The sequence below is a fragment of the Gordonia sp. McavH-238-E genome (assembly GCF_022348225.1).
Lineage (GTDB): Bacteria > Actinomycetota > Actinomycetes > Mycobacteriales > Mycobacteriaceae > Gordonia > Gordonia terrae.
On the sequence record NZ_JAKRFE010000009.1, the window covers coordinates 57,672 to 172,666 of the forward strand.

109 protein-coding genes and 2 tRNA genes (2 of these 111 cut by a window edge) are annotated in these 114,995 nt (G+C 68.1%); 44 read left to right on the plus strand and 67 right to left on the minus strand.

Going from position 1 to position 114,995, the window contains the following annotated elements; translation table 11 throughout:
* The 3 genes in view from MHN80_RS15125 to MHN80_RS15135 are tightly spaced (at most 26 nt apart) and all read right to left on the minus strand, a layout consistent with a single transcriptional unit that may run on beyond the window.
* Positions 1-643, minus strand: the 5' portion of a protein-coding gene (locus MHN80_RS15125; protein WP_004023094.1) for a uracil-DNA glycosylase. Its footprint begins 41 nt before the window's first position; only the first 643 of its 684 coding nucleotides appear in the window; the start codon lies at positions 641-643; its stop codon lies off the left edge, out of view.
* Between the two features lie 26 nt (positions 644-669).
* Positions 670-1,191: a gamma carbonic anhydrase family protein gene (locus tag MHN80_RS15130; RefSeq protein WP_239402514.1), complete on the minus strand. Its 522-nt coding sequence runs from the start codon at positions 1,189-1,191 to the stop codon at positions 670-672.
* 9 nt (positions 1,192-1,200) lie between these two features.
* Positions 1,201-2,241: a thiamine-phosphate kinase gene (locus MHN80_RS15135; protein ID WP_239402515.1), complete on the minus strand. Its 1,041-nt coding sequence runs from the start codon at positions 2,239-2,241 to the stop codon at positions 1,201-1,203.
* A gap of 139 nt (positions 2,242-2,380) precedes the next feature.
* On the opposite strand from MHN80_RS15135, the gene MHN80_RS15140 reads away from it, so the two are divergent.
* The gene (locus tag MHN80_RS15140) at positions 2,381-2,626 is read left to right on the plus strand and encodes an Lrp/AsnC ligand binding domain-containing protein (protein ID WP_101819351.1); all 246 of its coding nucleotides are present in this window, start codon (positions 2,381-2,383) and stop codon (positions 2,624-2,626) included.
* An 80-nt stretch (positions 2,627-2,706) separates the two neighbouring features.
* A complete protein-coding gene (locus MHN80_RS15145) occupies positions 2,707-3,315 on the plus strand; it encodes a DUF3515 domain-containing protein (protein ID WP_101819350.1) in 609 nt (202 codons plus the stop codon).
* Positions 3,316-3,329: 14 nt separating this feature from the next.
* Here MHN80_RS15145 and MHN80_RS15150 read toward each other — a convergent pair whose 3' ends face one another.
* Positions 3,330-4,337: an NAD(P)H-dependent glycerol-3-phosphate dehydrogenase gene (locus MHN80_RS15150; RefSeq protein ID WP_101819349.1), complete on the minus strand. Its 1,008-nt coding sequence runs from the start codon at positions 4,335-4,337 to the stop codon at positions 3,330-3,332.
* A 143-nt stretch (positions 4,338-4,480) separates the two neighbouring features.
* On the opposite strand from MHN80_RS15150, the gene cofC reads away from it, so the two are divergent.
* From cofC to MHN80_RS15165, 3 genes are all read left to right on the plus strand, one after another.
* A complete protein-coding gene (cofC, locus tag MHN80_RS15155) occupies positions 4,481-5,236 on the plus strand; it encodes a 2-phospho-L-lactate guanylyltransferase (protein ID WP_239402516.1) in 756 nt (251 codons plus the stop codon).
* A 75-nt stretch (positions 5,237-5,311) separates the two neighbouring features.
* Positions 5,312-7,513: an RNA degradosome polyphosphate kinase gene (locus tag MHN80_RS15160; protein ID WP_033203969.1), complete on the plus strand. Its 2,202-nt coding sequence runs from the start codon at positions 5,312-5,314 to the stop codon at positions 7,511-7,513.
* A gap of 44 nt (positions 7,514-7,557) precedes the next feature.
* Positions 7,558-8,490, plus strand: a complete 933-nt coding sequence (locus tag MHN80_RS15165; RefSeq protein ID WP_033203970.1) for an NUDIX hydrolase — start codon at positions 7,558-7,560, stop codon at positions 8,488-8,490.
* 106 nt (positions 8,491-8,596) lie between these two features.
* On the opposite strand, the gene MHN80_RS15170 is transcribed toward MHN80_RS15165, so the two are convergent.
* From MHN80_RS15170 to leuC, 3 genes are all read right to left on the minus strand, one after another.
* Positions 8,597-9,223: an HU family DNA-binding protein gene (locus MHN80_RS15170; protein ID WP_004023103.1), complete on the minus strand. Its 627-nt coding sequence runs from the start codon at positions 9,221-9,223 to the stop codon at positions 8,597-8,599.
* 173 nt (positions 9,224-9,396) lie between these two features.
* Positions 9,397-9,990: a 3-isopropylmalate dehydratase small subunit gene (gene leuD / locus MHN80_RS15175; protein WP_004023104.1), complete on the minus strand. Its 594-nt coding sequence runs from the start codon at positions 9,988-9,990 to the stop codon at positions 9,397-9,399.
* A gap of 52 nt (positions 9,991-10,042) precedes the next feature.
* Complete coding sequence (leuC, locus tag MHN80_RS15180) at positions 10,043-11,506, minus strand: 3-isopropylmalate dehydratase large subunit (protein ID WP_239402517.1); 1,464 nt, start codon at positions 11,504-11,506, stop codon at positions 10,043-10,045.
* Between the two features lie 108 nt (positions 11,507-11,614).
* Here leuC and MHN80_RS15185 point away from each other — a divergent pair, with 108 nt between their 5' ends.
* Both MHN80_RS15185 and MHN80_RS15190 read left to right on the plus strand, forming a co-directional pair.
* Positions 11,615-12,349 (plus strand): IclR family transcriptional regulator, encoded by a 735-nt coding sequence (locus MHN80_RS15185; RefSeq protein ID WP_004023106.1) that lies wholly within the window; start codon positions 11,615-11,617, stop codon positions 12,347-12,349.
* A gap of 61 nt (positions 12,350-12,410) precedes the next feature.
* On the plus strand, positions 12,411-12,908 hold the full coding sequence (locus MHN80_RS15190) for a PPOX class F420-dependent oxidoreductase (RefSeq protein ID WP_004023107.1): 498 nt from the start codon (positions 12,411-12,413) through the stop codon (positions 12,906-12,908).
* Between the two features lie 120 nt (positions 12,909-13,028).
* Here the strand turns inward: MHN80_RS15190 and MHN80_RS15195 are convergent.
* The 5 genes from MHN80_RS15195 to MHN80_RS15215 form a co-directional block, all read right to left on the minus strand.
* A tRNA-Glu gene (locus MHN80_RS15195) sits at positions 13,029-13,101 on the minus strand.
* 54 nt (positions 13,102-13,155) lie between these two features.
* Positions 13,156-13,227: transfer RNA gene (locus MHN80_RS15200), tRNA-Gln, on the minus strand.
* An 86-nt stretch (positions 13,228-13,313) separates the two neighbouring features.
* Entirely contained in the window at positions 13,314-14,792 is a 1,479-nt protein-coding gene (gltX, locus tag MHN80_RS15205) for a glutamate--tRNA ligase (protein WP_239402518.1), read from the minus strand.
* A gap of 46 nt (positions 14,793-14,838) precedes the next feature.
* The gene (locus tag MHN80_RS15210) at positions 14,839-15,663 is read right to left on the minus strand and encodes an alpha/beta fold hydrolase (RefSeq protein WP_004023109.1); all 825 of its coding nucleotides are present in this window, start codon (positions 15,661-15,663) and stop codon (positions 14,839-14,841) included.
* Complete coding sequence (locus tag MHN80_RS15215) at positions 15,660-16,430, minus strand: fumarylacetoacetate hydrolase family protein (RefSeq protein WP_239402519.1); 771 nt, start codon at positions 16,428-16,430, stop codon at positions 15,660-15,662. The genes MHN80_RS15210 and MHN80_RS15215 overlap by 4 nt, the downstream gene beginning before the upstream one ends.
* Before the next feature lie 149 nt (positions 16,431-16,579).
* On the opposite strand from MHN80_RS15215, the gene MHN80_RS15220 reads away from it, so the two are divergent.
* Positions 16,580-17,812 (plus strand): MFS transporter, encoded by a 1,233-nt coding sequence (locus MHN80_RS15220; RefSeq protein ID WP_004023111.1) that lies wholly within the window; start codon positions 16,580-16,582, stop codon positions 17,810-17,812.
* Between the two features lie 100 nt (positions 17,813-17,912).
* Here MHN80_RS15220 and MHN80_RS15225 read toward each other — a convergent pair whose 3' ends face one another.
* Together MHN80_RS15225 and serA are read right to left on the minus strand one after the other, a co-directional pair.
* Entirely contained in the window at positions 17,913-18,920 is a 1,008-nt protein-coding gene (locus MHN80_RS15225) for a 3-isopropylmalate dehydrogenase (RefSeq protein ID WP_101819344.1), read from the minus strand.
* Positions 18,917-20,512 carry a phosphoglycerate dehydrogenase gene (serA, locus tag MHN80_RS15230; RefSeq protein ID WP_004023113.1) on the minus strand — a complete coding sequence of 532 codons (1,596 nt, stop codon included), beginning with the start codon at positions 20,510-20,512 and terminating at the stop codon, positions 18,917-18,919. Before serA ends, MHN80_RS15225 begins: the two co-directional genes overlap by 4 nt.
* A gap of 341 nt (positions 20,513-20,853) precedes the next feature.
* On the opposite strand from serA, the gene MHN80_RS15235 reads away from it, so the two are divergent.
* Positions 20,854-21,519 (plus strand): trypsin-like peptidase domain-containing protein, encoded by a 666-nt coding sequence (locus tag MHN80_RS15235; RefSeq protein ID WP_004023114.1) that lies wholly within the window; start codon positions 20,854-20,856, stop codon positions 21,517-21,519.
* A gap of 95 nt (positions 21,520-21,614) precedes the next feature.
* On the opposite strand, the gene MHN80_RS15240 is transcribed toward MHN80_RS15235, so the two are convergent.
* Positions 21,615-22,685, minus strand: coding sequence for a LacI family DNA-binding transcriptional regulator (locus MHN80_RS15240; protein ID WP_374206364.1), 1,071 nt, complete (start codon positions 22,683-22,685; stop codon positions 21,615-21,617).
* A gap of 198 nt (positions 22,686-22,883) precedes the next feature.
* On the opposite strand from MHN80_RS15240, the gene MHN80_RS15245 reads away from it, so the two are divergent.
* From MHN80_RS15245 to MHN80_RS15270, 6 genes are all read left to right on the plus strand, one after another.
* Positions 22,884-23,981, plus strand: a complete 1,098-nt coding sequence (locus MHN80_RS15245) for an asparaginase (RefSeq protein WP_239402521.1) — start codon at positions 22,884-22,886, stop codon at positions 23,979-23,981.
* A complete protein-coding gene (locus MHN80_RS15250; RefSeq protein ID WP_101819342.1) occupies positions 23,978-24,856 on the plus strand; it encodes a polysaccharide deacetylase in 879 nt (292 codons plus the stop codon). Before MHN80_RS15245 ends, MHN80_RS15250 begins: the two co-directional genes overlap by 4 nt.
* 90 nt (positions 24,857-24,946) lie before the next feature.
* Positions 24,947-26,320: an MFS transporter gene (locus tag MHN80_RS15255; protein WP_239402522.1), complete on the plus strand. Its 1,374-nt coding sequence runs from the start codon at positions 24,947-24,949 to the stop codon at positions 26,318-26,320.
* A complete protein-coding gene (locus MHN80_RS15260) occupies positions 26,317-27,081 on the plus strand; it encodes an SDR family NAD(P)-dependent oxidoreductase (RefSeq protein ID WP_239402523.1) in 765 nt (254 codons plus the stop codon). Before MHN80_RS15255 ends, MHN80_RS15260 begins: the two co-directional genes overlap by 4 nt.
* Positions 27,082-27,107: 26 nt before the next feature.
* Complete coding sequence (locus MHN80_RS15265) at positions 27,108-27,845, plus strand: SDR family NAD(P)-dependent oxidoreductase (protein ID WP_239402524.1); 738 nt, start codon at positions 27,108-27,110, stop codon at positions 27,843-27,845.
* Positions 27,845-28,114: a hypothetical protein gene (locus tag MHN80_RS15270; RefSeq protein ID WP_239402525.1), complete on the plus strand. Its 270-nt coding sequence runs from the start codon at positions 27,845-27,847 to the stop codon at positions 28,112-28,114. The genes MHN80_RS15265 and MHN80_RS15270 overlap by 1 nt, the downstream gene beginning before the upstream one ends.
* A 316-nt stretch (positions 28,115-28,430) precedes the next feature.
* Here the strand turns inward: MHN80_RS15270 and MHN80_RS15275 are convergent, their stop codons facing one another.
* Together MHN80_RS15275 and MHN80_RS15280 are read right to left on the minus strand one after the other, a co-directional pair.
* Positions 28,431-29,201 (minus strand): hypothetical protein, encoded by a 771-nt coding sequence (locus MHN80_RS15275; RefSeq protein WP_239402526.1) that lies wholly within the window; start codon positions 29,199-29,201, stop codon positions 28,431-28,433.
* A gap of 60 nt (positions 29,202-29,261) precedes the next feature.
* Positions 29,262-30,623, minus strand: coding sequence for a hypothetical protein (locus MHN80_RS15280; protein WP_239402527.1), 1,362 nt, complete (start codon positions 30,621-30,623; stop codon positions 29,262-29,264).
* Between the two features lie 435 nt (positions 30,624-31,058).
* On the opposite strand from MHN80_RS15280, the gene MHN80_RS15285 reads away from it, so the two are divergent.
* Both MHN80_RS15285 and MHN80_RS15290 read left to right on the plus strand, forming a co-directional pair.
* Positions 31,059-31,541 carry a helix-turn-helix domain-containing protein gene (locus MHN80_RS15285; protein ID WP_239402528.1) on the plus strand — a complete coding sequence of 161 codons (483 nt, stop codon included), beginning with the start codon at positions 31,059-31,061 and terminating at the stop codon, positions 31,539-31,541.
* Positions 31,538-32,389: an IS3 family transposase gene (locus tag MHN80_RS15290; RefSeq protein WP_239402670.1), complete on the plus strand. Its 852-nt coding sequence runs from the start codon at positions 31,538-31,540 to the stop codon at positions 32,387-32,389. The genes MHN80_RS15285 and MHN80_RS15290 overlap by 4 nt, the downstream gene beginning before the upstream one ends.
* A 129-nt stretch (positions 32,390-32,518) precedes the next feature.
* On the opposite strand, the gene ilvC is transcribed toward MHN80_RS15290, so the two are convergent.
* From ilvC to MHN80_RS15305, 3 genes are all read right to left on the minus strand, one after another.
* Positions 32,519-33,532 (minus strand): ketol-acid reductoisomerase, encoded by a 1,014-nt coding sequence (gene ilvC, locus MHN80_RS15295; RefSeq protein WP_004019306.1) that lies wholly within the window; start codon positions 33,530-33,532, stop codon positions 32,519-32,521.
* A gap of 116 nt (positions 33,533-33,648) precedes the next feature.
* On the minus strand, positions 33,649-34,152 hold the full coding sequence (gene ilvN / locus MHN80_RS15300; protein ID WP_004019305.1) for an acetolactate synthase small subunit: 504 nt from the start codon (positions 34,150-34,152) through the stop codon (positions 33,649-33,651).
* Positions 34,149-36,113 (minus strand): acetolactate synthase large subunit, encoded by a 1,965-nt coding sequence (locus MHN80_RS15305; RefSeq protein WP_004019304.1) that lies wholly within the window; start codon positions 36,111-36,113, stop codon positions 34,149-34,151. The genes ilvN and MHN80_RS15305 overlap by 4 nt, the downstream gene beginning before the upstream one ends.
* Before the next feature lie 347 nt (positions 36,114-36,460).
* Between MHN80_RS15305 and MHN80_RS15310 the strand changes: the two genes are divergently transcribed.
* The 3 genes from MHN80_RS15310 to ilvD all read left to right on the plus strand — a co-directional run bounded on the left by MHN80_RS15310 (position 36,461) and on the right by ilvD (position 40,450).
* The gene (locus tag MHN80_RS15310; RefSeq protein ID WP_004019303.1) at positions 36,461-36,919 is read left to right on the plus strand and encodes a PH domain-containing protein; all 459 of its coding nucleotides are present in this window, start codon (positions 36,461-36,463) and stop codon (positions 36,917-36,919) included.
* Between the two features lie 80 nt (positions 36,920-36,999).
* Entirely contained in the window at positions 37,000-38,346 is a 1,347-nt protein-coding gene (gene mgtE, locus MHN80_RS15315; protein WP_239402529.1) for a magnesium transporter, read from the plus strand.
* 259 nt (positions 38,347-38,605) lie between these two features.
* Entirely contained in the window at positions 38,606-40,450 is a 1,845-nt protein-coding gene (ilvD, locus tag MHN80_RS15320) for a dihydroxy-acid dehydratase (protein WP_101819333.1), read from the plus strand.
* 67 nt (positions 40,451-40,517) lie between these two features.
* Here ilvD and MHN80_RS15325 read toward each other — a convergent pair whose 3' ends face one another.
* On the minus strand, positions 40,518-41,753 hold the full coding sequence (locus MHN80_RS15325; RefSeq protein WP_239402530.1) for a DoxX family protein: 1,236 nt from the start codon (positions 41,751-41,753) through the stop codon (positions 40,518-40,520).
* Between the two features lie 107 nt (positions 41,754-41,860).
* Here MHN80_RS15325 and MHN80_RS15330 point away from each other — a divergent pair, with 107 nt between their 5' ends.
* Positions 41,861-43,057 carry a PQQ-dependent sugar dehydrogenase gene (locus MHN80_RS15330; protein ID WP_239402531.1) on the plus strand — a complete coding sequence of 399 codons (1,197 nt, stop codon included), beginning with the start codon at positions 41,861-41,863 and terminating at the stop codon, positions 43,055-43,057.
* A gap of 104 nt (positions 43,058-43,161) precedes the next feature.
* On the opposite strand, the gene gatB is transcribed toward MHN80_RS15330, so the two are convergent.
* Positions 43,162-44,655 (minus strand): Asp-tRNA(Asn)/Glu-tRNA(Gln) amidotransferase subunit GatB, encoded by a 1,494-nt coding sequence (gatB, locus tag MHN80_RS15335; protein ID WP_004019298.1) that lies wholly within the window; start codon positions 44,653-44,655, stop codon positions 43,162-43,164.
* A 133-nt stretch (positions 44,656-44,788) separates the two neighbouring features.
* Here gatB and MHN80_RS15340 point away from each other — a divergent pair, with 133 nt between their 5' ends.
* Positions 44,789-45,022, plus strand: a complete 234-nt coding sequence (locus tag MHN80_RS15340) for a PspC domain-containing protein (RefSeq protein WP_033204042.1) — start codon at positions 44,789-44,791, stop codon at positions 45,020-45,022.
* Positions 45,023-45,035: 13 nt separating this feature from the next.
* On the opposite strand, the gene MHN80_RS15345 is transcribed toward MHN80_RS15340, so the two are convergent.
* The 3 genes from MHN80_RS15345 to MHN80_RS15355 all read right to left on the minus strand — a co-directional run bounded on the left by MHN80_RS15345 (position 45,036) and on the right by MHN80_RS15355 (position 48,114).
* A complete protein-coding gene (locus MHN80_RS15345) occupies positions 45,036-46,070 on the minus strand; it encodes a 6-phosphofructokinase (protein WP_064570641.1) in 1,035 nt (344 codons plus the stop codon).
* Positions 46,071-46,161: 91 nt separating this feature from the next.
* Positions 46,162-46,812 (minus strand): response regulator transcription factor, encoded by a 651-nt coding sequence (locus MHN80_RS15350; protein WP_033203972.1) that lies wholly within the window; start codon positions 46,810-46,812, stop codon positions 46,162-46,164.
* A 9-nt stretch (positions 46,813-46,821) separates the two neighbouring features.
* Positions 46,822-48,114 (minus strand): sensor histidine kinase, encoded by a 1,293-nt coding sequence (locus MHN80_RS15355; protein WP_239402532.1) that lies wholly within the window; start codon positions 48,112-48,114, stop codon positions 46,822-46,824.
* Positions 48,115-48,279: 165 nt separating this feature from the next.
* Here MHN80_RS15355 and MHN80_RS15360 point away from each other — a divergent pair, with 165 nt between their 5' ends.
* Positions 48,280-48,978 carry a hypothetical protein gene (locus tag MHN80_RS15360; RefSeq protein WP_374206367.1) on the plus strand — a complete coding sequence of 233 codons (699 nt, stop codon included), beginning with the start codon at positions 48,280-48,282 and terminating at the stop codon, positions 48,976-48,978.
* Positions 48,975-50,219: an alpha/beta-hydrolase family protein gene (locus MHN80_RS15365; RefSeq protein WP_239402534.1), complete on the plus strand. Its 1,245-nt coding sequence runs from the start codon at positions 48,975-48,977 to the stop codon at positions 50,217-50,219. The genes MHN80_RS15360 and MHN80_RS15365 overlap by 4 nt, the downstream gene beginning before the upstream one ends.
* Positions 50,220-50,252: 33 nt before the next feature.
* Here MHN80_RS15365 and gatA read toward each other — a convergent pair whose 3' ends face one another.
* Positions 50,253-51,758: an Asp-tRNA(Asn)/Glu-tRNA(Gln) amidotransferase subunit GatA gene (gatA, locus tag MHN80_RS15370; protein ID WP_239402535.1), complete on the minus strand. Its 1,506-nt coding sequence runs from the start codon at positions 51,756-51,758 to the stop codon at positions 50,253-50,255.
* Complete coding sequence (gatC, locus tag MHN80_RS15375; protein WP_010841341.1) at positions 51,755-52,066, minus strand: Asp-tRNA(Asn)/Glu-tRNA(Gln) amidotransferase subunit GatC; 312 nt, start codon at positions 52,064-52,066, stop codon at positions 51,755-51,757. Before gatC ends, gatA begins: the two co-directional genes overlap by 4 nt.
* A 170-nt stretch (positions 52,067-52,236) precedes the next feature.
* Between gatC and MHN80_RS15380 the strand changes: the two genes are divergently transcribed.
* Entirely contained in the window at positions 52,237-52,905 is a 669-nt protein-coding gene (locus tag MHN80_RS15380) for a hypothetical protein (RefSeq protein ID WP_064570646.1), read from the plus strand.
* 41 nt (positions 52,906-52,946) lie between these two features.
* Positions 52,947-53,462, plus strand: coding sequence for an O-acetyl-ADP-ribose deacetylase (locus MHN80_RS15385; protein WP_033203976.1), 516 nt, complete (start codon positions 52,947-52,949; stop codon positions 53,460-53,462).
* 4 nt (positions 53,463-53,466) lie between these two features.
* Here MHN80_RS15385 and ligA read toward each other — a convergent pair whose 3' ends face one another.
* From ligA to MHN80_RS15435, 10 genes are all read right to left on the minus strand, one after another.
* Positions 53,467-55,557 carry an NAD-dependent DNA ligase LigA gene (ligA, locus tag MHN80_RS15390; RefSeq protein ID WP_064570647.1) on the minus strand — a complete coding sequence of 697 codons (2,091 nt, stop codon included), beginning with the start codon at positions 55,555-55,557 and terminating at the stop codon, positions 53,467-53,469.
* Positions 55,558-55,694: 137 nt separating this feature from the next.
* Positions 55,695-56,081, minus strand: coding sequence for an MmcQ/YjbR family DNA-binding protein (locus MHN80_RS15395; RefSeq protein ID WP_004019286.1), 387 nt, complete (start codon positions 56,079-56,081; stop codon positions 55,695-55,697).
* 42 nt (positions 56,082-56,123) lie between these two features.
* Positions 56,124-57,140, minus strand: a complete 1,017-nt coding sequence (locus MHN80_RS15400; RefSeq protein WP_239402536.1) for a vitamin-B12 independent methionine synthase — start codon at positions 57,138-57,140, stop codon at positions 56,124-56,126.
* A complete protein-coding gene (gene mnmA / locus MHN80_RS15405; RefSeq protein WP_004019284.1) occupies positions 57,137-58,255 on the minus strand; it encodes a tRNA 2-thiouridine(34) synthase MnmA in 1,119 nt (372 codons plus the stop codon). The genes MHN80_RS15400 and mnmA overlap by 4 nt, the downstream gene beginning before the upstream one ends.
* Positions 58,255-59,475, minus strand: a complete 1,221-nt coding sequence (locus tag MHN80_RS15410; RefSeq protein WP_239402537.1) for a cysteine desulfurase family protein — start codon at positions 59,473-59,475, stop codon at positions 58,255-58,257. The genes mnmA and MHN80_RS15410 overlap by 1 nt, the downstream gene beginning before the upstream one ends.
* Before the next feature lie 151 nt (positions 59,476-59,626).
* Positions 59,627-60,106, minus strand: coding sequence for a DUF4334 domain-containing protein (locus MHN80_RS15415; protein ID WP_004019282.1), 480 nt, complete (start codon positions 60,104-60,106; stop codon positions 59,627-59,629).
* A gap of 62 nt (positions 60,107-60,168) precedes the next feature.
* The gene (locus MHN80_RS15420) at positions 60,169-61,113 is read right to left on the minus strand and encodes a 1-acyl-sn-glycerol-3-phosphate acyltransferase (RefSeq protein WP_101819322.1); all 945 of its coding nucleotides are present in this window, start codon (positions 61,111-61,113) and stop codon (positions 60,169-60,171) included.
* Positions 61,110-62,096 (minus strand): GNAT family N-acetyltransferase, encoded by a 987-nt coding sequence (locus MHN80_RS15425; protein ID WP_004019280.1) that lies wholly within the window; start codon positions 62,094-62,096, stop codon positions 61,110-61,112. The genes MHN80_RS15420 and MHN80_RS15425 overlap by 4 nt, the downstream gene beginning before the upstream one ends.
* A gap of 100 nt (positions 62,097-62,196) precedes the next feature.
* Entirely contained in the window at positions 62,197-63,153 is a 957-nt protein-coding gene (locus MHN80_RS15430; protein WP_004019279.1) for an electron transfer flavoprotein subunit alpha/FixB family protein, read from the minus strand.
* A 53-nt stretch (positions 63,154-63,206) separates the two neighbouring features.
* On the minus strand, positions 63,207-63,992 hold the full coding sequence (locus MHN80_RS15435) for an electron transfer flavoprotein subunit beta/FixA family protein (protein ID WP_004019278.1): 786 nt from the start codon (positions 63,990-63,992) through the stop codon (positions 63,207-63,209).
* A 185-nt stretch (positions 63,993-64,177) separates the two neighbouring features.
* Here MHN80_RS15435 and MHN80_RS15440 point away from each other — a divergent pair, with 185 nt between their 5' ends.
* From MHN80_RS15440 to MHN80_RS15450, 3 genes are read left to right on the plus strand one after another with little or no spacing between them, the layout of a single operon-like run.
* Positions 64,178-64,996 carry a bifunctional 2-polyprenyl-6-hydroxyphenol methylase/3-demethylubiquinol 3-O-methyltransferase UbiG gene (locus MHN80_RS15440; protein ID WP_239402538.1) on the plus strand — a complete coding sequence of 273 codons (819 nt, stop codon included), beginning with the start codon at positions 64,178-64,180 and terminating at the stop codon, positions 64,994-64,996.
* A gap of 2 nt (positions 64,997-64,998) precedes the next feature.
* The gene (locus MHN80_RS15445; RefSeq protein WP_239402539.1) at positions 64,999-66,606 is read left to right on the plus strand and encodes a glycoside hydrolase family 57 protein; all 1,608 of its coding nucleotides are present in this window, start codon (positions 64,999-65,001) and stop codon (positions 66,604-66,606) included.
* Positions 66,603-67,916 (plus strand): glycosyltransferase family 4 protein, encoded by a 1,314-nt coding sequence (locus MHN80_RS15450; RefSeq protein ID WP_239402540.1) that lies wholly within the window; start codon positions 66,603-66,605, stop codon positions 67,914-67,916. The genes MHN80_RS15445 and MHN80_RS15450 overlap by 4 nt, the downstream gene beginning before the upstream one ends.
* 23 nt (positions 67,917-67,939) lie before the next feature.
* On the opposite strand, the gene MHN80_RS15455 is transcribed toward MHN80_RS15450, so the two are convergent.
* Positions 67,940-68,686 carry an acyltransferase gene (locus MHN80_RS15455; protein WP_004019274.1) on the minus strand — a complete coding sequence of 249 codons (747 nt, stop codon included), beginning with the start codon at positions 68,684-68,686 and terminating at the stop codon, positions 67,940-67,942.
* 156 nt (positions 68,687-68,842) lie between these two features.
* Here MHN80_RS15455 and MHN80_RS15460 point away from each other — a divergent pair, with 156 nt between their 5' ends.
* Positions 68,843-70,180 (plus strand): PQQ-binding-like beta-propeller repeat protein, encoded by a 1,338-nt coding sequence (locus MHN80_RS15460; protein ID WP_239402541.1) that lies wholly within the window; start codon positions 68,843-68,845, stop codon positions 70,178-70,180.
* A 59-nt stretch (positions 70,181-70,239) separates the two neighbouring features.
* Here the strand turns inward: MHN80_RS15460 and MHN80_RS15465 are convergent, their stop codons facing one another.
* The 3 genes from MHN80_RS15465 to MHN80_RS15475 form a co-directional block, all read right to left on the minus strand.
* Positions 70,240-71,439 (minus strand): class I SAM-dependent methyltransferase, encoded by a 1,200-nt coding sequence (locus MHN80_RS15465; protein ID WP_239402542.1) that lies wholly within the window; start codon positions 71,437-71,439, stop codon positions 70,240-70,242.
* A 21-nt stretch (positions 71,440-71,460) separates the two neighbouring features.
* Entirely contained in the window at positions 71,461-72,435 is a 975-nt protein-coding gene (locus tag MHN80_RS15470) for a class I SAM-dependent methyltransferase (RefSeq protein WP_101819316.1), read from the minus strand.
* Positions 72,436-72,500: 65 nt separating this feature from the next.
* Entirely contained in the window at positions 72,501-73,289 is a 789-nt protein-coding gene (locus tag MHN80_RS15475; RefSeq protein WP_004019266.1) for an enoyl-CoA hydratase-related protein, read from the minus strand.
* 102 nt (positions 73,290-73,391) lie between these two features.
* Between MHN80_RS15475 and ligD the strand changes: the two genes are divergently transcribed.
* On the plus strand, positions 73,392-74,372 hold the full coding sequence (gene ligD, locus MHN80_RS15480; RefSeq protein WP_033203980.1) for a non-homologous end-joining DNA ligase: 981 nt from the start codon (positions 73,392-73,394) through the stop codon (positions 74,370-74,372).
* A gap of 21 nt (positions 74,373-74,393) precedes the next feature.
* On the opposite strand, the gene MHN80_RS15485 is transcribed toward ligD, so the two are convergent.
* Positions 74,394-75,218: an NUDIX domain-containing protein gene (locus MHN80_RS15485; protein WP_239402543.1), complete on the minus strand. Its 825-nt coding sequence runs from the start codon at positions 75,216-75,218 to the stop codon at positions 74,394-74,396.
* On the minus strand, positions 75,218-76,054 hold the full coding sequence (locus MHN80_RS15490) for an ABC transporter ATP-binding protein (protein ID WP_004019263.1): 837 nt from the start codon (positions 76,052-76,054) through the stop codon (positions 75,218-75,220). Before MHN80_RS15490 ends, MHN80_RS15485 begins: the two co-directional genes overlap by 1 nt.
* 124 nt (positions 76,055-76,178) lie before the next feature.
* Between MHN80_RS15490 and MHN80_RS15495 the strand changes: the two genes are divergently transcribed.
* A complete protein-coding gene (locus MHN80_RS15495) occupies positions 76,179-77,183 on the plus strand; it encodes an LLM class flavin-dependent oxidoreductase (RefSeq protein ID WP_033204044.1) in 1,005 nt (334 codons plus the stop codon).
* 22 nt (positions 77,184-77,205) lie between these two features.
* On the opposite strand, the gene MHN80_RS15500 is transcribed toward MHN80_RS15495, so the two are convergent.
* From MHN80_RS15500 to ctaD, 4 genes are read right to left on the minus strand one after another with little or no spacing between them, the layout of a single operon-like run.
* Complete coding sequence (locus MHN80_RS15500; protein WP_239402544.1) at positions 77,206-77,655, minus strand: cupin domain-containing protein; 450 nt, start codon at positions 77,653-77,655, stop codon at positions 77,206-77,208.
* The gene (locus tag MHN80_RS15505; RefSeq protein ID WP_239402545.1) at positions 77,652-78,488 is read right to left on the minus strand and encodes an aminoacyl-tRNA hydrolase; all 837 of its coding nucleotides are present in this window, start codon (positions 78,486-78,488) and stop codon (positions 77,652-77,654) included. The genes MHN80_RS15500 and MHN80_RS15505 overlap by 4 nt, the downstream gene beginning before the upstream one ends.
* Positions 78,489-79,730: a phosphoserine phosphatase SerB gene (serB, locus tag MHN80_RS15510; protein ID WP_004019259.1), complete on the minus strand. Its 1,242-nt coding sequence runs from the start codon at positions 79,728-79,730 to the stop codon at positions 78,489-78,491.
* 3 nt (positions 79,731-79,733) lie between these two features.
* A complete protein-coding gene (ctaD, locus tag MHN80_RS15515; protein ID WP_004019258.1) occupies positions 79,734-81,518 on the minus strand; it encodes a cytochrome c oxidase subunit I in 1,785 nt (594 codons plus the stop codon).
* Positions 81,519-81,809: 291 nt separating this feature from the next.
* On the opposite strand from ctaD, the gene MHN80_RS15520 reads away from it, so the two are divergent.
* Together MHN80_RS15520 and MHN80_RS15525 are read left to right on the plus strand one after the other, a co-directional pair.
* Entirely contained in the window at positions 81,810-82,850 is a 1,041-nt protein-coding gene (locus tag MHN80_RS15520) for an ABC transporter substrate-binding protein (protein WP_239402546.1), read from the plus strand.
* Positions 82,851-82,987: 137 nt separating this feature from the next.
* Complete coding sequence (locus MHN80_RS15525; protein ID WP_239402547.1) at positions 82,988-83,476, plus strand: carbonic anhydrase; 489 nt, start codon at positions 82,988-82,990, stop codon at positions 83,474-83,476.
* Between the two features lie 9 nt (positions 83,477-83,485).
* On the opposite strand, the gene MHN80_RS15530 is transcribed toward MHN80_RS15525, so the two are convergent.
* The gene (locus tag MHN80_RS15530) at positions 83,486-83,656 is read right to left on the minus strand and encodes a hypothetical protein (RefSeq protein WP_239402548.1); all 171 of its coding nucleotides are present in this window, start codon (positions 83,654-83,656) and stop codon (positions 83,486-83,488) included.
* Positions 83,657-83,795: 139 nt separating this feature from the next.
* Between MHN80_RS15530 and MHN80_RS15535 the strand changes: the two genes are divergently transcribed.
* Together MHN80_RS15535 and MHN80_RS15540 are read left to right on the plus strand one after the other, a co-directional pair.
* Complete coding sequence (locus MHN80_RS15535; protein ID WP_239402549.1) at positions 83,796-86,798, plus strand: DEAD/DEAH box helicase; 3,003 nt, start codon at positions 83,796-83,798, stop codon at positions 86,796-86,798.
* Positions 86,795-87,604, plus strand: coding sequence for a hypothetical protein (locus MHN80_RS15540; RefSeq protein ID WP_239402550.1), 810 nt, complete (start codon positions 86,795-86,797; stop codon positions 87,602-87,604). Before MHN80_RS15535 ends, MHN80_RS15540 begins: the two co-directional genes overlap by 4 nt.
* 20 nt (positions 87,605-87,624) lie before the next feature.
* Here the strand turns inward: MHN80_RS15540 and nrdF are convergent, their stop codons facing one another.
* The 6 genes from nrdF to MHN80_RS15570 form a co-directional block, all read right to left on the minus strand.
* Complete coding sequence (nrdF, locus tag MHN80_RS15545; protein ID WP_239402551.1) at positions 87,625-88,599, minus strand: class 1b ribonucleoside-diphosphate reductase subunit beta; 975 nt, start codon at positions 88,597-88,599, stop codon at positions 87,625-87,627.
* Positions 88,600-88,616: 17 nt separating this feature from the next.
* On the minus strand, positions 88,617-89,357 hold the full coding sequence (locus MHN80_RS15550) for an NUMOD3 domain-containing DNA-binding protein (RefSeq protein ID WP_239402552.1): 741 nt from the start codon (positions 89,355-89,357) through the stop codon (positions 88,617-88,619).
* 51 nt (positions 89,358-89,408) lie between these two features.
* A complete protein-coding gene (gene nrdE / locus MHN80_RS15555) occupies positions 89,409-91,601 on the minus strand; it encodes a class 1b ribonucleoside-diphosphate reductase subunit alpha (protein WP_239402671.1) in 2,193 nt (730 codons plus the stop codon).
* Positions 91,602-91,695: 94 nt separating this feature from the next.
* Entirely contained in the window at positions 91,696-92,163 is a 468-nt protein-coding gene (nrdI, locus tag MHN80_RS15560) for a class Ib ribonucleoside-diphosphate reductase assembly flavoprotein NrdI (protein WP_239402553.1), read from the minus strand.
* A 200-nt stretch (positions 92,164-92,363) separates the two neighbouring features.
* On the minus strand, positions 92,364-92,597 hold the full coding sequence (locus MHN80_RS15565) for a redoxin NrdH (protein WP_004019249.1): 234 nt from the start codon (positions 92,595-92,597) through the stop codon (positions 92,364-92,366).
* 396 nt (positions 92,598-92,993) lie between these two features.
* Positions 92,994-93,551 (minus strand): NAD(P)H-dependent oxidoreductase, encoded by a 558-nt coding sequence (locus MHN80_RS15570; RefSeq protein ID WP_239402554.1) that lies wholly within the window; start codon positions 93,549-93,551, stop codon positions 92,994-92,996.
* Between the two features lie 118 nt (positions 93,552-93,669).
* Here MHN80_RS15570 and MHN80_RS15575 point away from each other — a divergent pair, with 118 nt between their 5' ends.
* A complete protein-coding gene (locus tag MHN80_RS15575; protein ID WP_239402555.1) occupies positions 93,670-94,296 on the plus strand; it encodes a TetR/AcrR family transcriptional regulator in 627 nt (208 codons plus the stop codon).
* A gap of 109 nt (positions 94,297-94,405) precedes the next feature.
* Positions 94,406-95,563, plus strand: a complete 1,158-nt coding sequence (hpxO, locus tag MHN80_RS15580) for an FAD-dependent urate hydroxylase HpxO (protein ID WP_239402556.1) — start codon at positions 94,406-94,408, stop codon at positions 95,561-95,563.
* 23 nt (positions 95,564-95,586) lie between these two features.
* On the opposite strand, the gene eccB is transcribed toward hpxO, so the two are convergent.
* On the minus strand, positions 95,587-97,083 hold the full coding sequence (gene eccB, locus MHN80_RS15585) for a type VII secretion protein EccB (protein WP_239402557.1): 1,497 nt from the start codon (positions 97,081-97,083) through the stop codon (positions 95,587-95,589).
* Between the two features lie 224 nt (positions 97,084-97,307).
* Here eccB and eccE point away from each other — a divergent pair, with 224 nt between their 5' ends.
* The gene (gene eccE, locus MHN80_RS15590; protein ID WP_239402558.1) at positions 97,308-99,023 is read left to right on the plus strand and encodes a type VII secretion protein EccE; all 1,716 of its coding nucleotides are present in this window, start codon (positions 97,308-97,310) and stop codon (positions 99,021-99,023) included.
* A 31-nt stretch (positions 99,024-99,054) separates the two neighbouring features.
* Here eccE and manA read toward each other — a convergent pair whose 3' ends face one another.
* The 3 genes from manA to MHN80_RS15605 form a co-directional block, all read right to left on the minus strand.
* Positions 99,055-100,341, minus strand: a complete 1,287-nt coding sequence (gene manA, locus MHN80_RS15595; RefSeq protein WP_239402559.1) for a mannose-6-phosphate isomerase, class I — start codon at positions 100,339-100,341, stop codon at positions 99,055-99,057.
* Positions 100,338-101,495 (minus strand): hypothetical protein, encoded by a 1,158-nt coding sequence (locus MHN80_RS15600; RefSeq protein WP_239402560.1) that lies wholly within the window; start codon positions 101,493-101,495, stop codon positions 100,338-100,340. Before MHN80_RS15600 ends, manA begins: the two co-directional genes overlap by 4 nt.
* 116 nt (positions 101,496-101,611) lie before the next feature.
* Positions 101,612-102,121 carry a DUF3499 domain-containing protein gene (locus MHN80_RS15605; RefSeq protein ID WP_180819311.1) on the minus strand — a complete coding sequence of 170 codons (510 nt, stop codon included), beginning with the start codon at positions 102,119-102,121 and terminating at the stop codon, positions 101,612-101,614.
* Positions 102,122-102,242: 121 nt separating this feature from the next.
* On the opposite strand from MHN80_RS15605, the gene MHN80_RS15610 reads away from it, so the two are divergent.
* On the plus strand, positions 102,243-102,764 hold the full coding sequence (locus MHN80_RS15610) for a metallopeptidase family protein (protein WP_004019240.1): 522 nt from the start codon (positions 102,243-102,245) through the stop codon (positions 102,762-102,764).
* Positions 102,765-102,852: 88 nt separating this feature from the next.
* Here MHN80_RS15610 and MHN80_RS15615 read toward each other — a convergent pair whose 3' ends face one another.
* A complete protein-coding gene (locus MHN80_RS15615) occupies positions 102,853-103,116 on the minus strand; it encodes a WhiB family transcriptional regulator (RefSeq protein ID WP_180819320.1) in 264 nt (87 codons plus the stop codon).
* 680 nt (positions 103,117-103,796) lie between these two features.
* On the opposite strand from MHN80_RS15615, the gene cofD reads away from it, so the two are divergent.
* Genes cofD through MHN80_RS15630 form a run of 3 tightly spaced genes read left to right on the plus strand, consistent with a single transcriptional unit; the run spans position 103,797 to position 106,773 of the window.
* On the plus strand, positions 103,797-104,834 hold the full coding sequence (gene cofD, locus MHN80_RS15620) for a 2-phospho-L-lactate transferase (RefSeq protein WP_239402561.1): 1,038 nt from the start codon (positions 103,797-103,799) through the stop codon (positions 104,832-104,834).
* A complete protein-coding gene (locus MHN80_RS15625) occupies positions 104,831-106,180 on the plus strand; it encodes a coenzyme F420-0:L-glutamate ligase (protein ID WP_239402562.1) in 1,350 nt (449 codons plus the stop codon). The genes cofD and MHN80_RS15625 overlap by 4 nt, the downstream gene beginning before the upstream one ends.
* Positions 106,177-106,773 carry an NUDIX hydrolase gene (locus MHN80_RS15630; protein ID WP_239402563.1) on the plus strand — a complete coding sequence of 199 codons (597 nt, stop codon included), beginning with the start codon at positions 106,177-106,179 and terminating at the stop codon, positions 106,771-106,773. Before MHN80_RS15625 ends, MHN80_RS15630 begins: the two co-directional genes overlap by 4 nt.
* Here the strand turns inward: MHN80_RS15630 and glgC are convergent.
* On the minus strand, positions 106,770-107,984 hold the full coding sequence (gene glgC / locus MHN80_RS15635) for a glucose-1-phosphate adenylyltransferase (RefSeq protein WP_086534567.1): 1,215 nt from the start codon (positions 107,982-107,984) through the stop codon (positions 106,770-106,772). The two genes, MHN80_RS15630 and glgC, sit on opposite strands and share 4 nt — an antisense overlap.
* A 130-nt stretch (positions 107,985-108,114) precedes the next feature.
* On the opposite strand from glgC, the gene glgA reads away from it, so the two are divergent.
* Positions 108,115-109,281, plus strand: a complete 1,167-nt coding sequence (gene glgA / locus MHN80_RS15640) for a glycogen synthase (protein WP_239402564.1) — start codon at positions 108,115-108,117, stop codon at positions 109,279-109,281.
* Here glgA and MHN80_RS15645 read toward each other — a convergent pair.
* The 7 genes from MHN80_RS15645 to MHN80_RS15675 form a co-directional block, all read right to left on the minus strand.
* Entirely contained in the window at positions 109,260-110,231 is a 972-nt protein-coding gene (locus tag MHN80_RS15645; protein WP_239402565.1) for a putative RNA methyltransferase, read from the minus strand. The two genes, glgA and MHN80_RS15645, sit on opposite strands and share 22 nt — an antisense overlap.
* Positions 110,232-110,233: 2 nt before the next feature.
* Positions 110,234-110,401: a DUF3117 domain-containing protein gene (locus MHN80_RS15650; protein WP_004019232.1), complete on the minus strand. Its 168-nt coding sequence runs from the start codon at positions 110,399-110,401 to the stop codon at positions 110,234-110,236.
* 103 nt (positions 110,402-110,504) lie between these two features.
* A complete protein-coding gene (locus tag MHN80_RS15655; RefSeq protein WP_239402566.1) occupies positions 110,505-110,900 on the minus strand; it encodes a DivIVA domain-containing protein in 396 nt (131 codons plus the stop codon).
* A 115-nt stretch (positions 110,901-111,015) separates the two neighbouring features.
* Positions 111,016-112,044 (minus strand): glucosyl-3-phosphoglycerate synthase, encoded by a 1,029-nt coding sequence (locus MHN80_RS15660; RefSeq protein ID WP_239402567.1) that lies wholly within the window; start codon positions 112,042-112,044, stop codon positions 111,016-111,018.
* Positions 112,041-112,865, minus strand: a complete 825-nt coding sequence (folP, locus tag MHN80_RS15665; protein ID WP_239402672.1) for a dihydropteroate synthase — start codon at positions 112,863-112,865, stop codon at positions 112,041-112,043. Before folP ends, MHN80_RS15660 begins: the two co-directional genes overlap by 4 nt.
* A gap of 71 nt (positions 112,866-112,936) precedes the next feature.
* Entirely contained in the window at positions 112,937-114,742 is a 1,806-nt protein-coding gene (locus MHN80_RS15670) for a long-chain-acyl-CoA synthetase (protein WP_239402568.1), read from the minus strand.
* 76 nt (positions 114,743-114,818) lie between these two features.
* Positions 114,819-114,995, minus strand: partial view of a TIGR00730 family Rossman fold protein gene (locus MHN80_RS15675; protein WP_004019224.1) — the 3' end only. 360 nt of this gene lie beyond the right edge of the window; 177 of the gene's 537 nt are visible here — the last part of the coding sequence; its start codon lies off the right edge, out of view; it ends in the stop codon at positions 114,819-114,821.

The following is a 114,995-nucleotide window of genomic DNA, read 5'->3' on the forward strand; positions in this document are numbered from 1 at the left end:
GCAATTCCTCGTTGGCCCGGCTGAAGGGTCGTGAACCGAAGAACCCGCGCGAGGCGGACAGCGGCGAGGGGTGCGCCGACATGATGGTCGGTACGTCGGGAAGCCACTTCTCCAGACCCGCGGCGTCCCGGCCCCACAGGATCGCGACGAGTGGTTCGTCGCGAGCCGCGAGTGCCTTGATGGCGCACTCGGTCACCTCCTCCCAGCCCTTGCCGCGGTGCGAGGCAGGCTCCCCCGGGGCCACCGTGAGCACACGGTTGAGCAGGAGCACGCCGTTGTCCGCCCAGGGCGTGAGATCACCGGTGGTCGGTGTCGGATAGCCCAGATCCGCGCAGTACTCGGTGTAGATGTTCGTCAGCGAGCGCGGGATCGGACGCACGTCGGGAGCCACCGAAAAGCTCAGCCCGACTGCGTGTCCGGGCGTCGGATACGGATCCTGCCCGACGATGAGGACGCGTACGTCCTCGAGCGGACGGGTGAACGCCCGCAGGACATGTTGTCCCGCAGGAAGATAGCGGCGTCCCTCGGCGATCTCCGTACGCAGGAACCGGCCCATCTCGGTGATGATGGGCTCCACCGGGGCCAACGCCTGCGCCCAGCCCGGGTCGATCAGTTCGGCGAGCGGTTTGGGTGGTGCGGTCACTCGATTGCCTCCGTCGTGCGCGGTCGTCAGTCCAGTCGTTTGAGCGCGGTGCGGTAATGCTGCCCGTTCTGGAAGTACATCTCACAGTTCAGGTCGGTGTGCCCCTCGGGAACCTCGTAGCCGTCACGGAGCCGTGCCGGCACACCGAGCGCCATCCGTCGCGGCGGCACGTCGAACTTGAACGGCACCACCGCGCCGGCGCCCACGATCGCGCCGTCACCGACGGTCGACCCGTTCAGGACCACCGATCCCGAGGCGATGAGGCAATCGTCACCGATCGTCGCACCCTCGATGTGCGCGTTGTGACCGACGACGCATCGCTCGCCGATCACCGTCGGTTCGAGGACCGTGCAGTGGATGACGGTGCCGTCCTGGATGTTGCTGCGCGCGCCCACGGTGATGGTCCCGTAGTCACCCCGCAGGACCGCGCCCGGCCACACCGACACGCCATCGCCCAGGGTGACCGCACCGATCACCACCGCATCCGGGTGCACGTAGGTGTCCTGTCCCAGGACCGGTTCTCGATCGTCGAGTGCGTAGATCGCCATGAGGCGACTCTAGTGGGGTGTCGGATCGGCGAAGGACTGCCACCCGTGCAGGTCCGGTCCGTCGGGCCCGCCGACGCGCCGGTCGTCGACCCAGACCTCGGGAGCCGATGACGACGCCGGACCGACCGAGCCGATGACGGTCCAGCCCGGGGGCACCGCCGCCGCCTCGAACGAGGCGAGAAGATGATGGTCCTCGCCCCCGGCGAGGAGCCACCGCGCGACGTCCACCCCGAGCGCACCGGCCGCATCGACCAGATCGGGGCGTCGCGGCACGGCACCGGACTCCACGGTCATCGCGAGCCCCGCGGCCCTCGACATCGTGAGCAGTTCTTCGACGAGACCGTCGGAGATGTCGGTCATGGCGTGCGCGCCCGCAGCCGCGGCGACCGGCCCCTGGCCGAGGTCGGGAGCCGGCACGCGATGCAGCGCAACGAGTTCCGGCCAGTCGCTCTCGGCCGCACGCGGATCGGACAACACCGCGAGCCCCGCCGCACTGGCCCCGAGCGGACCACTCACCGCGAGGACGTCACCCGTACGAGCGCCACCGAGTGACACCGGACGACGACCCTCCAGGGCACCGACCGCGGTGACACTCACCACCACCTGCCCGGCCGCGACGAGATCGCCGCCCAGCACTCGCGCACCCAGTTCGTGCGCAGCGTGCACCACCCCGTCGTTGAGGTCGAGGACCACGCCGACCGGCGTCTCCGCCGGACACGCGATGGATACGACGAGACCCGTTGTGCGCCCGCCCATCGCGGCGACATCGGCCGAACTCTGCACCACCGCGCGGGCACCGACCTGGTCGGGCGTCGACCAGTCGAACCGAAAATGGCGGCCCTCGACGACGGTGTCGGTGCTGATCACCGCCGACCCGCCGATGTCGAGAACGGCTGCGTCGTCACCCGATCCGATCACGATGTCGTGGGCCGGCTCGCCGGTTGTCGCGGACGCGGTCAGCGCGGCGATCACCGCGCGCTCACCGATCGCACCGACCGTGTCGGTCCGGTCGATCGGGCGGTGGGTGCGACCGGTCTCCTCGAAGGTCACTCGTGGGCCTTTCCTCTTCCGGTCGCGCACGCACGGGGTTGTCGGTGACAATGTGTGCCACAGTGTATTGGGCCGCCGGGCGCGGCCGGTTCGCAGCAGACCCGGACTGCCCGGAGTCGAACACAGCCCGACGGAGAGGATGCCCGTGGTCCAGGCATACATACTGATCCAGACCGAGGTCGGCAGGGCCGCACTCGCGGCGGCGACGATCGCCGAGATCGCCGGTGTCGCCTCGTCGGAAGAGGTCAGTGGGCCGTATGACGTGATCGTCCGGGTCGATGCGGCCGACGCCACGCACCTGACCGAGAACGTCGTTCCGCAGATCCAGAAGGTCGACGGCATCACCCGCACCCTGACCTGCCCGGTGGTCACGAAGACGCGCTGACCGGTGGCCCGCCGGCCCTCGGCGTCCGCGACAGGTCCCCACGCGCGGGGCCGACCGGGGGGCTCTCCTACTGTTGTGGGGTGACGTCAGCAGGTTCGGATGACACCCCGCAGAGCCCCGTCGGCGACGATCCCGGCGACGACCCCACTGCCGAGGACACCCCGCGGTACGGCGGTGGCGGCCGGCTCAGCCCGGCACTCGTCGCGACGCTGGTGGCCATCCCCGTGATGGTGATCGCCGGATTCATCGTGTTCGCCGCGTTGCGACCCGACCCGGTGACCCCGATCGAGTCCTACGACGCCGCCGGGCCGGTCTCGGCGGAGTGCACCCGTCTCCTCGACGAAGCCCCGGACACCTTCGAGGGGTTCGGCACGAAAGAGGTCTCCGGAGATCGCGCGACGTGGCCTGCGACGGACTCCGGCGACGACATGACCTTGCGCTGTGGGGTGACCCGACCGGCGGAACTGTCTCCCACGAGCAACCTGCAGGAGATCCACGCCGCCGACCAGGCCGGCGTCCAGTGGTTCATCACCGACACGGTCGCCGGGTCGGGGCAGGCCTACGTGTGCGTCGACCACCGGCCCTACGTCGCGATGTGGATCCCGGCGAACGCAGGCAACGGCCCCATCACCGACATCTCGGGCGTGATCGACCGCACCCTCGAACGGGGTCCGCTCGACTTCGGCTGATCCGGCGCGCGGGATCAGTCCCGATAGATCTCCGGCTTGGGGCTGCGGCCCAGCAGCGAGTTGACGGCGTCGGCCACCGACATGCCGTCGTGGCACACCTGGTGGACCGCGTTCGTGAGCGGCATCGGCACCTGATGCCGTTCGGCCAGCGCCCGCACCGAGGAGCACGACTTGACTCCTTCGGCGACCTGCCCGTTGGTGGCCTCCTGAGCCTGCGCCATGGTGGCCCCTTCACCGAGCCGGGCACCGAACGTGCGGTTGCGCGACAACGGCGAGGAGCACGTGGCGACAAGGTCGCCGATCCCGGCCAGCCCGGCCAGCGTCTCGATCTGCGCGCCCACCGCGACGCCCAGCCGGATCGTCTCCGCGAGCCCGCGGGTGATGATCGTCGCCAGGGTGTTCTGACCGAATCCGATCCCGCTCGCCATCCCACAGGCCAGCGCGATGACGTTCTTGGCCGAGCCGCCGATCTCGCATCCCACGACGTCGGTGTTGGTGTACGGCCGGAAGTACCGCGTGCTGAACGCACTCTGCAGGGTCACCGCACGCGCCTCGTCGGCACAGGCGATGACCGTCGCCGCGGGCTGGCCCTCCGCGATCTCGCGGGCCAGGTTCGGACCCGTCAGCACCGCGATCCGGTCGTCGTCGACGCCGGTCACCTCGGCGATGACCTCGCTCATCCGCAGCAGCGTGTTGGACTCGATGCCCTTGGCGAGCGACACCAGGGATGCGTCGGAACCGATGTAGGGGGTCCACTGCGTGAGATTGGGACGCAACGACTGCGACGGCACACCGCACACGACGATGTCGGCACCCATGAGGGCATCGACCGCCGAACTCGTCGCCGTCAGCGCACCCGGCAGCGTGATGCCCGGGAGGTAGTCGGCGTTGACGTGCTCGCTGTTGATCGCCTCCGCGAGTTCGGGGCGTCGAGCCCAGATCACGGTGTCCGTCCCGGCATCCACGAGGACCTTCGCCACCGAGGTTCCCCAGGAACCCGCTCCCATCACCGCCGCGCGCACCGCAACCTCCCACCGGGCAAGCCCAATTCCGCATTCAGACCGGCGGCCTCCTGGCCGTCCGACCCTGCTCACCCTAATGCCCTCGCGGGTATGACCGACCCGGAATGTCACCGACCACCGGCCGGTGCATCATGATGGTCGGCATGGAACACAGCACTGTCGGCGCGGACGCCGACTCGACGATCGTCGACGCGGGGGGCACCGAGCCCGTCGCGACGTCGGTCGCGGCCGTGCTGGCGGTGAAGAGTCTGCATCGCGCGAAGTCGCGGTTGGCCGCGACTCTCTCCACCGCATTCGAGGGCGATGACCCGGTCACCCGCGGTTCGCTCGTCCTCGCGATGTTCCTCGACACCGTCGAGGCTCTCCGGGGTGCGGGGATCTCCCGCATCGTCGTCGTCAGCCCCGACGACGAGGTCCTCGCCGCGGCCCGACGCTCGGGCATGCGCGGCCTCCGGGAGTCACCGCACGGGGATCCGACACAGGGGCCTCCCCCGTCCGACGCCGGGCTCAATGCCGCGTTCGTCGACGGCGCGCGGTGGGCCGGTGAGGCCTGGCCCGACTCGACGGGGCTGATGTACGTCCAAGCGGACCTGCCCGCCGCGACGAGCACGTCGCTCACCGCCGTGCTGCGCGCGGCGCAGCAGCATCGTTCCAGCTTCCTCACCGACCGCGACGGCACCGGCACCGTCCTCCTACACGGAACCGTCGTCGACGCCACGGCGCCCCGCTTCGGCCCCGGCTCGGCCGCGGCCCATCGATCGGCCGGCGCCGTCGAACTCGATCCCGCGGGTGTGAACTGGCCCGACCTGCGCACCGACGTCGACACCGCAACGGACCTCGCCGTCGCCCGCGAGCTCGGTCTGGGCCCGCACACCACCGCTGCGCTGCGTCACCTCTGATCTGACACACCACACCGATCACCGTCTATCCGGCGGGCGTGTACGGCGAGCACGTCGATGGGTCATCATTGGGGGGTGAGCCCAGCCGACGACGACGCACCACCGCAGACCCCCACGGTCACGACCACACCGATCCCCCATGCCCCGCCGGCCGCCACCCTGGTGCCCGACGAATCCGCCGATCTGCCCGAAGACCGCTACCTCAACCGGGAATTGAGCTGGCTGGACTTCAATTCCCGTGTGCTCGCGCTGGCCGAGGACACCTCGCTGCCGCTTCTGGATCGCGCGAAGTTCCTCGCGATCTTCGCTTCCAATCTCGACGAGTTCTTCATGGTTCGGGTGGCCGGGCTCAAGCGGCGTGACGAGACCGGCCTGTCCGTCCGGTCCGCGGACGGGCTCTCGCCGCGAGAGCAACTCATGCGGATCGCCGGCCGCGCCCAGACCATCGCCGACCGCCACGCCCGGGTGTTCCTGGATTCGGTCCGACCGGCGTTGGCCGACAACGACATCTACGTGGTGTCCTGGTCCGACCTGACCGCCGAGCAGCAGGCGCGGATGACGGACTACTTCCAGGACGAGGTGTTCCCCGTCCTGACGCCTCTGGCCGTCGACCCCGCTCACCCGTTCCCGTACATCAGCGGGCTGTCGCTGAACCTCGCCGTGACCGTCCGCGACGTCAACGAGAGTGGCGAGCATTTCGCGCGGGTCAAGGTACCGGACAACGTGAACCGCTTCATCCGGGTCGACCGGTTGTCGCCGTACCGGGGCCCCGCGGACGACAAGGCCGCCAAACGCGCGGTGTACCTGCCGATGGAGAGCCTGATCGCGGCCAACCTCGGCAACCTGTTCCCGGGCATGGAAATCGTTGAGCACCATGTTTTCCGGATCACCCGCAACGCCGACTTCGAGGTCGAGGAGGACCGCGACGAGGACCTGCTGCAGGCGTTGGAGCGCGAGCTCGCGCGGCGCCGGTTCGGTTCCCCGGTGCGACTCGAGGTCGCCGACGACATGAGCGAGCACATGCTCGAGTTGTTGCTGCGCGAGCTCGAGGTCGATCCCGCCGACGTCATCCAGGTGCCCGGACTCCTCGATCTGTCTTCGCTTTTCGAGATCTACGCACTCGACCGCCCGCACCTCAAGGACCGCCCGTTCGTCCCCGCCACTCATCCCGCGTTCGGAGAGCGGGAGACGCCCAAGAGCGTCTTCTCGACGTTGCGCGACGGAGACGTGCTCGTCCACCATCCATACGACTCGTTCTCCACCAGCGTGCAGCGGTTCATCGAGCAGGCCGCGGCCGACCCCCAGGTCCTCGCCATCAAGCAGACGCTGTACCGGACCTCCGGCGACTCCCCGATCGTGAACGCGCTCATCGACGCAGCCGAGGCCGGCAAACAGGTCGTCGCGCTCGTCGAGATCAAGGCACGGTTCGACGAGCAGGCGAACATCAAGTGGGCCCGCAAACTCGAGCAGGCCGGCGTCCACGTCGTCTACGGCCTCGTGGGACTCAAGACCCACTGCAAGACCTGTCTGGTGGTGCGGCGTGAGGGCTCGACGATCAAGCGGTACTGCCACATCGGCACCGGAAACTACAACCCGAAGACGGCGCGGCTCTACGAGGACGTGGGCCTGCTGACCGCCGCACCCGACATCGGCGCCGACCTCACCGACCTGTTCAACACCTTGACCGGCTACTCACGCAAACAGGAGTACCGCAACATTCTCGTTGCACCGCACGGTATCCGGGCCGGGATCATCAAGCGGATCCAGCGTGAGATCGAGCTCTTCCGGGAGGGTGACACACGCGCACGGATCCAGCTCAAGGCGAATGCGCTCGTCGACGAGCAGGTGATCGATGCGCTCTATCGGGCCTCCCAGAGCGGGGTGCCCGTCGATGTCGTCGTCCGGGGTATCAGCGCCCTGCGGCCCGGGGTCGAGGGGTACAGCGACAACATCCACGTGCGTTCCATCCTGGGCCAGTTCCTCGAGCACTCGCGGATTCTGTACTTCGGTGCGCAGAACCAGTACTGGTTCGGCAGCGCGGACATGATGCACCGCAATCTGGACCGCCGCGTCGAGGTCATGGTGAACGTTCGTGACGAGCGACTGGCCGGCGAACTCGGCGACATCTTCGCCTCGGCGCTCGACCCGCGGACCCGCTGTTGGGTCCTGCATCCCGATGGCAGTTGGGTCGCGTCACCCGCCGAAGGCGAGGAGGTCCGCGACCACCAGCGACAGATGATGCGGCGCAATCGACGTCGGCCGGAGACTAGTTCGTGACCGGCACCGGCCCGTAACCTTCGACCCCTACCATCACCACCGATATGGCGAAGAAGACGAACGAGGTGTGGGCCGCGGGCGGCGTGGTCTGGCGGCCGAAGGGCTCCGGTTCCGCCGGGGCCGACGCTGTCGGGAACGGCGATCTCGAGATCGCGGTCGTCCACCGCCCGAAGTACGACGACTGGACGCTGCCCAAGGGAAAAGCCGAGTCGGGTGAGACGCTCATCGACACCGCGGTGCGCGAGATCGCCGAGGAGACCGGACAACACGTCATCCTCGGCCGGCACCTCGACGACGTCCACTACGACTTGGGCAGTACGCGCAAGCATGTGCGCTACTGGTCGGCGCGGGCGCTCGACGGGGAGTTCGTCGCCGGCAGCGAGGTCGACGAACTGCGTTGGCTCTCGGTCGACAAGGCCCGGGAGACGCTGAGTTACCCGCTCGACCGGGCGATCCTGGAAGAGTTCGTACGACTCCCCGCGGACCTGCACACGTTTCTCCTGGTCCGGCACGCCAAGGCCGGCCGGCGCTCGACGTACAAGGGCGACGACCGGCTGCGGCCGTTGGACAAGCTGGGCCGCGCGCAGGCAGACGCCCTGGCCCCGCTGCTGGTGGCGTTCGGGGCGAGGCGAGTTCACTCGGCTGATCGCGTGCGTTGCGAGCAGACCCTGGAACCGCTACGCGAGCGCCTCGGCGTCGAGTTGCACAGCGAGCCGGATCTGTCGGAGGAGACGTACCGGACGAATCCGGTGGCGGCGCAACGTCGGATACTCCAGCTCGCGACCGACGCGACGTCGACGCCGGCGGTCTGCAGTCAGGGGAAGGTGATCCCGCCCCTCATGGACTGGTGGGCCGACCGGGACGCGATCGCGCTTCCCAAGGCGTCCAATCGCAAGGGAAGCGTGTGGGTTCTGTCGCTCCACGACGGCAGGTTGGTGGCGGCCGATCACATCGCCGGGCCACTCCCCACAGCCTGACGCCGGACAACACCGTCGTAGACCCATGGCCCGAACACAGTTCAGCCCCCGGCGGGGGAAGTACGCCGGGGGCTGAACTGTGGTTGTCGACCGCGGTTTCCGCGGTTCAGCGACGAGTGGTCTTCTTTGCCGCGGTCTTCTTTGCGGCGGTCTTCTTGGCCGGAGCCTTCTTCGCGGCCGTCGCCTTCTTGGCCGGCGCGGCCTTCTTGGCCGGAGCCTTCTTCGCGGCGGTCGTGGTCTTCTTGGCCGCCGTGGTCTTGGCCGGAGCCTTCTTGGCCGCCGTCGTCTTCTTGGCCGCGGTGGTCTTGGCCGGAGCCTTCTTGGCCGCCGTGGTCTTCTTGGCCGCGGTGGTGGCCTTCTTGGCTGCGGTCTTCTTTGCCGGGGCAGCCTTCTTGGCAGCCGTGGCGGTGGTTCCGCTGCCGCGCTTCACAGCCGGGCCGGTGGCGGACAGCTTCTGCTTGCCGGCGACGACGGCCTTGAACTGAGCGCCCGGACGGAATGCCGGAACCGATGTCGCGCGGACCTTCACGGTCTCGCCGGTGCGCGGGTTGCGGGCGACGCGCGGTGCGCGCTTCCGCTTCTCGAATACGCCGAAGCCGGTGATCGTCACGCTCTCGCCCTTGTTGACAGCGCGCACGATCGTGTCGACGACGAGCTCGACGGCTTCAGTCGCAGTCTTGCGATCCGCGTCGAGCTTTTTGGTCAGCTCATCAATGAGCTCCGCCTTGTTCATGAGTACCTCCGCAAGCTGATCTGACCGAGTTTCGGCCAGCTACCAACACACGGTAAACGTCGGATGTGAAAACGTCCATCTTCCACGCCAATTAGGATGCCGTGTTGCGAAATCGTATGGCAGCTCACGAGGGTGCCGCCGCGGCGAGATGACCCCGCCGCGGCGACGGGAGATCAGTCCGCGAGGGTCCGCGGCTTGAACGCCGGACGCGTCGACTCGAACGCAGAAATCGCGTCTACCTGGCGCAACGTTAGTCCGATGTCGTCGAGACCCTCCATCAGGCGCCACCGGGTGTAGTCATCAATTGCCAACGGCACCACGAGGTCTCCGGCGGTGACCGTCTTATCGACAAGGCTCACGGTCACTTCGAGTCCCGGATTCTCCTCGAGCCGCTTCCAGAGCAGTTCGACGTCGGACTGCTCGACCTGGGCGGCCACCAGGCCCGCCTTGCCCGAGTTGCCGCGGAAGATGTCGGCGAAGCGGGACGAGATCACCACGCGGAAACCGAAATCGGACAGGGCCCAGACCGCGTGCTCGCGCGAGGAGCCGGTGCCGAAGTCGGGACCGGCGACCAGGACCGACCCGCGGCTCCAGGGCTCGTTGTTGAGGATGAAGTCGGGATCGGTCCGCCAACCGGCGAACAGACCGTCCTCAAAGCCGGTGCGTGTCACCCGCTTCAGATAGACGGCCGGGATGATCTGGTCGGTGTCGACATTGCTGCGCCGCAGCGGGACGCCGATGCCGGTGTGTTCGGTGAACGGTTCCATCAGGAAAGCCCCTGTTCGAATGATGTGGCTGGGATGTGGTTCGGACCGTGACTCAACCGAGATCGGCGGGCGCCGACAGTGAGTCCAGATCGGCGGGCGCCGACAGGGTGCCGCGCAGCGCGGTGGCCGCGGCCACTCCTGGCGACACGAGGTGGGTTCGACCACCCTTGCCCTGGCGCCCTTCGAAATTCCGGTTCGACGTCGATGCGCATCGCTCACCCGGGGCGAGTTGATCCGGGTTCATGCCGAGACACATCGAGCATCCGGCCTGCCGCCACTCGGCGCCCGCCGCGAGGAAGATCTCGCCGAGCCCTTCGTCCTCGGCCTGCGCGCGCACGCGCATCGAGCCGGGGACGATCAGCATCCGCATGCCGTCCGCGACCTTGCGACCCTTGAGGATGCCCGCGACCTCGCGCAGATCCTCGATCCGGCCGTTCGTGCACGAGCCCACGAAGACCGTGTCCACCTTGATGTCACGCAGCGGCGTTCCGGGCTCGAGGCCCATGTACTCCAGCGCCTTCGCCGCGGCCCCGGCCTTGACCTCGTCGCCGTAGTCGGCCGGGTCCGGCACCGCGGCGCCGAGCGGCGCACCCTGGCCCGGGTTGGTTCCCCACGTGACGAAGGGGGTCAGCGTGGTGGCGTCGATGTGCACCTCGGCGTCGAAGGTGGCGTCGGGATCGGTGCGCAGACTGTCCCAATAGGCAACAGCCGCATCCCAATCGGCACCGGCCGGAGCGTGCGGACGACCCTTGAGGAACTCGTAGGTGGTCTCGTCGGGCGCGATCATCCCGGCCCGGGCCCCCGCCTCGATCGACATGTTGCACACCGTCATCCGGGCTTCCATGGACAGCTTGCGGATCGCCTCGCCGCGGTACTCCAACACGTAGCCCTGGCCACCGCCGGTGCCGATCTTCGCGATGATCGCGAGGATCAGGTCCTTGCTCGTCACACCCGGCGGCAGCTCGCCGTCGACGTTGATGGCCATCGTCTTGAACGGGCGCAACGACAGTGTCTGGGTGGCGAGGACGTGCTCGACCTCGCTGGTGCCGATTCCCATCGCGATCGCACCGAAGGCACCATGCGTCGACGTGTGACTGTCGCCGCACACCACGGTCATGCCGGGCTGGGTGAGGCCCAGCTGCGGCCCCACGACGTGGACGATGCCCTGCTCGGCATCTCCCATGGGATGCAGGCGGACGCCGAACTCTTCGCAGTTGCTGCGGAGGGTGTCGACCTGGGTGCGCGAGACCGGGTCGGCGATGGGCTTGTCGATGTCGACCGTCGGGACATTGTGATCCTCGGTCGCGATCGTCAGGTCGGGTCGCCGAACCGGACGTCCGGCGAGGCGCAGGCCCTCGAAGGCCTGCGGACTGGTGACCTCGTGCACGAGGTGGAGGTCGATGTAGATCAGGTCGGGATTGGTGTTGCCGGACGCGTCGACGTCACCGGGGACCACGACGTGGTCGCGCCACACCTTCTCGGCGAGAGTTAGCGGCTGGGCTGGGCTGTTGCTCATGGCTGCACTCGTTATCTGTCTCGGGTTCTTCGGACTCTGCACGCGATGGTGGCGAACTGGCTGGCTTTCGAGCGTGCATCTCACTATTTGGACAGCTAGTATCGTCCTATGGGAAAGGATACCGCATCTGCGGTCAGCAGCGGAATCGGTGTGCTCGACAAGTCGGTGGCGGTGCTGCACGCGATCGCCGAGGCCCCGTGCAATCTGTCGGAGCTCTGCGATCGGACCGGACTGCCCCGGGCGACGGCACACCGGCTCGCGGTCGGGCTCGAGACCCACCGCTTCCTCATCAGGGACGTCACCGGACGCTGGCAGCCCGGCCCCGTCCTCGGCGAACTCGCCTCCTCGGCACACGATCCCGTCACCGAGTCGGCGCTCATGGTCCTCCCCCGGCTTCGTGACATCACCGGCGAATCGGTCCAGGTCTATCGCCGCGAAGGAGCCGAACGCGTCTGCGTCGCAGCGATGGAACCACCGACCGGCCTGCGGGACACCGTCCCGGTGGGCACCCGCTTCCCGATGAGCGCGGGGTCGGCGGCGAAGGTCCTCCTCGCCTGGGCCGACCCGGCGACCCAGCGGGCGCTCGTGCCGGACAGTGTCTTCAGCGAGCGGGCGCTGCACGAGATCCGCCGCCGCGGGTGGGCGCAGAGCGCCGGTGAACGAGCCGCCGGGGTGGCGAGTGTGTCGGCTCCGGTACGCGACGGCAACGGTGACGTCGTCGCGGCGATATCGGTGTCCGGGCCCATCGACCGGATGGGGCGCCGGCCCGGTGCGCGCTGGGCGGCCGACCTGCTCGCCGCCGCGGACGCGATCCACAAACGTCTTCAGGCCGCTCGTCCCTGAGCCCAGAGCCGTTGCACCCGGAGCCGTTCCGATGCAACGGCCGGTGGGCTAGCGTCAGGGCATGGGAGTCAATCAACGTAGTCAGATCGTCATGTCCGAGGACGAGATCGCGGAGTTCGTCGCGCGCAGCCGGACCGCGACCCTCGCCACCACCGGACCCGACGGGAGCATCCACCTGGTGGCGATGTGGTACGGGATCGTCGACGGCGACATCTGGTTCGAGACGAAATCCAAGTCTCAGAAGGCGGTCAACATCCGCCGCAACAGCCGGTGTTCGGTGATGATCGAGGACGGCGACACCTACGACACCCTCCGGGGCGTCACCTTCGAGGGAGTCGCCGAGATCCTCGACGACCCGGACTCATGTCTGAAGGTGGGCATCAGCGTCTGGGAGCGCTACACCGCGCCCTACACCGAAGAATCGCGGCCGTTCGTGGAGCAGATGATGAACAAGCGCGTCGCCGTGCGGATCAGACCGTCTCGCACACGTTCCTGGGACCACCGCAAGCTCGGTATCCCCGAGATGCCTGCCTCCGGAAGCACCGCCGAATTCCTGTGACCCGACGCCGATGACGGCCGCCGTCCGTGTCTCGATGTGATCATCGCGACACGGACGAGATGGCCTGCCGCACAATGAAAAACACCCTCCCCCTGCAGTGCAGAGGGAGGGTGTTTCACGTAGCCCCGACGGGATTCGAACCCGCGCTACCGCCTTGAGAGGGCGGCGTCCTAGGCCGCTAGACGACGGGGCCATGGGAACTTCCGGCGATCAAGACCTTAGCACGGTCTCGATCTCTTTCTGTCCGCTGGGGTACCAGGACTCGAACCTAGAATGGCGGTACCAGAAACCGCTGTGTTGCCAATTACACCATACCCCATTGGCTTGGTTCTCCTTGCGGAAAACTGCCGAGAAAGAGAGTATCAAAGGGTTGCCGGAAGTCCACAAACGTGCAGCTCAGAGGCCTTATTTGGCCGCAATCTCCCGAGCCGAGGACAGGCGCGCGAGCGTCTTGTCGCGACCCAGGATCTCCATCGACTCGAACAGCGGAGGACTGACCTGGGAGCCGGTCACGGCCACCCGCACCGGACCGAACGCCTTGCGCGGTTTGAGCCCGAGATCGTCCACCAGCGCGGCGTTCAGCGCATCCTGCAGCGCAGCCGTCGTGAAGGAATCCAGCGACTCGATCGCGGCGATGGTGGCGTCCAGAACCGCCACGGCGTCGGCGCCCAGGTTCTTGCTCGCGGCCTTCTCGTCGATCGTGAACTCGGCGTCCGAGACGTAGACGAACGAGATGAGATCCCAGGCATCCCCGAGAACCTGGATACGCGTCTGCACCAGCTCGGCCAGAGCTGCGAAGGTCTCGCCATCGGCGGTCTCGGTGAGCTTGCCCTGCGCGACGAGGTACGACTTGAGCCGAGCGGTGAAGTCACCGAGGTCCAGCCGGCGGATGTGCTCGGCATTGATGGCGTCGGCCTTCTTCTGGTCGAATCGCGCAGGGTTGGAATTGACCTGTCGCACATCGAAAGCCGTGATCATCTCGTCCAGGCTGAAGACATCGACATCACTCTTGTAGCCCCAGCCGAGCAGCGCGAGGTAGTTGAGCAGACCCTCCGGGATGAATCCGCGATCCCGATGATGGAAGAGATTCGACTGCGGGTCGCGCTTGGAGAGCTTCTTGTTGCCCTCCCCCATCACGAACGGAAGGTGGCCGAAGGCCGGGACCGCGTCGGCCACGCCGATGCGGATCAGCGCGTCGTAGAGCGCCAGCTGACGCGGGGTGGAGGAGAAGAGGTCCTCCCCGCGCAGGACGTGGGTGATCTTCATCATGGCGTCGTCGACCGGATTGACCAAGGTGTAGAGCGGATCGCCCGAGGCGCGCGTGAGGGCGAAATCCGGCACGGTACCCGCCTTGATCGTCGTGGTTCCGCGCACGAGATCGTCCCACGAGATGTCGGTGTCCGGCATACGAAGGCGGACAACGGGTTTGCGCCCTTCGGCCACATACGCCGCGCGCTGCTCGGCGGTCAGGCCACGGTCGAAGTTGTCGTAACCCAGCTTCGGGTCACGGCCGGCGGCGCGGTGACGGGCCTCGACCTCCTCGGGGGTGGAGAAGGCCTCGTAGGCCTCGCCCGCCGCGAGCAACCGCGCGACGACGTCGGCATGGAGGTCTCGACGCTCGGACTGCCGGTAGGGTCCGTACGGGCCGCCGACCTCGGGCCCCTCGTCCCAGTCGAGCCCGAGCCACCGGAGCGCGTCGAGGATGGCCGCGTAGGACTCCTCGCTGTCGCGCGCGGCATCGGTGTCCTCGATGCGGAAGACGAAGGTGCCCCCGTCGTGGCGGGCCTGGACGAAGTTGAAGAGCGCGGTTCGCACGAGCCCCACGTGCGGCGTCCCCGTCGGAGACGGACAGAATCGGACGCGCACACCCTCAGTACTGGTCATGGGCTCAGGGTATCGAAGCGGTGCTGCGCTCCCGACACGCCCGCCGTCAGGCCCGGTGCCGCTCGCAGAACTCGACGAGGACCCGATTCACCTCGGCCGGCTGTTCGAGATAGCCGAAATGCCCGGCCCGTTCGATCTCGACGTACTGCGCGCCCGGAATGGCCTCGGCCACTTCGCGCGCCAGCTTCGCCGGCAACGTCCGATCGTCGGCGAAACCGACGACCAGCGCCGGCCGGTCGATTCCGCGGTAGGCGGCGAGGCGGTCGGACTCCTTGTTGTGCAGTTCGAGCTGCGCGCGGACCCCCGGGGTGATCGTCTGCGGTGAGAACCCGATGATGTCGAGCCAGTCACGCGCCGTGCGGTCGTCGTCGAGCGTGTGCGGCGACAGGTTCAGATGGGCGGTGATGGCGGCCTCGTACTCCGGCGGCAGCTTGATCTTGTTGTCGTACAGCGCGCGCTCGCCGGCCGAGATCGCCTCCTGCAGTGGGGTGTTGCGGCCATACGTCGCGACCATCACCGCAGCTTTCACCACATCCGGCCGCGCCAGCGCCAACTCCTGGGTGATCCGGGCGCCCAGCGAGGTGCCGATCACGATCGCCGGGCCTCGTCCGAGATGCTCGATCAGCGCAGCCGTGTCGGCGACCATGTCATCGAGCGTGAAGCCCTCGGCACACTCCGAAGACGGCGCCACACCACGGTTGTCGAAGGTCACCACGGTGAATCCGGCCTTCACCAGAGCCGGTTCCTGGTGGGCCTTCCACACCCGTCCGGGACTGCCGGTCCCCATCACCATGACGACCAACGGGCCGGAACCGGCCACGCTGTAGGAGATGTCGATGCCGTTGACTCGAGCCGTGCTGGGAGCTGTCACTTGTCCACCACCGGGTTGGAGAGCGTACCGATACCTTCGACGGTCACCGAGACGCGCTGGCCGGCGACCATGGGGCCCACGCCTTCCGGGGTGCCCGTGAGGATCACGTCGCCCGGCAGCAGGGTCATGACGCGCGAGATCCACTCGACGATCTCGCCGACGTCGTGGAGCATCAGCGACGTGCGGGTCCGCTGCTTGACCTCGCCATCGAGTTCCGTCACGAGCTCGACGTCGGACGGGTCGAATGCGGTATCGATCCATGGACCGAGCGGACAGAAGGTGTCGTAACCCTTCCCGCGGGTCCACTGCCCGTCGGCCTGCTGGTGATCGCGGGCGGTCACGTCGTTGGCGACCGTGTAACCGAGGATCACGTCTTCGGCCTGTGCCGCCTTCACGTCCTTGCACGCCCGTCCGATGACGATCGCGAGTTCGCCTTCGTAGTCCACACGTTCCGACGACGGTGGGCGCACGATGGGCAGCTCGGGACCGATGATCGACGTGTTCGGCTTGAGGAAGATCACCGGGTCGGCGGGCGCTTCGCCACCCATCTCCGCGGCGTGCGCGGCGTAGTTCTTGCCGATGCAGATCACCTTGCTGGCCAGGATCGGGGCCAGGACCCGCACATCTGCCGCCTTCCACGAGCGACCGGTGAACGTCGGCGTGCCGAAGGGGTGCTCGGCGATCTCCTTCATGACGGCATCGCCACCGTCGCCCTCGACGGACACGAATGCCACGCCGTCAGGACTCGCAATTCGACCTAAGCGCATGTCCAGACCCTATCGCACCGCCGATCCCAGACGTTGGGAGCCGAGTTGGCCGACCGAGGCGGTAGTTCTACAATGTGGGCATATCATTTCACATATTGAGATGGATGAGTGGCGACCTTCGCCCGAGCAGACAGCGAGGTGAGTGACACATGACCGATGTCGACGACATCACCACTGCCAGAAGGTGGATCATCCTCGGCTGTTCGCTCCTCGCCGCACTCACCACGACGTGCGTGGTCAGCGGTGTGGCCTATCTGATCCCTGCTTTGCACACCGACGCCGGACTCTCGCTGGCCGAGGCCTCGACGCTCGCCGCGATCCCGACCATCGGCTTGATGGCCGCGACGATCCCGTGGGGGATCCTGTTGGACCGCTACGGCGAACGCCGCATCCTGCTGCTGTCGCTGTCCATCTCGCTCAGTGGAGCGATCGCGGCCGCGGTCGCCGCGTCGGCCGATGCGTCGTATCTCGTCGTGGGCGCCGCGCTGCTGGTGGGCGGTCTCGGTTCCGGTGCCGCGAACGGGGCCAGCGGCCGGATCGTCGTCGGCTGGTTTCCCGCCCATCAGCGCGGGACCGCGATGGGCATCCGCCAGATGGCTCAACCGCTGGGCATCGGCGTCTGCGCACTCACGATGCCGGTCGTCGCGGCGAGCTCGGGACCTGCTGCCGCGCTGGCGATCCCCGCCGTGGTGACCGCCGCGGGACTCGTCGCGGTGATCGTCGGCATCACCGACCCGCCGCGCCGCACGGCTCCCACCACAGAGGCCGTCGACAATCCTGTGCAGCCCGCGAACCCCTACCGCGGCAACTCTTTCCTCGCGCGCATCCACATCGTCAGCATGCTGCTCGTCATCCCGCAGTCGATGCTGTGGACGTTCGTGCCCACCTGGCTGATCGTCGCCCACGGATGGTCGCCGGCCGGCGCCGGCATCTTGATCACGGTCACCCAGGTCGTGGGTGCGCTGGGACGGATAGTCGCCGGACGATGGTCGGATGCGTGGATGTCGCGGATGCGACCCGTCCGGGTGATCGCGGTCGCCGGTGTCGCCGCGATGTTCGCGCTCGCGATCGCCGACTGGTTCGACAGCCCACTGGCACCCGCACTCATGGCGGTCGCGAGCATCATCTCGGTCGCCGACAACGGTCTGGCGTTCACCGCCATCGCCGAATACGTCGGCCCGGAATGGAGCGGTCGCGGCCTGGCCGTGCAGAACACCGGACAGTATCTGGTGACCGCGGCGACCACACCGCTTCTCGGAGCACTGATCGCCGCGGTCGGCTTCCCGCTCGCATTTGCGGCGACCGCCCTCGCACCGCTCGTCGCCACACCGCTGGTCCCTCGCGACCGGACTCGGGAACCCGACGAACTGGTGGACGCGTGAACCCACCACTCATGGACAGAGCCCGCCACCGATCCGGTGGCGGGCTCGTCCGTCCATGGCGGGTGCGCTTGCCGCGAGGGAGTCGTGGGTCGCGGGGGAACTACAGCCGCTCGCGGATGCGCGTCCCGATCTCCGAGGTGCTGAACGTGCCACTGCGGTCGACGAGGTCGTCGGCGACGGCCTTCTCGATCCGCGCGGCGGCGTCGTCCTCACCGAGATGTCGGAGCAGGAGGGCGACCGACAGGATTGCGGCCGTCGGATCGGCCTTGCCTTGACCGGCGATGTCGGGAGCCGACCCGTGGACGGGCTCGAACATCGACGGGTTGGCACCGGTGGCGTCGATGTTGCCCGAGGCGGCCAGTCCGATACCGCCGCTCACCGCGGCCGCGATGTCGGTGATGATGTCGCCGAACAGGTTGTCGGTGACGATGACATCGAAGCGGCCGGGATCGGTGACCAGGTAGATGGTCGCGGCGTCCACATGGCAGTAGTCGGTCGTGACGTCGGGGAACTCGGCGCCGACCTCGTCGACCGCACGGCTCCACATGGACCCGGCGAACGTGAGGACGTTGGTCTTGTGCACCAGCGTGAGCTTCTTACGACGCTGCTGCGCGCGCTGAAAGGCATTACGCACCACGCGTTCCACGCCGAAACGGGTGTTGACGCTCACCTCGGTGGCGACCTCGTTCGGGGTACCGACCCGAATCGCACCGCCGTTGCCGGTGTAGGGCCCCTCGGTGCCCTCTCGAACCACCACGAAGTCGATGTCGGGGTCACCGGCGAGCGGCGAGGAGACACCGGGGAACCGGCGCGACGGCCGTAGGTTGACGTGATGATCGAGGGCGAACCGCATGGTGAGGAGGAGGCCGCGTTCGAGCACACCCGACGGGACCGACGGATCGCCGATCGCGCCCAGCAGGATGGCGTCGTGACGACGGAGCGACTCGAGGTCGTCCTCGGTCAGCAACTCGCCGTTGCGGTGGTAGCGACGCGCGCCCAGGTCGAATTCGGTGGTGCTCACCGCCGGTACGACCGACTCGAGCACCCCCAGTGCCTCGGTGATGACCTCGGGACCGATGCCGTCACCGGCGATGACTGCGAGCTTCATGAGAGGTCGACCTGTTCGATCAGGGTCGCGCTGACCGCGTCACCGATCGCGGCGACGACGTCGTCGTCGAGAACGCTGCTCACGCGGAGCATCATCGTGGCCCCGCCGCCCTCGGCGTCCTGGGACAGACCGGCGGCCAGGATGTCGACACCCGCATTGCCGAGCAGGGTGCCGATCTTGCCCAGCGAACCCGGCTGATCGTCGTAGCTGACGATCAGGTTGTGGCCCTCGGCGCGGAGGTCGAAGTTACGGCCGTTGATGTTGACGATCTTCTCCACCAGCCGCGGACCCGAGAGGGTGCCCGACACGTTGTGGGTGGAACCGTCGGCGAAGACGGCCTTCACGTCGACCACGCTGCGGTGGTTGGGGCTCTCCGATGCGGTCGTGACCTCGCTGGTCACGCCGCGTCCCTCGGCGACCGCCGGGGCGTTGACGAAGGTGACCGGCTCGTCGAGCACCGCCGAGAACAGACCGCGCAGAGCCGAGAGGCCGAGGACGTCGACGTTGTTGGCGGCGAGTTCGCCACGTACGTCCACGACGAGCGAGGTCGGCGGCTCGTTGCTGATCGCGCCGACGAGAACGCCGGCCTTGCGGGCGACCTCGAGCCACGGTGCGACCTCTTCGTCGACGGCGCCACCGGTGATGTTGACCGCGTCGGGGACGAAGTGTCCGGCCAACGCCAGCCGCACGCTTTTGGCGACGTCGGTGCCGGCCCGGTCCTGAGCCTCGCTGGTCGAGGCACCGAGGTGCGGGGTCACGACGACCTGCGGGAGCTCGAACAGCGGCGAGTCGGTGCAGGGCTCGGTGGCGAAGACGTCGAGTCCCGCGGCCCGGACCTGACCGGAGGTGATCGCGTCGGCGAGGGCCTGCTCGTCGATGAGACCACCACGGGCGGCGTTGACGATGACCACGCCTTTCTTGGTCCGCGCGAGCTGCTCGGCGCCGATCAGACCCAGGGTCTCGGGCGTCTTCGGCAGGTGGACGGTGATGAAGTCGGCGCGCTCGAGCAATTCGTCGAGGCTGACCAGCTCGATCCCCAGCTGGGCCGCGCGGGCCGGCGACACATAGGGGTCGTAGGCGATGATGTGGGTCTCGAACGCGGCCAGCCGGGCGGCCACGAGCTGACCGATGCGGCCGAGGCCGACGACACCGACGGTCTTGTCGAAGATCTCGACACCGTTGAACGACGAACGCTTCCAGGTCTTCTCACGCAGGGTGGCGTCGGCGGCCGGGATCTGACGCGAGGCCGACATCAGCAGTGCGACAGCGTGTTCGGCCGCCGTGTGGATGTTGGAGGTCGGGGCGTTGACGACCATGACGCCGCGCTCGGTCGCCGCGGGGACGTCCACATTGTCCAGGCCGACACCGGCGCGGGCGATGATCTTCAGCTTCTTGCCCGCGTCGAGGACCTCGGCGTCCACGGTCGTCGCCGAGCGGACCAGGATGGCGTCGGCGTCGACGACCGCCTCGAGCAACTTGGGACGATCCGGACCGTCGACCCATCGCACCTCGACACCGTCACCGAGTGCTTCCACGGTGGACGGCGCCAGCTTGTCGGCGATGAGTACAACCGGGCGGCCAGCAGAGCTCACAGTCATTTCTCCAGGTTCGGGGAGTGCGGTTTCACGATCGGCGGTGCGGAGTGTCGGTGACGACTCCGTACGACAGCTTAAAGGTGTGGTAGGTGCCGCCGAGCATGCGGTGTACCCCGAAACCGGAGACCTGTCCCTCGGCATGGGTAGAGTGTGACGCACATTACGGCTACCTTGCTGGGAGCATCACGGAAGTGTTGCAAAGCGACCGCGGGTCGATCCCACGCAGACGTGAGCACCCGGGGGGACCGGTACGGTGTGCTTGCCGCCGGTTGCGAAGTCCCGACCGGTGGCCCGATGCCTGTGACCGAAACTGGTTGGACACGAGAAGTGGAGTGCGGATGACGAAGAAGCTGACAGTGCTGTTGGCGGTTTTGGCTGCGACGGTGCTGGCCGGCTGGGGAGGGGGCGTCGCGGTCGCCGCACCGGCGAAGATCTTCATGGGGGGCGGCTCCGGCATCCTGGTCCTCAAGGGTGGCAACTCGGCGGCAGCCTGCACGCTGACGACCATCGGTCGCTCGAAGACGAACAAGCTCATCGGCGTCACCGCTGGTCACTGCGGCACCCCCGGCCAGAAGGTCTACTCCGAGACCTTCCAGGATCGCGGACAGGCCGGCACCATCACCTACACCGCGCCCGATCTCGACATGGCGATCGTCGAATTCGACGCCTCGCGCGTCGTGCCGCTGCGCACCGTCCGCGGGGTCACCATCCGCTCGGTCGACCCGAAGCCCCTTGCCTTCCCGACCATCGCCTGCAAGGAAGGCCGGACCACCGGCAACACCTGCGGTATCGCCTGGTTCTCCGACGGTGATGTCCACGTGAGCCAGATGTGCGTGATCGAAGGCGACTCCGGCAGCCCCGTGGTCGTGGGCGATCGCCTCGTGGGGATGGTCAACGCCTACTACTTCCTCGGTTGCCTCGGCCCCGAGACCGGCACCAACATCCAGCCGATCCTCAAGCGGATCGGGTCTCTCGACGCCTACAAGGGATTCCGGGTCGCCTGACGACTGGATTCCCACCCCCACCGACGCCCCGGATGGTTTCCCTCCGGGGCGTCGTCGTGTCCGGGGTCAGCCCAGGCGGTGCGGGAGTCGGTTCGTCACGCCTCGACGGATGACGGACCGCCCGCCTGAACGGTCGCGGAGATGCTGCTCGAGCGGACGATCAGTTCGGGCTCGAGCACGATCGACTCGGGTGTCCGGCCGCCGATGACCTCGAGCAGCAAGCCGACAGCGCGCCTGCCCATTTCGTGCATCGGTGATCGAATGGTGGTCAGCGGGACGGCACCGCCCGCGGCGATCGGCGTGTCGTTGTAACCGACGAGGGCGACGTCGTCGGGTACGCGAATCCCACGATCGCGCAGAGCTCCGAACGCTCCGATCGCGGCGAAGTCGTTGGTCGCGAAAATGGCGTCGGGCACCGGGCCGGTCGCGAGCAGCTGCTCGACGGCGGCCCGACCGCCGGCCGGATCGAAGCCCGAATAGACGATACGGTCGTCCGGGATCTCGACGCCGTGCTCGGCGAACGTGGTCACGATGCCGTTGGTCCGGTCACGAGCGGTGGAGGCGAACTCCCAGCCGGCGAGTACCGCGACATCTCGTCGTCCCGTGTCGAGCAGGTGCGAACCGACCAGTCGTCCGCCCTTCACATCATCGACGGTCGCCGAGGGATAGTCCCCCGCCGTTCGGGATACGAGCGCGAATTTGATTCCCTGCGAATGGATCTCGTCCAGGAAGTGGTGGTCGAGGTGGGCGTCCCCGTAGATCAGGCCGTCGACCCGCCTGTCTATCATCATTCGAGTACGTGCCCGTTGGTTGTCCGGCTTGTCCAGCGAGTTGGTGACGAATGTCGACAGACCCGACTCGTAGGCCGCCTCTTCTATCCCCTCGTAGATGGTCGCGAGCACATAGTCCTGTAGTCGAGGGACGAGCACCCCGATCAATCCCGAGCGCCGTGTGCGCAGACTCGATGCCTGGGGATTCGGCGAGTAGTCGTGCTCGGCCGCAAACGCGCGGATCCGGGCGACCGTGTCAGACGAACCCCAGCGGAGCGCGGCGTCACCGGGCGTATTGAGCACTCGCGACACGGTCGACGGGCTGACCCCGAGCTCCGTCGCGATCATGCGGAGCGTCAGCGGTCCCCGCGCCGGCCCCTCTCCTGTCTTCCTCAACCCGGCCCTCTCTCGTCGGTGGCCCACAGCGTACCCAACCCGGTCTGTTACGTCGTGATGTACCCAAACGTTTGGCGGAAGTTACACAAACGATTGCGCCAAACGTTTGTCGTGTGTTTCACTTCACGTCATGCACGTCACAGTCAGCTCCATCGCCGCAGGTTTCCGGGGCCTCACGCCGTCGCGGGACCCTCGCCGATGACCCGGGTCGCAATCATCGCGACGGGCGGCACCATCGCGTCCGAGGCGACCGACGCCGGGGTCGTGGCCACCCAGACCGCCGCGCGGCTGGTCGAGCGCGCCGGCCTCGACGACGTCGAGGTCGAGACCATCGATCTGATGACGGTCGGGTCCTATCGGCTCACGCTCGGACACCTGCGGCAGATCAGTGACGCGGTGGGCGCACTTCTCGCCCGGCCCACGGAACCCGTCGACGGCGTGGTCATCACGCACGGGACCGACACGATGGAGGAAACCGCGATCCTCCTCGACCTCGTCCACGACGATCCCCGTCCCGTCGTCCTGACGGGAGCCCAGCGGGCCGGCGACACCGCCGACGGTGACGGTCCGGGCAATCTCACCGACGCCGTCCGAGTCGCCGCGGCGCCGGCCGCCCGCGACCGTGGCGTCATGATCGTCTTCGCCGGGCAGATCATCCCCGCCCGCGGGGCACGCAAGATCCACACGATCGCACTCGACGCCTTCCGCTCCGTCGTCTCTCCCCCGTCGGGCTCCGTGACGAACGAACAGGTCTGCTTCGGTCCCACGGCACCGCGACCCGACCCGCTGCCGCGCCCGGGCACCGAATTCGACGACACCCGTGTCGATCTCGTCGATGTCTATCCCGGTGCGGACGACGCACTGCTACGCGCGGCCGCGAACTGCGGCGCCGCCGGAATCGTGCTGGCGGGCACCGGCATCGGCAACGGGAATCCCGCCATCGTCGACGCCGCGACCGATCTCGTCGACGACGGCCTCGCTCTCATCTTGTCCACCCGGGTACCGGCCGGACCTGTCCGCGGCGTCTACGGCAACGGCGGCGGCGCCGACCTGGTCGCCGCCGGAGTCCCACCTGTCTCCGGACTACCCGCCACCCAGGCGCGAATTCTGTTGGCGCTGTTGCTGTCGACTGGTCTCGCCCGGGAACAGCCGCTGGCAGAGCTGATCTCGACCTATGCCGACCTGACTCCGTCCGGCACCCCTGGGGCAACCCGTGAGTCATCCGGACCCGGAGCCGGGGACGACACAAAACTCCACACCACCGATCGCCACAACCAAGGAGGACTGAACAAATGACCAAGGAAATCTTCGTAGCCTTCGGAATCGACGTCGACGCGGTCGGCGGCTGGCTGGGCTCCTATGGCGGCGAGAACTCGCCCGGGGACATCTCGCGCGGTGTGTTCGCCGGCGAGGTCGGAGTCCCCCGTCTCAACAATCTGCTCGCGAAATACGACCTCCCGGCGACCTGGTTCTGGCCGGGCCACTCCGTCGAGACGTTCCCCGAACAGTTCGATCAGGTCGTCGCCGCGGGACACGAGATCGGTCTGCACGGATACAGCCACGAGAACCCGATCGCGATGACACGTGAGCAGGAATCGGAGATCCTCGACCACTGCATCGATCTGATCAGCACTCGGACCGGGAAGCGGCCCACCGGATATGTCGCGCCGTGGTGGGAGTTCAGCAAGGTCACGAACGAGCTGCTCGTCGAGCGCGGGATCACCTACGACCACTCGCTGATGCACCGTGACTTCGAGCCGTACTACGTCCGCGTCGGTGACTCATGGACGCCGATCGACTATGACAAGCCGGCCGCGGAATGGATGAAACCGCTTGTCCGCGGCGAGGAGACCGACCTCGTCGAGATCCCGGCCAGCTGGTACCTCGACGATCTGCCGCCGATGATGTTCATCAAGGGCAGCCCGAACAGCCACGGCTTCGTGAATCCGCGGCACATCGAAGAGATGTGGCGCGACCAGTTCGACTGGGTCTACCGCGAAAGCGACTACGCGGTCTTCACCTTCACCATCCACCCGGACGTCTCCGGCCGTCCGCAGGTACTGCTCATGCTCGAGCGACTGATCGAGCACATCAACTCGCACGACGGCGTCCGCTGGGCGAACTTCGACACCATCGCCGAGGACTTCAAGAAGCGGTCGCCGCGTCACTGACGCCTGTTCGCCACCTCCAACGCTTTCCCATCGCCGACCCGATCAGGAGCCGGCGAGCCCGCCAATCCCACTGAGCAAGAGAGCACAACCATGTCTCGACCCACCACCCCCACCCCGGGGTTGCGGCGTGTCACCGGCAAGGAGACCCGCCGCGCATCCGGAATCGCGTTCTTCGCCTGGACGATCGCGGTGTACGACTTCATCCTGTTCGGCACGCTGCTTCCGCGGATCGAGGAATCGTTCGGCTGGACCACCAGTCATGCGCTCCTGGTCTCCACCCTCGTCAGCGTCGGCACCGCCATCGTGGTCCTCCTCGTGGGCCCCATGGTGGACAAGCTCGGTCGCCGTAAGGGAATGATCATCTCGGTCGGCGGCACGGCCGCGTCGTCGGCGGCCACTGCCGCGACCTTCGGCGCGACCTCGTTGATCGGAGTCCGCGCGATCAGCGGTCTGGGACTCGCCGAACAGTCGGTCAACGCCACATACCTCAACGAGCTCTACGAGCTGACCGAGGACGAGAAGATCAAGAAGCGCCGGGGTTTCGTCTACTCGATGGTCCAGACCGGCTGGCCGGCCGGCGCACTGCTCGCGGCCGGGTTCGTCGCCATCGTGACGGCGATCTTCGGCGCTGACTCCTGGCGGATCGCGTTCCTGCTGGCGACCATCCCGGCGGTCATCGTCGCTCTGGTGTGCCGCACCCTCAAGGAAAGCCCCCAGTTCGAGGCGCAACACGCCGTCAAGCAGCTCCGCAAGGCCGGAAAGCACGACGAGGCAGCAGCACTGGCCGCCGCGACCGCGACGGTCGAGCAGACCTCGGCCCCCTTCAAGCGGATCTTCACCGGCAAGCATCTGCGCAACACCGTCGTGTTGTCCCTGGCCTGGTTGCTCAACTGGTTCGCCATCCAGACCTTCTCGGTCCTCGGCACCACGGTGCTGGAGAAGGGCAAGGGAATCGACGCCTCGAGCACCCTGATCCTCGTGGTCCTGTCCAACCTCGTCGCGGTCGCGGGCTACCTCGCCCACGGGTGGGCGGGCGACCGTTTCGGCCGCCGCAACACCATTGCCGTGGGCTGGTTGCTCTCGGGTCTGTTCTTCGGCGCGATGCTTCTCGGACCGTCGGATCAGATCTTCGTGCTCGTGACCTACATGATGGGCTTGTTCTTCCTCCTCGGCCCGTACGCCGCGATCATGTTCTTCCAGGCCGAGTGCTTCGACACCGATTGCCGCGCAACCGGTAGCGCGTTCATCGGCGCCATGTCGCAACCGGGTGCGATCATCTCGGGCTTCATCCTCACCGGCCTCACCGCCGCCTCGATCGGCTACTCGACAGCCGCCCTCTGGGTCGGCGCCCTGGGAGCCATCGCATCGGCCGTGATCGTGCTCGGTGCGCGCAAGGTTGCCGACACCCCGCCGTCGGCGGGCGTGCCCGCGGGTCCCACGACGACGGCGGGAGCCCAGGCATGAGCGATCCGAGTGTCGCGATGATCACCGGCGCCGCATCGGGTATCGGCGCGGCCACGGCCGTGTGCCTCGCCGAACGCGGTGTGCGCGTGGGAATCGGAACCTTCCCGGGCGATCCGCACGACCCCGAATCAACCCTCCGGGACGTGCACGACGCCGGCGGCGAGGGGCGGATCGTCGAAGTGGATGTGCGTTCCACCGAGTCGGTGGATGCCTTCGCCGACGAACTCGTATCCGCCTGGGGCCGTGTCGACATCGCGGTGGCCAACGCGGGCATCCTGCGGGAGGCGTCGTTCGATTCGATCACCGACGACCAGTGGCACGACATGATGGATGTCGACCTGCACGGTGTCATGCGCACGGCGCGGGCCGGCCTGCGCCACATGGGCGACGGCGGCTCGGTGACGGTGATCTCGTCGATCGCGGGCGGCATCTACGGCTGGCAGAACCACGCCCACTATGCGACCGCCAAAGCCGGGGTCGTCGGCCTGGCACGAAGTCTCGCCGTCGAGTACGGGCCCCGGGGCATCCGCGCCAACGCCATCATCCCCGGCCTCATCCGTACCCCGCAGTCCAGCGATGCGGTCAACTCACTCGGACCGGAAGGGCTCGACCGCGCGGGCGACTACATCCCGTGGGGCCGAGTCGGACACCCCCGCGAGGTCGCCGAGGTCATCGCCTTCCTGTCGAGTCCTCAGGCGTCTTATGTCAGCGGTCAGGCGATCGTCGTCGACGGCGCCCTGACCACCGCCATGCGTGACTGAATGCACCATCCCGGAGAGGATCTGACATGACCGGACTGTTGGACGGACGACGGGCGCTGGTGACCGGCGCTGCGTCGGGTATCGGACGCGCGATCGCCGCGGCCTACGTCGCCGAGGGCGCCGTGGTGACACTGGCCGATCGCGATACACGGGTCGAGGAGGTGGCGGACGAGGTCGGCGCGCGCCGCGGTGTCGTCCTCGACGCGACGATCGAAACCGAGGTCGACGGGCTGGTGAACCAGATCGTCGACGACGACGGTGGACTCGACATCCTCGTGTGCTCGCACGGCATCCTCACCCAGTCACCCACCGTGGACATGCCGACCGAGCTGTGGCGCGAGACCGTCGACATCGACCTCACGAGCGTCTTTCTGCTCAATCGTGCGGCGCTGCGGCCGATGCTGGCGCAGGGCAGCGGCCGCATCGTCAACGTGGCCTCTCAGTTGGCCATAAAAGGCGGTGTCTCACTGGCCCATTACGCCGCGGCGAAGGCGGGTGTGATCGCGATGTCGAAGTCGATCGCGCTCGAGACGGCCGCCCAGGGCGTCCTGGTGAACGCGATCGCACCCGGACCGATCGACACGCCGATGGTCGACGCCATCGACGACGAGTGGAAGCGCAGCAAGCGCGCGGAGCTGCCGCTGGGCCGATTCGGACGACCCGAGGAGATCGCCCCGGTGGCCGTCCTTCTCGCGTCCGACCCCGGTGGCAACCTGTTCGTCGGTCAGGTCCTCGGCCCCAACTCCGGCGACGTGATGCCCTGATGTGTGGGGGTTGCGCCGGAGCACCACCGGACTGGGCCGCCGAGTTCGTGAGCGGTCCGCGCCGACGCGCCGAGGTGGCGCGCCGGATGTCGGAGGTGCTGCGCCGGCACACGGTGCGCGCGATCCCGTCGGGGTGGGTCGTCGCCACCCTCACCGGATCGGCGGTCGTGTGCCGGACCTACGACGAACTCGTGGGAGCCGTCGCGGAACGTTCCGGGCTCACGCCGGAAGACGTCCGGTTCCGCGGATTGGCGGCGCACGCCCACTGACACCGACGCCTCGAACCCGGCGCGGCGGCCGAGATCATCCGGCCACCGCGCCGTTCCACATCGTCGGCCCTCCACCGTCCGTGGGCGCCTCGAGCGTCCGGCGCCCATACGTGTACCAGTTCGTCCGGATCCAGCCGATAGTGATTCTCCGTCCGTCGCGGCTGCGATGTTGGACCCCGGTGCCGATGGCATTGCCGGCGCCCTGGACCATGCGGGCGGCCACCAGCCCAGGTAGGCGCAGCGAACTCGCCCGGAAGGAACCGTCAGACAGTCGGTTTCGGGGACCGGACGAGCGATCGAACTCGGCTGACCGAGCCTACGGACCGCTGTCGACGAACGCTTCGTCATCGAGCCGTTGGACAGCACGACCGTCCGTCAACTCGATTCGCGACTCGGCATTCATCCAGTAGAAGCGCAGCATCGCATACAGCGCCGTGCCGCCCGGCGTGTAGCAGGGCGCGTCGCCCACCGCGTAGGGTCTCGACGTTTCCGTCGTTTCGATGAACACCACATCGCGCTTCGGCCATGACCCGATCCGTTCGGCGTCGATGCGCGTGATGTCGTCCCACCGAAACGACATTCGCGACGAAGTTCGATTGATCTCCAGAGCATTTACGCCGAATGTGATCCTCGGCTGCCCATGTTTGTGGCGCGCGTACTCGCCATAGATTGCGGCGATGACGATGACGCCGACCGCCAGTGGAAAGAAAGTCCGCTGACCGGGTGTCAGCGACAGGTCGAGTTTCCCAGTCGGGACGAGCGCCACGAATACGACGCCGCCTGCCGCCCCCAGAGCGAGCGCGACACGGGATAGACGATCGAAGACACGGTCGTATCGCAGCGTAATACGACCGACGGACGTGTCGGCATCCGGTTTCACCTGTTCGAAGACACGCGTACGCAGCCCTCCGGCCAGAAATGCGCACACCGCAAGCGCAAAGGTCACTGCGACAAACACCGTCGGCGCATCCTGCGACCGAAACGCCGTCACCACCAAAGCGACCACCGCCGGTGCCATCAGCGCGACGAACAAAACACCGGTGACACGGCCGCCTCGCCACTCAGCGGGTCTGGGAATGTCTGTCATGACGTCCTTTATCGAAAATACGAAATACGGGTGAGCGCACAAGCGGTTCGCTTGGCTGGGTCACGACGTTGGTGACGGACACACCGCTTCGCCAACCTTTGTTCCGACCAAACCGAATATCCAGCTGCCGGCCATCGACCCGACCGCCGCACCGCCCACGGCGAGCGGACCTCCCGCGGAGGAAAATCCGCCGCCGGCGACACCGCCTGCGTATCCGCCGGCGACGCCGAATGCCGCGGAAATACCGGCAACGCACTTGTCCTCGGCCACCACCACGTCGTAGATGCCGACGCCGATTGCCAAGGCCGGACCACCGTACTTGGCACCCACGCCGATGTTTTCGACTGCGGCGGCCGAGACACGCGGAATACTGTGACCATCGGCGACGTACTTGTCGACCCCGCTGAGTGCGCCACCGATGGTCGTCTCGATCGGATGGGTGAAGAACGGGCTGTCAGCCGGGATGTCTCCTGTGCGGCCGTCCGGCGTTGTGACCCGACCGCTCTTGTAACCGTCTGCCCACTCCTCCGCATACGCCGTCGTTCCGTCAGGCCACGTGGTCGACAATCGCTTGGTGCCGCTGAGGTCCTCCCACGAGTACGCAGTCGAGATCACCTCTCCGTCGCGGCCGTAATGCTTCACAGTCGTTTCGGAGAGCTTCATCGATGGCATCGACCCCCGATACGGATTCCATTCGGTGATCACCTGACGAGTCCCGTCCTGCATGTAGAGCACCTTGTGCCGACCCTGATCGTCTTCGAACGTCTCGGTTGCTCGTACCGTTATTGCCATGTCCTCGGCACGCACCATCAATTGCTGTTGGATGCCAAAGAGCGTTCCCGGGTTCGGCACCTGATCTGTCGGCGCTGCTAATCCCGGTATCGGCACGAACGTGTTGGCGACCGGATTGGTCCAGCCATGCTTGCCCGCCGCGGACTGGATCGCTTGTGCGACCGAGTCATCAGCGGCATCGACTGCCAGCAGGAGACGGTTGACCTCGCCCTGGTGCCTGTTCGCCTCTTCTGCGAGACCGTCGGCTTCCTCGAGGGTCAGCTCGATGGGATCAATCAGAACCACCCACGCGTCCGTGACCCATAGCCTGCCCGCGTCTACGGCATCAGCCTTGACCAGCAGGTCTGTTCGCGCCTTCCCGAGCGTGTATGCACCCGTGCAAAGCGCCGAACCCACAGATGCGGCGAATGACGCGACGGCGGTGGCCGTGTTGTTGGCGCGTCGGAACGCCGCCGTTCCAGCATCGTGGCTCTCACCAGTCCACGCGCTCAGAGTGGGTAGGTTCTGACACGCGATGTGTACCGACTCCACAGGCGACTCCGCGGACGTCCCCGCGGTGTCGATCGACTCCCCACCACCGACAAGCGCCGCGGGATCCCAACCGGTCAATTGCGACCGTGTCGGCAGCATGTCAGTTTCTCCGGGGCTCGAACTGGAGACTCTCGAACGTCTGCGCAAGTGCCGCGTCTTCGACCTCAAAGGTATTGCCGGCGCCTCGAACCGCGACTCCGATCGCAGTCATACTGCTGGAAACGGACTCCGCCCGCGAGCGCAGCTCCATGGCGACGAGTCGTGCGAACGGAGCACGTCTGGATCTACCCGCATCACACCCCCAATGAAGTTCGTAGGTGACCGTAGCAGTCCCCCGCCGCACCACGTCGAAGACCATCCACAGCCGATCCTGGCCGACGACGCTGCCAACCAAAGCCTGCGTGGCGGAGGGAACCCCAGCCGTCCACTGACGTCGAGCCACACCCACCCTTTTTCGGCATTTCCTCCCCCCGCGATGGACTGCTCCCCGGGAGTTGGACTGAAAATCAGTTTCGACTACCCGGGGAGAGTTGTATGCATCCACGTAGTTCGTTGTCGGTGGAGCAGCGTGAGCGGGCGGTAGCCTTTTTCGAGGAAGGTTTCGCTGATCGCTGGGTCGCTAGGAAGGTAGGCGCGTCACGCGATGCGGTGAAGACGCTGTATCAGCGTTGGCGAATTCATGGCAGGGGCGCATTGGTGGAGAAGCGAGTCCAGGGCACGTACTCATTCGAGTTCAAAGTCGCTCTGGTGCAGCGTTTCCTGGCCGGCGAGAACGCGCTCACGCTCAGTCAAGAGGCCGGCCTGTCCTCCCCTCAACAGCTCAAAGCGTGGGCGCGAATCTACCGTCGTGACGGCGTCGATGGGCTCAAACCCAAGCCGCGTGGCCGCCCTCGCACCCAGCCGGTCGAAGAGCTCAGCGAGCTGGAACAGTTACGTCGGGACAACGAGCGGTTGCGGGCGGAGAACGCATACTTGGGAAAATTGCAGGCCTTGAGGCAGCAGCACCGACGGTCCTGAAGGTTCACGCCGTCGTCTCCCTCAAGGCAGAACATCGACTGGGCGATCTGCTCGCCGCGGCTGGGCTGGCACGCTCGACGTTCTTCTACCACCAGGCCCGACTCGCCCGCCCCGACCCATGGGAACAGACCAAGGCCGCGATCAGCGAGATCTTTCACGCCAACAAGGGCCGGTACGGCCACCGGCGAGTACACCGCGAGTTGGTCAACAGTGGCGAGCAGATCGCGAAGAAGACCGTGCTGGCGCTGATGCGTCAGCTCGGTCTGGCCTGTCAGGTCCGCCGGCGTCGTTACGTGTCGTACCAGGGCCAGACCGGGGTCATCGCCGACAACCTACTCAACCGCGACTTCACCGCCGAGGCGCCCAACCAGAAGTGGGTCACCGACGTGACCGAGTTCCATATCGGCGAGAACAGGCTGTACTTGTCACCGATCTTGGACCTGTACAACCGCGAGATCATCGCCTACTCGATCAGTCGATCGCCGAATCTAGATCTGACCCACTCGTCTTTGCGGGCCGCACTTGCCACCCTCGAACCCGGCCAGCGCCCGTTGGTGCACTCCGATCAAGGTTTCCAATACCAGCACAAAACTTGGGGACGTTTACTCGCCGAAGCCGGTGCGCAGCAATCGATGTCACGTAAAGGGAACTGCTACGACAATGCCGTGATGGAAGCGTTCTTCGGACACCTGAAGGAGGAATGCTTCCACCACGTCACCTACCTCGACACTCAAGCCCTCGAGGCCGCCCTGCATGACTACATCCATTGGTACAACTACAACCGCACCTCCGAACGCCTCGAGGGTCTAAGCCCGGTGCAATACCGGACTCAGACCCTCGTGGCGTAACCTCCCGAATTACCAGTCCAACTCCTGGGGACCAGTCCACGACACCGGTGGGTTTGCCGAAAAGGGGTGGGTGTGCGGAAACGCAAGCGGGCCCGCACCTTTCGGTGCGGGCCCGTTTGTCGTTGTGACTCAGGCGGTCTCGGTGATCGGGCGATCGACCCAGCTCATGAGATCGCGCAGCTTCTTGCCGGTGACCTCGATCGGGTGCTCGGCGTTCGCCTTGCGCAGACCCTCGAGTTCCTTGTTGCCACCCTCGACGTTGGCGACGAGGCGCTTGACGAAGGTGCCGTCCTGGATGTCGGTGAGGATGGCGCGCATGCGCTCCTTGGTGTCGGCATCGATGACCCGCGGGCCCGACACGTAGCCACCGAACTCAGCGGTGTCGGACACCGAGTAGTTCATCCGTGCGATGCCACCCTCGTACATGAGGTCGACGATCAGCTTGAGCTCGTGCAGCACCTCGAAGTAGGCCATCTCGGGGGCGTAACCCGCCTCCACCATGACCTCGAAGCCGGTCTTGACCAGTTCCTCGGTACCGCCGCACAGCACGGCCTGCTCACCGAAGAGGTCGGTCTCGGTCTCTTCCTTGAAGGTGGTCTTGATGATGCCGGCACGGCCACCGCCGATGGCGCTGGCGTAGCTGAGCGCGAGCGCCTGGCCCTCGCCCTTCGGGTCCTGGTGGACGGCGATGAGCGCGGGAACGCCCTTGCCGTCGACGAACTGACGGCGCACGAGGTGGCCGGGGCCCTTCGGGGCGACCATCGCGACGGTCACGTTCTCCGGCGCCTTGATCAGACCGAAGTGGATGTTGAGACCGTGGCCGAAGAACAGCGCGTTGCCGTCCTGCAGGTTCGGCTCGATGTCCTCGGTGAAGATCGAGGCCTGCGAGGTGTCGGGTGCCAGCACCATGATGACGTCGGCCCATGCGGCGGCCTCGGACGCGGTCAGCACCTTGAGGCCCTGCTCCTCGGCCTTCGCCTTCGACTTCGAGCCCTCGCGCAGACCGATCACGACGTCGACGCCGGAATCGCGCAGCGACAGCGAATGCGCATGGCCCTGGCTGCCGTAGCCGATCACCGCGACCTTGCGACCCTGGATGATCGACAGATCTGCGTCGTCGTCGTAGAACAGTTCGATGGCCACTATGTTTCCCTTCGATATGTGGTGACCCCGGCGAACTCTCCGAACGCCCGGGCTTCGTAATTCTCTTGTCGCTGCCGTCCGCGCTCAGTGGCGCACGGCGACAACGGGATTCCCTGTCAGCGGTTGGCCGACATGCTCTTCGGTCCCCGACCGAGGGTCACCGCGCCGGATTGCGCGATCTCCCGGATTCCATACGGATCGAGCATCCGCAGAAGTGCTTCGAGTTTCTCCGACGTACCTGTCGCCTCGATCGTGAGCGACTCGGGCGAGACGTCGATGACCTTGGCGCGGAACAGGTTCACCACCTCGATGACCTCGGTTCGCACGGTGGAGTCCGAGCGGACCTTGACCATCATCAGCTCGCGCGACACCGAGCTCCCCGGGTCCTGCTCGACGATCTTGATCACGTTGATCAGCTTGTTGAGCTGCTTGGTGACCTGCTCGAGCGGGAAGTCCTCGACGGAGACCATGATCGTCATCCGCGAGATGCCCTTGAGCTCGGTGGGGCCGACGGCCAGCGACTCGATGTTGAAGCCACGTCGTGAGAACAGCGCGGAGATGCGCGCCAGGACGCCCGGACGGTCTTCGACCAGGACGCTGAGGGTATGGGTGGTGCTCACTGCTCGTCCTTCTCGGTTGCACGGTCGGCCGGTGCGTTCTCGACCGTCTGATGGCCGTCCATCGTCTGGTGGATCTCCACCGGACCCGACGCCGACTCGTCGTCGTCGAACAGCGGCCGGATGTCGCGGGCGGCCATGATCTCGTCGTTGCCGGTGCCCGCGGCGACCATCGGCCACACCTGGGCGTCCTTGCCGACGATGAAGTCGATGACCACCGGGCGGTCGTTGATCTCCCGCGCCTTCGCGATCACCTCGTCGACGTCTTCTTCGCGTTCGACGCGGAAGGCCACACAGCCCAGCGCCTCGGAGAGCTTGACGAAGTCCGGGATCATCCGCGAGTGGGTCGACAGGTCGGTGTTCGAGTACCGCTCCTCGTAGAACAGCGTCTGCCACTGACGAACCATGCCCAGGTTGCCGTTGTTGATCAGCGCCACCTTGATCGGGATGCCCTCGATCGCGCAGGTGGCGAGTTCCTGGTTGGTCATCTGGAAACAACCGTCACCGTCGATCGCCCACACCTCGGCGTCGGGATCGGCGGCCTTGGCGCCCATGGCGGCGGGCACCGCGTAGCCCATGGTGCCGAGACCACCGGAGTTGAGCCAGGTGCGCGGCTTCTCGTAGGAGATGAACTGCGCGGCCCACATCTGGTGCTGGCCGACGCCCGCGCAGTACACCGCGTCCGGGCCGGCAGCCTTGCCGAGGGCCTGGATGACGAACTCCGGAGACATCGAACCGTCGGTCTGCCGGTCGTAGCTCAGCGGATAGGTCCGGCGCAGGTTGTCCAGGTAGGACCACCACTGCGAGATGTCGGGAGTCGAGCCGCTGGTCGCGCGCTCGTCGCGCAGGGCTTCGGTGAGCTCGGCGATGACCGCCTTGCAGTCACCGACGATCGGCACGTCGACCGGTCGGTTCTTGCCGATCTCGGCAGGATCGATGTCGGCGTGGATGACCTTCGCGTTCGGTGCGAACGACGACAGCTGCCCGGTGACCCGGTCGTCGAAGCGCGCACCGAGGGTGATCAGCAGGTCGCTGCGCTGCAGACCCGCGACCGCCGCCACCGTGCCGTGCATACCCGGCATACCCAGGTGCAGCTGGTGGCTGTCCGGGAACACGCCGCGCGCCATCAGGGTCGTGACCACGGGGATGCCGGTGAGTTCGGCCAGTTCCAGCAGTTCCGCAGCCGCGTTCGCCTTGATGACGCCGCCGCCGACATAGAGCACCGGGGACTTCGCGGCGTTGATGAGGCGGGCCGCCTCGCGAACCTGCTTGCCGTGCGGCTTGGTGACCGGCCGGTAGCCGGGCAGGTCGATCTGCGGCGGCCACGAGAAGGTGGTCTGCGCCTGCAGGATGTCCTTCGGGATGTCGACGAGAACCGCGCCCGGACGGCCACTCTCGGCGATGTGGAACGCCTCCGCGATCGTCTTCGGGATGTCGATGGCCCGGCTGACCAGGAAGTTGTGCTTGGTGACGGGCATCGTGATGCCCGAGATGTCGGCTTCCTGGAATGCATCGGTGCCGATGAGCGCCCGCCCGACCTGACCGGTGATCGCGACGACGGGCACGGAATCCATCTGTGCATCGGCCAGCGGTGTCACCAGGTTGGTGGCACCGGGACCCGACGTCGCCATCATGACGCCGGCGCGACCGGCGACCTGGGCGTATCCGGTCGCGGCGTGGCCGGCACCCTGCTCGTGACGGACGAGAACGTGACGGACCTTCTGAGAATCCAGGAGCGGATCGTAGACCGGCAGGACCGCGCCGCCGGGAATGCCGAAGACGACCTCGACACCGAGTTCCTCGAGGGAACGAACCACGGACTGGGCGCCGCTGACACGCTCGGGCGCAACAGTGTGCTGGGTTACCGCACGGAGGTTGCCCGCCGCCGGAGACTGCTGCCGCAATCCTGCGTTACGCGTCGGCTCATTTCGGCCCGCGTCGGTGCGTGCTGTTGGTGCGCTCACTGCACGATCCTCATCTTGGTTGTGGAATCCGATATCCGTGATGGAAGTACCTGGCATGAAAAAACCCCCGACAGCTTCCGCTGTTCGAGGGTGGCGCGTCGATGCCGGTTGGGGGTCTGCGAGGTGACCGGTCAGGCGAAGACGCGCCAGCCGATTACTACGAGGATCCCGTTCTGCATCACGCGTTCACGGTAGGACTGTGTTCGGTTCAGAGTCAAACTCCGGACCAATGCGTCCCACTATCTGGGAAATCACTGGTCGAACCGGGCGCGATCGCACCGCGCTTCTCATATGGCGCGACGAACCCGTCGGTAGGGAGGCACGGGGCCGGTTGGCACAATGGACGGGTGCCGACTGATTCCACCGACCCCGTAGACCCGAAGACCAGCACGACCTCTGCCGCCGACGACGTGACATTCGACTACCCGGTGACGTTCCGCATCAACCGGATCGCGTACTTCACGGTCCCGATGGTCGCCCTGGTGGTCGTGCTGCTGGTCGGCGCCTCCCCGTGGTTCGCCATCGCCCTGGTCATCCCCGTCGTGCTGTGGTTGTGGATCCACCGACTGCGGACCGTCGTCACCGAGGACGGCCTGCGCGCCGTCCGGATGTTCTCCACCACCGAGATCGCCTGGTCGGAAGTCGCGGGACTGCAGTTCCCGAAGTGGAGCTCGGTCCGCGCGGTGCTGACCGACGGCAGTCGGGTCCGATTGCCCGCCATCGGTTTCCGCGATCTCCCGGCGTTGTCGATCGTCAGCGGCGGCCGCATCCCGGACCCCTTCGAGGCGGCCCGTTCCGCCGAGTGATCGTCTGCCCGTGATTCCTGGCACGGATCAGGCTCCCCTCGGTCTCATCAACGCCCCGCAGGCGGCGATAGAGTGCGGCCGTGGAGAACACCCGAACACTCGACGCCGGTGAACTCGACGAACTGATCTCGGCAGGTGGCCTCGCAGAGGTCGGGACGACGCTGTCCACGTTGCCTGCGGGCGACATCGCCGCCCTGCTCGACCGCCTCCCCCACAAGTCCCGCGGGGTCGCGTTCCGGTTGCTGGCCAAGGACCTCGCGGTGGAGGTGTTCGACGATCTGTCGGCCGGCTCGCAGCGCCGCCTCATCGACGACCTCGGCACCGCGGAGGTGGCCGCCGCGTTCGACCACCTCGACCCCGACGACCGCGCCGAGCTGCTCGACGAGTTGCCCGCGGGAGTCGCGAAGTCGCTGATCCAGCAACTCACCCCGGCCGAGCGCGACATGACGGCGGTGGTCCTCGGCTACCCGCGAGGTTCGGTGGGGCGTCGGATGAGTCCCGAGTTCGTCCACGCGCGCGAGGACGAACCGGCCGGCGACGCACTGGCCCGCGTGCGCGAACGCGGACACGCCGCGGAGACGATCTACACCGTGCCCGTCCTCGACGGCGCGCGCTCGCTGTGCGGTGTGGTCAGCCTGCGCGACCTCCTCCTCGCCGACCCGGCGGACACCGTCCGCGACCTGATGAACAAGCCGATGTTCGCCCATGCCGAGGACGACGCCGAGACCACCGCGCAGCGGTGTGTGGACCGCGGGATCCTCGCGATGCCCGTCGTCGACAACGACAGCCGACTGGTCGGCGTCCTGACGATCGACGATGCCGTCGAGGTCGTCGAGCAGGCCCGCGACACCGACGAGGCCCGCGCCGGCGCGCGCGAACCGCTCCGCGATCCCTATCTGCTGTCCTCCATCGTGTCGATCACGCGCGCCCGGATCGTGTGGCTGTTCGTCCTCGCGGTGTCGGCGATTCTCACCGTCAACGTGCTGGAGATCTTCGAGGGCACCCTCGAGCAGCGGGTCGCACTGGCACTGTTCATCCCGCTGCTCACCGGGATCGGCGGCAACACCGGTTCGCAGGCGGCGACGACCGTGACCCGCGCGCTCGCCACCGACGAGGTCGCCCCGCGCGACGTCGCCCGCGTCGCCGCCAAGGAGGTCCGGGTCGGGCTGACCATGGGGGCTCTGCTCGGCCTCGCCGGGTTCACCGTCGCCGCACTCGTCTACGGCCTCGACATCGGCGTGGTCATCGGGTTGACGATCCTGTCGGTGTGCACGCTGGCCGCGACCGTGGGCGGCGTGATGCCGTTGATCGCGAAGTCCATCCGTGTCGACCCCGCGGTGTTCTCCACACCGTTCATCTCGACGTTCTGCGACGCCACCGGCCTCCTCGTCTACTTCTCGATCGCCAAGGCGGTGCTGGGGATCTGACCCCGCACCGGCGAGGGCGCCCCCGAGACGCCGAATCGTTTTGTTACCCCTCGTCACAGCGGAGTAGCCTGGCTTCTCGGCGCTCCCCCACGCCCACCCTCAGCGAGGCGGCGCCCGTCAACACAGCCGCGCCCGGCCACAGCCCGTGGGAAACAACCCCGGGGTCGCGGTGTTGAGCCGAAGAGTCCGGCGCCGGTCAGTCACTGCACGGCCGATCGCGCCGGGCCCGCCCGAGCCACACGATCGATTCGAGGAACCCATGCCTGCTCTGAGGTCACGCACCACCACCGTCGGCCGCGAAGCCGCCGGCGCCCGCTCCCTGTGGCGCGCCACCGGGATGACCGACGACGATTTCGGCAAGCCGATCGTGGCGATCGCCAACTCCTACACCCAGTTCGTGCCGGGACACGTGCATCTGAAGAACGTCGGCGACATCGTGGCCGAGGCGGTGCGAGCCGCCGGAGGCGTGCCGCGCGAGTTCCACACCATCGCCGTCGACGACGGCATCGCGATGGGTCACGGCGGCATGCTCTACTCGCTGCCGAGTCGCGAGATCATCGCCGACTCCGTCGAATACATGGTCAACGCCCACACCGCGGACGCACTGGTGTGTATCTCGAACTGCGACAAGATCACTCCGGGCATGCTCAATGCCGCGATGCGCCTGAACATCCCGACGGTGTTCGTCTCCGGCGGACCGATGGAGGCCGGAAAGGCCGTCGTCGTCGGCGATGTCGCACACCCGTCGTCGGATCTGATCACCACCATCTCCGCGTCGGCCAACAGCGAGGTCGACGATGCGGGTCTGAGTGAGGTCGAGGCGGCTGCGTGCCCCACCTGCGGTTCGTGTTCGGGCATGTTCACCGCCAACTCGATGAACTGCCTCACCGAAGCTCTCGGGCTCGCCCTGCCCGGCAACGGTTCGACGCTGGCCACCCACGAAGCGCGCCGCGCCCTGTTCACCAGGGCCGGCGAGGTCGTCGTCGACGCGGCGACCCGCTGGTACCGCGACGACGACGCGTCGGTGCTCCCGCGGAACATCGCCACGCCGACCGCATTCCGCAACGCGATGGCCCTCGACGTCGCGATGGGCGGCTCGACCAACACCGTGCTGCACATCCTCGCCGCGGCGCAGGAGGGTGAGGTCGCCGACTTCGACCTCTCGGTCATCGACGAGATCAGCCGCAATGTGCCGTGCCTGTCGAAGGTCTCCCCCAACTCCGACTATCACATGGAGGACGTCCACCGGGCGGGCGGAATCCCGGCCATCCTCGGCGAACTGCGCCGCGCCGGTCTGCTCGACGACACCACGTCGACCGTCCACACCGCCACCATGGCCCAGGCCCTCGACGACTGGGACATCCGCGGCGGCAAGGCCATCGACGAGGCCGTCGAACTGTTCCACGCCGCACCCGGCGGTGTTCGCACCACCACCCCGTTCTCGACCGCGAACCGGTGGAGTTCGCTCGACACCGACGCCGCGGGCGGCTGCATCCGCGACCTGGAGCACGCGTACACCGTCGAGGGCGGTCTGTGCGTGCTCCGCGGAAACCTCGCCCCGGACGGGGCGGTCCTGAAGACCGCGGGCATCGACGAGGATCTGTGGCACTTCGAGGGCCCGGCCCGCGTCGTCGAGAGCCAGGAGGACGCCGTCCAGGTCATCCTGTCCAAGACCATTCAGGCCGGCGAGGTCCTCGTGGTCCGGTACGAGGGTCCCGCAGGCGGGCCCGGCATGCAGGAAATGCTTCACCCGACCGCCTTCATGAAGGGCACCGGGATGGGCAAGAAGTGCGCCCTCATCACCGACGGCCGGTTCTCCGGTGGATCGTCGGGTCTGTCGGTCGGTCACATGTCTCCCGAAGCCGCGTCGGGTGGTGCCATCGGACTCGTCGAGGACGGCGACCCGATCCTGATCGATGTGAAGACCCGTCGTCTCGAGGTCCTCGTCGACGACGACGTGCTCGCCGAGCGCCGCGCCAAGATGGAGGCCTCCGAGCGTCCCTGGCAGCCGAAGGACCGTGAGCGCACGGTCACGACTGCGCTGCGCGCCTACGCCAAGCTGGCGACGTCGGCGGACCGCGGCGCGGTGCGTCAGGTCGACTGACCGCCACTCGAAACCCAGAGTGCGGGGTACGTATCGGATTCCGATACGTACCCCGCACTCTTGTGTGTCAGACGAGTGGGTTGCTGCCGTTCGCGAGAACCCAGACCGCTACGGCGGCGGCCGCGCCGACGATGAGCCACAAGAACGACCCGACAAACGGCCGTCGCGCCCAACCGCGGGGGTAGTCGAGCGAGTACAGCCCCGGGCCGGTGAGGATGACGACCGCCGCGGCCACCGCCAGGAACAGTTCGAACTCGACTCCGCCGGCTGCGGCGAAGAACGTGAACCCGCCTGCCATCGACATCTTGAAGGCCGCCGCGACGAGCATCGTGCCGAGGATCGCCGACGCCCCGATCGGCGTCAACAGGCCCAGGATCACCATCAGACCGCCGATCGTCTCCGACAGGGCGCCGACGATCGCGAGGACCTGCGCGTAGTCGGCGCTGAACCCGGCGTCGACGAGCATGGACTCGAATCCGCTGAGGCGCGGACCGTTCCACAGTCCGAACAGCTTCTGCAGCCCGTGCGCGCCGACGAGGCCGCCGAGCGCGATGCGCAGTACCAGCAGACCCAGATCGATCGTGCCGCGGCGCGACTTCGCGAGCGCGTCCTCGAGATCGTCGTCGGCCGGACTGTCACGACGGACGACGGTGTCGTCGTCGGTTCGTCGCCGGCCGAACCGGCGGCGGCCCCGCGGCTCGTCGTCGAGCACCTCGGTGTCCGTCGACTCGCCGCGGGCCCGGGCGCGGGACACGACATCGTCGTCGTCCTCGAGGAAGTCGTAGCGCGCGGTACCGACCGGCGGCAGCGCCGGCTCCGGCGTGGTGACCGCGTCGTCGGTGGGGCCGTCGATGGGCTGCGCGCGGGTGGGACCGGGATGCTTCGCGAACTGGACGGTCTCGAAATCGTCGTCCGCCGGCCCTGCCGCCCCGGCCGCCGGTGGGGCGGGGGGCGCGGTCTGCGCGGCGGGTCGGGGTGGCTCGGCGATGGGCCGCGACGTCGTCGGAGTACCCGCGGCGGCGGGACGCGTCTCCACGTCGCCGGGATCGAGGTCGTCGAGGTCGTCCACCCGGGAGTAGGGGGCCGGCGACCGCCGGGCGTGCCGGTTGTAGAAGTCGTCACGGTCGGTCACTGCGGGCGGTGTCGGCGGGCCGGGCTCGGGCCGCGCGGCCGCCGGTCCGGGTCCGACACCGGGCACTCCACTCCCGGTACCCGGGACCGGGATCTGTCCGGTCGGTTCGTCGTAGGGACTCGTCGCCGGTGTGTCGCGCTCGCTGGTGCCCGACGTGTCGCGTTCGCTCACACGCCCGACTCTAGAGGCTCGCACTCCGCCGTCACCGCACCCCGGCGGGGTGAGTCGGGGCACCACGCTCGGGCACCACGGCCCGGGGCACCACTACTGTGGATGCCATGTGGAAGGGGCGCCCGACGGGCACGCGCGGTGATGCCGGCCGGACGAGTTCACCCGCCTCGGCGGATCGACGGATACGGGTTCGGTGGCGCACCCTGCTGACGGTGCTGACCGTGGTGGTCGTCCTGGTCGGCGGCTGTGCGGATTTCACCGCACAGGACAACCAGCGCGAGGCGGGCGCGTTCAGCCCCAACAACCGGCCGAGCGGTCAGCCCGAGCCGACTCCGCCGCCGGAGACCCCCCGCGAGACCCAGCCGCCACCGACCGGTCCGTGCGTCGACCCCGACCCCGCGGTCATCGCCACCTGCCTCGCATCGACGGGCGGTGTGATGCCCGGTGACGAACAGGGCGAGGTCACCGTCGTCGCCGAACGCACGACCGGGAAGATCATCACCACCAAGCGCTACGGTCCCGCCCGCACCCTGGGCGAGACGCCCGTCGACGCATCCGGGGACGGCGGTCTGATCGATTTCGCCTTCTCCCCCACCTACTCCCAGGACCGGCTGATCTACGCCTACATCACGACCCCGGCGGACAATCGCATCGTCCGTCTGGCGCCGGGTGACGTGCCCAAACCGATCCTGACCGGTATCCCCAAGGGAGCCACCGGGAACATGGGCGCGATGTACTTCCGGTCACCGACCGAACTCGTGGTCGCCACCGGCAACGCCGGGAATCCCGCGGCCGCCGACGATCCGTCCTCACTCGCCGGCAAGGTGCTGCTGGTCACGTCGTTCACCTCGGGGGCGAGCCCGCGGCCGGCGATCCTCGCCTCCGGGTTCGGGTCCACGGTGTCGCTGTGCCCCAACGCTTCCACCGGAACCGTCTACGTCGCCGACCAGACAGCCACCGAAGACCGCGTGCAGGTGCTCGAGGAAGGCGGACCCAAGGTGTTGTGGACATGGCCCGACCGGCCGCAGATCGCCGGCTGCGGTGTCGCGGCCGGCAGCATCTTCGTCTCGACGACGCGCACCCAGCGCATCGAGGCCATCAACGAGCCCACCCGCGAGGAGCCGACGATCACCGCGCCGGCCGTCGTGCTGGAACGCCGCTACGGCGCGCTCGGCCGGATGGCCGCGCTACCCAACGGGTTGCTACAGGTGGCGACCGTCAACAAGGAGGTGGGTTCGGCGAAGCCCACCGACGACCGCGTGTTCCGCTTCCTGCCCGCCGGCGGTGGCAACGACCGGACGTGATGCCCGGCCGCCGCTTCCCCGAGGTTGCGAGCGAAGCGGCGACCCTCCGCCCCCTGAGCGTGATCTGTGGTTCTACCGGAGGGAGCGGAAGGGGCGTGCCGCCCTCAGGAACAGGCCGCGATGACCAGTTCCTTCACGCGCGCCGGGTCTGCCTGTCCGCGAGTGGCTTTCATGACGTCGCCGACGATCTTGCCGGCGGCCTGGACTTTTCCGCCGCGGATCTTCTCGGCGATGTCGGGGTTCGCGGCGAGTGCGTCGTCGACGGCCTTCTGGAGAGCCGAGTCGTCGCGCACCACTTCGAGACCGCGATCGGCGACGATCTGCGCGGGCTCACCCTCGCCGTCGAGGACGGCGGTCGCGACCTGTTGCGCGAGTTTGGTGGTGAGCTTGCCCTCGTCGACCAGCCCGATGATCTCGGCGACCTGCGCGGGTGTGATGGTCAGGTCGGCGAGTTCGACCCCGCGTGAGTTCGCCTGCTGCGCAAGGAAGGACACCCACCAGCCGCGCGCCGCCTCGGGTGCCGCCCCGGCGTCGACGGTGGCGATGATCAGATCGACCGCGCCGACGTTGACGAGGTCACGCATCACCTCGTCGGAGACTCCCCACTCCCCCTGGATGCGGGCCCGCCGCAGCCACGGCAATTCCGGCAGGGTTGCCCGGAGTTCCTCGATCCACGCCGAATCCGGCTGCACCGGCGGCAGATCGGGCTCCGGGAAGTAGCGGTAGTCCTCGGCGGTCTCCTTACGGCGGCCGGCCGAGGTGGTGCCGTCGGTCTCGTGGAAGTGCCGCGTCTCCTGGACGATCTCGCCCCCGGCCTGGAGGATGGCCGCCTGGCGGCGCATCTCGTAGCGGACGGCCACCTCGACGCTCTTGAGCGAGTTGACGTTCTTGGTCTCGGTGCGCGTGCCGAACTCGGTGGCGTCCTTCGTCTTCAGCGACAGGTTGACGTCGCACCGCATCGACCCCTGGTCCATGCGCACGTCGGAGACGTCGAGCGACTTGAGCAGATCGCGCAATGCCGACACATAGGCCCTGGCGACCTCGGGCGCACGTTCCCCGGCACCTTCGATGGGCCGCGTCACGATCTCGACGAGCGGCACGCCGGCGCGGTTGTAGTCGAGCAGCGAATGACTCGCACCGTGGATCCGGCCGGTGGCGCCGCCGATGTGGAGCGACTTGCCGGTGTCCTCCTCCATGTGGGCACGCTCGATCTCGACGCGCCAGGTGGTGCCGTCGGTGAGCAGGACATCGAGGTAACCGTCGTAGGACGTGGGCTCGTCGTACTGCGAGATCTGGTAGTTCTTCGGCTGATCCGGGTAGAAGTAGTTCTTCCGCGCGAAGACACTCGACGGCCGGATGGAGCAGTTCAGTGCCAGGCCGATGCGGATCGCGGACTCGATCGCCTTGGCGTTGGCGACCGGGAGCGAGCCGGGCAGTCCGATGCACACCGGGCACACCTGGGTGTTGGGGTCGGCACCGAACTCGGTGGGGCACCCGCAGAACATCTTGGTCGCGGTGCCCAGCTCGACGTGCACCTCGAGGCCCATCACCGGATCGAATGCGGCGAGCACCTCGTCGTAGTCCAACAGGTCAGTCATGGCAGTCAGTTTATGCGGCGATATCCCAGGGGCACGTTCAGGGTGATCACCGATGCCGAGAACGTGCACCCGCTCGTAGCGTCGAAGACACCGGCGAACGACGTCGGGATACATGCCCACCCAGGAGGACGACATGACCACCCCACAACCCGCCTACAGCGGCCCGCGCCTGATGCGTTCGCGCACGAATTCGTGGCTGGGCGGTGTGTGCGGCGGCATCGCCGAACGCTGGGGCTGGGACCCGACGCTCATCCGCGTTCTGTTCATCCTGTCGATGCTGCTGCCCGGGCCCCAGGTGCTGATCTACCTGGCTCTCTGGATCATCATCCCGCGCGAGCCCGCCGCGACGATCACCCCCGCCGCCTGAGGCGCTCACGGGCTCAGCCGAAGATGACCCGGATCTCCTTGTACTGGTCCAGCGGCACGGTCTTGAGCTCGCCGAGCGCCTCGTCGAAGGTGATGCGCGCGATCTCGGTGCCGTGCAGGGCGACCATCTGCCCCCAGCCCTTCTCGGCGACGAGGTCGGCGGTCGCCATGCCCATGCGTGTCGCCAGCACCCGGTCATAGGCCGACGGCACCCCGCCGCGCTGGATGTGACCGAGGATGGTGGCCCGGGTCTCGATGCCGGTCCGCTCCTCGATGAGCGGCGCGAGCACCTCGGCCACGCCGCCGAGCCGGGGTCGGTTGAAGCCGTCGAGACCCTTGGTCGAGTGGGCCTCCTTCATCTCCGGGAGTGTGAACCCCTCGGCGACGACGACCATCGGCGACCGGCCACGCGACTTGACGCTGGTGACCCAGGCACAGATCTGGTCGAGGCTCTCGGGGTTCTCGGGGATGAGGATCACGTGCGCGCCGCCCGCGATCCCCGAGTGCAGGGCGATCCAGCCGGCGTGGCGGCCCATCACCTCGAGCACCATGCACCGCTTGTGCGAGTTGCCGGTGGTGCGGAGCCGGTCGATGGCCTCGGTCGCGATCTCCACCGCGGTGTTGAAGCCGAAGGTGTAATCGGTCGCCGCGATGTCGTTGTCGATGGTCTTGGGAACCCCGACGATGTTGATGCCGTCGTCGAACAGTCTCTTCGACGCCGCGGCGGTGCCCTCGCCGCCGATCGCGATCACGCCGTCGATCTCGAGGTTTTTCAGCACCTTCTTGATGTTCTCGGGTCCGCCGTCGGGCTCGGAGTAGGGACCGAACCGGCTCGTGCCCAGGATGGTGCCGCCCTGGTTGGACAGGCCGCGGACCGTCGACCGGTTGAGTTCGACGATGTCGCCGTAGACGAGTCCGGCCCAGCCGTCCCGGAAGCCGACGAATTCGTGACCGTAGACGGTCTCACCTTTGAGCACTGCGCCGCGGATCACCGCGTTCAGTCCGGGGCAGTCTCCCCCGGACGTCAGAATGCCGAACCTCTTGGCCATCTGGTGAGACCACCCTCCCTGTCGTCATCGGTCGAACCTGCCCGAACATCCCCAATCTAGTGCCCCGGCGAGCCGGGCGCTGGCCGCGAAATCACTTGATGCCGTTCTCGTAGGCGAACACGACAGCCTGGGCTCGATCCCGGAGCCGGAGTTTGTTCAGCAGGCTGCTCACGTGTGTCTTGACCGTCTGCTCGGTGACGAACAGGTCGGCACCGATCTCGGCGTTGGACTTGCCGTCGGCCACCAGATCCAGCACCTCGCGTTCTCGGGGGGTCAGGGTGTCGAGTTTGTCGTCCCGCGACGGCCGGCGGCGGTTGGCGGTGACCTCGGTGATGAGTCGCCGGGTGATCGACGGTGCCAGCAAGGCCTCGCCTGCGGCCACGACGCGTACCGCGCGCACCAGCTCGTCGGCGGGTGCGTCCTTGAGCAGGAAGCCCGAGGCGCCGATTCGCAGGGCCTCGTAGACGTAGTCGTCGATGTCGAAGGTCGTGAGCATCAGCACACGCGTGGGCGGCTCGGCGGATGACGCGAGGATCTGTTCGGCCGCCCACAGCCCGTCCTTGCGCGGCATGCGCACATCCATCAGGACGACATCGGGGCGCACTCGGCGACACACCTCGACGGCTTCGACCCCGTCGGCGGCGTCGCCGAGGACCGAGAGATCGGGTTGCGCGGCGAGCAGAGCCGAAAAGCCCTGACGCACCATGGCCTGGTCATCTGCGATGACTACGGTGATCGGCACGCCGTCACGCTACCGTCGTCGCGGCTGCGGCTCACCGGTACCCGAGGAGGTCACGATCGGCTCGGGCACGACGACCTCACGTCGCGGCGCCGCCGGGATTCGAGCGCGGACGGCGAAGCCCCCGGTCGGTGTGGGCGCGGCGACCAGCGAACCACCCACCGCCTGAGCGCGATCGATCATCCCGGGGATGCCCACGCCGCTCCCCCCGATCTGCAACGGATCGGCGGTCGCGACCGTGTTGACCACGGCGACGTCGACGAGGTCGCCGTCACCGCGCGTCACCTCGACGTCCACGCGCCCACCGGGGGCGTGCCGGGTGGCATTGGCCAGCGACTCCTGCACGATCCGATAGATCACCAGCGCAGCCGATTCGCCGACGTCACCGGCGTCGACGTCCAGCTCCAGCACGACCTCGGCGCCGGCGCGGCGTGTCTCGGCGACCAGCGAATCGAGTTCGGCCAGGCCGGGATTGGGCGCCGCCGAAGCCGCCGCATCCTCGACGCGGAGGACCCCGAGCAACTGCCGGACCTCATCGAGGGACGTCCGGGCCGCATCGGCGATCGCGTCGAATTCCGCTGCAGCCGAGGGACTCACATCCGGCAGGCGATATCTCGCGGTCTGTGACATCACCACCACCATCGACATCCGGTGAGCGACCACGTCGTGCAGGTCGCGGGCGATGCGCGCCCGCTCCTGGAGCACGGCCGCCTCGGCTTCGGCGGCCTCGGTCTGCTCGGTGCGAACCGCCAGCTGTCGGCGCGAGGCCATCAGGCCCCGCAACAACGCGACCACCACCGCGAGCACGGATATCCCGAAGACCCACCCGACCCGCGCCGTCGGCTGCACGGCGAAGGCGATGACGATCGAGGTCGAGACCCAGACCACCGGAATCCACCGCAGCGGGCACTTGAGGAAGGCCATGAAGGTCAGGACCAGCAGCTCGATGAGGTGGGTCACCTGAATGGTCAGCTCCCACGTGTCCCGTATCGGGACGATGATCCCGATGAGCTGGGCGGAGACCACCGAGATCGCCCACCCCAGCAGCGGGGCCGACCACGCCAGGGCGATCGGCAGAGCCGCGAAGGCCGCGACCACGGGGAGCACGAACACCGGCATGGAGTGCGTGATGGGCAGGGTCGGCCAGGCGACCGAGTACATGACGAGCGCCACGAACAGGAAGAACCAGTTGAGGCGCGACGAGAAGTAGTGCCGCACCGCGGGGTCCTGGGCAACCGGTGCGGTCGACGCCCATTCCAGTGAGGACGCCCCCACCGCGCGGAGCTTCTTGCGGTATCCGAACATGCCCTCACCCTAGGCCCGCCGACCACTCGCCGACCTCATACTTTCGAGGGAGACGACCCGATACCGGCGTACGGGTCCGGCGTCGTCGAACCGACCTGGGGACGACCGGGGACGGCTCCGGGGAGCGATGTGCCGGTGGGATTCCGACTCATAGCGTCGATGACCATGACCGGATCAGCACACATCCGAAACACCAGGCCGGACAACGGCTTCCCCGACCCGAAGAGTTTCGCCGCACGCCGGCGACGGTCGCGGTGGTGGGCCGCGACCCTCACCCTCGCCGTTCTCCTGACCGGCCAATGGATCTCGACCGCGCACGCCGTCGCCGGCCCACTCCTCGCGCCGACGAGCACGACGGTCGCGGCACCTCCGAACGATGCCGACAATCCCTACGCGGCCGTGGTCGTCGCCCTGGTGGGACCGCGCCCGGCGACCGCGACGGCGTCCCTCCCGGCGTCCTTCGTCACGGCGCAGGGGTACGTTCCCCAGGTCGTCGACGGATACCCGGTCGATCCGGACGGGGACTGCTCGTCGCCGGTTCCGTTGCCGCAACACTTCACGTCCCTGTGCCGCACCCATGACTTCGGTTATGACCTGTTGCGGGCGGCACAGCATGACGGCGCCCCGCTCGGAGCGTGGGCCCGAATCGCCCTCGACCGCATGCTGATCGACCGGATGTACGCGTCCTGCCGGACGCCTGCGTGCACGACAGCCGCGCACGGCGCCCGGATCGGGCTGGCGTGGAACACGTGGCGTCAGTACGGCGGTCCCCCCACCCGGGGCGAGACGCTGCCGGCACTGGTGTACACGAGCTTCGAGCGTGCCCTGGTCGACCCGGACGAGTACGAGGCGAGGCAGCGATGACGTCGCACCGATACCCGCGGCGGTTGCGCGACAGCACATTCGGGTCGTGGCCGCACCCGGCCGTCAGTGTCGCGGTGATGCTCGGCTACCTCGCCGCGCTCTACCCGGGCACCCTGCCACGCGATGCGACGACCACCGCGGTCCTGACCACTGTGTTCAGCGCGCTGGGGGCGTGCACCGGGATGGTCCTCGCACGGCGCAGCAAGCGCAGGCCGGATGACCAGGCGCGGCGCATCGTGTTCGGCTCCTGCCTGGTGATCCTCGGATGCGCGGTCGGCATGGCGGTCTGGTGGCAGAACCTCATCCGGTCCGCGGTCGACGTCGCACCCGCGGGTGTTGGGTGGTTCGCCGCGGCGACACTGCCGGCCGCCGTGGTCGTGGTGGCGATCGTGGCTGTCCCGCGGACCGCCGCGGTGGTCGCCGCCGGAGGCCTCGCACTCACGGCCGGACTGCTGGCACCCGCCGATGCCGGCGCCGACGAACAGCGGTTGCCGGTCTCGTCGTCGGCGCAGCAGGACCCGGAAACGCTACTGCGGGGCGAGCTGAGGATCGGTGAGTTCGACGCGGCCGCAGCCGATCTCACGCGCAGGTGGACCGCGTCGGGAGGACTCTCGGCGCGTGCGGTCGTGGTTGCGGTGCCGACCGGGTCGGGCTGGGTCGATTCCGCGGCCGCCGACGGATTCGACAGTCGTTTCGCCGGCGACGTCCGGATCCTCGCCCTCCCCTACGACCGGGTTCCGTCGTGGCAGGCCTTCGTGTCCGACCGGTCCGGATCCGCGGAGTCGGCGATCGCCATGGTGTCGGCGCTGGCGACCGTGCTCGACGGTGTCCCCGCGCACGAACGTCCGCGAGTGATTCTCTACGGGCAGAGCCTCGGAGCCGTGGGTGCCGACGCCGCGCGGGTGTGGCTGGAGAACGAGCACCCGTCGTTGCTGGCCGAGACCGTGCTGGTCGCCCCGCCGGCGGAAACCGTCACCCCGATCTCCCGCACCCCGCGAACGGTTCTCGCCAATTCCAGCGATCCCGTGGTGCGCTGGTCGCTCACCGAACTGTGGCGTCCGCACCGAGCGACCGACGACACCCATGTCCGTGGTCCGCGGGTGCCCGACGCGCCGTGGTTGCCCGTGATCAGCTTCGTACAGACCAGCGTCGACCTGCTCGGCGCGCTCGACGGGGCGGCCGGCGTCGGTCATCGGTACGGATCGGAGCAGGCCAGACCGCCACACCCGTTGCGGAACTGAGGCTCCGCCGCGCCGGCGCGGCTCGAGGGTCCGTCAGACGATCGGGCCGCGAGCCGCTTCGTAGGAGGCGCCGACGCGGTACAGCCGGTCGTCGGCGAGGGCGGGGGCCATGATCTGCAACCCGACCGGCATCCCGTCGTCGGCCGACAGCCCCGACGGCACCGACATCGACCCGATGCCGGCGAGATTCACCGGCAGCGTGCACAGGTCGAACAGGTACATCGCGAGCGGATCGTCGACCTTCTCCCCGATCGGGAACGCCGTGGTCGGGGTGGTCGGCGAGATCAGCACGTCGACCTTCTCGAAGGCGGTGGCGAAGTCGCGCGAGATCAGGGTGCGGACCTTCTGCGCCTGCCCGTAGTAGGCGTCGTAGTAGCCCGACGACAACGCGTAGGTGCCGATCATGATGCGGCGCTTGACCTCTGGCCCGAAGCCCTGTTCGCGGGACAGCGCCATGACCTCGTCGGCCGAATGCGAGCCGTCGTCGCCGACGCGCAATCCGTAGCGCATCGCGTCGAAGCGCGCCAGGTTCGACGACACCTCCGACGGGAGGATCAGGTAGTAGGCGCCGAGCGCGTAGGTGAAGTGCGGGCAGCTGACCTCGACCACCTCGGCGCCGCGCTCCTCGAGGAGCTTGACCGCCTGGTGGAACGAGTCGAGCACGCCCGACTGGTAGCCCTCGCCCTGCAGTTCGGTGACCACACCGATCCGGACGCCCGTCAGATCCCGCTCGGCGCCCTCGCGGGCAGCCGAGACCACGTCGGGCACCGGCACGTCGATCGAGGTGGAGTCACGCGGATCGTGCCCGGCGATGATCTCGTGCAGCATCGCGGTGTCCAGGACGGTGCGGCCACACGGGCCGCCCTGGTCCAGGGAGGAGGCGCATGCCACGAGTCCGTACCGCGAGACCGTGCCGTAGGTGGGTTTGACCCCGACGGTCGCGGTGACGGCGGCCGGCTGGCGGATCGAACCACCGGTGTCGGTGCCGATCGCCAGGGGCGCCTCGTACGACGCGAGCGCCGCTGCGCTGCCGCCGCCCGAGCCACCCGGGATCTTGGTGGGGTCCCACGGGTTCCGGGTCAGCTGATACGCCGAGTTCTCGGTCGAGCTGCCCATGGCGAACTCGTCCATGTTGGTCTTGCCCAGGATCGGGATACCCGCGGCACGCAGGCGTTCGGTGACCGTGGCGTCGTATGGCGGCACCCAGCCCTCGAGAATCCTGGAGCCGCACGTCGTGGGGGCGTCGACCGTGGTGAAGACGTCCTTGAGTGCGATGGGCACGCCCGCGAGAGCCGACGGGGTCTCGCCGGCGGCGATTGCGTCGTCGGCAGCCTTGGCGGCAACCAGCGCTTCGGCCCCGCTCACGTGCAGGAACGCGCCGAGTTGGTCGTCGATCTCGGCGATCCGATCGAGGTGAGCCTGGGTGACCTCCACCGAGCTGACCTCGCGCGCACCGATCTTGGTGGCGAGTTCGGCGGCGGACAGTCCGGTCAGATCACCCGCGGGACGCGGCGCTGCGGCGCTGGAATCGGGACTCACTGCTCTTCTCCCAGGATCTGCGGGACTGCGAACCGGTCCTGTTCGACCGCGGGCGCACCGGACAGCGCGGCGTCGGTCGTCAGGCCGGGAACGACGACGTCGGGACGCAGCACGTTCGCGAGCTCGGCCGGGTGGGCCGTGCCCGGCACATCGTCGGCAGCCACCTCCGACACCGACGCGACGTGGGTCAGGATCGAGTCCAGCTGCTCGGCGTAGACATCGAGTTCGTCCTCGCTCAGTGCCAGTCGCGACAGTCGCGCCAGATGCGCGACCTCGTCCCGCGATATGGACTTCGGTTCGCCAGCCACTGCAGCGTCCTTCCTCACATCACTGTTCGTGTCGTCCTCTGTGCCGCCCTCATCGCGTCGTGGACACGGTTCGCGCAACGTCTCCAGACTATGGGAACCCGCGACACGGACTCACCCCAGCCACCCGTTGGGCCGCGGGCGCTGCGCGCACCACGCGCGTGGGTGCGAGAATGTCGCACGTGTCCTACCTGTTGCGGGTCTATCTCGAAGACCGGCCGGGCAGCCTCGGCGTGCTCGCCGTGCAGCTCGGCTCGGTCGGTGCAGACATCCTGTCCCTCGAGGTCGTCGAGCGCGGCAACGGCTACGCGGTGGACGATCTCGTCGTCGAGGTGGCCCCCGGCGCCCTGCCCGACAGCCTGATCACCGCGGCCGAGAAGGTCAACGGTGTCCGCGTCGACTCGATCCGGCCCTACTCCGGGGTCCTGGACACCCATCGCGAACTCGAACTGGTCGACCAGGTGGCCACCGCCGGTCGTGACCGGCTGCAGGTCCTCGTGGACAACGCACCCCGGGTGCTACGCGTCTCGTGGGCGATGGTCATCACCCCAGCGAGTGGCGGCGTGTTGCAGCTCTTCGGCTCGTCCGGGGCTCCGGAGACACCGTTGACCAGGGCCGACTGGCTTCCTCTCGAGAGGGCCACCGAGCTGGACGCCGACGGCGACTGGGTACCGGGTGCGTGGCAGGACATGGACACCCGCCTCGCCGCGGCGCCGCTGGGCTCGGAGTCGAAGGCGATTCTCCTCGGACGTATCGGCGGACCGGACTTCCGGCCGTCCGAGGTCGCGCGGCTCGGTTACCTCGCGGGGATCGTCAGCACCGTGTTGCGCACCGAGAGCTGAGAGCCGGCCACATCGGGCCGTCCCGCGGGCACCATGGACTGATGACGTCCATCACTCTGGTTCAGGGCGACATCACGACGCAGTCGGTCGACGCGATCGTCAACGCCGCCAATTCCACGTTGCTCGGCGGTGGTGGGGTCGACGGCGCGATCCACCGGCGCGGCGGCCCGGCGATTCTCGCCGAGTGTCGGGAGCTCCGCGCGGGTCCCTACCGCCGCGGTCTGCCGGTCGGCGAGGCGGTGGCCACCACCGCGGGCGACATGGATGCGCGCTGGGTCATCCACACCGTCGGTCCGGTTCACTCCTACGACGAGGACCGCTCCGACCTCCTCGTCTCCTGCTACCGCGAATCAGTACGTGTCGCAACCGAACTGGGCGCCACCACGATCGCCTTCCCGGCGATCTCGACCGGCGTGTACGGCTGGCCGATGGACGACGGGGCACGCAGGGCGGTCGAGACGGTGCGCGCCGCGGTGCCGGACACGTCGATCGAAGAGGTCCGGTTCGTCCTGTTCGATCAGCGCGCCTACCGCGCGTTCGAGTCCGCGTTGGGCTGAACGATCACTCCGCTTCGCCGGTCTCCAACAGCCGCTTGAAGGCGTCCTCGTCGAGCACCGGCACGCCGAGCTGTTCGGCCTTGTCGGCCTTGGTACCCGGCGAGTCCCCCACCACCACGTAGTCGGTCTTCTTCGACACCGAACCCGACGCCTTGCCACCGCGCTGCAGGATCGCCTCCTTGGCCCCGTCACGGGAGAAGTCCACCAGCGAGCCGGTCACCACGATCGTCTTGCCCTCCAGCGTTCGGACGATCGACTCATCCCGTTCGTCCTCCATGGAAACGCCTGCAGCCCGCCACTTCTCGACGATGTCCCGGTGCCAGTCGACGGTGAACCAGTCATGGATGGACTGGGCCAGGGTCATCCCCAGCCCTTCGACCGCGGCGAGTCGCTCGATGTCGGCGGCCTCGATCGCCTCGAGCGAACCGAACTCGGTGGCCAGGGCGCGGGCGGCGGTGGGCCCGACGTGGCGGATGGACAGCCCGACCAGCACGCGCCACAGCGCCACGTCCTTGGCCTTGTCGAGGTTCGCCAGCAGTCTCTTGCCGTTGGCCGACAGCGCACCCGCCTTGGTGGTGAACAGGTCGGTGCGGACCAGATCGTCGGCGGTCAGCGAGAACAGGTCGCCCTCGTTGGTGAGGACCCCCGCCGACAGCAGGGCCGACGCAGCCTCGTAGCCGAGCGCCTCGATGTCGAAGGAACCGCGGCCGGCGAGATGAAAGAGCCGCTCGCGCAACTGAGCCGGGCAACTCTCCTGATTCGGGCAGCGAAGGTCGGCGTCGCTCTCCTTCTCCGGCCGCAGCGGTGTGCCGCATGCCGGGCATTTCTCCGGCATCTCGAACTCGACTTCGCTGCCGTCACGGAGGTCGACGACGGGTCCGAGGACCTCGGGAATCACGTCGCCCGCCTTGCGGATGGTCACGGTGTCGCCGATCAGCACGCCCTTGCGCTTGACCTCCGATCCGTTGTGCAAGGTCGCACGGGACACCGTCGAACCGGCGACGAGGACCGGCTCGAGGACCGCGAAGGGGGTGACGCGGCCGGTCCGTCCGACGTTGACCTGGATGTCGGAGAGCTTGGTGGTGGCTTCCTCGGGCGGGTACTTGTAGGCAATGGCCCACCGCGGCGCACGCGATGTGGACCCGAGGCGTCGTTGCACGGTGACGTCGTCGGCTTTGACCACGATGCCGTCGATCTCGTGCTCGACGTCGTGACGGTGTTCGCCCCAGTAGGTGATCTTGTCGATGATCTCGTCGGCACCGGACACCTTGGTGGTGTGCGTCGACACCGGTAGACCCCAGGCGCCGAGCGCCAGGTAGGCATCGTGCAGGGACTCCGGCCGCCAGCCCTCGGTATGCCCGATGCCGTGGCAGATCATCCGCAGCCTGCGGCGAGCGGTGATCTGCGGGTTCTTCTGGCGCAGCGAGCCGGCGGCCGAGTTGCGCGGGTTCGCGAAGGGCGCCTTGCCCTCCGCCACGAGGGAGGCGTTCAGCGCCTCGAAGTCCTCCACCCGGAAGAAGACCTCGCCGCGCACCTCGAGGACCTCGGGAATCGGGTACTCCGCGGACTCGGCCAGGCGCATCGGGATGTCGTCGATCGTGCGTGCGTTCAGCGACACGTCCTCACCGGTGCGGCCGTCGCCGCGGGTGACGCCCCGCTCCAGGACCCCGTTCCGGTACACCAGCGCGAGGGCAACCCCGTCGATCTTGAGTTCGCAGAGGAAGTCCACCCGGGTGCCGGCGTCGGCGACCACGCGGTCGACCCAGGTGCGCATCTCGTCGTGGTCGAAGACGTTGTCCAGCGACATCATTCGCTCGAGATGGTCCGCCGGGGAGAATGCCGTGGAGAATCCACCACCGACGAGCTTGGTGGGTGAGTCCGCGATCGCGAGTTCCGGATGCGCTTCCTCGAGTGCCTGCAGACGCCGAAGGAGGAGATCGAACTCGCCGTCGGTGATGACCGGCGCGTCCTTCACGTAGTAGCGGAACTGGTGCTCGCGGATCTCCTCGGCGAGAGCTGTCCACTCCTCGCGAAGGTCTCCCTCCGGCCCCGACTGCTCGGTGACCGGCTGACCCGACTCCGTTGTATCTGCCACGCTCCGAGGGTATCGGAGCAGTCGGACAGACCCAGCTCGTCAACCGATGTCTCGTTCGCGCGGTACTGCTTCCCTCCCGCTGATGAGATCCGATCAGCGGGACGGAGACGGGACCGCGGGAGTTTCCGCGCCGACGATCACAACGGACCGAGCTTGGCCACCGACCGTTTGGGTGCGATCTGGCGGTAGCTGGTGTCGAGCAGTTCGCCGACCTCGTCCCAGTCGGTGTCGTCGTCGAGGATCAGACCCACCCAGCCTGCGGGGCCGAGATAGGCGGGTAGGAAGAACCGCGGATCGTCCAGCAGGGCGGGCCGTTCGGAGTCGTCGGCGAGGACCAGGATCGACTGGTCGTGGCGAACCTTGCTGCCTTTCACGCCACCGCCGTAATTGCCGAACATCTTGCCGCAGCGGAAGGTCGGCCGACCATGCGCGACGACCTCGGTGGCGTCGGGTAGCGCGAGCGCGATCTCGCGGATCCGGCCCAGATACGGGTCCGCGTCGTCGAACATGATCGGGTGCGGCATACCGACGAGGATAGGTCTGGCGCGTCGAACCCGCAGTGTTTTCTACAGCGCCGAGGGATCGCCGGCCAACAGCTGACCGGCTTCGGCGGTGATCGCGAGCGCCGACTTGGCCCAGCTTGCCGAGGCACCGGCGAGACCACAGGTCGGCGCCACGATGACATTGTCCGCCAACACTTTCCGGTTCAGTCCGATGCGGTCGGTCAGCGCGGCGAGTTCGGTGGCCACGCGTTCGGCCGCCAGCGGGCGGTCGGGCGCGGTCGAGGGCACGCGTCCGGCGACGAGCACGCCGCCGCGATCGACGAGGGCGCCGATGCCGTCGAGATCGGTCGCCGACGGCTTGGTGACATCGATCGAATACGCGACGCCGGGGAGGTGCTCGAGCAGGTCCCATCGTGGTCGGCCGCAATCGTGCAGGATCACCGGCGCACCGACGTGGTCGACGAGTTCGGTGAGTGCTCGGGCCACCTCGACGACCGGTATCGCCCGGATGGGGTCGAAGCGCGTCAGCGGCTTGACGGTGCCGTCGATGACCTGGCCGATCATCGGCTCGTCGAGCTGGACCACCACGCGCGCACCGAGCCGGCGTTCCACCTCGGCGACATGCTCACGCACACCCTCGGCCGTCGACTCGACGATGTCGCGGACCGCACCATGGTCCTTGAGGACTCGCTGCCCATTGGCCAGCTCGACCGACGCCGACGTGGTGAACGGACCGGCGACCTGCACCTTGAACGGGCGACCGGTGCCGACGAATCCCGCGGTCTCCCAGAGCTCCTCGACGACGTCGAGGTCCTCGGCGAGGAGATCTGCCGCCCGCCGGGCCAACCGGGAATGGCGTTGGGCGAGGCGGTATCCCCACGTCGCGGTGTCCATCGGCAGGTCGACGAGAATGGCTGCCATCCGGCCGATCAGATCCGAGCCGATGCCACGTCCGGGGAGTTCGACGAGGTGCGTGAAGTCGAGCTCACCGTTGACCACCTCGGCGGCGGCACGCGCGTCGGTTCCGGGCATCGAACCCACGCCGGTGCCCACGCCGGTGGGCAGCCCCGATCCGGTCACGGAGACGGTACGACAGTCGGTTGTGACGAGGTGGTGGCGATGCGCCCGCACCCGACGACCTGGTCGCCGCGTCGGGCATCGGGCAGATACAGCACCGCGGCCTGACCGCGGGCGACGCCGGTGAGCGGCTCCTGCAGCGCGATCTCGATTCCGGGCTCGCCGTCGACCATGGTCGCGGTCGCCCGCACGGGCGCGAGTCCGCCGTGGGCCCGGACCTGCACCATGGCGTCGAAGGGTTCGTCGGGGGTGACCCCCGACGTCCAGACCGCGCGGGTGGCGGTGATCCCCCAGACCTGGAGATCGGCGGCCGTCCCGACCGTCACCGTCCCGGAGTCCGGATCGATCTCGGTGACATAGCGCGGCTTCCCGTCGGCGGCCGGTGCCTCGACCCCGAGGCCCTTGCGCTGACCGATGGTGAAGCCGTGGACACCGTCGTGCTCGGCGAGACGCTCACCCGACGACGCGTCGACAATCGCTCCCGGCCGGACGCCGATGCGGGCACCGAGGAACGCGCGGGTGTCACCGCTGGGGATGAAGCAGATGTCGTGGGAATCCGGCTTGTCCGCGACGGCCAGACCGCGCCGGGCCGCCTCGGCCCGGATCTCGGACTTCGGAGTGTCGCCGATCGGGAACATCGCCCGCGACAACTGGTCACGCGTCAGGACGGCGAGCACATAGGACTGGTCCTTGTCGGCATCGACCGCGCGCCGCAACTCCCCGTCGACGAGCTGGGCGTAGTGGCCCGTGGCCAGCGCGTCGAAACCCAGGGCGACCGCCTTGTCGGCGAGGGCGGCGAACTTGATCTTCTCGTTGCACGTCAGGCAGGGGTTCGGCGTGCGTCCGGCCGCGTAGGCCTCGACGAATTCGTCGATGACGTCGTCTTTGAACCGATCGGCGAAATCCCAGACGTAGAACGGGATTCCGAGGACGTCGGCCGCCCGGCGGGCGTCGGAGGCATCCTCCCGCGAGCAGCAACCGCGCGAGCCCGTGCGCAACGCACCCGGCGCCGTGGACAGTGCCAGGTGAACTCCGACCACCTCGTGGCCGGCCTCGACCGCTCGTGCCGCGGCGACCGCCGAGTCGACGCCGCCACTCATCGCCGCCAGTACTCGCATCAGGAGATCCTTCCGCCGGGGACGGACACCAGACCCGCGGCCCGCGCCCGGTCGACGACCTCGTCGATGACCGCGGCGACCGCATCGATGTCGGCGTCGGTGGTGGTGTGGCCGAGGGAGAAACGCAACGACGATCGGGCATCGGCCATGTCGAGCCCCATCGCCAGCAGCACATGGCTGGCCTGAGCGACGCCGGCGGTACAGGCCGATCCGGTCGAGCACTCGACACCCTTGGCGTCGAGGAGCATCAGCAGCGAGTCACCCTCGCACCCGGCGAACGACACGTGCACGTTGCCGGGAAGACGACCGGCGCCATCGGCACCGTTGAGCACCGCCCCGTCGACGCCGAGCAGTACGTCGGTCAACCGGTTCCGCAGCGCTCGGACATGCGCGGTGGTCGCATCCAGGTTCTCGACGCACCACGAGAGAGCGGCAGCCATGCCGGACACGCCGGCGACGTCCTGGGTTCCCGACCGCACGTCACGTTCGTGCCCGCCACCGTGCAGCAGCGGAACGCATCCGACGTCGCGACCGAGGAGCAGGGCACCGACGCCCTGCGGGCCGCCGAACTTGTGGGCGGTCAGGCTGAGTGCGGACAGGCCGCTCGCGGCGAAATCGACCGGCAGGTGGCCGACCGCCTGGATCGCGTCGGAGTGCACCGGGACCCCGAACTCGGACCCCAGCGCGGCGATCTCGGTGATCGGCTGGATCGTGCCGACCTCGTTGTTGGCCCACATGATCGAGATGAGGGCGGTCTCGTCGGCGTGCGCCTCGAGCTCGGCGCGCAGGTCGGCCGGCGAGATCACACCGTCGGCGTCGACGGGCAGCAGCACGAGTTCGGCGTCGCCCTCGTCGGCGAGCCATTGCGCGGGGTCGAGAACCGCGTGGTGTTCGACGGCGGAGGTGATGATCCGGCGACGGCGCGGGTCGGCGTTCCGGCGGGACCAGAAGATCCCCTTGATCGCCAGATTGTCGGACTCGGTCCCGCCCCCGGTGAACACGACCTCGGATGGCCGGGCGCCGACGGCCGCGGCAATGGCCTCGCGCGCCTCCTCCAGCCGGCGTCGCGCGGTGCGGCCGGACCCGTGCAATGACGAGGCGTTACCCGGCTGGGCGAAGACGGCGGTCATCGCCTCGACGGCTTCGGGCAGCATCTGCGTCGAAGCGGCGTGGTCGAGGTAGACAGGCGCCTTCACGGGCGGTCGGCTTGGCACGGGCATCGCTAGCAAGGATAAACGCGCGTCGGTCGCCGACAAATTCCACGATCGGGTCGCCGATCGGCGACCCGACCCCTCACCGACCCGACTCCTGCCGCTTGTCAGCGAGCGCGGGCGCCGAAATCGCGCGTATCGACGGATCGACCCGTCGTCCTCAGACCCGCTCGAGGTAGAAGTACAGGTGACGACCGTCGATGACGCCGCCCTTGCCGTTCATGATCCCCATCACCGTGGTGTCGTCGACGCGCTTGAAGTGATCGATGACCGGCTGGCCGTCGTAAACCATCGACGCGGTGATCTCGCCGCGGAACTCGATCGCCCACAGGCTCGCCTCGCCCTTGCCCAGCTTCGTGTTGGAGTAGAGGTCGCCGTTCTCGTCACGGCACACCAGCGGCTGTACGTCGCTGCGCGAGGTGAAGGTCTTGCCGAACCAGTTGGCCTTGGCGAGCATGCCGTTGATGGCGTGCCCGGTCGTGAACTCCCCGCCCTTCCAGGCGCCGAGCATCTCCTCGGGTCGCAGCGTCGACAGTCCGGCCCAGACGGTGTCGAGATCGGCGTCGTCAACCCGGCCGTCGACATCTCGGAGTTCGAAGAACCTGGTGCGCGCGGCTTCTCGGGTTTGGGTGGACGTCATCGTCGCCTCCTGGAGGTACGCGGTTGATCGTCCGCAGAGCTACGGACGGCTGCCCGAGAAACCTATATGAGAGAACGGATGATGTCACTTTCGGTGACCGCGCGCGGACCTGCCACGACGCGCTCGCACCGACCTGCCAGTTCGCGGCGATCCCGGCCCGGCTCCTCGGGCGGGTGGATGACCATCGTGACGGCGAGGCCGCGTGCCCGCAGAACTCGCCGCAGGGTGTCGGCCGGGGTGTCCGCGCCGATGAAGCTCGGTGCCGTCGCCGTCGTTCCGTCGGTGCCAACGAAGCGGAGTTTCACCGGCACCACCGGCACGTTCGCATCGATCGCGGCCTGGAAGAAGGCGGGGCGGAACGCGCCGCCGGACCGACCGCAATAGGTGGTGCCCTCGGGGAACACGATCACCGACGAATCGCGATGCAGCCGCCCGGCGACCTCGCCGACCGTCCCCGGCAGCCCGCGAAGCGTGCCGCGGTCGACGGCGATGACGCCGAACCTGCGCGCGAGAGACGACACCACCGGCATCCCGACGACATCGGATTTGGCGACCACGTGCGCGGGGCTGACCAGTGCGAGGGCGAGGACATCGAGGAACGAGATGTGGTTGGCGACCACCAGACCCGGACGCGCCGGATCGGATCGTCGGTCCTCGACGTCCACGGAAATGCCCAGAGCGGCGAGCAACGCACTCGACGCAGGGGCGCGGAGGGCGCGCGGCGGTCGTCGCCGCAGGCGCGCCACCGACCCGGCCGCCAGGACGGCCCAGAGGATCCACACCACGACCGCGGCGAGACGGCACAGGCGCCACGCGACGATCGTCGCGTCGGAGATCGCGTCGATCCGCCGCGCCGCCGTCACGCCGATGCAGCCTTCGCCGCAGGTGCTGATCGGGAACCACGGGTGGGCGAGCCCACCGGTCGAGCGGACCGTGGAGCACTGGGCGTGACCGCGACGCGGACCAGCCGTGCGCGGAGCGACCGGATCGACCAGCAGCGCGGTCATCGCGCCGCGCCCCCGGGCGCCGGCACCGCGTCCGTACCGGGCGATCCGAGCCGTCTGGCACTCGATCGCAGCCGGTCGAGGTAGCGCTTGTTCGCACCCTCTCGGTCGAGCAGGGTCAGGAAGTCCGCGACGTCGAAGACGTCGTCGACAGCCGGCTCGCCACAGATCCGGGCACCGAGTCGGAGATACCCGCGCATCAGCGGCGGCATCGCGACCGTGTCCGCGGGCACGATGTCGTCGAGCAGGCGGCCGCCGATGCGGGCCGCCGCCAGTGGGTGTGCCCGCCGCCGGAGGTCCTGGTGGTCGTCCCGCAGTCGATCTCGGAGGGCGCGCAACGACGATCCCGGGTGCCACTCCCCCGGACTGTGCAGCGGCACCGACACGCACCCCATCAGGTAACGCAGACCGGCGTCGTCCATGTACTGGAGCAGCGCCGCCCACATGAGCGCGGTCACCGAGCCGTCGCGGTACGCGGAGTGAACACAGGCTCGGCCCAATTCGACCGTGGCGGAGACGATGTCGTTCATCTCGCGGAGATCGAACTCGGTGGCCGAGTACCAGCCGCCGGCGGCGATGGCCCGGGCCGGCGCGAGGAGACGTGCGCAGCCGACGACACCGTCGTCGTCGTGGCGGACGATGAGGTGTTCGCAGAAGGCGTCGAACCGGTCGGCATCGCGTCCGGTGACCGCGTCACCGATGCGGTTGGAGAAGCCGGGCTCGTCGGCGAAAACGCGGTACCGCAACTCCTGCGCGGCGACGATGTCGGCGGGATCGTCGGACACGATGACGCGGATGGGTCCCGTGGTGAGCAGGGTCGTCGGTACGGCCCGCGTGAACCGTGCGCGCGAGACGTGGCTGGTGCGGACTGGCGACTGCATGGCGTTCATGACTCGAATGAAAGCCAGACCGGGCGTCGGCGGGACCACCGCAGTGTGTCGTGTCGGTGCGGGTTCGATGAACTCGGGCCGCCATCGGGTGAACATGCTTCGCGACGGTCACCTGCGGGTGAACGACCCCCGAACGCACGGTGACCCCCGACACGGAGTCGGGGGTCACCGGGTTGTGGAGCTGATCAGCGCACGATCACTTGCGCTTCTTGACCTCTTCGGTCAGCTGCGGCGCGACGTTGAACAGGTCGCCGACGATGCCGTAGTCGGCGATCTCGAAGATCGGGGCCTCTTCGTCCTTGTTGACGGCCACGATCGTCTTCGAGGTCTGCATGCCGGCGCGGTGCTGGATGGCGCCCGAGATGCCCAGTGCGACGTACAGCTGCGGCGACACGGTCTTGCCGGTCTGACCGACCTGGAACTGACCCGGGTAGTAACCGGAGTCGACGGCCGCACGCGAGGCGCCGACCGCGGCACCCAGCACATCGGCGAGTTCCTCGACGACCGAGAACTTCTCGGCACTGCCGACACCGCGGCCACCCGAGACGACGATGGACGCCTCGGTCAGCTCGGGGCGGTCGCCGCCGACATTCGGCTCGACCTTGGTGATCTTGACCGCGCCCTCGCCCTGAGCGGGGACCTCGACGTCGACGCGCTCGCCGGCACCGGCCTGCGGAGCGGCCTCGACGCCACCGGGGCGGATCGAGAAGACCGGCACGTCGCCCTTGGCCTGGGCGTCGACGGTGAAGGCGCCACCGAAGATCGAGTGGATGCCCACGCCGCCTTCCTTGACGTCGACGATGTCGGCGAGGACGCCGGAGCCGAGGCGCACGGCCAAGCGTCCCGCGATCTCCTTGCCGTCGGCGGTCGCCGGGACGAGGATGCCGGCCGGCGAAGCGGTCTCGGCGATCGAGGCGAGGACGTCGACCTGCGGGGTGATGAGGTAGCTGCCCGCGTCGTCGGACTCGGCGACGTAGATCTTCTCGGCGCCGGCCTCCTTGAGGCCGTCGAGGATTCCGTCGGCCGAGCCGGGCTTGCCGACGACGACTGCCGACGGGGTGCCGAGCGCGCGGGCGGCGGTGATGAGCTCGCTGGTGACCTTCTTCAGGGCGCCTTCGGCGTCCTGTTCCACGAGAACGAGTACTTCTGACATGGTGGTTATCTCCTGAATGTCTGGGGGTTCGCCGGTGGTCTGCGTCGAGAAGGTCAGATGATCTTCTGGCCGACCAGGTACTCGGCGACCTTGGTGCCGCCGTCGCCTTCGTCGGTGACGCGCTCGCCCGCGGTCTTCGGCGGCTTCGGAGTGTTCGCCGTCACGACCGAGCCGGCATTCTCCAGGCCCACATCGCTCGCCTCGACGTCGATCTCGGCGAGGGTGAGAACGGTGACTTCCTTCTTCTTCGCGGCCATGATGCCCTTGAAGGACGGGAAGCGCGGCTCGTTGATCTTCTCGTTGACGCTGACGATGGCCGGCAGGCTCGCCTCGACATGGAAGATGCCGTCGTCGGTCTCGCGCTCACCCTTGAGGGTCTCGCCCTCCAGGGTCAGCTTGCGCAGGTGCGTGAGGTGCGGCAGCTCGAGGTACTCGGCGATCATGGCCGGGATGGCGCCGACGCGGCCGTCGGTGGCCTCGTTGCCGGCGATGACCAGCTCGACACCCTCGACCGTGCCGAGTGCCCGCGCGAGGACGTATGCGGTCTGCACCGCGTCCGAGCCGTGCATGAGGTCGTCCTTGATGTGGATCGCCTTGTCCGCACCCATCGACAGTGCCTTGCGGATGGCGTCGGTCGCGCGCTCGGGGCCCGCCGTCAGGATGGTGACCTCACCGCCGTCGGCCTCCTTGATCTTCAGCGCTTCCTCGACGGCGCGCTCGTTGATCTCGTCCAGGACGGCGTCAGCGGCCTCGCGGTCCAGGGTGTAGTCGTCATCGGACAACTTGCGCTCGGACCACGTGTCGGGAACCTGCTTGATCAGTACGACAATGTTTGTCATGGGTCTACGTCGACCTCCTGCATCGGGTTCGGCAACTTACCGGCGGGTAAGGCCATGGGTCCTCACCACTTTAGCCTCTCCTATGGTTCCACTAAACATCGACTACCTCACACAATGGACATGACCGGTCGCTCGCTCGGTACGACGGCCCCGGCAACCGGAGGGCATGCCCTACTCTCTCTCAGATGACTGACGCAGACCTCGGATCGTCGCGCGGGACGGCAACCACTGGTCTCGAGGCGCTCGACACCGACCAGCAGCTCGCGCTCACCGGCGAGCGTACGGTCCCGGGAATTCCCGCCGAGAACTACTGGTTCAGGCGCCACGAGATCGCCTATCGCCACATCGCCGGCCGATGTGCCGGGCGGGACGTCCTCGAAGCCGGGTCCGGCGAGGGTTACGGCGCCGCGATGATCGCCGCCGCCGGGGCGTCGTCGGTGGTCTGCGTCGACTACGACACCGCCGCCGTCGAGCACACCCGCCGCCGGTATCCCGAGCTCGTCGTCCACGAGGGCAACCTCGTCGACCTTCCGCTCGCCGACGCCTCGGTCGACGTCGTGGTCAACTTCCAGGTGATCGAACACCTCTGGGACCAGGCGCGCTTCGTCGCCGAATGCCACCGCGTGCTGCGCCCCGGCGGCGTGTTGCTGATGTCGACGCCCAACCGCATCACCTTCTCCCCCGGTCGCGACACACCGCTCAACCCGTTCCACACCCGGGAGCTGGATGCGGCCGAACTCACCGAACTCCTCATCGACGGAGGCTTCGTGATCGACGCGATGCTCGGCGTCGCGCACGGACCGCGCCTGCAGACGCTCGACGCCAAGTGGGGCGGTTCACTCATCGACGCCCAGATCGAGCGCGCGCTCGCCGGTGAACCCTGGCCCGACGAACTCGCCGCGGATGTCGCCGGCGTGGTCGCCGCGGACTTCGAGGTCGTCGACTCGGCCGAGCACGACATCGACGCGTCCCTCGACCTGTTCGCGGTCGCGTTGCGGGGCTGAGTGTGACCACCGGAAGCGCTTCCGTTCCGGGCCAGTTCACACTGGTCCTGCATTCGCATCTGCCGTGGTTGGCCAATCACGGACGCTGGCCGGTCGGCGAGGAATGGCTGTACCAGTCGTGGGCGGCGTCGTATCTGCCGTTGGTCGACGCGCTCGAGCGCCTCGCCGCCGACGGGTTCACCGATCAGCTCTCGTTGGGCATCACGCCGGTCCTGGCCGCACAGCTCGACGACCCGCACTGTGCGTCGTCGATGTACGAGTGGCTCGCCGACTGGCAACTGCGTGCCACGCAGGCCGCGATGTCTCGCGACCCCGACCGCGCGGCCGCGGGACGGCGCGAGTACCTCGACGCCCAACGCGCTCTCGACACCTTCGCCAACCGGTGGCGCCACGGCGCGTCGCCACTGATCCGCGGGCTGGCCACCAGCGGGGTCGCCGAGATCCTGGGTGGTCCCCTCGCCCATCCCTTCGCGCCGCTGCTCGACCCGCGACTGCGCCACTTCTCATTGAGCGAGGGGCTCGCGGACGCCCACGCGCGCTGGGGTTTCGATCCAGTCGGCATCTGGGCCCCGGAATGTGCCTTCGCGCCGGGGATGGAGACCGAGTACGACCGCGCGGGTGTGCGCCACTTCATGGTCGACGGCCCCGCCTTGCACGGGGACACCGCGCTCGGCCGCCCGGTCGGCGACAGCGCCGTCGTCGCCTATGGACGTGATCTGACGGTGAGTTATCGCGTCTGGTCGCCGAAGTCGGGCTATCCGGGCCACGCCGCGTACCGCGACTTCCACACGTATGACCACGACACCGGGCTCAAGCGGTTCCGGGTCACCGGCCGGACCGTGTCCGGCGAGGACAAGAAGCCGTATGACCCCGCTCGGGTCGACACGGTTCTCGACCGGCACGTCGAGGACTTCGTCGCGCACGTCCGCGCCCGCCTCATCGACGAGTCCGACCGGATCGGCCGTTCCGCGCTGGTCGTCGCGGCGTTCGACACCGAATTGTTCGGGCACTGGTGGCACGAGGGCCCGATCTGGCTCGAGCGGGTGCTCCGCCGCCTGCCCGAGGTCGGGGTCACCGTCGGAACACTCGCGGGCGCAACGCAAGCCGGATTCGTCGGTGCGCCCTTCGACCTCCCCCGCTCGTCGTGGGGCTCGGGCAAGGACTGGCGGGTGTGGAACGGTCCGGCCGTGCAGCACCTGGTCGACCTGAACGCGGAGGTGACCGAGACGGCCCTCGACGCGGTGACCAAGTTGCGGCACCGAGGCGGCGGGCGGAATCGCGTGGCCGATCAGATCCTGCGCGAGACGCTCCTGACCGTGTCGTCGGACTGGCCGTTCATGGTGTCGAAGGACACCGCCGCGCAGTACGCTGTGGCGCGAGCTCACACGCATGCGCACGCCACCCGCGAGATCAGCGACGCGGCGATGCGAGGCCGCGACGACGCTGCCGAGACGCTCGCCGCCAACTGGTCGCGCGCCGACAATCTCTTCCCCGCACTGGATGCGCGTCGGCTGGAGACGACGCTGACTGCCGACCGGGACAGGGCTGCGCGGACGAGCGCCGACGGGATGAGCGCCGGGGGAATCGTCACCGAGGGGGAAATCGGATGAGGGTGTTGTTCGTGTCGTGGGAGTACCCGCCCGTGGTGGTCGGCGGACTCGGTCGGCACGTCCATCACCTGGCGACCGAGATGGCCGCCGCGGGTCACGACGTGGTGGTCCTGACCCGGCGACCGTCGGGAACCGATGCGGTGAGTCACCCGACGACGGACACCGTCGTCGAAGGCGTGCGCGTCGTGGCCGTCGCCGAGGATCCGCCGGAGTTCGAGTTCGGCCAGGACATGATGGCGTGGACGCTCGCCATGGGGCATGCGTTCGTGCGGGCGGGGTTGCGGGTTCTGCACGGCGCCGGGAGCGGAGCGAGCGGGCCGAATGGACACGGCGCCGGGAGCGGAGCGAGCGAGCCGGGGGCGCGGTGGGTGCCCGACGTGGTGCACGCGCATGATTGGCTGGTCGCCCATCCGGCCATTGCGCTGGCCGAATTCTTTGACGTGCCTCTGGTTTCCACGATCCACGCGACCGAGGCCGGGCGGCACAGCGGCTGGGTGAGCGGCCGGACGAACCGGCAGGTGCATTCGGTGGAGTGGTGGCTGGTGTCGGAGTCCGACGCCCTCATCACGTGTTCGGCGTCGATGCGCGACGAGGTGCATCGACTGTTCGGGTACGACGCCGCCGACATCACGGTGATCCACAACGGCATCGACATCCGCACGTGGCCGCTCGCGGAGCGTTCGCGGACGGGCGGTCCGGCGGAGTTGCTGTTCGCGGGGCGGCTCGAATACGAGAAGGGCGTGCAGGATCTGCTGGCCGCGCTCCCGCGGATCCGGCGTAGCCATCCGGGGACGACGCTGACCGTCGCCGGTGACGGCACCCAGCGTGACTGGCTGATGGAGCAGGCGCGCAAGCATCGGGTCAGCAAGGCGGTGACCTTCGTCGGTCCGGTCGACCACGGCAAGCTGGTCACGCTGATGCACCGCTGCGACGCGATCGTCCTGCCCAGCCGCTACGAACCGTTCGGGATCGTGGCGCTGGAGGCGGCGGCGACCGGCGCGCCGTTGATCGTGTCGACCGCGGGTGGCCTGGGCGAGGCGGTCCGCGAGCCCGACACCGGCCTGACCTTCGAACCGGCGGATGTCGCGGGGCTCGCGGCGGCGGTCCGCGCGACGCTGTCCGACCCGGGGGCGGCGGCGCAACGCGCGCTGCGGGCCCGTGCGCGGCTCACCGCGGAGTTCTCGTGGGCCGAGGTCGCGGAACGAACCGCGAGCGTGCACCTCGCGGCGAAGCGTCGGGTCCGGCACGCAATCGGACGACCCGACATCCCGGAACGCCCTCTGCCGGAACGGGACCCGGGGCAGGCGTAGGCCTTCCAGTCAGCTCAGTACAACTAGTCGCGCTCGGCCGCGGCCTTTTTGCGTTCGATGTCGGCGAGGGCGCGTTCGAGTTCGGCGCGCTCCGCGGCAGACGACGCCCAGTCGTCCATCCGGTTCTTGACCACCCTGGCGGGTGCGCCGACAGCGATGGCGTAGTCGGGGATGACGCCCTTGACCACCGCGTGCGAGCCGAGGACGCATCCTCGGCCGACGATCGTGTTACGCAGGACCGACACCTTGGCGGCCACCCACGTGTCCGGGCCGATCCGCACCGGGCCCTTCACGATGCCCTGGTCTTTGATGGGCAGCGTGATGTCGTCCATCTTGTGATCGAAGTCGCAGATGTAACACCAGTCGGCGATGAGGGTGGAGCCGCCGATCTCGAGGTCGAGGTAGGAGTTCACCACGTTGTTGCAGCCGAAGACGGTCTTGTCACCGATGCGGAGGCTGCCCTCGTGACAGCGGATGGAGTTGCCGTCGCCGATGTGCACCCAGCGTCCGATCTCCATGCGGGCCAACTCGGGTGTCGCGTGGATCTCGACGTTGCGCCCGAGGAACACCATGCCCCGCAGCACGATGTGCGGGTTGGCCAGACGAAACCGCGCGAGACGGTAGTAGCGGACGAGGTACCACGGTGTGTACGCGCGATTGCGTCTCACCCAGCGCAGCGAGTCCAGGGTGAGGAAACGCGCCTGGTCGGGGTCGCGGCGTCGGCCCGCGCGCCGGCGGGACCGGTACGAGGCGTTCCACATGGTGGTCATGACGAGAAACCCTAATCGACGCGATTTTCGCGCACGATAGGCTCACTGCTGGCACGCTCGGGTGCCGTTTCGATGGCATGGGCGCCGAGCGAGCCCCACTGTTACCGGCCGGCGCCTTACACAGACGACGACCAGGACACGACGACGAGGAGCAGGATGGCTTTCGCACGACCGCAGGTGTCTCGACGCCGCCGATCTGCGCTGACCCGCCTGCTCGTCGCGCTCACGGCCGTGAGCTCGCTGGTCCTCGCCGGCTGCTCGGACGGCCACATCGACGTCCGCTCCGTCCCGAGCGTCGGCTGGCCCAGCTATGGGGGCGTCCCGGGCAACGCCAACTTCGCGTATGCCGATGTGCCCGAGGATCTGACGCTGAGCTGGACTCGCCCCACCGGCGGCCCGGTCACCGCGCCGGTCACCATCTCCGGCAAGGGGAACGTGGGCGTGACGTCGAACGCGGCCGCCGGATGCAACGTCCTGGTCCTCGACAGCCGGTCCGGGCGCAAGAACTTCTGCAAGGACATGCGAGCCGGCGTCGAGATCAACGCGATGCTCGTCGACCAGTACGACCAGCCCTATCTGGGCGAGGAGTCGACCTTCCTGGCCTTCAACGCCGGCGGGGCGATCCGCTGGCGGGCGGGCGTGATCGGCGTTCCGCTGTCGGCGAAGTTCGCGGCTCCCAACGCCGTCCTCGTCGCCAGTACGCAGGGCCAGATCCTTCTGATCGACACCCAGCGCAACGAACTCCTCGCTCCTGAGGTGACGTTGCGCTCCGACGTCGACCCGGCGCAACCGCTCCGTGGCTTCGGCGACTGCGTGCGCAACGGTCCGCAGTGCGCGATACCCGCACCTCCGGCAGTGGACACCCAGCGAGAGCTGTTCTATCTCAACTTCTTCCCGCAGGGCGCGGCGACTTCGCAGATCCGGGCGATGAAGTACGGCCTGGTCGCCGGAAACCGTGAGGTCCGGACCGCCTGGCAGGCCGACGTCCCGAGCGGCGTCGTCGGGACACCGACGCTCTCGGCCGACGGCGCGACCCTCTATGCGTTCTCGCGCGACGGCAAGATCGTCGCCCTGAACACCGACGACGGATCGACCCGGTGGACTCATGACATCGGCGGGCACGGTTTCGCGACGATGACCGTCTCGCCGGACGGCCTGATCATCCCGACCGGTTCACTCGGCGCCCCGCTGACCCTCCTGCGCGACCGCGGCGATCGCGCCGAGCAGGTCTGGCAACGCACCGATCTGGCGACGGTGAGCCTGTCCGCACTGACCCAACAGCAGACCGCGTGGACGGTCGCCCGCGATCCCGGTGAGGACTCACTGTCCCTGGTCGAGGTGTCCACGACCGACGGCGCGACGAAACGCACGCTGCCGCTGCCCGATTCGCGCGGCTTCGCGACCGGGGTCTCGGTGTCCTACTCCGGACAGATCGCCACCGCGACCAACCTCGGCGAGGTGTACTTCTTCGACAGCAAGGCCAACCTCGAGTAAGCGCTCAGCGAGTGCGGGATTCGTAGCGGAAACCGATACGGATCCCGCATTCTGCGCGACTAGGACCGCACGCCCGGCTCACAGATGAACGCGACACCCTTGCGTCCGATCCGGGTGAGTACCACCGACAGCGGTCGGGAGCCCTTGAGCTTGAGCTTCTTTCGCAGCCGGTCGGGGTCGACGTCGAGTCCGCGGACGAGGATCTCGAGCGGGCCGCACTCCAGGGTGGCGAGCGCCTTCCGGAGCGCCTTCTCGGTCACGCCCGTCTGCTCGATCACCCGGAACCCGCGTGCCCCCTCGGGGACTGAATCCCCGGTGAGATAGGCGATCTGCGGATCGAGTTGCCAGAGCCCGTGCCGGTGGGCGTAGTGCCTGACCAGACCGGCGCGGACGATCGCCCCATCTGGATCGACGATCCACTCCCCGACCTCACCGGCGGGCACGTCGTCGGCCTCACGGTCGGTGATCTCCACCACGGCGACCGTGCCGTCGGCTCTGGTCCGCAGCACGGTGGCCCGACGACCGGGCTCCACACCCGGCCCCGACCACAGACACGCCTCCCGCACGCCGCCGTCGAGGGAGGTGATCTGGACCTCGCCGTCGAAGCCGAAGCGGTTCCGCAGCATCTGATGATCCAGTCCGGGTGCGCATTTCACGACCAGGACACGGCCCGGGTAGGTGGTCAGCAGCTCGAAGAGCGGAGGGGTCAGCTGGTCGAGCCGAAAGATCCGGCCGGCGTCTGATCGACGCGCCGGATCGGCGAGGAGTACATCCGCGGTGGAGGTCGGGGTCAGCGCATCCGCGACCAGTAGCGTCGCGTCGGGTACGTTCGCCCGTGCCATCGCGAGCCGGAGCCGATCGATGTCGCTACCGATGACACCCTGGATATCGCTGACGCGCACCAGTTCCCGGAGTTCCGCACCGATCGAGCAGGTCAGGTCGTGCACCACCGGCGCGGGGAACCGCTGCGCGATCTCGGCGGCGCGATGCGCGGCGACCACCGATGCGGTCGCCTGCTGCACGGCGTCGTCGGTGAGCAGGAGGGCTTCGGCGTCACGCAGTTTCGGGTGCGCACGCCGCCGGCACCGCACCGTCTCGATGAGCGCGGCATCGTGCGGCGCATACCGGCTACGGGTCTCGGTGATGTCAGCGAGCATCGTCGACGGCGAGAGCTCGAGGCCGGACACCGTCTCGAGCGCCTTCTCACCGTGCCGCGACCGCAGGAACGCGACATCGTCGAGACTGAAGGAGTAGCCCATGGTCCTGAGGGCGAGAACCGCTTACCGCGGCTTCACACCGGTTACCACGACGTTGTAGAAGAACTTCGGCGGCACGATCTTGCGCAGCACGTTCTCGTCGAGCCAGGTGAGGCGCTTCCACCCGCCGAAGGCGAAGCGGGCCCAACCCCAGCCCAGCTTCTCCGGCGGCACCGCGGCTTCGAAGGTGCGGACCGGCCAGCCGAGCATCGCGGCGGCCAGCTCCTCGGTGGCGGTGTCCACCTTGTGCGCACCGGCGGCGCGGGCGATGCCGGCGAGCTCGTCGGGATCGAAGGTGTGGATGTCGACCACGGCTTCGAGCGCGGCCGCGCGGGAGGACTCGTCGAGTTCCTCCTGCGGGCGCCGCCACCCCTGCAGCGGGCCGAGTTTCGTGACATTCGTCGTGGCGAACCACGTCGCCCGACTCATCCAGCGCGCGTAGAAGTCACCGATCGTCGACGGTTCACCCGCGAAGATGAAGCGACCGCCGGGCTTGAGCACCCGCAACACCTCGCGGAGTGCCTGCTCGACGTCCGGGATGTGATGCAGCACAGCGTGGCCGACGACGAGATCGAAGGTGTCGTCGTCGTAGGGGATCTTCTCCGCGTCGGCGACGCGGCCGTCGACATCGAGCCCGAGGTTCTCCGCGTTGCGCAGCGCGACCTTGACCATGCCCGGCGACAGGTCGGTCACCGATCCCTTCGTCGCCACCCCCGACTGCATCAGGTTCAGCAGGAAGAAGCCGGTGCCGCACCCGAGTTCCATCGCGCGCCCGTACGGCAGGGATTCACCGGTGTCGACGGCGTCGAAACGCCCTCGCGCGTAGTCGATGCAGCGTTCGTCGAAGCTGATCGACCACTTCTCGTCGTAGGTCTCCGCCTCCCAGTCGTGGTAGAGCACCTGGGCGAGCTTCGTGTCGGTGAGCGCCGCCTTGACCTGCTCCTCGGTCGCGTGCGGGTTGGGAGCCGGATCGGTGCCCGGAGTGACGTCGGTGGTCATGATCGCTTCCTGTTTGCGTGGTGATGTCGGTGGTGGAGTCGAAGGTGCGCGGTGTCGTCGACGGCTCAGCGGCCGACGAATTCCGCTTTTCCGGGCCCGTTTTCGTGGAAGGACGCCATACCGATGGCGCGGTCCTCCGTCGCGAACAGCGGGGCGAACAACTGCTCCTCGATCTTGAGTCCGGTGTCGAGGTCGACCTCGAGACCCTGGTCGACGGCCTTCTTGATCGCTGCGAGCGCGACCGACGCGGCGCGGTCGAACTGCCCGGCCCAGGCGAGCGCGGCGTTGTACACCTCATCGGGCGCGACGACCTCGTCGACGAGCCCGATGGCCAGTGCCTCCTCGGCGTCGACGAACCGCCCGGTGAACATGAGGTCCTTGGCGCGCGACGGGCCGATGAGGCGTGCGAGCCGCTGGGTTCCGCCGCCTCCCGGGATCAGGCCGAGCAGCACCTCGGGGAGGCCGAGTTTCGCGTTGTCACCGGCGATGCGGCGGTCGGCACCCAACGCGACTTCGAGGCCGCCGCCGAGGGCGTATCCGGTGATGGCAGCGACCGTGGGCTTCGGGATGGCGGCGATCGCGCCGAGGTCGCGCTGCAGACGACCCGCGACCCGGCTCATCTCCGCATAGCCGATGTCCCGCATCTCGGTGACGTCGGCGCCGGCCGCGAGGATCTTCGGACCGCCGTAGACGACGACGGCCTTGATGTCCGTACGCACGGTGGCCTCCTCGGCCGCCGCGGCCAGCTCGGCCTGCACCTGCCGGCTCAACGCGTTCATCGGCGGTCGCTGCAGCAGGATGGTGCCGACGCCCGGATGAGCGTCGGAGCACTCGAGGGTCACGAACTCAGGCATGGTCGAAGGCTACCGGTTGGTAAGTCCCGTCGGTGCCCCAGCCCGTAGACGCGACCCGCAGAGTCCGACGTAGACAGACGTCGGAGTCATACAGTGGCGGTCATGGCGAAAACGTCGGGTTCCGCAGGTGAACCCATCGAACTCGAGGTCGGTGGCCGCACCGTCCGACTGTCGAGTCCCGACCGCGTCTACTTTCCCGAACGCGGTGAGACCAAGCGCGACCTCGCCGAGTACTACCTGTCCGTGGGCGACGGGATCGTGCGCGCGTTGCGCGACCGTCCGTGCATGCTGCACCGATTCCCCAAGGGCGTCAGCGGCAACAAGGTCCACCAGAAGCGCGTCCCCGCCGGCGCGCCGGACTGGCTGGAGACCACCGAGATCTACTTCCCGCGGTACGGCCGCACCGCCGACGAACTGTGCGTCACCGAGTTGGCCTCGGTGATCTGGGCGGTGCAGATGTCGACCGTCGAGTTCCACCCCTGGAACTCGCGTCGCGCCGACCCCGAATCCCCCGACGAATGGCGGATCGATCTCGACCCGATGCCCGACTGCACGTTCTCCCGTATTCGACGCGTCGCGCACGTCGTCGAAGAGGTGCTCGACGAGCTGGGCATGCGCGGGTACCCCAAGACCTCGGGTGGTCGCGGCCTGCACATCTACGTGCGCATCGCGCCGGAGTGGGGTTTCCCGCAGGTACGACGAGCCGCGCTGGCGTTCGCTCGAGAGGTCGAGCGACGGGCGCCCGACGACGTGACGACGACCTGGTGGCGCAAGGACCGGGACCCGGCCGCGGTCTTCGTCGACTACAACCAGAACACCCGCGACCACACCATGGCGTCGGCCTACTCCGTGCGCGGCAACGAGCGGGCCACCGTGTCGACTCCGATCACCTGGGCCGAGATCGACGACATCGAACCCGACGACTTCACGATCGCCACCGTGCCGGCCCGCTTCGCCGAGCTCGGCGATCTCCACGCCGAGATCGACGACGTGGCGCACCGCCTCGACACGCTCATCGACTGGGCCGATCGTGACGACATCGGCGACGAGGAGGACGCCGAGGTCATCGATATGGATCGGTGAACGCACCCGAAGTCGGACGGCTCAGAGCGTGATCTCCGGTGGTTGCTGGTCGCCGAGCGTCCGGAAGTACTCGTCGGAGCCGGGAAATCCGAGACCGGCGAGTCCCGCGCCGGGCGTGACGTCCGGCAGGATCGGTTCGATGACGCGATCGGCACCGAGCAGTTCGTCGATGGTCGAGAACCCGGAGACGTAGTTCAGCTGCGACCACGTCGGCGGCATGAGGAAGTGCTTGCCCGCGGCCCACAGGTCGATCGCGACCCGGGCGTTCACCCACCGCGCGACCTCGGCTTCGGTGGTCTCGGCGTCGGCACGCTGGCCGTCGGGCATCGCCGCCAGGAAGAAGCGGGTGTCGTAGCGCCGCTTCTCGTTGACCGGGGTGATCCAGTGCGCCAGCGGGCGCAGCAGGTCGGCACGCAGCGTGAGTCCGCGCGCGGTGAGGAACTGCGCGAACGACAGCGACTTCTCGACGAGGCGTTGCCGATCGTCGGCCAGCCCCTCCGGGTCGGCGAAGGAGCCGTCGGCGTCCGTCGCGAGCAGGACACCGCACTCCTCGAAGGTCTCCCGGACCGCCGCACACACCAGCGCCTGCGCGGTCTCGGCATCACTCGCGAAATGGGACGCCCACCAGGCCGCGTCGGGACCGGTCCACGCCAGGTCGGCGTCGGCGTCGCGCTTGTCCACGCCACCGCCCGGGAACACCGTCATGCCGCCCGCGAAGGCCATCTGCTTGACGCGGCGCTGAAGGAACACCTCGATACCGTCTGCGGCGTCGCGGACGAGCACGACCGTCGCGGCGTCCCGCAACGGTGCGGACACGACCTCCGGACCCGATTCCGTCGACGTCATCAGTTACCTCCTGCTGCTCGCCGATGGCCGCCCGCGCGACGCCGGCGCCGCGCGAAGTACCGGCCGTCGACCTTGTCCAGAACGATCTGCTGCCGAAAGGCGGCGGTGAGGTTCTCGCTGGTGAGCACCTCGTCGAGCAATCCCTGGGCCACCACGCCGCCCTCGGACAGGATGAGGGCGTGGGTGAAACCCTCGGGGATCTCTTCCACATGGTGGGTGATCAGCACGATGGCCGGGGCGTCGGGGTCGGCGGCGAGCCGCGCCAGACGGTCGACGAGCTCTTCGCGTCCACCCAGGTCGAGCCCGGCGGCCGGCTCGTCGAGCAGGAGGAGCTCGGGATCGGTCATGAGGGCGCGCGAGATCACGACGCGCTTGCGCTCACCTTCCGACAGCGTGCCGAAGCGACGGTCCGCGAGGTGCTCGGCGCCCATCGACTCCAGCGATTCGACGGCCTGCGCACGGTCCATCGCGTCGTAGCTCTCCCGCCAGCGTCCGAGAACCGCGTAGCCCGCCGAGATCACGACATCGCTCACGACCTCCTCCGGCGGCACCCGATCGACCAGGGACGGGCTGGAGACACCGATCCGGGTCGACAGTTCGCGGATCTCCACCCGGCCCAGCTTCTCGTTGAGCACGAAGGCGATACCCGAGGTCGGGTGGATCTCGGCACCGGCCAACCGGATCAGCGTCGTCTTGCCTGCACCGTTGGGTCCGATGATCACCCAGCGTTCGTCCAGTTCCACCTGCCAGGACAGCGGGCCGACGAGGGTCTCGCCGCCACGGACGACCGCGACGTCACGAAAATCGATCAGGAGGTCGGGATCGGATTCGGTCACTCCCCCATCCTGCACCACGACCGGATGTTCGACGGGGCCGACTCGGCACCACGACGACACGAACACGACGGCCGGAACGCGACGCCGGGAATAGTCCGGGGCGTCGGCCGCATTGAACATCAGCGTGACGCCTTCGAACCTCCCCTTGTCGATCCTGGACCTCGCGCAGATCGGCCGTACCGAGACTGCCGCGCAGAGCCTTTCCGCCAGTGTCGATCTCGCCCAGAATGCGGAGAAGTGGGGCTATCGCCGAATCTGGTACGCCGAGCACCACAACATGTCGGCCATCGCTTCGTCGGCGCCTGCGGTGCTCATCGCCCACATCGCCGCGCACACCTCGACCATCCGTCTCGGTGCGGGCGGCGTGATGCTGCCCAACCACTCGCCCCTCACAATCGCCGAGCAGTTCGGCACGCTCGCCGAGCTCCATCCCGGACGCATCGACCTCGGTCTCGGTCGGGCTCCCGGCAGCGATCAGCAGACCTTCGCCGCGTTGCGCCGTACCCATGCCTCGGCCGAGCGGTTCCCGCATGACGTCCTGGAACTGCAGGCCTTCCTCGGCGACGAGTCGCGCGTCGAAGGCGTGCGTGCGACACCCGGCGCCGGCACCCACGTGCCGCTGTACATCCTCGGCTCATCGCTGTTCGGTGCGCAGCTCGCGGCTGCGCTGGGACTCCCCTATGCCTTCGCCTCCCACTTCGCGCCGCAGGCACTCACCGAGGCTGTTGCGTTGTACCGCCGCGAGTTCCGGCCGTCGGAGGCGCTGGCCGAGCCCTACGTGATCGCCGGTGTCGGTGCGATCGCCGACGACGACGCGGACCGTGCCCGAGAGCAACTACAGATCGCGAAACGGCAGCGGGTGTCCCTGCTCTTCGGACGGGGCCGCACGTTCACCGACGAAGAGGCCGACGCCATCCTGTCGATGCCGCAGGGCCGCCAGATCGACGAGATGACCACGTATTCGGGAGTCGGCACGCCCGCGGAGGTCCGCGACTATCTCGGCTGGTTCGCCGGCCACGCCGACGCCGACGAGCTGATCGTCGCGTCGATGGCCCCCGACCGCGAGGTGTGGCTGGGCACCTTCGGCCATCTCGCCCCACTGAATTCGCCGGTGGCCGTAGGCCGCTGACCCGACGCCGGCAGACGGCCCGTCAGACCAGCCGGAAGTCCTCGAAGTCGAAGCCGGGCACCACGATACAGCTGACGAGCGCGGGCTCGTCACCAGCCGGCCGGGCCCGCTGCCATACACCCGGTGGCACGAGCGCCTGCGGGTGCTGTCCGGACTCGATGTCGGGTCCGACGAGAACAGTGCTCGGATCGCCGGGCTCATCGGCATCGCCACCGAGGTCGAGTTCGACGGGGGCGCCGCGATGGTGGAGCCAGAGCTCACTACTGCGGACCGTGTGCCACGCCGACTCATCGCCCGGCATCAGTACGAAGTAGATCGCGGTACCGGCAGCACGGTCACCGGTGTACTCCCCCGGCAGCACCCCACGCGGGATCTCGACCTCGCTGCGCCAGGTCTGCCGGTACCAGCCACCCTCGGGATGCGGCTGCAGGTCCAGTTCACGCACCCAGTCGGGCAGTTCTGCGGCACTCATCCGTGGTCTCCGTCCGTTTCCTCGAGGCGTGTGTCGTCGACGCTCATGCTCCCGTCGTGCCGCACGACTTCGGCGATCACGGTCACCGATCCGGGTGCGATCTCGGTGAACCCGGCGTCGCGGACCGCCACCGCTGTCCCGACGGCGTCCGCCGCAAGCAGGTCGGCCCACCGCTCAGGGGTGGCCTGACGAACCGCGAGCGGGCACCCATCCGATTTCCATCGGATCGCCTCCTCGGTCGTCAGCAACTTCGCCGAAAGCATGGACGCGTGTCCGACCTGCGCCGCCAGTTTGCCGACGGTCATCGCCAGATCCGGACTGGTCCACAACACGACTCCGCGCTCGGGCGGCTCGCCGGGCAGCGCGCCCTCGACATCGGTCCCACCGATCTGCAGCTTCGCGACACGACGGTCGAGGTCACCCACCCGGCCGGGGACGAACGCACGCGCCGATGCGCCGCCTTCGGTGGCGGTCACGCCCCAGACTTCCTGCGCGGCAGCCCATTGCGCCCCACGCGCCCGTCGGGCGATCTTTCGGATCCGTGCACCGCACCAGTCGTCCATCGCCGATGCCCACGGACCCTCGCCGGCACTCCGTTCGTCGAGGCACAGCAGCGCCACCGCCCGCGCCGCGGCGGTCAGCAGGTCGGTGCGGTCAGGCGGATCGTTCTTCTCGATGCGCAGCACCATCGCCATCGCCAGAACGTCGGCGGGATCGGCCGGGTCGTCGCCGCCGCCGACGTAACCGACCAGTCGGCGATGGTCCGCGGCGATCGCATCGACGTCGGCGAGCGGCGCGTCCGGGGTCTCGAAGTCCATGGCGCGGGGGCGCATTCAGCCCAGGGGCACCCGGCGATAGACACCGTCGGCGGCGTCGGCCGCCTCGATCTCGTCGCGGGACACACCCAGGATGAACAGGACCCCGTCGAGGAACGGGTGATTCAGCGTGGCGTCGGCCACCTCGCGCAGCGCTGGTTTGGCGTTGAAGGCGATGCCCAGTCCGGCGACGCTGAGCATGTCGATGTCGTTGGCGCCGTCGCCCACGGCGATCGTCTGCTCCATCGGCACCCCGACCTGGTCGGCGAACGACCGCAGGGCGTGCGCCTTACCCATCCGGTCGATCACCTCGCCGACGACCCGGCCGGTGAGCTTGCCGTCGACGATCTCGAGGGTGTTCGCCCGGACGAAGTCGAGTTCGAGTTCGTGCGCGAGTCCGTCGATGACCTGGCGGAAGCCGCCCGACACGAGCCCGCAGTGGAAACCTAGACGGTGCAGCGTGCGGATCGTGGTGCGCGCGCCGGGAGTGAGTTCGAGCGACTTGGCGACGTCGTCGAGGACACTCGCGTCGAGACCTGCCAGCGCCTTGACACGTTCGTGAAGCGACTGCGCGAAGTCGAGTTCGCCACGCATGGCCGCCTCGGTCACCGCGGCGACCTCGGCTTCGCGGCCGGCGTGCGCGGCGAGCATCTCGATGACCTCACCTTGGATGAGGGTCGAGTCGACGTCGAAGACGATGAGCCGCTTGGCACGCCGGGCGAGGCCGCCGCGCTCCACCGCGATGTCCACCGCGTGCTTCGCGGCCACCTCGGCGAGGCCCTTGCGCAGAGCGGCGTCGGCCGCGACGCCGCCGCGGCCGGCGACACTGACCATCAGTTCGAGCCCGGTGAGCGGATAGTCGGCGATCCCGCGGATCGAGTCGATGTTGCCGCCCTGGCTCGCCAGTTTGGCGGCGACCGCGCTGAAGGCGGTCGCGGTCACCGGACTGCCGAGGATGACGACGGCATGCGATGACGGCGAACGGCTACCCGGATCCACCCCGATCTCGACGCGGACCTCGAAACCGATGGAGGCCATCGCCTGTTCGACGACTTCCTGCAGGGCTTCGGGGTCGCCGGCCGACGACACCAGGACACCGAGGGTGAGCTGCCCCCGGATGACAACCTGCTCGACGTCGAGCAGGGCAACGGCCTGACCGGCCAGGGCACCCATGAGAACAGAGGTGACACCTGGCCGGTCGGGACCGGTGACGGTGACCAGGACGGTCGTACCGGAACTGGCTGTCGAGTCCTTGCTCACCGGTCAGCGCGGGTCGGGATCCGGAGATCCCTCGTGCGTTCCCACGGTGAACGGCTCGCGGCGAGCCTCTTCCATCTGACGGTCCTTGCCCGCTTCGTGACCCGGACCCACGTGCGCTTCGGCACGCATCCGGTCGATCATGTGCGGGTAGTGCAGCTCGAACGCCGGACGCTCCGACCGGATGCGGGGCAGCTCGGTGAAGTTGTGGCGCGGCGGCGGGCACGAGGTGGCCCACTCGAGCGAGTTGCCGAAGCCCCACGGGTCGTCGACGGTCACGACCTCGCCGTAGCGGTAGCTGCGGAAGACGTTCCACAGGAACGGCAGGGTCGACAGGCCGAGGATGAACGCACCAGCCGTCGAGATCATGTTCAGCGTGGTGAAGCCGTCCGACGGGAGGTAGTCGGCGTAACGACGCGGCATGCCCTCGTTGCCCAGCCAGTGCTGCACCAGGAAGGTCATGTGGAAGCCGATGAACGTCATCCAGAAGTGGATCTTGCCGAGCCGCTCGTCGAGCATGCGTCCGGTCATCTTCGGGAACCAGAAGTAGATGCCGGCGTAGGTGGCGAACACGATGGTGCCGAAGAGCACGTAGTGGAAGTGCGCGACCACGAAGTAGCTGTCGGACAGGTGAAAGTCCAGCGGCGGGCTGGCGAGCAGGACACCGGTCAGACCACCGAAGAGGAACGTGACGATGAAGCCGACCGAGAACAGCATCGGCGATTCGAACGTCATGTGACCTCGCCACATCGTTCCGATCCAGTTGAAGAACTTCACGCCCGTGGGCACCGCGATCAGGAACGTCATGAAGGAGAAGAACGGCAGCAGCACGGCGCCGGTGACGTACATGTGGTGGGCCCACACCGCGGCCGACAGGGCGGCGATGGCAAGGGTGGCGTAGATCAGGCCCGAGTAACCGAAGATCGGCTTACGCGAGAAGACCGGGAAGACCTCGGACACGATGCCGAAGAACGGCAGGGCGATGACGTACACCTCGGGGTGTCCGAAGAACCAGAAGAGGTGCTGCCACAGGATGACGCCACCGTTGGCCGGGTCGTAGATGTGGGCACCGAACTGGCGGTCGACCTCGAGACCCATCAGCGCCGCGGTGAGCAGCGGGAAGATGAGGAGGATCAGGACGCTGGTCACCAGGATGTTCCAGGTGAAGATCGGCATGCGGAACATCGTCATACCGGGTGCGCGGAGGCAGACCACGGTGGTGACCATGTTGACCGCGCCGAGGATGGTGCCGAGACCACCGACGGCCAGACCCATGATCCACAGGTCGGCACCGATGCCGGGGCTGTGCACCGCATCGGTCAGCGGGGTGTACGCGGTCCAGCCGAAGTCGGCGGCACCGCCCGGGGTGATGAAGCCGGCGATCGCGATGGTCGAACCGAACACGAACAGCCAGAAGCCGAGCGCGTTCAGTCGCGGGAAGGCGACGTCGGGCGAGCCGATCTGCAGCGGCAGCACGAAGTTGGCGAAGCCGATCACGATCGGGGTCGCGTACATCAGCAGCATCACGGTGCCGTGCATCGTGAAGAGCTGGTTGAACTGCTCAGTGGACAAGAACTGCATGCCCGGCATCGCGAGCTCGCCGCGCATCAGCAGGGCCATGAGGCCGCCGATGAGGAAGAACGCGAAGCAGGCAGAGATGTACATCATGCCGATCAACTTGTGATCGGTCGTCGTCAGCAGCTTGTAGATGAACGAACCCTTGGGCTGATAGCGCTCCGGGAACGGACGCACTGGAGCCACTTGCGTGGTGGGTTGGTCTACCGCGGTCACAGATCCTCCTCTTGCCCGAAACCCACTCCGAACCCCTTCGGACGTGGGTCGGCACATGAACAAACCGAGCGCTGGTTACTGATCCTAAACCCTCACCGGTGCCCGAGCCGAGCGGGTCCTACGATCTGTCGTATTCGATGTCGGAGCCGCCGGATCGGCAGTGCTCATCGGCGGTTTCTTCGACGACGCGCGGGGCTCTCGGAGCAGCCTCCCGGGCGCCGGTGTCCGGTGCCGCGGTGTGCGCTCCCGAGCCTACGCCGGGCACTGTGAGGCCGGTGCTAGGTTGGGCGGGTGCAACGCAGGGTCACGGTCGCGAACGAGGCTGACAGAAGTGTCGACGCCGGCACCCGCTTCTCCCTCCTCCGACGCGCGGGCCTGGCGACGACGATCGGGTTGACGATGGTCGCACTGGCCGCCTGTTCGGGCGAACAGCCGCTGACGACCCCGGACGGCTCCCCCATCTCCACCGTGACCACCCGAGTCGCCGAGGTGAACATCGTCTCGGCCGACCGCGACTACGCGACGACCTGCCTCGCGCCCACCGCGCCGGATGCCGGTCAGGCCGATGTCGAACGCATCGTCGTCACCGACCCCGCCGTTCTCGACGCACTCTGCGCACTCGGGCTCGGCCCCGAGGTCGTCGCGGTGGCGGCCGACCCCGGCTCCGTCCCGGCATATCTGGGTCCGCAGCTGACCGCGGTCCCGACCATCGGATCGGCCCCCGACACCGCAGCGGTCGCCGACGCCGACGCCGGCCTCGTGCTCACCACCGCCGACACCGCGGACTCGGCGCGACCGTTCACCGGCGTCCGTTCCGTCACCATCCCGGCCGGCGGCACCTGGAAAGAGACGTTCCAGGCGGTCGCCGACGCCGTGAACCGCAGCGAGGCAGGTCGGGCCCGGCTCGCCGAGTACACGACCGAGGCCACCAAGACCGGCCGACGGATGGATGCCGCCCACACGCAGGTGTCACTGGTGCGATTCGGGGACGACTCCGAGACGATCGCCGGGATGGACACCTTCGCCGGGCAGGTCCTCGGCGACATCGGCGTCCAACGCCCCGCCCCGCAGCGCGTGCCGGACTCGTTCCCCGTCACCGACGAGAACTTCCGCGACGCCGACGCCGACCTCATCTATGTCAGCTTCGAGGGCGAGAAGGGTCTCGCCCACGGCGAAGACGTCCTGTTGAGCGACGAATGGCTCAGTCTCGGGGCACCCGTGTGGAAGCGCGTCCTCGCGGTCGACGACGCGCTCTGGTACGAGTCCTCGGGGCTCGCCGCCGCCTGGCTGGTCCTCAACGACGTCAAGGGATCACTCGACGGGAACTCCTGACCTCGCCCTCTCCAGGTGTCGCGGTTCGTTGCCTCAGGCGCAACGAAGCGCTACATCTGCACGGGTTGTCGCGGTCACTTCGGATCACCGGCGTCCTAACCCTCGCCGGGGCGGCGTCGACACATCAGGATCGGCGCATGAGTGTCACCGACGAATACCTCGCGAACAACGCTGAATACGCCAAGACCTTCGACGGCCCGCTGCCGCTGCCGCCCGCCAAGCACGTGGCGGTGGTGGCCTATATGGACGCCCGACTCGACGTGTACCGCATCCTCGGACTGAACGACGGGGAAGCCCACGTCATCCGGAACGCCGGCGGCGTGGTGACCGACGACGAGATCCGCTCGCTGGCCATCAGTCAGCGACTGCTCGGCACCACCGAGATCATCCTCATCCACCACACCGACTGCGGCATGCTGACCTTCACCGACGACGACTTCAAACGACAGATCCAGGATGAGATCGGACAGAAGCCGGCCTGGTCGGCCGAGGCGTTCGGTGACCTCGACGACGACGTCCGACAGTCGCTGACCCGAATCCGGAACAGCCCGTTCGTCACCAAGACCACGTCGCTGCGCGGCTTCGTCTTCGACGTCGCGACCGGACTCCTGCGCGAGGTGTCCTGACCTGAGTACCTAGTCGTCCGTCGAGCCGCCGCCCTCGGAGCGCTGAACCGCTTCGGGGGCGTTCTCACGCGTGGCCATCCCGCCCTCGCGCCCGTGGTCCTGCGGGCCGGGCGGGTCCTTCTCCACTTCCTTCTCAGGAGCGTCTGTCCCGGACGTCTTGTGGTTGTCGGACTGTCCCATCGATACCTCCGTGCTCGTGCCGGCTGCGACGATCGGCGATACCCGGGGAGTCGGGCGGACAAACCACCTCGCTGCCCGGCCGGCCGCGCGACGCCCGGGCGGTGTCGGAGGCCACGGCTAAACTGGCCGACGATCCTCGATGTCACATGATTCGCCGTCCAGCGGTCAGACTCCCCCGGACTCTGCCCCGAAGCCTCATCTCGCCGAGCCCCTGCACGCCCTCTGGCGGCCGGGCGTCGGCATGGCGGTGTGGATCGACGGCGATGTTTCCGATCTCCCGCCACCCCTACGCGACCTCCTCGACGGACGACGTTTCCGCAGCGAGATCCCCGTCGTCGACGCCGACGATCGACGGCAGTTCGTGCGCGCCGCGACGCTCGGTCTGATGTCGGCGGTCACTTTGCTCGACGCATCGCGGTCGGTCCCGGTGACGGGTGACGTCCGGTGGTACCGGTACCTGCTCGACGGCGCGAGGTCGTTCGTGCGGTCCGGCACGGTGGTGCCGTCGGTGCAGCAGGTGGCCGGCGAGTGGATGGTTCGCTGGGTCGCCGTCGCGACACCGACGTGGCGCAGCTGGCACGCAGTCGTGGTGGGAAGCGCGCCGGACGCGCTGCTGCACAACGGTTCCGCGGCAGCCCTCGACGACTTCCTCACCGAGCTCGTCGACCACGAATGCCGTTCTGCCATCGCGCGTTCCGCGATCCGTCTCGGCGAACCGCGACCCGCGTCACCGATCGTTCGGGCACTGCTCCCCGACGCCGATCCCCGCCCACCCAGCTCGCCTGAACGCCTCGCGGCCGCCGCGGGCGGCTGGTCGAGATGGAATTCCGGCGCACCACGCGACGATCGTTCGCTGATCTTCCGCCTGCACGAGCCGGAGTACGACGATCTCGCCGAGGGCCAGTGGGACGACGCCTGGGCTGACGACACCTTCGAGGTGCCGAGCCGCACCGAGGTCGCCGAGTCCGCTCGGTGGCGACTGCAGGTCTGCCGGCGGAGCATCGACGGGCAGGTCGAACCCGTCGCACCGCACCGGATCGACGCCCACGAGCTCGACGAGCTGACGACCGAACTGGCGACGGCCGTACGCGAGTTCCCGGATCTCGGCCGGGCCGATCCCGACCGCGGCTCCCTCGACTTCCTGCTGCCGACCGAGGTCGCCGAAGAACTCTTCGCCACCGGCGCGGCGGCGCTCGGAGCGGCCGGGATCCCGGTACTGCTCCCCCGGACGATCGCCGAGGTCCGCCCGAGCCTGACGCTGCGCGCGCTCGCCCCGCCCGGTGGCGGTGCGCCGGCGGCGATGGTCGGCCTGCGGGAGATCCGCGAGTTCGAGTGGCGGCTGGCTCTCGGCGACACACCCGACGCCATCACGCTCACCGACGCCGACCTCGACGAGTTGTCCGGGCAGAAGGGCGACCTGGTCCGGGTGCGCGGGGTGTGGATGCGCGCCGAGGGTTCCGCGTTGACCCGGGCCGCCGCGTTCGTCGCCACCCAGCGCGCACTGGCCGCGACCGAACCGCCGAGCGACTTCGGCGAGCTGTTCAACCTCGTCACCGGCGAGTCGGATCGGCTACCCGTTCCGGTCTCGCGCGTCGAGGGCCTGTCGTGGCTCGACGACGTCGCCGACGGCGGTACCCTCCGACCCGAATCCATCTCGCCACCAGCGGACTTGGCCGCCACCCTGCGCCCCTACCAGCAGCGGGGGCTGGACTGGCTCGCCCATCTGTCGACGCTCGGGGTCGGGGGTGTGCTGGCCGACGACATGGGCCTGGGCAAGACGCTGCAGGTCATCGCGCTGGAGTGTCATGAGAGGAGCCGTCGGCCCGGTTCGCCCGAGGCCGAGCCCCCGAAGCCGACACTCGTCGTCTGCCCGATGTCACTGGTCGGCAACTGGGCGCGCGAGTTCGCCCGCTTCGCGCCGACACTGCGGGTGGCGATCCACCACGGGCCGTCCCGGGAGTCCGGCGCCGCCTTCGCCGGGATTCGGGACTCCGTCGACGTCGTGGTCACGACCTTCGCGATCGCGGCGCGCGACCACGAGCTGCTGGCGTCCCGGCCCTGGCACCGGATCGTCGTCGACGAGGCGCAACACCTCAAGAATGTGAACACCATTGCGGCCAAAGCGGTTCGGACGGTCCCCGCCGATCACCGTGTCGCCCTCACCGGCACCCCGGTCGAGAACCGACTGGAGGATCTCCGCGCCGTCATCGACCTGGTCAACCCCGGTCTGCTCGGGTCGGCCTCGGTCTTCCGGGCGCGCTACGCCGAACCGATCGAACGAGACCGCGATCCGGCCGCGCTCCGACGACTCTCGGCGATCACCCGCCCCTTCATCCTGCGACGTGAGAAGAGCGACCCGGCGATCGCCGCCGACCTCCCGGAGAAGGCCGACTTCGCCGTTCGGGCCAACCTCACGGTCGAGCAGGCGGCGTTGTACCGCGCGGTGATCGACGAACTGATGGCAGCACTACGGGACAAACAGCAACGGACGCTACGACGCCGCAACGTGCTCGCGGCGCTGACCCGGCTCAAACAGGTGTGCAACCACCCGGCGCACTACCTCGCCGACGGCACCGACCTCGTCCGCGACGGCGAACACCGTTCGGGCAAGGTCGAACTGCTCGCCGACATCGTGTCCACGGTCGCCGACGAGGGCGACCGCGCACTGGTCTTCACCCAGTTCGCCGCCTTCGGCGACATGCTCTCGTCGTGGCTGAGTGCGGAGTTCGGCACCGAGATCCCGCTGCTCCACGGCGGTCTGGGCCGCACCGAACGCGACCGGATGGTCGCCGACTTCCAGGCCGACGACGGGCCACCGGTCCTGCTGGCGACGTTGAAGGCCGGGGGCACCGGCCTCAACCTGACCGCCGCCAACAACGTCATCCACGTCGACCGGTGGTGGAATCCGGCCGTCGAGGACCAGGCCACCGACCGCGCCTACCGGATCGGCCAGGATCAGAAGGTGTCGGTGCATCGGTTCGTCTGTGTCGGCACCATCGAGGAGCGTATCGACGACATGATCGCCAAGAAACGCGAGTTGTCCCGACTGACGGTCGCCGCGGGTGAGAACTGGGTGTCCGACCTCGCCGACGACGAACTCTTCGAGCTGTTCCGGCTGCGCGACGAGGCGGTCAGCGAATGACGGTGCGCAAGAAGGGCACGCAACGCCGAGGCGAGCGCGGCACGATCGCCGTCCGCGGTTACGGCCTCACCTCGTGGTCGCGCGGTTTCGTCGACGTCGTCGAGGGTCGCGGCGCCGACGGCGAGTCGGTTGCCGACAGTCGCCGCATCACGAAGGCGCGCAGGTACTTCCGTGATCGCCATGTGCGCGGCCTGCGGATCGGCGCCGGCCAGGTGACCGCTTCGGTCGAAGGCACCCAGCTCGAACCGTTCGACGTCATCCTGACCACCCGCACCGTCGACACCGCGACGCTCGCGACCCTCCTCAGCGAGAGGGGCGCCGTCGACGAACTCATGCTGCTGACACGCGGTGAGCAACCACCGACGCTGGGTGAACTGCTGGTGCCCACCGAGTCCGCCGACGTCGAGACCGACTGCACCTGCCCCGACGAGGCACCGCGGTGCATCCACGCGCTCGTCACCTGTTACGAGGTGGCCGCCGAGATCGACCGCACCCCGCTGACCCTGCTCACGGTGATGGGTACCGATCTTCGGGCCCTGCTGGCCGAGATCGATTCGCGCCCCGCGGACACGCGGACATCGGACGAGGCCGGGGCATCGGACTCGTTGCGGCCCGACGACTTCTACGGCACCACCTCGACACTGCCACCGCTACCGTCGCCGTCGCGGATGAACCCGCTGACCGCACTCGACGGCGCGGAGCTACGCGCCGCATTGCGCGCGACCGGTGTGGCGCCCGCCGACATCGCCGAGACGATCGACGAACTCGGCGACCTCTACGACCGCCTCACCGCCGACGATTCGTAGCGTCCCGAGGAGACTCGAGATTAGAAGTCCCAGTCCTCGTCCTCGGTGTTGACGGCCTTGCCGATGACGTATGAACTGCCCGACCCGGAGAAGAAGTCGTGGTTCTCGTCGGCGTTGGGCGACAGCGCCGACAGAATCGCCGGGTTCACGTCGGTCTCGTCGCGCGGGAACATCGCCTCATAGCCCAGGTTCATCAGGGCCTTGTTCGCGTTGTAGCGCAGGAACTTCTTGACGTCCTCGCTGAGCCCGACCTCGTCGTAGAGCGCCTCGGTGTAGTCGCTCTCGTTGTCGTACAGCTCGAACAGCAACTCGAAGGTGTAGTCCTTGAGTTCCTGCCGACGCTCCGGGGTCTCGACCTCGAGCGCCCGCTGGTACTTGTAGCCGATGTAGTACCCGTGGACCGCCTCGTCGCGGATGATGAGACGGATCAGGTCGGCGGTGTTGGTGAGCTTGGCTCGGCTCGACCAGTACATCGGCAGGTAGAAGCCGGAGTAGAACAGGAACGACTCGAGCAGCGTCGAGGCGACCTTGCGCTTCAGTGGGTCGTCGCCACGGTAGTAGTCCATGACGATCTGCGCCTTGCGCTGGAGTTGTTCGTTCTCCTCCGACCAGCGGAACGCCTCGTCGATCTCCTTGGTGGAGCAGAGCGTGGAGAAGATCGAGCTGTAGCTCTTGGCGTGCACCGACTCCATGAACGCGATGTTGGTGAGCACCGCCTCCTCGTGCGGGGTGGTCGCGTCCGGGATCAGCGACACCGCGCCGACCGTGCCCTGGATGGTGTCGAGCAGGGTGAGACCGGTGAACACCCGCATGGTGAGCTGCTTCTCGTACTCGGTGAGCGTGCCCCACGACGGGATGTCGTTGGACACCGGCACCTTCTCGGGCAGCCAGAAGTTGCCGGTGAGGCGATCCCACACCTCGGCGTCCTTCTCGTCGGGCACGCGGTTCCAGTTGATCGCCGAGACCCGGCTGACCAGCTTGAGCTTCTCAGACATGGCAGATGTCGCTTTCTTCACTCATCGGGTTTGGCTACATCGTCGATGCAGTACTGACACGTGTTTTTGAACACGCCTTTGTTCGTGTGATATCTGGTGTGGGCGTTCCGCTTACTCGAAGGCATCGGCCGTCCCTTGCGAACCGCAGACATCTTCTGCCGCGTTTCCTCGCTCGCGCGACGCCCGAAGTTCGGATTCCCCTCACCTTTTCGTTGCTCCGAGAGTCGAGCACGAGCCTCGTCTGACATGACATGGCCGTAACTAGGGTGTGCCGGTCCGAACTTCCCGAAGTTCGGATTGGCCTCTCCGGTGATTGAACCGCTGCGTTGGGCCGACCACCTCTCCCGCTGCTCGGCAGAGTGCTTGAGGCCGTAGAACGGATTTTCTTCCGCAAAGCGACTCAAGCCTTTTCTGCCTGTCGATCGAAGCCGAGCCGCCTCCCGCATCTCCTCTGTCCACACCACTCCGGTGGGTCCAAGCCCACCTTCTGCCAGGTTGAGAAGCGGTTGCCCATCACGCCGCAAGTGCGCGATCCAGGCGATCTCGGCCGCGCCCAGTTCGTCGAGTCCTTCGACGAACTGCAGCTCGTCCGCCACGACCATCGCTCGATCTTGCAACCGGAGCCAGTCATAGAACGGCGTCTTCCTGCCGGCCGCTGCCACTTTGAAGTGCTGCCGTAGTCGGTATTGCTGTGTCTTCGTGGTCAGCCCGACATAGCGGTAGTCATACGCGGTCCGCAAGCGAACCCCGTAGATCACTCCGTCTGTAGCCGCACCCTTGTTCTTAAGCAACGGATCACACTCGGTTGGTCACAACATGCAGCTGACGCAATTTTCCACCTCGGTCCCCTCGAGCGCGATCTGGCGCAGGCGGATGTAGTAGAGCGTCTTGATCCCCTTGCGCCATGCGTAGATCTGCGCCTTGTTGACGTCGCGCGTGGTGGCGGTGTCCTTGAAGAAGAGCGTCAGGCTGAGGCCCTGGTCGACGTGCTGCGTGGCCGCGGCGTAGGTGTCGATGATCTTCTCGTACCCGATCTCGTACGCATCCTGGTAGTACTCCAGGTTGTCGTTGGTCATGTAGGGCGCCGGGTAGTAGACGCGGCCGATCTTGCCTTCCTTGCGGATCTCGATCTTGGCGGCGACCGGGTGGATCGAGCTCGTCGAGTGGTTGATGTAGCTGATCGAGCCGGTCGGCGGGACGGCCTGCAGGTTCTGGTTGTAGATGCCGTCGCGCTGGACGGCCTCCTTCAGTTCGCGCCAGTCGTCCTGGGTCGGGATGGCGATCCCGGCCTGGCCGAACAGATCCCGCACCTTCTGGGTTTCCGGCTCCCACACCTTGTTCAGGTACTTGTCGAAGAACTCGCCGCTTGCGTACTTCGACTTCTCGAAGCCGGTGAACGCCCGGCCGCGCTCCTTGGCGATCCGGTTCGACGCGCGCAGGGCGTGGAACAGCACCGTGTAGAAGTAGATGTTCGTGAAGTCGATGCCCTCATCGCTGCCGTAGAAGACCCGTTCACGCGCCAGGTATCCGTGCAGGTTCATCTGCCCCAGGCCGATGGCGTGAGAGTTGTTGTTGCCGAACTCGATCGAGGGCACGGAGGTGATCGAGGTCTGGTCGCTCACCGCGGTGAGACCCCGGATCGCGGTCTCGATGGTCTGGCCGATGTCGGGCGAATCCATCGTCTTGGCGATGTTCAGCGAGCCGAGGTTGCACGAGATGTCCTTGCCCACTTCGGCATACGACAGGTCGTCGTTGAAGGTCGACGGCGTCGACACCTGCAGGATCTCCGAGCACAGGTTGGAGTGGGTGATCTTGCCGTCGATCGGGTTCGCCCGGTTCACCGTGTCCTCGAACATGATGTACGGGTACCCGGACTCGAACTGCAGCTCGGCGAGGGTCTGGAAGAACTCGCGGGCCTTGATCTTGGTCTTGCGGATCCGTCGGTCCTCGACCATCTCGTGGTACTTGTCCGTCACGTTGATGTCGGCGAACGGGACGCCGTAGACGCGTTCGACGTCGTACGGGCTGAACAGGTACATGTCGTCGTTGGCCTTGGCCAGCTCGAACGTGATGTCCGGGATGACCACACCGAGCGACAGGGTCTTGATGCGGATCTTCTCGTCCGCGTTCTCGCGCTTGGTGTCGAGGAAGCGGTAGATGTCGGGGTGGTGTGCGTGCAGGTACACCGCGCCCGCACCCTGCCGGGCACCGAGCTGGTTGGCGTAGGAGAACGAGTCCTCGAGCAGCTTCATGATCGGGATGACACCCGAACTCTGGTTCTCGATCTTCTTGATCGGCGCGCCGTGCTCACGGATGTTGCTGAGCAGCAACGCAACTCCGCCGCCTCGCTTGGACAGCTGCAACGCCGAGTTGATCGACCGGCCGATCGACTCCATGTTGTCCTCGATGCGCAGCAGGAAGCACGAGACCGGCTCGCCACGCTGCTTCTTGCCGGAGTTGAGGAAGGTCGGCGTCGCCGGCTGGAACCGACCCGAGATGATCTCGTCGACGAGGTTGCGGGCGAGCGTGGTGTCACCGTCGGCCAGGGTCAGCGCCACCATGCACACGCGGTCCTCGAAACGCTCGAGGTACCGCTTGCCGTCGAAGGTCTTCAGCGTGTAGCTCGTGTAGTACTTGAACGCCCCGAGGAAGGTCGGGAACCGGAACTTCTTGCCGTAGGCGTGATCGAACAGTTCGTTCACGAACGCGCGGTCGTACTTCGCGAGGACCTCGGGCTCGTAGTAGTTCTCCTCGATGAGGTAGTCGAGCTTCTCGTCGCGATCGTGGAAGAAGACGGTGTTCTGGTTGACGTGCTGCAGGAAGTACTGGTTCGCCGCCTCGCGATCCTTGTCGAACTGGATCTTGCCGTCGGCGTCGTACAGGTTGAGCATCGCGTTGAGCGCGTGGAAGTCGAGCTCTCCGGGATCATGCCCCGCAGGCCCGGGGTGCACGCCCGACTTGCTGGCTGAAGTGGTGTCCGAGACGGCGGCGGTGGGCGACACGACAGATGACTCCTGCGGATAGTGGTGGCTGAGGCCGATGATGGGCACGGTATCGACGGGGTACGACAAAGCCTGGTGACGCGCGAACGTCGGGTCAGGCGGGCGAGGCGCTGAGCGACACACCTGCCGCGAACGCCGGACTCTGGGCGAACTCCGCGAGCCCCGCGCGCACGCGGTCGACGTCGTCGGTGGTGCCCATCAGTTCGAATCGGTACAGGTAGGGCACCCGACACTTTCGTGCGATGACGTCGCCGGCGTAGCAGAACTCCTCACCGAAATTGGTGTTGCCCGCCGCGATCACCCCCGTGATCGACGATCGGTTGTGCTCGTCGTTGAGGAAGCGGATGACCTGCTTGGGGACGTAGCCGCCGGGTTGCCCCGTCGCCTTGCCCCCGCCGTAGGTCGGACAGACCAGGACGTACGGCTCGTCGACACGGAAAACACCGGTCCGATCGAGGAGCGGGATGCGCTCGGCGCGCATGTCCAGCTTCTGGACGAACCGGTGGGTGTTCTCCGATACGGAGGAGAAGTACACGATCAACGGCGATGCGGCTGCCGCCATGTCTCCTCCAACCTGGTCGTTCTCGTGGATCTCGCCCGCGGGGTCATGTCCCGGCGGGCGCTGTCGGTATCAACGCCGTGACCGGCGTGACCATTTCCTCGATGACTGCGGAGATGCGATGCGATCCGGCTTCCCCGTCGGATCGCTGTTCACATCGCCGGTCGGCGGACGTCGCCACCGTCATGGTGACGACCGTCGGATCAGGCAGCGGCAGTGGCGAGCGCCTTGATGCGGTCGGGACGGAAGCCCGACCAGTGCGCGTCGCCGGCGACCACGACGGGCGCCTGCAGGTAGCCGAGCGCCATCACGTAGTCACGCGCCTCGGCATCCTCGCTGATGTCGACGATCTCGTAGGACAGACCCTGCTTGTCGAGGGCCTTGTAGGTGGCATTGCACTGGACGCAGGCCGGCTTCGTGTAGACGGTGATTGACATTCGGAGGTACTCCTCGGGTCGTAGGAATCGCCAGTGACGTGCGGTTTTCCAGCGTGAAGATGGTGACCTGGATCACCATCTCGGCGGCTTTGTCGAGGAGTCGAACTGCTTCTCGTCTTGTGCCTGACTGGTAACGCAAACACTACACCTAGTGGCTGACATTTCTGACCACCACAAGGGGTTGTGAATAACATTGATGGAAGACGTGCAGGTCGGAGCGGTGCACGATCGTAAATCCGGGCGTGTCCGCCGCGTGTTCGGCGTGTCGCTCACAGGTTGTCCCGAGACGGTCCACAACATGTCCACCGCCCATCCACATCAGCACGCGGTCGACCCCCGGACACGACGACGCCGCGCCGGGCTGAGCCGGGCGCGGCGTCGGACGTCGTCGGGTGATCAGGCGCTGACAGCGACCTCATCGACGAGTCGGGAGACCGAGGCGACGACCTTATCGACGATGGCCGGATCGGTCAGACCACCCTCGGGAAGAGCGGCGACCTGCAGGCCGAGGTCGGCCTCCTCGATGGCACGACCGCCGGCGATGCCGACGGACTTGCGGGTGTCCTCACGGGTCCACGCGCCGCCGTACTGCCCGAGGGCCGCGCTCAGGACCGCGACAGGCTTGCCGGTGAGCGCTCCGGTGCCGTAGGGCCGCGACAGCCAGTCGATCGCGTTCTTCAGCGCGGCGGGAATGGTGCCGTTGTACTCCGGAGTGGCGATCAGCACGCCATCGGCCGACCCGACCACCTGGCGGAGCTTCGCCACGCCGGCGTCGAGCTGATCCTCGATGTCGACATCTTCGCTGTAGAACGGCAGCGAGCCGAGGTCGTCGACGACGGTGATGGAGACCCCCGACGGCGCGTTGTCCGCGGCCACGTGGGCGAGCTGACGGTTCAGGGATGCTGCGCGCAGGCTTCCGACCAGCGCGACCAGTTCGACGACTCGTTCCGACATGTGATTCCTCTCGATGGCACAGGGGTCCGTGGGGGTCCGCGAGACCTCGTCTACGACTTGCTCTAACCGGACCAGGGTCCGATTCATTCCGGATCTGGTCAAGAGTTACGCTCATCACGTGCCGAATGGGCCCGACCACTCCCCGCTCCACATCTCGCTCAACCCCTCGGGGACCGAACGTGCCGACGCCGCACGTAACCGGCGTCTGTTGCTGGCTGCCGCCAAGAACCTGATCGATCATCACGGCGCGGCCGCGGTGACGATGGAGGCCGTGGCGCGCGAGGCGGGTGTGGGCAAGGGCACGGTGTTCCGCCGCTTCGGCAGCCGGACCGGACTCATGCTCGCCCTTCTCGACCACAGCGAGTCCGAGATCCAGCAGGCGTACCTGTCGGGCCCGGAGCCGCTGGGTCCCGGTGCTCCCCCGCTCGACCGACTGCTCGCCTACGGGCGCGCGCGTCTCAAGCTCACCTCCGACCACCTGGACATCCTGCTGGAGGCCGGCGCGGGCGCAGAGGATTTCATGAGCCATCCGGTGGCCCGCACGTCCACCCAACATGTGCAGATCCTGTTGCGGCAGCTGGGTTTCGACGGCGCGCTGGATTTCCTCGCGCTCACCGTCCAGGCGCCACTGTCGGCGAGTTCGGTGCGCTACCTGCTGGTGGACGTCGGGCTGAACCTCGAGACGATCACGCACCAATGGCAGGAGATGGTGACCGCGCTCGTCACCGGCCACCACCGGTCCTGACCGCACTGCTTCCGGCGGCTCGCGACGTCGCCGCGCCGACGACCGACGCGGCCGGTGTGCCGGACGCTCGTCGCGCGCCGCGGCGCCGGGACCCCTAGCCTGGGTTCCTGTGAAAGCAGTGATCATCGGCGCCGGTATGGGCGGGACCTCGGCGGCCATCGCGTTGCGACAACTCGGGCACGAGGTCGAGGTGTACGAGCAGGTCACCGAGAACCGGCCGGTGGGCGCGGCGATCTCGGTCTGGTCCAACGGGGTCAAGTGCCTGAATCATCTGGGCCTGGAAGCCGAGACGGCCGCGCTCGGCGGCATCGTCGACTCGATGAGCTACGTCGACGCTTTCACCGGAGAGACGATGTGCCGCTTCAGCATGGCACCGCTCATCGATGAGGTCGGGCAGCGTCCGTATCCGATCGCACGCGCCGACCTCCAGCTGATGCTGATGAACGCCTTCGGTCACGACGAGATCCGATTCGGCAAGAAGATGGTCGCCGTCCACGACGGCGCGGAACACGCCACCGTTAAATTCGCCGACGGCAGCACCGCTCACGGCGACATCGTGATCGCCGCCGACGGTGCGAGATCGCTCGCTCGCGACTACGTCCTCGGCCGGATAGTCGAACGCCGGTACGCGGGGTACGTCAACTTCAACGGGCTGGTCCCGATCGACGAGGAGATCGGACCGGCGACCGAATGGACCACCTACGTGGGTGATTCGCGTCGGGTGTCGGTGATGCCGGTCGCGGACAACAGATTCTACTTCTTCTTCGACGTCACCATGCCGGAGGGAGCCCCGTTCGAACGCGGCACGGCGCGTGACGTGCTCGCCGAGGAGTTCGCGGCATGGGCTCCCGGTGTCCAGAAGCTGATCCGGGCACTGGATCCCGAGACCACCAACCGGGTGGAGATCCTCGACACCGACCCGTTCCACACCTGGGTCAAAGGACGCGTCGCGCTGCTCGGCGACGCCGCGCACAACACGACTCCGGACATCGGCCAGGGTGGTTGCTCGGCGATGGAAGACGCGATCGCACTGCAGTTCGCCTTCCGCGACCACGCCGACGACCCACACGCGGCACTCGCGGCCTACGAGAGGTCACGTACCGAGCGGGCCGCCGACCTCGTCCTCCGCGCGCGCAAGCGGTGCGACGTCACGCATGGCAAAGACCCGGAGGCAACCGCCGCCTGGTACGAGGAACTTCGATCCGAGGACGGCACGAACGTCATCCGCGGCATCGCCGGCAACATCGTCGGCGGTCCACTCACGTAGATCTGCGGCGGCACCGTCGCCGATCATCCGCCGGCGGACGGCGCCTCGGTGCGCTCCGCGCCGGCCTCGAGCCGGGCGGTCTCCAGACCGTCGTGCGCCACGAGCGCGTTCTCGCGCGTCAGGCTCGGTCCGGGTGCCAGCAGGGTCACGACCGACCACGGGGCGCGGGACGGGGAGTCCCCGAGCCCGAGGATTCCGCCGGTCTCGAAGTCGGGGATGCCGAACCGGACGCCCGAATCGTTGACATAGAACAGGGATTCGGTGCGCGAGCTGTCTGCTTCGTTTCCGGTCACCTGCAGGTACTCACCCGATCCCGGCGGCACGTAGACCGCATCGAGGTTCGGACCGGCGCCGTCGGACGAGGTCAGACGGACCGGCACCGCATCCGAACCGAGTGGGAGTTCGCGACCTGCGAGCAACGAGGTCTGCGCGCGGGGTTCGCCCGTGCCGCGAGTCCAGGTGCGGCACAGCGTCGGATCGCCGCTCACGTTCAGCAGCTCCGGTGCGATCTCGGGAAAGTCCGAGACGGGTTCTGAGCTCCGGGTTTTCAGCGCGGCGAGCTGTCCCGGTGCGACAGTGGCCACCGGCGCGGCGTCGGAGTCGGCCAATCGCATGAGCTCGGCGGTCGGGGCACTGATCTCCTGGACCCCGTCGCGCAGCACGAGGTGAAAGGTCGTGGTGTCGTCGACGCCGACCGATTTGACGACGCTGCCGATGCTCACGCCGTCGACCGCGCCCGGTTGCCCGGCACCCGGGATCTCCGGCACCGCAAGTGGATCGACCACGGGGAACGTGTTCAACAGGCCGGTGGACATCTGCCGGGGCGTGACCCCCTCGAGCCCGAGGGCGCGCATCACCGGCACGCTCGCGGTGTCGACCGAGGCGCGCACCGGACTCCAGACACCGTCTCGGAACAACTGGTACACGAGGAAGGTCTCGTCACCGGCGTCGACGAGTACGGCGTCGGCCGGGCGCGCCGCCCCGATCGAATCGCCGAGGCGCGGTGTCTCGGCGATGACGGTCAGTTCCACCGACTCGGTCGGCGCCTCCGACACCGTGGACGAATCGCACACCGTCCAGGTCGAGGAGTCCGGGTGCGACGATCCCGGCAGGGCGGCCGGCGCGCCGGGGATGCCCAGCAGGGGCCCACGCGGGTACGGCTTGAGCTTGTTGTCCCCGACCGACGTCGGCGACTCCGAACTCCCGGTCACCAGCCGCGCGGAGGCGAGGTTCAGCACGGGATGCAGGGTGTCCTCGATCAGCACGTAGGTGCTGCCGCTGTTCTTGCTGACGATGATCGTGGCGTCGCCGACCGAACCCTGCGGTCGGATGAGGCCCCAGATCCCGCACCCGCCGAGGACGAGCAGACCGAGCACCGTTCCGACCACGAGCGCCTGCAATTGGGAGCGCATGGGATCGTGCAGCATCCGGACGTCGCGCCGAACGAGCGCGTGCTCCAGCCGCTTGATCAGGAAACGATAACCGTTGACCTGGGCTTTGGTCGTCAGCTGACGTGCCACGACTCCCCCTGTCCGCACCCGTTCCACAGCGCCGGACCGGGTCCGGCGGCGGGCGGGCTGTGATCTCCTGCGGCATACCCCCTGCCGCGCGGTAGTAGCCTAACCGACAAACATGCCCCTGACGTGTGGGGCTCCACCGCTTGTGCACACACTCGGTGGGTGGCACACGGCGGTCGGCAGCGGTGATCGAGGGGGTCGCAACCGTGGAGCGGAACACGCGTGGGATGGCACTGCCCACACTCGTCCTGATCGAGGCGATCCTGGCGATCGGGCTCGTCGTGTGGACCGTGTCCGGCAGCGTCTGGGGCGCGACCGCGCTCGGTGTCGCCGTGGTCGTCTCGGCAGGCCTGGTGCACCTGGGCGATCGGCCGTCGGTGTTCGGCCGGATCGTCGCGCACCTGTCGTTCTCGTGGGCGCGCATGCGTCGCGACCACGCCGATCTGGCCCCGGCCCCCTTCGACATCCCATTGTCTGCGCCCAACACCCATGCCGCAGCCCGTCGTTCGACGGCGCCGACGACCATCGGTGCGCGATGGGTCGGCGACACCCTCGTGACGGTGGTCCGGGTGGACCCGGGCGGTCCCGCCGTCACCTATCTGACCCCCGGGCACAGCGAGATGGCCGATGAATCGGGCCAGGTGGTCCCCCTCGGTGTGCTCGCCGAGTGCATCAGCCCCTACGACATCCAGCTGAGCAGCATCGAGGTGATCAGCCACGCTGTGCGCGTCTGGGGTTCGGGCGTCGCGCCGGCCACCTACGACCGGACTCTGGGTCCGCTGTCGGCGACTGCCCAGCGGTCGGTTCTGGTCGTCCTGCGGCTGAACCCGCTCGATTGTGCCGACGCCGTCGCCCGCCGCGGCGGAGGCGCGACCGGCGCCCTGCGCACGGCGACCGTGACCACCCGGCGCGTCGCGAAAAGGCTTGCCGAACAGGGCCTGTCGACGACGATTCTGTCGGCCGCGCAGATCACCGCGATCACGACACAGCTGACCGAGGGGGCGACCCTCGACTCGCTGTCGGAGGAGCGCGACTCGATCGGCGTGGCGGGTCTGCGGATGCGCAGCGCAGCCGTCGAACCGGCCGCGCTGACCGCCCTGCTCCGCGACGTCTGGGTCAACTCCGCGGTCTCGACGACGGTCACCGTGAAGTTGCGTCCGCGAGCAGCCGAGCGCAGGCGGCGCGGTGAACGCACGACCGTCGAGGTGTCGGGGATCGTCCGATTCAACGAATTCCCGGCCGCGCAGCGCGCACTGACCGAGTGGCCGGCCGGGTTGATCCCGCTCGATGGTCGCCAATTCGATGCTCTCGCAGCCAGTCTCCCCATCTCGACCTCGACCCGCCTCGACCGGGCGGTTCCGGTACTCGCCGGAGCGGAGGCGGACGCGTTCCTCGCCTCGGCACGCCTCCCGGCCGGTGGTTGCGGACAGCTGATCGGGGCCGATCACGCCGGCCGTGCGGTCGCGACCCGGCTCGTCGGGCCCGGTATCTCCACGGTGTCGGTGGCCGCGGGCATCCACGTCGTCGCCCAGATCGCCCTGCGCGCCGTCGCGGTCGGCGCCGCCGTACGCGTGCACACCGACCGCCCGCACCGGTGGACACCGGTGGTCACCGCCGTGGGAGACCCGAGCGCGCTGTCACTCGCCGGTGACCGCACGCCCGCGCGCCCGGGCCCGGCCCTGGTCATCGTCGACGGGGTCACTCCGCCCTCCCCTGCGCCCGACACCACCCGGATGATCGTCGTCGCGCCGGGACTGGGAGAACCGACGGACGGCGCCACGGTCGCACTGCGGCAGAATCCGCGGACCCCGCAGGACATCTCGCTCGACACCGGCGACCGGCCCACCCTGGTCACGATGGTTGCGACCCCTGACGAATGGACCCTGATCGGCGGCTACCCGGAACCCGCCGCAGCCGCGGCGCCGGCACCCGTCCGGCACTGACCCGCAGCACCGACCGTGGTCGGCGACCGGATCATTCGGCCGCGGTGGCCACCGTCGAGGTCAGTCCGGGATGCGCCGTGACCGCCGCCGGGACCAGCGCGCGGTAGAAGACCGCGCGAGCCGAGGCCGCGCGGACGATGACGTCCGGATCGTCGTCGGTGATCCACATGGCCCGTCCGGCCGTCACGGTGAGCGGGGCCCCGCCCGCGGGCCGGACCTCCACCGCGCCGCTGAGCACGGCGAGGATCTGTGGGCCGGGCATGTCGAAGCAGATCGACGAGGCGTGATGGAGCCCGGTGCCGTCGAGTTCGACACGCGACAGCCGGAACTCCGGCGCGGGGGTGAGGTAGATCCGTTCGGCACCGATCGTCCGCACCTGCGGTGTCAGGTCGGCGACGTCGACGGGGGTGAAGTCGAGGACTCGCAACAGCTCGGGCACGTCGATGTGCTTCGGCGTCAGTCCACCGCGCAGCACGTTGTCGGAGTTCGCCATGATCTCCACACCGGTACCCCGGAGGTAGGCGTGCAGGTTGCCGGCGGATAGATAGAGCCCTTGCCCGGGTTCGAGGTGAATGTTGTTGAGCAGCAACGACGCGAGGACACCGGGGTCGTTCGGATAGGCCTCCCCGAGTTCACAGACGGTGCGCAGTTCGGCAACGAAATCGGACTCGCCCGCGCTGAGAACGGTGACCGCGCCGGCGAGCACCGCCGGGACGAGTTGACGGAGGAGGGACTCGGGCAGCGTCAACCACGTCGTGAACAGCGCGCGCAGCCCCTCGGAATCCGGCTGGCCGGCCAGCATCCCGAGATACGGGTCGAGTTCGCTCACCTGCAGTGCACGAAGCAACCGGACGGTGTCCTCCGGCCGGCGGAAACCGGCCAGGGCGTCGAACGGGGTCGTGGCGACGATCAGTTCGGGTTTGTGCCACGGGTCCCGGTAGTTGCGGTCGCGGGCCTCGAGACCGACACCGCGCGAGTTCTCACGTTCGAATCCCGCGCGGGCCTGCTCGGCGGACGGGTGTGCCTGGAGCGACAGCGGTTCCTCGGCGGCGAGCACCTTGAGGAGGAACGGCAGGCGATCGCCGAAGGCGGCCGTGCTCGCCGCGCCGAGCGTGCCGACCGGATCGGCGTCGATCACATCGACAAGATCCTGCTGGATCCCGGCGACATCCACACAGCGAGCCGAGCCCGCCGGGTGGGAACCGAACCACAACTCGGCCTCAGGATGCGCCGACGGGACGGGTCTGCCCTGCATCGACGCGATCGCCGTCCGTGAACCCCACGCGTAGGGGCGCACCACACCGTCGATAATCCTCATTGCATCGCGTTCCCAACCAGGCGGAGGTACACCGCCGCCATCTCGACCCGTAGTGCCACGATCAGGAAATCCAGTACATCCCCCGGGCCGTCGGCCACCGGATCCTCGCCCGGCGCCGGGCGCCGGTCGTCCCATTCCCGACCGTCCGAGCCCCCGGCGGCCGAAGTCTGCTCTGCACGATCGGCTCCGATGAGCACATCGACCTCGCCCAGGCCGGCGACGCGCTGGCGCGTGTACCACTCCCGCCGGCCGGTCGACACCACCTGAACTCGTGGCGCGGGGGCCTGCGGCGGTCCGTCGAAGTCGGGATCGTAGAAGATGGAGTCGGCGGCGGGTCCGCTGTCCGGACGCGCGCCGAGCAGCTGCACCATCCGCGAGACATCCGCGAGTTCGGCTGCGGCGCTGACGATCCCGGACAGGCCGACGAGCCCGGCAACCGCGTGACGGGCGATGGCCGCACCGGCTGGGCTGTCCGCGGTCCACACCGTGGGACGCCCCTGGACCCGAAGCGCCAACGACTTCGCGCGATTGTGGAAGGCGTCGCGTGCCGGATGCCCGGTGGTGGCCTCGGCGTCGAGCGCGTCGGCGAGGTCGTCGAGCACGGGCACGGCGCCGGTGAACCGGACCTGCGTCAGCGCCCCGAACACCGCGAGCAGCGCCGCCGCGAATCCGACGAACCGGAAACGCGGTTCGATGTCGAAGCGTGGCGCGAGATCGATTCCGTTGCCGCCCAGAGCATCCTGGAGCGGACCGGCCACCGGCGCGAGCACCACCACCTCCGCCCGCCGGCGTAACGCGCGCGCGGCCGCGTCGGCGAGTGCCATGTCCCCGGCGTCGTCGCCGGCGATGATCACGACATCCAGCGGCCCGATCCACCCGGGCAACACCGGACCGCTGACCACCGGGACATCCACCCGGGCCGCCAGGGTCGCCACCGCGAACTCGGTGGCCCGATGCGACACCCCGCTGGACCCGTGGACCACGACCACGCTGCGCGGGCGCAGCTCGGCGAGCGGCGCGAGCACACCTTCGCGGACCGCTTCGGCGACGGCGCGTACCTGCGCACCGGCGAGCGCGACCGTTCTCAGCAAACCGTCGACATCGGCCGAGATCAGCTCCTCGGCGTCGTCGAGGTCGGGGGAACCGGTTCGCATGTGACCAGGGTAGCCAGCTCGCGGAGTCGGTGTGCATGGGAACGGCACATCGTCGCGGTGGCGACGCCCCTCCTCGACGTCGACGGAGTCCACGCCCCCCGCGCGGTGGTGACCGGTCAGTCGACCGGGTCCGGCAGTACCCGAAGGTGCCCGCGACGCCCCGGACGGGGGCGGGTCTGGTGTCGCGGGGCCCCGGCCGGCTGCGACGGTGCATCGACCGGTCCGGCGCGGTGGCGCCCCGATCGACGATCCTCCACGGCCTCGCGGTGAGCGTCGGCGAAGTGGGTGTCCTCGAAGGCGTCGAGTGCGTCGATGGGACCGCGGTCGACATACCGCGGGCGTCCGCCCCCGGCGACGGCCCCGGCTTCCCGAACCGCCTCGGCGAGGGCGGTCAGCTCCTGATCCTCGGCCGGCGGCGCGGAGAAACCGCGCTCGCTGCGCAGCATCTCCCAACCCCGCGGGACGGTGATCCGGCGGGCGTGGTCCTCGCACAGGTCCCAGGAGTGCGGCTCCTGCGACGTCGCGAGCGGACCGATCACCGCGGTCGACTCGGCGTAGACGAAGGTCAGGGTAGCCACCGCGGATCGGGCGCAGCCGGGTCGGCAGCACAGTCGGGGAAGCTTCACGTGACGAGATTAGCCCTCGTCGCTCGCAACCACCTCGACGACACGCTCACGGCGCGGGCGCCGGCGATGACACGGGCGGCCGGAGGAGACAGGGGCTCACCCGACCTCCTACACTCTCGCCATGCGTATCGACCCGAAGCCGACTCCACGTGGCTCCTCCGGCCTGCCGGAGTCCCGCCGCGGCCGGCGGCGGGTGGGGCGTCATCGTGATCGTCGCGGACGTGGACTTCGCTCGCCGCTGCTCCCCCAGGGGGTGCCCGCGCACAACAGCCGATCCGACGAATTCGACGCGGTCGCGCTGGAGGCATTCGCGGAGATCGACGCGCAGTGGCATGACCAGATCGCCGGCCTCGACATCGCCGTCGACGAGATCCCGCGGCTGCTGCCGCGCGATCCGGAGACCGTCGAGTGGCCCGACGAGGTGACCGCCGACGGCGCCGTCCCACTGGCTCGGCTGATTCCCGCCGGGATGGATGTGAACGGTGCGCCGACGCGTGCGCAGATCATCCTGTTCCGCCGGCCCCTGGAGTCCCGGGCCAAGAAGGGCACCGAGTTGCTGGATCTGATCCACGAGGTCCTCGTGCAACAGGTGGCGACCCACCTGGGCGTCGACGAAGACACGATCGACCGCGGACCAGAGTGATCCGCGGTCGAGTACTGCGGTAGCCGTTCGGCCGGCCGACAGTGAGGTCGATCGATGCGTCGGGCGATCCCCGGATGGGGCCGCCGACTCAGATGATGCCGCGCTTGAGGCGACGGCGCTCACGCTCGGACAAGCCGCCCCAGATCCCGAAGCGCTCGTCGTTGTGCAGTGCGTACTCGAGGCATTCGGATTTCACCTCGCAGCCCTGGCAGATCCGCTTGGCCTCGCGCGTCGACCCACCCTTCTCGGGGAAGAACGCCTCGGGGTCGGTCTGCGCGCACAGGGCGCGGTCCTGCCACTGGTCCTCGACGGCGTCGAAGAGATCGTCGAAGTCGTTGGGCACCAACGACAGATGACGACGGCCCGGGTCGGCGTCGTCGGCGACGGGCGTCCCCAAGTCGGTGCCGACACCGACAACCGACGAGGTGGCGGTGCCACCGATCATCGAATCATCAACGGGGCCAAGAGTATTGAATTCGGCGATGAATTGCGGGCGATTCTGTGGTTCAAGCGGATTGCCGATCGGGTTTTCCAAAGCCATCGTCGGCGCCTCCTAGCTCGGGATGTTGGTAGTTTCTGCGTCCTTTGCGAACACGGCCTGTAGCGCCGCACCCACCACTGTTGCCACACCACTTGTACTACGGATGCGGAAACTCCCACATCAGTCGTACACACACAGCGCCCGAGCGACGGCCCGCGAAGTGCCGGAACCGACCCTCACCCGAGTTCGAACATACAATCGAATCCGTTGAAGTCCAGCGGTTTTCGATCCAGAGGTTCTCGATCTCAAACTCGGAATGACACTGATGTGATTACACACGCCCGGGGCGGTCGCGGTCAAGTTGAAGTCAAAGATTCTCTGTTTACCACCAGGATCCGACAACGCTGTGACTCGACACGACATTGACCTCAACCCGACGTGAATGTCACACCGACCCCGGCACCCGTCGGAATCGTCCCCGACCGCGCCGACAGCCCCTGACCGCCCTCGCACACCGCGCACTACAGTGGCGGTGTGAAGGAGTACCTGCTGTGAAGGTGACCGTACTCGTCGGGGGCGTCGGAGGGGCACGATTCCTCCTCGGTCTGCGCGAATTGTTCGGGCCGACGGCGTTCCCGGCCCCGCAGGACGACTCGTCCGGGGGGCAGGCGAGCGAACACGAGATCACCGCGATCGTGAACGTCGGCGACGACGCGTGGATGCACGGCGTCCGCATCTGTCCTGATCTGGACACGTGCATGTACACCCTCGGCGGCGGGATCGATCCCGAACGCGGGTGGGGCCGGCGCGACGAGTCCTGGCACGCGAAGGAGGAACTCGCCGCCTACGGTGCCGATCCGGACTGGTTCGGCCTCGGCGATCGCGACCTCGCGACGCATCTCATCCGGACCCAGATGCTCGATGCCGGGTACCGGCTGTCCGACGTCACCGCCGCGCTGTCCCGCCGATGGAATCCCGGTGTGCGGCTCCTGCCCGTGACCGACGACCGTCACGAGACCCACGTCGTGGTCGCCAAGCCCGACGGCGAGGACGGCGAACGGGTCGCGATCCACTTCCAGGAATGGTGGGTGCGCCATCGCGCCCAGATCCCCACCTTCGGTTTCGCGCAGGTCGGTTCGGATGACACCGCACCCGCACCCGGCGTCCTCGACGCGATCGCCGACGCCGACGTCGTCCTGCTCGCACCGTCGAACCCGGTCGTGAGCATCGGCGCGATCGTCAGCGTTCCCGGGATGCGCAGCGCGCTGCGGCAGACGAAGGCCCCGGTGGTCGGTATCTCACCGGTCATCGACAATCGGCCGCTGCGCGGCATGGCCGACGAGTGTCTCTCGGTGATCGAGGTCGAGTCCTCGGCAGAGGGCATCGCCGGGCACTACGGCGCCCGCAGCGGCAACGGCATCCTGGACGGGTGGTTGATCGCCGAGGGCGACCACGCCACCGTCGACGGCATCGCCATCGGCGCCGCACCCCTCCTCATGACCGATCCCGCCTCCACCGCCCAGATGGTGCGCGCGGCGTGCGCGCTCGTCGACGTCGCGCTCCCCGACTCCAACCAGGGCCCCGCGTGACCGCCCGCCCCGACCACCGCGCCCCGGGCCACCTCGAGATCCATCCGGTGACCGGCCTGCCCGAGTTCACCGCCGACTCCGACGTCGCGCGCGAGATCCTCTCCGCCGCACCGTGGCTCGAGTCCGGTGACGTCCTGGTGGTCACCAGCAAGATCATCTCCAAGGCGGAGGGCCGGATGGTCGACGCGCCGAGCGACCCCGAGGAGCGCGACGCGTTGCGCCGGCGCCTCGTCGACGACGAATCGGTACGCGTGCTGGCACGCAAGAACCGGACCCTGATCACCGAGAACCGGCTGGGCCTGGTCCAGGCCGCGGCCGGGATCGACGGCTCGAACGTACGCAGCGACCAGCTCGCACTGCTCCCGGAGAACCCCGACCGCAGCGCGGCGGCCCTCCGACTCGCCATCGCCGAGGTCGCCGACCTCGACGTCGCGGTGATCATCACCGACACGATGGGCCGCGCCTGGCGGACCGGGCAGACCGATGTCGCCATCGGCGCGTCGGGCATCGCCGTGACCCATCCGTATGAGGGCGGTGTCGACGACTACGGAAACCCGTTGATCGTCACCGAGATCGCGGTGGCCGACGAACTCGCCTCGGCGGCGGATCTCGTTAAGGGCAAACTCGCGGCGGTCCCCGTCGCCGTCGTCCGCGGCTTCGGTCCGGCGGACGACGGGACCACGGCCGCCGCTCTGATCCGCCCCTACGAGGAGGACCTGTTCCGCCTCGGGACCGAGGAGGCGATCGCCCAGGGACGTCGTGAGGCCATCCGCACGCGGCGTTCGGTGCGGAACTTCGCCGACCGGCCTGTCGACCCCGCCGAGTTGCGTGCCGCGCTCGGCGAGGCGCTCACCGCCCCCGCTCCGCACCACACGCATCCGGTCCGCTTCGTCTGGGTGCGGTCCGGCCCGCGGCGCCGGGAACTCCTCGACGCGATGGCGCAGGAGTGGCGCGCCGACCTCGAATCGGATTCCAAGACAACCGAGTCCATCGAGAAACGGTTGCGGCGCGGCCAGATCCTCTACGACGCCCCGGAACTGGTGATCCCGTTCCTCGTGCCCGACGGCGTTCACGAGTACCCCGACGAGCGGCGGAACACGGCCGAACACACGATGTTCACGGTGGCCGCAGGCGGAGCGGTCGCCACCCTGCTCACGGCGCTGTCGGTGCGCGACCTCGGCAGCTGCTGGATCGGGTCGACCATCTTCGCCGCGCCGACCGTACGCCGAGTCCTCGGCCTCGACCCGAGTTGGGAACCACTCGGCGCGGTCGCGATCGGTCACCCCCTCGAGCCGGCGGGCCTGCGCGACCCCGCCCCCACCGCCGATTGGGTACTCGAGCTGTGACCGCCGAGTCGCTGCACGCATCCGCCGTCGAGGCCCTCACCCATTGGGACACATCCGATCCCGACCAGGACACGCTCCGTCACACGTACCTCGCATTCCTGGCGGCATCCTCGCAGGCATGCCTACGAGCCAGTGCGCCGGGACATCTGACGGGTTCGGCGATCGTCTTCGACGCCACCCGCCGGCACGTCCTGCTCACCCTGCATCCCCGGGTCGGCAAGTGGATTCAGCTCGGCGGACACTGCGAACCGGCCGACGACACCATCGCCGACGCGGCGCTGCGTGAGGCGCGAGAGGAATCGGGCATGCCCGACCTCGTGCTCGACTCGGCGGACCCCGCCGATCCCGGAGGCGGGATCGTGCACCTGCACACCCACCCGATCACCTGCTCGCTGGGCGTCCCCACGCGCCACCTCGACGTCCGGTACCGGGTGATCGCCGCTCCGACGTCCGGCGGCGGACTACCGCGCGTCGTGCGCAGCGACGAGTCGGTGGATCTGCGGTGGTGGCCGATCGATGCACTCCCGGACGACGCCGGAGTCGACATCGCGACACTCATCGGCGCGGCCTTGCGGGACGGACATCCGCGCTAGACCCGGATGTTCTTCCCGACCGTCACGACACCACCGGCGCTGACCGAGAACCGCTCGCGGTCGGCGCTCACGTCGACACCGAGTTGCTCGCCGTCGCCCACCACGACGTTCTTGTCGAGGATCGCCTTGCGGACGACGGCACCCTTTCCGACGCGGACGCCGGGCATCAGCACGCTGCCCTCGACCACCGCGCCGTCCTCGACGATGACGTTCGAGGACAGCACCGAGTTGCGGACCGTGCCCCCGGAGATGATGCAGCCGGATCCCACGACCGAGTCCTCGGCGACCCCGGACTGGACGAACTTGGCGGGCGGCAGGTTGTGTGTCTCTCCGCGGATGGGCCAGCGGCCGTTGTACAGATTGAAGATCGGGTGCACCGACACGAGGTCCATGTGTGCCTCGTAGAACGCGTCCAGCGTTCCGACGTCCCGCCAGTAGCCGGTGTCGCGTTCGGTGGCACCGGGGACGTCGTTGTCCTTGAAGTCGTAGACATACGCGGTGTCCCGGCGCACGAAGGCCGGAATGATGTCGCCGCCCATGTCGTGGTCGGAGTCCGAATCGGCGGCGTCGGCGCGCAGCGCGTCGACCAGCGCCTCGGTGGTGAACACATAGTTGCCCATCGACGCGAACGTCGACTCGGGATCGTCCGGCGTCCCCGGCGGATCCGTCGGCTTCTCCAGGAAGCGGGTGATCTTGCCGCTCTCGTCGGAGTCGATGCAGCCGAAGGCCGTCGCCTCGGCGCGCGGGACGCGGATTCCGGCGACCGTCACGTCGGCACCGGATTCGACATGCGCCGCCACCATCTGCGACGGGTCCATCCGGTACACGTGGTCGGCGCCGAAGACGACGATGTACTCGGGCCGTTCGTCGGTGATGAGGTTCATCGACTGGAAGATCGCGTCGGCACTGCCGGTGTACCAGCGCGGTCCGAGCCGCTGCTGGGCCGGGACCGGGGTGATGTACTCGCCATGGAATCCCGACGTCCACCAGGTCTGCGAGATGTGCCGGTCCAGCGAGTGCGACTTGTATTGTGTCAGCACGCAAATGCGTTCGTAACCGGCATTGACCAGGTTGGACAACACGAAATCGATCAGCCGGTAGGCACCGCCGAAGGGCACCGCAGGTTTGGCGCGGTCCATCGTCAGCGGGTACAGACGCTTGCCTTCGCCGCCTGCGAGGACGATGCCGAGGACGTGCGGCTCAGATCTCACTCCCCCAACTTAACCGCCATCGAACCCGTCGGCCAGGTGACCGGGCCGGAAGAATGCCCGCGTCCCGGTCGCGGCGACCGTTTACCGGCACCGATGGCGAACTGCGCGCGATGGCACTAGCGTCGAGATCATGCGGGTGGCGATGATGACACGGGAATATCCACCTGAGGTCTACGGCGGTGCCGGTGTCCACGTCACCGAATTGGTCCGCCATCTCCGCGATCTCATCACCGTCGACGTGCACTGCATGGGCGCCGAACGGGAGACCGCCGCGGTGTACACCCCCGACCCCGGGCTGGCCGGGGCGAACGCGGCGATCACGACCCTCTCGGCCGACCTGCGGATGGCCGTGGGCGCGGCCGACGCCGACGTCGTGCACTCCCACACCTGGTACACCGGTCTCGCCGGGCACCTGGCCGGGCAGCTCTACGACGTGCCGCATGTCCTCACCGCGCATTCGCTCGAACCGTCGCGTCCGTGGAAGGCCGAGCAACTCGGCGGCGGGTACCGGGTGTCGAGCTGGGTCGAACGCAATGCGGTCGAGTACGCCGACGCCGTGATCGCGGTGAGTGCGGGCATGCGAACCGAGATCTGCGACACCTACCCGCGACTGGACCCCGAACGTGTCCACGTGGTGCGCAACGGGATCGACACCTCGCAGTGGTATCCGGTCGCCGACCCGTTCGGACCCGACTCGACACCCACGGCCCTCGGACTCGACCCCGACCGACCCATCGTGGCGTTCGTCGGCCGGATCACGCGGCAGAAGGGCGTCGCGCATCTCGTGGCCGCGGCCCACCGTTTCGACCCGGAGATCCAGCTCGTCCTCTGCGCAGGCGCACCGGACACCCCGGAGATCGGCGCCGAGATCGAGCGGGCGGTCGGCGAACTGTCGGCCTCGCGTCCCGACGTGCACTGGGTCCGCGAGATGCTCCCTCTCCCCCGCATCCGCGAGATACTGACAGCGGCAACGGTCTTCGTGTGCCCCTCGGTGTACGAGCCGCTGGGCATCGTGAACCTCGAGGCGATGGCCTGTGGCACCGCGGTGGTGGCCTCGGGGGTCGGCGGCATCCCCGAGGTGGTGCGCGACAACGTCACCGGCCGCCTCGTCCGCTACGACCCCGCCGATCCGGAGACGTTCGAACACGATCTGGCCGAGACGGTGAACGCGGTCGGTTCCGACGCGGCCGCGGCATCGGCGATGGGCGCGGCCGGCCGCGAACGTGCCGACGCCGAGTTCTCCTGGGCATCGATCGCCGAACAGACCCTGGGCGTCTACGAGTCCGTCCGACGCTGATCAGGGCGCCGTCCGCGGGTGGGCCGGCACGTCGTGACCACGACCGACACCGTCACCGGTACGCGGCCGTCCCCGGCGAAGTCGTCGGCACGAGAGCGGATGTCGGCCTCCTCGGAATGAAATGCCGAGGGTCCCATCGCGACCAGATCGCCGATGATCCCGGCGCCGACGTCCGCGGTGTACCGCAGTGGAGCCTCGTCGACCGGCTCGAAACCGTCGTCGAGCGCGGCATGGAGCCGTGCGGATTTCGTGGCGTCGACCCGGAGCATCTCCATCGGCTCGATGAGCTCGGAGAGGTGGTCGGGCCCCGGGCTCACGATGATCAGTGCGCCATCAGGTGTCAGAACCCGGGCGAACTCGGACGCGTTCCGGGGCGCGAACACCGAGAGCACCACCGAGACAGCGTCATCGACGACCGGTAGCTCGCGCCAGACGTCGCCGACGACGGCGGCGAGCGCGTGCGGCCCCCGGGCGATGGCGCGCGCGCAGTATTTGGACAGGTCGATGCCGATTCCGGCGACCGGGGATTCGACGACACCGTCCGACGTTCCGCTCGCCGCGACCGCGGCGCGAAGATAGTGTCCGCCACCGGCGCCCGCGTCGAGGATCACGGGCCGCGGGACTCCGCTCGCGAACTCGGCGGCGAGTCCGGCGACGGAATCGACCACCGGGGCGAAGAAACCGGCGTCGTGCACACGCGCCCGGGCGGCCACCATGGCCGCGGTGTCGGCGCGCAACGAGCCCGACCGACCGTCGAGCAGTGAGACGTAGCCCTGCCGGGCGATGTCGAATGAATGAGCGTCGGGACAACGCAGAGCAGTGCCGTCGACCGAGAGCGGCCCGGTGCACACCGGGCATCGAAGGATCTCGACGATCGAAGTGAGGCCATGCGCCCGGTGCGGTGTCGGTGTGTCCGCCCGGGCCTCATGGGAACTGCCCTCGTGGGGCATGTTCAGCCGGTGACCCCGCGGAGTTCCTCGCCCAGCGCGGCTGCTTCGTCGGCGGTCAGCTCGACGACGAGTCGACCCCCACCCTCGATCGGAATCCGGACAACGATTCCACGCCCTTCTTTGGCCGCTTCGAGGGGGCCGTCCCCAGTACGTGGCTTCATTGCCGCCATTCTCAAGCTCCCTTCAAGGTCCCTGCTCCGAACATGATACGTGTAGGCGTCTCACACGATTGCCAGTGCGCGACACGCGCGCCGCGCGGAACCCGCTGCGCGCCTACCCCGGGGCCGTCGGCGGGCCCGGCCGCCACGCGCCGGCACCACCGTTCTCGTGGTCGGCGGCCGCATCGTCGGGGTGCGTGTCGACCGGCGTCCCGGGCACCGGCTCCCGGTCGCGCAGGCGCGCGATCACCGAGCGCAGATCGTCGACCTCATGTGCGAGACGCGCCAGCGCCCAATCGACTTCGGACTGCTTGTAGCCCCGCGGTGTCTGCGCGAACCGCAGCGCGCGGACGTCGTCGCCGGTGATCCCCACCGACGGCAGTCTGGTGAGGGTCGTGTCGGGCTCGACCGGCGGAAGATCTTCACCACGTCCGAACACGAACCAGACGATGGCGAACACGACCGCGATGACGAGCCCCATGATCAGCAGGTACAGCAGCAGCGTCTGCATGCGATCCATCCTGACAGAAACACTCGGACCGGAGTCCGGCACAGCACGAACCCGACAACCGCTCCCGGTGTGGCGCGCGGTCGCCGGGTCCGTGTGGGTGCCGTGCCCGGTGCCCCTAGGAGGCCATCTCCTCGGCCTTGGTGTCCAGCACCCGCACGGTGTTCATCGGCGGACGATCCTCGAGGTAGACCTCGGTGGTGTGCGGCGTGAACGACCCGTCGGGCTCGGCGGTGAACTGGGTCAGGCCGACGCCCGAGTCCTCGATCCCGCACCGGCGCATGAGGGTTCCGACGATCTGCCGGCTCATGACCCCCAGTTCCACCAGCGGGCGGTTGCGATGGGTCCGGACCCCGAGGTTGACCTGACCGATACCGGCCAGACCGTGGCGGTCGTAGGTGTCGATGAGCAGCCCGATCTCCACCCCGTAGCCGGGCGCGAACGGGACCGACGACAGCAGCTCGCGCGTGCCGGCGTACTCGCCGCCGAGCGGCTGCAGCACTGCGGTGAGGTCGGGCTTCTGGGAGGCCAGGAGCGGCCGGGCGACGAGCTCGGTCACGCGACCGCCGCCGTTGGCGTCGTGGGTGCCGCCCGTGCGCAGCGGCCGCCGGTAGTAGCCCTTCACGAGCTGGATCTCGGGGTTGACGAGCAGCGGACCCAGCATCTTCGGCACGAACATCGGGTCCGGGTCGATGAGGTCGGAGTCGACGAAGGCGATGATGTCGCCGGTGGCCACGGCGATCGAACGCCAGAGCACCTCGCCCTTGCCCTTGACCGGGTCCAGCTCGGGGACCGCCTCCTCGCGGGTGACCACCTGCGCGCCGGCGGCGAGCGCTCGCTCGGCGGTCGCGTCGGTGGAACCGGAGTCCAGGACGATGACCTCGTCCACCAGGCTCCCGTAGAGCGGCATGATCGTCGCGATCACGTCGGCGACTGTCTCCTCCTCGTTCAGCGCGGGGAGCACGACCGAGATCGTCCGGCCGTCCTTCGCCTCGATGAGTTCGTCGATCGTCCAGTCGGGCTGTTCCCAGGTGTGGGTTGACGACCAGCGCTGCTCGGTTCCCGGGGCCTGGGCGACCGTCGGCCACATCGCGGCCTTGTCCCGGCTGATGACGGTGCTGGGCGTACGTCGCTTCTGCTTGGTCATGCGAGTCCCCTGACTGTTCGGGCGGGTGGTCTCGTTCCCGCGATGGCAGCGACCATGTCGACCACACGGCGAGTGGCGGCGACCTCGTGAACGCGGAAGATCCGGGCGCCCTGTGCGGCGGCCAGACTCGTCGCGGCCAGTGTCCCTTCCAATCGTTGCGCTAGGTCTGTACCCAGAGTCTCCCCTACGAAATCCTTGTTGCTCAGCGCCATGAGCACCGGCCAGCCCGTGTTAACAAGATCTTTCACGCCACGTAACAGAGCCAGCCCGTGGTGGGTGTTCTTGCCGAAATCGTGCGTCGGATCGATGACGATCGAGTCCCTCCGGACCCCCGCCGCGAGCGCCCGTTCGGCCGCGGAGGTCACCTCCCGGATGACGTCGGCCACCACGTCGTCGACGGAATCCCCGTACGCGACGCGGTGCGGTCGCGTCCGCACCCGCGCGCCACCGGTGTGCGAGCAGACGATCCCGACGCCACGTTCGGCGGCGACGGCGACCACCTCGGGATCGAATCCCGCCCACGTGTCGTTGATGAGGTCCGCGCCGGCGGCGCAGGCCTGGTCGGCGACCTCGCTGCGCCACGTGTCGACGCTGATCAGCACGTCCGGGTGGCGGTCGCGGATCCACGAGATCATGCCGACGACCCGGGCCGCCTCCGTGGCGGCATCGACCTCGCGACCCGGACCGGCCTTCACCCCGCCGACGTCGATGATGTCGGCGCCCTCGGCCACCACCCGATCGACGTGCGCCTGTGCGGCGGCGTCGTCGAAGCTCGCTCCCCGGTCGTAGAACGAGTCGGGGGTGCGATTGACGATCGCCATGACCAGCGCGCGATCGGTCGGCACCCGACGCCCGCACAGCGTCGGCGACACCGACGCCTCCGGGTTCGAACTCACCCCTTGGGAACCTTGGCCGCGGCGACGTCGTCGGGATAGCCGTCGTAGTACTCGGTGTAGCCCTTCTCCTTGCCGAGCAGTACGTGGAGTCGGTCGGCCTCGGCGTCGGCGTATCCCTCCTTGCGGAGCTCGACCTTGCGGTTCTTGAAGGTCGAGGTCTGCTCGAAGTCGTCGACGATCCGCACGAACAGCGGCACCGCGTACGACGGCAACGCGTCGTAGAGGTGACGGGCGAACTTGCTCGGATCGAGGTCGGCGCCCTCACGCAGCTTGATCGCGATCATCCCGGCGCGACCGTCGGTTCCCGGGACCTCGACGCCGTACGCGACGGACTGGGCGACGGCCTCGTAGGAGTCGACCGCCCCCTCGACCTGGGTCGTGGCGACGTTCTCACCCTTCCAGCGGAAGGTGTCACCGAGCCGGTCGACGAAGGCGATGTGGGCGAAGCCCTGATCGCGGACGAGGTCACCGGAGTTGAAGTAGGAGTCGCCATCCTTGAAGGCGTCGCGGATGATCTTCTTCTCGGTCTCCTCGGAGTCGGTGTAACCGTCGACGGGCACCCGGTCACTGATCTGCGCGAGCAGCAGGCCGGTGCCGCCCCGGCCGACCTTCACGAGCCGACCGTCGTCGCCGCGCTTGGGGTTCCCCTCCTCGTCGTACTCCACGATCTTGTACGGGAGCGGGCAGAAGCCGGCGGTCTTGTCGACGCTGAACGCGTTGACGAACGCGAGGTTGAGTTCGCTGGCCCCGTAGAACTCGACGACGCGGTCGACGCCGAACCGCTCGCGGAACTCGTCCCAGATGTCCGGGCGCATACCGTTGCCGACCACGGTGTGTACGGAATGCTGGCGATCGGTGGGCTTCTCGGGCTGCGCGAGAAGGTAGCGACACAATTCGCCGATGTAGCAGAAGGCCGTCGCACGGTTGAGGATCACGTCGTCCCAGAACTTCGACGCCGAGAACGACCGCCCGATGGCGATACACGCGCCGGAGGCGAGGACCGACGACAGTGAGACCGACAGCGCGTTGTTGTGGTAGAGCGGCAGCGGCACGTACATGGTGTCGCTGTGGCGCAACCGCACCGCGAGACCACCGATGCCGGACAGGCTCGCCAGCCACCGGTTGTGGCTCATCACGCTCGCCTTCGGCATTCCGGTTGTACCGGAGGTGAAGATGTAGAAGGCCTTGGTCGACGCGGGCAGCTGCTCGGTGACCTCCGGATCGGCCTCGGAGAGCCCCTCGGCGGCGGCGTCGAACTCGGCGAAGTCGTAGACATGTTGCGGCAGAACCGATTCCGGAATCGAGTCGAACGCCTCGGCACACTCGGGATCGTGGATGAGGACCGTGGCCTCCAGCAGTCCGACACTGTGCTCGAGCACCTCACCGCGCTGGTTGTAGTTCAGCATCCCGGCGATGGCACCGAGTTTGACGGTGGCGAGCATCAGCAGCAGGTCGGTCGTGCAGTTCTTGGACAGCAGCGCCACCACGTCGCCCGTGCCGACGCCGTCGGCCGAAAGCGCTGCGGCGTAACGGTTCACCCGGCGGTTGGCCTCACCGTAGGTGGTCGTGCGGCCCTCGAACCGGACGAAGGGGCGGTCGGGGTGCTCGGCCGCGAGCTTCTGGAAGACCGAACCGATGGTCCGCTTGGCCTCGGGTGGGCGACGGATGAGCCCCGGTGCGTGCTTGATCATCCCGGTCGCATGTGGCGCCATCTTCACCACACCACGAAGAAGGTCGGGGATACCGACCGTCTTCTTCACGCTCTGCTGCCGATTGTCCTGCTGCTCGACCTCTGGGGACATCTGCCCTCCGCTCTCCCGCTGGCATATCAGGTGCCCCGCGCACCCACGCGCTACCCTACCGGCCGGTAGCAAGGCCTCACCGTGCCGTCGCCAACTCCACCGCGTCGGACACCGACCGCGAGATGAGCAGTCGGTCCAGCGATCGCCGGGCGACGAACCCGGTTGTCGACAACTCTCGCAGCCAGTCGAGCAACGGCGCGTAGAAATCGGAAGGATCGAGCAGGACGACCGGCTTGTCATGCATCCCGAGATA

Bases quoted from the DNA above. Each gene is read 5' to 3' on its own strand.
- MHN80_RS15660 (WP_239402567.1), bottom strand. From the start codon at position 112,044: ATGACCAAGCAGAAGCGACGTACGCCCAGCACCGTCATCAGCCGGGAC.
- MHN80_RS15265 (WP_239402524.1), top strand. From the start codon at position 27,108: ATGACCGGACTGTTGGACGGACGACGGGCGCTGGTGACCGGCGCTGCG.
- MHN80_RS15450 (WP_239402540.1), top strand. From the start codon at position 66,603: ATGAGGGTGTTGTTCGTGTCGTGGGAGTACCCGCCCGTGGTGGTCGGC.
- MHN80_RS15250 (WP_101819342.1), top strand. From the start codon at position 23,978: ATGACCAAGGAAATCTTCGTAGCCTTCGGAATCGACGTCGACGCGGTC.
- MHN80_RS15465 (WP_239402542.1), bottom strand. From the start codon at position 71,439: ATGGGCTACTCCTTCAGTCTCGACGATGTCGCGTTCCTGCGGTCGCGG.
- MHN80_RS15345 (WP_064570641.1), bottom strand. From the start codon at position 46,070: ATGGCCAAGAGGTTCGGCATTCTGACGTCCGGGGGAGACTGCCCCGGA.
- MHN80_RS15255 (WP_239402522.1), top strand. From the start codon at position 24,947: ATGTCTCGACCCACCACCCCCACCCCGGGGTTGCGGCGTGTCACCGGC.
- MHN80_RS15420 (WP_101819322.1), bottom strand. From the start codon at position 61,113: ATGACCGCGCTGCTGGTCGATCCGGTCGCTCCGCGCACGGCTGGTCCG.
- MHN80_RS15190 (WP_004023107.1), top strand. From the start codon at position 12,411: ATGGGAGTCAATCAACGTAGTCAGATCGTCATGTCCGAGGACGAGATC.
- mnmA (WP_004019284.1), bottom strand. From the start codon at position 58,255: ATGCGAGTACTGGCGGCGATGAGTGGCGGCGTCGACTCGGCGGTCGCC.
- MHN80_RS15505 (WP_239402545.1), bottom strand. From the start codon at position 78,488: ATGCGCCCCCGCGCCATGGACTTCGAGACCCCGGACGCGCCGCTCGCC.
- gltX (WP_239402518.1), bottom strand. From the start codon at position 14,792: ATGACCAGTACTGAGGGTGTGCGCGTCCGATTCTGTCCGTCTCCGACG.
- MHN80_RS15440 (WP_239402538.1), top strand. From the start codon at position 64,178: ATGACTGACGCAGACCTCGGATCGTCGCGCGGGACGGCAACCACTGGT.
- MHN80_RS15385 (WP_033203976.1), top strand. From the start codon at position 52,947: ATGACGTCCATCACTCTGGTTCAGGGCGACATCACGACGCAGTCGGTC.
- leuD (WP_004023104.1), bottom strand. From the start codon at position 9,990: ATGGAACCGTTCACCGAACACACCGGCATCGGCGTCCCGCTGCGGCGC.
- ligD (WP_033203980.1), top strand. From the start codon at position 73,392: ATGGCGAAAACGTCGGGTTCCGCAGGTGAACCCATCGAACTCGAGGTC.
- MHN80_RS15425 (WP_004019280.1), bottom strand. From the start codon at position 62,096: ATGTTCACCCGATGGCGGCCCGAGTTCATCGAACCCGCACCGACACGA.
- MHN80_RS15340 (WP_033204042.1), top strand. From the start codon at position 44,789: ATGACCACCCCACAACCCGCCTACAGCGGCCCGCGCCTGATGCGTTCG.
- MHN80_RS15475 (WP_004019266.1), bottom strand. From the start codon at position 73,289: ATGCCTGAGTTCGTGACCCTCGAGTGCTCCGACGCTCATCCGGGCGTC.
- MHN80_RS15260 (WP_239402523.1), top strand. From the start codon at position 26,317: ATGAGCGATCCGAGTGTCGCGATGATCACCGGCGCCGCATCGGGTATC.
- MHN80_RS15455 (WP_004019274.1), bottom strand. From the start codon at position 68,686: ATGACCACCATGTGGAACGCCTCGTACCGGTCCCGCCGGCGCGCGGGC.
- MHN80_RS15410 (WP_239402537.1), bottom strand. From the start codon at position 59,475: ATGCCCGTGCCAAGCCGACCGCCCGTGAAGGCGCCTGTCTACCTCGAC.
- MHN80_RS15270 (WP_239402525.1), top strand. From the start codon at position 27,845: ATGTGTGGGGGTTGCGCCGGAGCACCACCGGACTGGGCCGCCGAGTTC.
- folP (WP_239402672.1), bottom strand. From the start codon at position 112,865: ATGGCGATCGTCAATCGCACCCCCGACTCGTTCTACGACCGGGGAGCG.
- MHN80_RS15500 (WP_239402544.1), bottom strand. From the start codon at position 77,655: ATGAGTGCCGCAGAACTGCCCGACTGGGTGCGTGAACTGGACCTGCAG.
- MHN80_RS15485 (WP_239402543.1), bottom strand. From the start codon at position 75,218: ATGACGTCGACGGAATCGGGTCCGGAGGTCGTGTCCGCACCGTTGCGG.
- MHN80_RS15530 (WP_239402548.1), bottom strand. From the start codon at position 83,656: ATGGGACAGTCCGACAACCACAAGACGTCCGGGACAGACGCTCCTGAG.
- MHN80_RS15225 (WP_101819344.1), bottom strand. From the start codon at position 18,920: ATGAAGCTCGCAGTCATCGCCGGTGACGGCATCGGTCCCGAGGTCATC.
- cofC (WP_239402516.1), top strand. From the start codon at position 4,481: ATGGAACACAGCACTGTCGGCGCGGACGCCGACTCGACGATCGTCGAC.
- MHN80_RS15610 (WP_004019240.1), top strand. From the start codon at position 102,243: ATGCGTATCGACCCGAAGCCGACTCCACGTGGCTCCTCCGGCCTGCCG.
- MHN80_RS15285 (WP_239402528.1), top strand. From the start codon at position 31,059: ATGCATCCACGTAGTTCGTTGTCGGTGGAGCAGCGTGAGCGGGCGGTA.
- leuC (WP_239402517.1), bottom strand. From the start codon at position 11,506: ATGAGCAACAGCCCAGCCCAGCCGCTAACTCTCGCCGAGAAGGTGTGG.
- manA (WP_239402559.1), bottom strand. From the start codon at position 100,341: ATGAGGATTATCGACGGTGTGGTGCGCCCCTACGCGTGGGGTTCACGG.
- MHN80_RS15650 (WP_004019232.1), bottom strand. From the start codon at position 110,401: ATGGCGGCAATGAAGCCACGTACTGGGGACGGCCCCCTCGAAGCGGCC.
- MHN80_RS15130 (WP_239402514.1), bottom strand. From the start codon at position 1,191: ATGGCGATCTACGCACTCGACGATCGAGAACCGGTCCTGGGACAGGAC.
- MHN80_RS15165 (WP_033203970.1), top strand. From the start codon at position 7,558: ATGGCGAAGAAGACGAACGAGGTGTGGGCCGCGGGCGGCGTGGTCTGG.
- MHN80_RS15170 (WP_004023103.1), bottom strand. From the start codon at position 9,223: ATGAACAAGGCGGAGCTCATTGATGAGCTGACCAAAAAGCTCGACGCG.
- MHN80_RS15670 (WP_239402568.1), bottom strand. From the start codon at position 114,742: ATGTCCCCAGAGGTCGAGCAGCAGGACAATCGGCAGCAGAGCGTGAAG.
- MHN80_RS15525 (WP_239402547.1), top strand. From the start codon at position 82,988: ATGAGTGTCACCGACGAATACCTCGCGAACAACGCTGAATACGCCAAG.
- MHN80_RS15355 (WP_239402532.1), bottom strand. From the start codon at position 48,114: ATGTTCGGATACCGCAAGAAGCTCCGCGCGGTGGGGGCGTCCTCACTG.
- MHN80_RS15470 (WP_101819316.1), bottom strand. From the start codon at position 72,435: ATGACCACCGACGTCACTCCGGGCACCGATCCGGCTCCCAACCCGCAC.
- MHN80_RS15655 (WP_239402566.1), bottom strand. From the start codon at position 110,900: ATGCAGACGCTGCTGCTGTACCTGCTGATCATGGGGCTCGTCATCGCG.
- MHN80_RS15600 (WP_239402560.1), bottom strand. From the start codon at position 101,495: ATGCGAACCGGTTCCCCCGACCTCGACGACGCCGAGGAGCTGATCTCG.
- MHN80_RS15185 (WP_004023106.1), top strand. From the start codon at position 11,615: ATGGGAAAGGATACCGCATCTGCGGTCAGCAGCGGAATCGGTGTGCTC.
- MHN80_RS15360 (WP_374206367.1), top strand. From the start codon at position 48,280: ATGACCGGATCAGCACACATCCGAAACACCAGGCCGGACAACGGCTTC.
- gatB (WP_004019298.1), bottom strand. From the start codon at position 44,655: ATGACTGACCTGTTGGACTACGACGAGGTGCTCGCCGCATTCGATCCG.
- MHN80_RS15220 (WP_004023111.1), top strand. From the start codon at position 16,580: ATGACCGATGTCGACGACATCACCACTGCCAGAAGGTGGATCATCCTC.
- MHN80_RS15380 (WP_064570646.1), top strand. From the start codon at position 52,237: ATGTCGCACGTGTCCTACCTGTTGCGGGTCTATCTCGAAGACCGGCCG.
- MHN80_RS15565 (WP_004019249.1), bottom strand. From the start codon at position 92,597: ATGTCAATCACCGTCTACACGAAGCCGGCCTGCGTCCAGTGCAATGCC.
- MHN80_RS15430 (WP_004019279.1), bottom strand. From the start codon at position 63,153: ATGTCAGAAGTACTCGTTCTCGTGGAACAGGACGCCGAAGGCGCCCTG.
- MHN80_RS15365 (WP_239402534.1), top strand. From the start codon at position 48,975: ATGACGTCGCACCGATACCCGCGGCGGTTGCGCGACAGCACATTCGGG.
- MHN80_RS15235 (WP_004023114.1), top strand. From the start codon at position 20,854: ATGACGAAGAAGCTGACAGTGCTGTTGGCGGTTTTGGCTGCGACGGTG.
- MHN80_RS15415 (WP_004019282.1), bottom strand. From the start codon at position 60,106: ATGACGTCCACCCAAACCCGAGAAGCCGCGCGCACCAGGTTCTTCGAA.
- MHN80_RS15330 (WP_239402531.1), top strand. From the start codon at position 41,861: ATGTGGAAGGGGCGCCCGACGGGCACGCGCGGTGATGCCGGCCGGACG.
- MHN80_RS15645 (WP_239402565.1), bottom strand. From the start codon at position 110,231: ATGCCCCACGAGGGCAGTTCCCATGAGGCCCGGGCGGACACACCGACA.
- MHN80_RS15540 (WP_239402550.1), top strand. From the start codon at position 86,795: ATGACGGTGCGCAAGAAGGGCACGCAACGCCGAGGCGAGCGCGGCACG.
- nrdF (WP_239402551.1), bottom strand. From the start codon at position 88,599: ATGTCTGAGAAGCTCAAGCTGGTCAGCCGGGTCTCGGCGATCAACTGG.
- nrdI (WP_239402553.1), bottom strand. From the start codon at position 92,163: ATGGCGGCAGCCGCATCGCCGTTGATCGTGTACTTCTCCTCCGTATCG.
- MHN80_RS15245 (WP_239402521.1), top strand. From the start codon at position 22,884: ATGACCCGGGTCGCAATCATCGCGACGGGCGGCACCATCGCGTCCGAG.
- MHN80_RS15215 (WP_239402519.1), bottom strand. From the start codon at position 16,430: ATGCGCTTAGGTCGAATTGCGAGTCCTGACGGCGTGGCATTCGTGTCC.
- MHN80_RS15535 (WP_239402549.1), top strand. From the start codon at position 83,796: ATGTCACATGATTCGCCGTCCAGCGGTCAGACTCCCCCGGACTCTGCC.
- MHN80_RS15140 (WP_101819351.1), top strand. From the start codon at position 2,381: ATGCCCGTGGTCCAGGCATACATACTGATCCAGACCGAGGTCGGCAGG.
- MHN80_RS15435 (WP_004019278.1), bottom strand. From the start codon at position 63,992: ATGACAAACATTGTCGTACTGATCAAGCAGGTTCCCGACACGTGGTCC.
- MHN80_RS15275 (WP_239402526.1), bottom strand. From the start codon at position 29,201: ATGACAGACATTCCCAGACCCGCTGAGTGGCGAGGCGGCCGTGTCACC.
- MHN80_RS15570 (WP_239402554.1), bottom strand. From the start codon at position 93,551: ATGTCGGAACGAGTCGTCGAACTGGTCGCGCTGGTCGGAAGCCTGCGC.
- ilvD (WP_101819333.1), top strand. From the start codon at position 38,606: ATGCCTGCTCTGAGGTCACGCACCACCACCGTCGGCCGCGAAGCCGCC.
- glgA (WP_239402564.1), top strand. From the start codon at position 108,115: ATGCGGGTGGCGATGATGACACGGGAATATCCACCTGAGGTCTACGGC.
- MHN80_RS15395 (WP_004019286.1), bottom strand. From the start codon at position 56,081: ATGCCGCACCCGATCATGTTCGACGACGCGGACCCGTATCTGGGCCGG.
- eccE (WP_239402558.1), top strand. From the start codon at position 97,308: ATGGCACTGCCCACACTCGTCCTGATCGAGGCGATCCTGGCGATCGGG.
- MHN80_RS15460 (WP_239402541.1), top strand. From the start codon at position 68,843: ATGGCTTTCGCACGACCGCAGGTGTCTCGACGCCGCCGATCTGCGCTG.
- MHN80_RS15280 (WP_239402527.1), bottom strand. From the start codon at position 30,623: ATGCTGCCGACACGGTCGCAATTGACCGGTTGGGATCCCGCGGCGCTT.